Genomic DNA, 115343 nt, shown 5'->3' with positions numbered 1-115343 from the left:
ATTTTTCATCACATCTTTTCCTGCAACAATAGCACGCTCACGCACGCCATTTTCAGCAGTGATAGCAGCAATCCCCGAACCATAAGCGTGACTCATGGTTTGCGACCAAATGTCTCCACCTTTTCTAAAGTCTAGCATGAAACCTACAGTAAAGTCTTTATACTTAAATTCGTTTCTAAGACTCATCATATAGTTAGGTGTGACATGGCCAATAACTTGAGTAGATTTTGTATTATCAACAAATCCTTCTTCAGTCACTTTGATAGCACCTTTCATTGGACCATCCTCAACACGATTATATCCAGGGCCAACTAATGCTCCCCATGATTCCCCTACTTTAGCCATATTGGCAATTCCCCATGTCCAACCAATTTGATAGGTATCCAGATTTAATTGAGGGTACAATTCTAAAATCTTATTTTTATCTTTAGCAAAATTGAACGATGCCGTCCAATTTACACCTGTCTCACTTTTTAAGATATCACCACGTAACTGAATTTCCACCCCTTTACTTTCAATATTCCCTGCATTCAGGACCATACTGCTAAATCCGACAACATTTGAGGTCGTAACCGGCAGAATCTGTTTTTTCGCATTTTTGTGATAATAAGTAAAGTCAGCGTGTAAGCGGTCCTTAAAAAAACCAAGTTCGGTACCAACCTCCCAAGTCCGTATACTTTCTGGTTCCAAATTAGGACTCGGATAAGTCATACTTTTATAGATTTGGGCAACCCCATTAAAAGAACTATTCTGTGCGTAGTAATATCGTTTATTTCTGAATGCAGTGGTTGCATTACCAATTTCAGCTAAGTTGAAGCGCAATTTCCAAAAGGAAAGCACATCACCTTTTAGACCTTCAAAAGTCGTTGTAGGGAGCCAACTTAGGTTGAAAGATGGATAGAAAAAGGACTTCGTTATTGTGGACGACCAATCATTTCTTGCTGTCACATCTACATATACCTGGTCTTTCCAACCTAATGAAACCAATCCATAGATAGAATTTGAACGAATATGACTATGATCCATTAGATTGATAGCATCCCCCACTCGATTAGAAATCGTATAAACCCCGGGCACCGTTAAGGCGTCTGCGCCAACTGTACTATTTTCATTCTGTGCATCTCTATAATTCGCTCCAGCGCTTGCAAGTAAATTAAAATCACCAAGTTGTTTATTGAACGTAGCGATAAAATCTAAATTCAACTCTGTATTATTGGTTTTAAGATCTCGGAAACTACCATTCGGATTATCATAATTGAAATAATTTGACTGGAACATCTTCGCATTGTAATAATCCAATCCTACGCGTCCTTCAAATTTTAAGAACGTATAGGGTTGGTAATATAAAGACGACTTTCCAAAAACGCGATTTTTATTCAATGAATTTGTTGTCTTGTTCATTGTAAAATACGGATTCACATGATAAGACGAATTCCAATTGTAATAGGTGTAGTTTCCGGTCTCCGGATCTCTTTGATCCCAATTATCTTTTAAACTTTGCATATTGACCTGCCGACCAAACCAAATAAATCCATTGATCGGATTGGCTCCATCATACCCTTGCATGATCAAATTATCGCTTTGTGTTCTCGAATAATTAGCCATCACATCATAGGATATTTTATCCGATAATTGATAAAAATTATTGAGCTGCATGGAGTATCTAGTCTGATCCGTGTTAGGTACAGTTCCAATTTGATTTCTATAAGATAATGCCGCTCTGGTAGAAGACTTATCTCCTTTAGATATTAAGGAGAGATTATGATTCTGCGAATGTCCTAATTGAAAAAAATCTCGCACGTTGTTTTTATGTGAAATCCAAGGTGTGGCTTGTCTAACCCCATTTACCACAGGGCTATCAAATTGCCTCAGGTTCAGGCCAATATCCAAACGAGGTCCCCACGATTCATCAAAACCATCATTTACACCATCATCTGATTCACCCGTACCATCGACATAATTAAAAGATTTTTGTTCCGCATACTGCTGATAAGTCAATCCTTTTCCATTCAGATTATAATGATACTCGTCTCCTCGTGATCCCTGCCCATATAAGTTTTGGAATTTTGGCAAGGTTGCCACCTGATCAACGGTAAAGTTTCCGTCGTAGGCCAAACTCACTCCGTTTTTTGCCTTTTTACCAGATTTTGTCGTGATTTCAATAACTCCTCTTCCTGCACGCATACCATATAATGCCGCTGAACCTCCTTTTAAGATACGAACATCTTCGATATCTTCTGGGTTGATATCATTTAAACCAGATCCATAGTCAACTCCACCATAGGTATTGTCTCCCGAACGTTGCGCATTATTGGTAATTGGAACTCCATCGACAACAATCAGCGGCTGTTGATCTGCCTGCAGAGAAGAGTTTCCTCTTAAAGAAATCCGCGCAGATGCCCCTACAGCTCCACCGAATTGATTGACTTGAACCCCCGCAACTTTCCCCGATAAAGAACTCGTTACACTCAATTGCCCAGCATCGGTCAAGTCTTTGGCTTTTACCTCTTGAATTGCGTATCCTAACGATTTTTTATCCCTGGTAATTCCCATCGCTGTGACGATAACCTCATCCAAATTCCGTTCGTCAGATTGTAAGGTAACTTGCAGTGTAGTTTGATTGGTTAAGTTCACTTCCTTACGACCATAACCAATTGCCGACACACTTAAAGTACCTGCTTGCTTATAGTTAATCGTAAAGTCACCGTTTTGTCCAGTCTGTGTTGCTGTTCCATCCCGAAGCGTGATTGTAACTCCGGGGATAGGTTTCCCGTCTTGGTCGACCACCTTCCCCTTTAAAACTGTTTGCGCATATACTGCCGAGCTTACCAAGACAGTAGCGGCTAGCATAGCAATGCTTTTTCTGTTCATAAGTTTAGTTTCAGATGTGTTAGTTTATAGTGCTTTTTATAACAACTAAGTTAGAAGTACCAACCTTTTATTGTTAACCGAATTTTGACAAGTATTGCCCAGTTATTAACCCAAAGTGTTAAATAGTTGAATTTAACCCAACCAATCTCAACAGAAAAAGCTCTTACACAAGTACATCTTCACAAAAACAGCACATCTACCCATCACCAACAGATCAATTTACAACAGAGACTACAAAAACACATTGATTCAACTTACTTTATTATAATTTTTAAGGATTTTCACCCGAACATACTTTAAAAAAGTAAAGAAAGAATTCAGAAAAGACATTTTCCAGCTTTTTTAAGGGATATTTCAAAAAACTCATGAAAAGTTACTGGTAAAGAAGTTTAGAAAGGAAACAAAGATTTGCTAAAATCTGCCTTTTGAGATCGATATCTTTGGCTTTAAGAAAAAGTGTATATAATTAAAAAGTAAAATCCAGCCAAAAATAGCCTTATAGGTCCCATTTTTAGCTGAATTTTACCGCATATATATAATATTCAAAGCTGATCCAATCGAGCCGCTAGCACGATTAATTAAGAAAGTAAACTTATCGTGTTCCGAAGTATTCCGCGATCTAAATCCCGATTTGAATTTCATACACTAAATAACAGAATAGAGTGTCTGCTTATATTGCTGCACGTATTCTTTTGGGTTACAGCCAACGATTTGTTTAAAAACCCGGTTAAAATTAGTAATGCTATTAAATCCACAATTGTAGGCAATAAAAGAAACACTGTCCAAGTGATCCTCATTTAATTGATTACAAACTTCCTTAACTCTTATTCTATTCAGGTAGGTAACAAAAGTAACACCGCAATGCTTTTTAAAATAACGACAAAATGCCTGTGGAGTAAGATTGGCATGGCCGGCAACATCCTCCAAAGTAATTTCGTCCCTATAGTGTTCTTTAATATAATTGCAGATGACATTTATGCGATTCGGTCCTGACATACTATCAAAAGCCACTTCCACCCTTTCGTTACAGAGTGCTTCAGCCCCACGGGATATATTTGCCAACGCTCTCAGTAAATAGAAAAAGTGCATCAACTTATCCATCTGATCAGAAGATTTCAATTGACAGACTCGTTCCGATATTTGCTCAAAACACCTTTCTGGAACCTTAAATCCCCTGGAGTTATTATAGATAAATTGATTCAGCGATTCAAATTCGTCCAAAGAAAATAGGGATTTCAGCTTACCATTAGGATCAAAAAAGATAGAAACAGAACGCGATTCATTAGACAGACCATCTTGGGACGCAGACTTAAAAACATGCGGTTGATTAGCACCTAAAAAGAATATATCATTTTCCTTAAAGGGATGGAGTGTATCTTCAACAATCAAAATTCCACTACCTTTTTTTATCCACATTAACTGAGCTTCCTGATGACGGTGAAAATAGGGATAGAAAGTTTCCAAAACATCTTCTTGCACAGTCAAACTTTGCCCTCGGGTTGTTGGCACGTTAAATTGGAGCGTTTTCATAAGTTTATTTAGTTTTATGTTTACTGTTTAGTAACATAAATATAACAACTCCAAAGCAACAACACTACTTTCAAATAAAACATAAAAATACTATACTAAAATATGTTTAGTATTCGACAATATTTAATAATCCTCTAATAATACCACGCACAAACCAAAGAATTGACAATAATAATCCATTTATAGTGGAAAAATGGGTTAAAATACAATTAGACTTTGATAAATTGTGATAATTATTATTCAATAGAAAGATTGAACTTTATTAAATTTCGTTGCTAGCTCTTTTTAGTGTAAAAACGGGGAGCATATCATTTGTAACAAGAACAAACACTACACATTAAGAGAGACCTTTTAAATAAATCATTTTGAAGCACATAAATTTTACGATATTCGTATTAGACAATAGGCACCTAAGTAGACAATCCAACTTCAAATAATTCCCAAAACTTATGTTCAAAAAAGAAATATATCTTAATCGCCGAAATAATCTATTATCAAAGATCACAACTGGCAAAATTCTTTTGTTAGGCAGCATTGAAAATCCGATCAATTTTGAGCACAATACCTATCCATTTCGCCAAGACAGCAGCTTCTTATATTATATCGGTATCAAAAGTCCACGTTTGGCGGCGGTATTGGATACTGAAAAAAACGAGACCATACTATTTGGTGACGAAATGACAATCGATGATATTGTTTGGATGGGTCAACAGCAGACTTTAGCTGAAAAGGCTGACCTTTCGGGTATCAGCAAAATCCTGCCTTTCAATCAACTCTTCGACTACCTTAGCAAAGGAAAACAGGAAGAGATTCACTACCTTCCTCCTTATCAGTCGCATAATAAATTATTACTTGAGCAGCTGACCGGCCGTTCTACCAATCAGCTACAGCCTTCCGTCGCATTAATTGAAGCTGTCGTGGCACAACGGAGCATCAAATCGGCCGAAGAAATTATCGAATTAGAGAAAGCTGTAGATATTGCCGTAGATATGCACCGCCTTGCTATACGAATGACAAAACCTGATCGTTATGAATATCAGATCAGCAATGCTATGCAACATTTTGCACAAGATCAGGGAACATCCTTCTCCTATCCGCCGATAGTCACAAAACGGGGTGAAATTCTGCACAATCATATGCAATTTCACCAACTTTATGAAGGTGATCTGCTGCTTAATGATTCGGGCGTAGAAACGGCCATGGGCTATGCTTCGGACTTGACCAGAACCTTTCCTGTAGGAAAACGTTTTACCCCCTTACAAGAGGAAATTTATCAGATTGTCTTACATGCGTTTAAAACGGCAGAGCAACTGCTGACCTCCGGAATACGTTTTAAAGAAATACATTTAAAAGCCTGTGAAGCACTGGTAGACGGACTCATACAAACCGGATTCATGAAAGGCAATGCCCAAGATGCGGTCATGAATCACGCACATGCGCTTTTCTTTCAATGTGGACTCGGCCATATGCTCGGCCTTGACGTGCACGATATGGAAGATCTTGGTGAACAATATGTTGGATATACCGAAGCAGAACCAAAAGATACCAAGACTTTTGGAATCAAATCGCTGCGGCTAGGCAAGAAATTGGAGGCTGGCAATGTGCTAACCGTTGAACCCGGCGTCTATATTATTCCTGAATTAACGCAGCTTTGGGAACAGCAAAATTTACACAAAGAATTTATCAACTATGATTTCTTAAATAAACACCTCGATTTTGGCGGGATTCGTATTGAAGACAATTACCTCATCGAGCAGAATGGATACCGTCGTCTAGGAAAATACCTTGAACGCGAAATTCAGGAAATCTATCAGCTCAAAGACAATCCAATTGATTAAATAATGAACAACTAACATCGTGATAAACTCGAAAAGTGACCTTAAATCCTTTCTCGGGGATCAATACACGCAAACAGATAAACAAATGAACAGCATTAAACAGTCGATCTTTATTATTCTAATACTGATTTTTCAGGTTCCAGCTTCCATTTTTGCACAGCGACTTTGGACAGATCATGGTGACCAGTATTATGAATTTTCTGACAAGGGAATAGAAATGGTCAACCCTAAAAATGGGATGCGCTCCATTTTTCTTTCACAGCAATCGCTTATCCCAAAAGGTACAACAACAGCGCTAAAGGTGGAAAATTTTTCCATTTCCCAAAACAGGGAACTGATTTTACTCTATACCAATAGCAAAAGAGTATGGCGAGAGAATACGCGAGGTGACTATTGGGTTTACAACAAGAAGAGCAATCAATTGCAGCAGCTGGGCAAGAAATTCCCGGCATCGCAACTGATGTTTGCGAAGTTTAATCCGCAAGCGGATAAAGTAGCTTACGTGAACAAAGCTGACCATAATATTTACCTAGAGGACCTCAACAATGGTAGCATCGTTGCCATTACCAACGATGGAACAGACCGTTTAATCAATGGCACATTCGACTGGGTGTATGAGGAAGAATTTGGCTGTAAAGATGGTTTCCGTTGGTCGCCGGATGGTACCTCCATTGCTTATTGGAAACTTGATGCCCGCAATATCCGTAATTTCCTGATGATCAACAATACGGATAGCCTCTACTCTTACACTATTCCCGTTGAATATCCCAAAGTCGGACAGTCACCGAGTGCCTGTTCGGTATGGACCTATGAAATCGCCACCGGAAAAAGTACGATGCTGAATATCCCGGGAGATCCCAACCAGCACTATATTCCCCGAATGGAATGGTGTCTTGATAGCAAACAGGTCATCCTAGAGCAGCTCAACAGAAAACAAAATGAGAGCAAGATCTATATCGTCGCTCTCTCCGATAATAAAGCGCAAAACATACATCAGGAGCAAAGCGACTCGTGGATTGATATCAAAGCGCGGTGGAACAACAACGATCCTTCCGGATGGGACTGGGTCCAGGGTGGCAAGGCCTTCATCTGGGTATCCGAAAAGGACGGCTGGCGCAAAATCTATCAGATTGATTTATCGGGCAACGAGAAGCTGGTTATGAAAGCGGACTATGATATGATCAATCTTGACTTTTTCGATCCGAAAAATGAAACGATTTATTTTACCGCCTCTCCAAGCAATGCAACGCAGAAGTATCTGTATAGTGTATCGACGAAAGGCGGAGTTCCAAAAAGACTGACCCCAGCCTCATACGAAGGCACCTGCGATTATGATATTTCAAAAGACGGTAAAATTGCCATCTTCAACTTCAGCAACCGGGCAACATTAAAACACAATGCCGTCATTGAATTACCGACACACAAAATACTCGTAGACTTTGATTTGAAACGTGAAAAGAAAGTCAGCGATGGCATTGCTGAGTTTTTTAAAGTTAAAACAACCGACGGTATTGCGTTAGACGGCTGGATGGTAAAACCCCTGGATTTTGATCCAGGCAAAAAATATCCTGTTGTCTTTATGGTTTATGGCGAACCAGCATCACAAACTGTATTAGACAATTTCGGTGCAGGTTATAACAGTCTATATAAAGGAAGTATGGCGCAAGACGGCTACATTTATATTTCTTTGGATAATCGCGGAACGCCTGCGCCTAAAGGGAGCTTGTGGCGAAAAAGCATCTACCGCAATATTGGAAAGCTCAATATTCGCGACCAGGCTTTAGCAACGCAAGAAATCCTGAAATGGCCGTTTGTCGACAATTCACGTGTGGCCGTTTGGGGCTGGAGCGGCGGCGGATCGAGTACGCTTAACCTATTGGGGCAATATCCGCAGATCTATAAAACCGGTATTGCCATTGCAGCGGTAGCCAATCAGTTACTATACGACAATGTATACCAAGAACGCTACATGGGTCTTCCGCAAGAAAATCTGGCAGACTTTGAAAACGGCTCGCCACTGAAATATGCAAAAAATATCAAAGGTAATTTACTCTATATTCATGGAACTGGAGACGATAATGTGCATTATCAAAATGCAGAAGTCCTGATCAATGAACTGATCAAAAATAACGTGCAGTTCCAGTTGATGTCTTACCCCAACCGAAGCCATTCGATTAGTGAGGGACAAGGTACACACGAGCATTTAAAAACATTATTTACAAACTATCTAAAATTACATTGCCCTCCGGGTGGAAGATAGACCGAATAGTTATCATTTACAGATGAAAAGAATACTATTATATGCATTGGGAACCTGCGGTCTACTGACCGCAGGCATACAGCAATCAGCGGCCCAGCTGATGAAAGAAAAAAATGAATTCACAAGAGCGGATTCACTGCGCGGATATCTGTCACCGCTGCGAACCTGCTACGACATCCAATACTATCATTTGGATGTTAAGGTGGATATAGACAATAAGTTTATTTCGGGTTCAAACCTTTTCCGTTTCAAGGCCACAACTGATTTTAATCGCCTGCAATTTGATCTTTTTGCAAATCTCAAAGTAGACAAAGTCGTATATAAGGGGAAAGAACTTTCCTTTACCAGAGAACACAATGCTGTCTTTGTCGAATTTCCTGCGGCTATCAAAAAAGGAACACAGGAAGAGTTTACGGTATATTACGAAGGTCATCCTACAGAAGCGGTCAAAGCGCCCTGGGACGGCGGCTTCGACTGGAAAAAAGATAGCAATGGAAAGCCATGGGTGGCCACGGCATGCCAGGGTATGGGTGCGAGTGTCTGGTGGCCAAACAAAGACCATCAATCCGATGAAGTGGATAGTATGCTGATTTCCATCGCTGTCCCAAAAGAGGTGATGAATGTATCCAATGGTCGCCTGGTCAAAGTAGAAAAGATGAAAGATGGTTATACCAAATACCATTGGAAAGTCGCCAATCCGATCAACAACTACAATGTCGCCATCAACATCGGCGACTACGTTCATTTTAAGGAAAAATACAAAGGTGAAAAAGGGCCATTGGATATAGACTACTATATTTTGCGCGAAAACGATACGGCAGAAAAAAAAGCCCATCTTCAAAAAAACGCCAACCAGACCTTAGAGGCATTTGAACATTGGTTTGGTCCATATCCGTTCTATGAAGATGGCTATAAACTTGTTGAAACCTACCATACCGGCATGGAACACCAGAGCGCCATCGCCTACGGTAACCATTACCAGAATGGCTATCGCGGCGGGGATGCGTCGGGAACCGGCTGGGGACATAAATGGGATTTCATTGTGGTCCACGAATCTGGCCACGAATGGTTTGGCAACAATATAACCTCCGCTGATCTGGCCGATATGTGGATTCACGAAAGCTTCACGAATTATTCCGAAGGCTTATTTATCGACTATTTCTATGGCAAGGAAGCCAGCCAAGCGTACGCTCATGGTATCCGAAGTGGAATCCAAAATGACAGCCCCATTCAGGGCCCCTACCACGTTAATAAAGAAGGATCTGGGGATATGTATCCCAAAGGGGGTGTTATGCTCAACATGATCCGTACGATGATCGACAATGATGAAAAGTGGCGGAATATTCTCCGGGGATTAAACAGCAAGTTTTATCATCAGCAAGTCGATTATAGTGATGTTGTCAACTACGTAAACCAGCAATCCGGTTTAGACTTGTTAAAAGTATTTGAGCAGTATGTACAGCATACCGCCATTCCTACACTGGAAATCAAACAAGATCCTTCCGGCAAAATATTGGGCCGCTGGATCAGTGAAGTCAAAGGCTTCCAGATGCCTATACATATTGGGGTAAAAGGTCAGAAAAGAGAACTTATCCAGTTGGATCAACGTTTCAGACCTATTAAAATAGCCGGTTTAACGAAAGATAATATTGATATCGATACGTTTAACTATTATGTCGGGGTATTGATCGAATAAAAACGGCTTCAAGGTTACAGACATAAAATAAATACAGCGCCCCAGAAAGCAATTAACTTTCCGGGGCGCTGTATTTATTGAAGCATTCTTATCACTGCATCTGTATTCACAATTGGAATAAAACCTTTATGACTTCGCATACACGAACAGCAATGAACGCAAACTGAAGGTTCTTTCTAACCAATAAGATCAGAACCTTTCAGAAAAAATAGGCGATAGGACTGTCTTACAGGATCATTGTTCTGATGAAAAGATCAATATTGATTCCAGGCCGGTGGGTCTACACCAAGTAGATGTTTGACAAAATAATCCCTTCTTTTTCGTTCACCATAATCTCCCCCGGAAGAATGTCCCATCCCAGGAACCATAATAAAATCATGATTCTTACGCGCTTTGATCAAGGCATCAACCAATTGGAAAGTGGATGAAGGATCCACATTATCATCCAATTCACCTACAATCAATAAAAGATTTCCTTCCAGTTTAGCAGCATTTTCAATATTGGAGCTAGCCGCATATTCAGGACCTACAGGCCAGCCCATCCATTGCTCGTTCCACCATATTTTATCCATTCGGTTATCGTGACAGCCACAGGAGGAAACGCCAACTTTGTAAAACTCTGGATGGAATAACAGCGCGCCGGTTGAACTTTGTCCCCCAGCAGATGTGCCATAGATCCCTACCCTGCCTATATCCATGTATTTATATTGCTTTGACGCAGCCTGCATCCAGGCAATTCGATCCGGAAAGCCCGCATCTTTCAGATTTTTCCAACAGACATCATGGAAAGCCTTCGAACGATTTGAGGTCCCCATCCCGTCGATCTGCACCACAATAAAGCCCAATTCAGCGAGTTCGTACATCCCGCTCGGGTTGCTGTAAAATGATTTTGGTACGAAAGAACTATGCGGGCCTGCATAAATGTATTCGATGACAGGGTAGCTTTTAGCGGGATCAAAATTCGTCGGCCGAATAATAATTCCCCAGATATCTGTTGCACCATCACGTCCCTTGGCTTTAAAGACTTCCGGAGCACGCCAGCCTACCGTTTCTAGTAGATTACTGTTTGTTTTCTCCAGTTCCATGATAAGACGGCCATTGTTGTCGCGCAATACTGAAATTGACGGCTGATCGACTCGGGAATATGTATCCACAAATTGGGAATAGTCTTTATTGAAAAAAGCTTGATGATTTGCATTTTCTTCGGTCAGCAGTTTTAAGCCCTTTCCATCTAAACCGATTGAATAATAATGGATCAAATAGGGATCTTCCACGGCATTCATGCCACTACCTTCAAAAATGACCGTTCGTTTGTCCGTGTCGACATGTACAACTTTCCGAACAACCCAGTTTCCTTTCGTTATCTGGTTCTTTACTTTACCAGTAATTCCATCATAGAGATACAGGTGGTTCCATCCATCACGCTCAGAGGCCCATACAATCTCCCTTCCATCGGCCAGATCCTCCCGGTATTTCTTGCCGCTATAATCAATAAAGGTCTTATTCTGCTCTTGAATCAGAAAAGTCGAGGTACCACTATTTGCATCCATTTGCAGAACGCCATAGACTTGATGCCCCCGTTTGTTATACTCGAAGGTAAATGCTCTGCTGTCATCGCGCCAGGAAAGATCCGAAAGGTAAAATTGATTTGGTATGAGCGCAGCATCAAACACCGACAGTCGGTCTTTTTCGAGATCATATAAAACGGGTAGTTTTTGCGCTAATTCATCACCAGGTTTGACATAATCGCGTGTCTGAATCTTTGGCTGTAATTGATCTTTAGGGGAAGATTCGATCAGCGTCAGTTGTCTGATCTCTATTTTTTGTGTTTTTACTGTAGCTAATTTCCGGCTATCCGGTGCCCATTGAATATCATTACTATAATAGTTTGCCGTATTGCCATCAAACGTAATTTGTCGCGCCTCATTTAAATTACCCTTCTTTGCTAGGAAGACATTGTTGTTTCGGATAAAAGCAACATGTATTTTATCTGGAGATTCAACTTCCCTATACGTATTTCCTTGTTCACGTTGACCCCAATATCGCGGATTGCGATCTTTATTTCCACTTGCAGCGCCCTGGCTCAATTGCGAGGAACGGCGGTTCCAAATCCAAAAGTAGCCCGCGATATCGAGCGAAACCTGATCCTGGTCCATCAATTTTATCTGATCATTGGAAATAACGCGATTTTCGACTTTTCGTCCCAGCTTTTCATCCACCAAGGAAAATACCTTCTTCAGATCAAACAGCTGTTCTTTTGTTTTTGCCTGGGGATTGACCAAAATGTACTCTTTTCCTTGCAACGTATTTCGATCATACCAAAAGAGATCCCCCTTATCATTCCAATAAAACTGGCCCGGTAGATTTTCAATTTTGTTGGTCAATTGTTTTTTTAGGTTTTGTGCACGTGTATAATCTGCCAAAGTTCCTTGACCAAACAGAAACTGTGCCGACAACAACAAAACCGCTGTACTAAGAAACTTCATGCTTTCTTCGTTTAGGATTGATTAAATAATAGATAGGAATGCCCAATAGTGCAATGATAATACCCGGCCAGGTATAATTTGGCTTAAAAATAACCATCAGTCCGATAAAGGCAAGTCCCATCAGGATATAAAGAACAGGAAGAAAAGGATATCCAAGTGCTTTATAGGGCCTGTTCAAATCTGGCCGCGTGATACGGAGCCTAATAATACCGGCAATCGCGAGTACATAAAATATAACGACCACACAGGTAATCATGTCCAATAAATCACCATATTTTCCGCTTAAACACCAAATTGACGCAGCGACACATTGTATCCATAGTGCCCAGGCAGGTACCGCATGCGCATTGAGCTTACCCGCCCTTTTAAAAAACAAACCATCTTTGGCCATAGAATAATACACCCTCGCTCCTGCCAGGATAATCCCATTATTGCAACCGAAGGTACTAATCATGATCATAATCGCTATAATAGTAATTCCAAAAGGACCAAACACCTCTTGAGCGACACTCATCGCGACCCGATCTTTTGGAGCATTGACCATAGCTTCCAGGGGCAATATGCCGGTGTACATCAAATTAGTCAGCAGATAAATTACGGTAACCAGTAAAGTCCCTAATGCAAGACTCAAACCGATATTCCGTTGTGGATTCTTAATTTCGCCCGCTACAGCTGAGGATGAGTGCCAAGAATCGCTGCTGAAGAGGGCACCGACCATAGCCGCGGAAAAAGCCCCCATTGCAGAAAATCCATCATAAGATGTGTAGGTTCCATCCGTATTTAAGCGGCGCATGGACCAAAGCGATATATTGTCCCAGTTCAAAGCCCAAACTTCATGTTTCAATGCTAAGAAACCGAAGACCAATAAGAGCAGCAAACTCCCAATCTTGATCAATGTGATGGATGTCTGTACGCGCTTTCCGCTATTCACACCCCTTGAATTAATATAGGTCAATACAATAATGACCGCAATTGCCAGCATCTGTGCAGCCGATATGCGGTAATCTGACCATTCAAGCAAATAAACATCTTCGTCCATAAAGGGGAAAAGATAGGCTGTGAATTTTGCAAAAGCAACGCCCACAGCGGCGATTGTCGCTGTTTGTATCACAGCAAAAAATGTCCAACCAAATACAAAACTCAATACGGGACCATAAGCCTCCCGAAGGTAAATATATTGGCCACCGGCCTTTGGAAACATTGCGCTGAGTTCACCATAACTCAATGCTGCTGTTAAAGTCATAAATCCACAGATCAGCCATACCACCATCATCCAACCCGCAGACCCCGTATTACGTGCGATATCCGCAGATACAATAAAAATCCCGGAACCGATCATACTTCCTACCACCAGCATAGTGGCATCCAATAACCCGAGAGACTTTTGAAATGTTTGTTTCGACTCACTCATAAACACCTAGTTGTTAAAATGATAGAATTTCCAATTTGTCTCATAGTCTGGTTTTAATTTCTCACCCTTGATAATCGCTCTTAGCATTTCCATGGGCAGATAATTTTCTTTGATCACACGGTCATGGAATTCCGCAAATGACATTTTCCCTTGATCGACCACCTCCTCTTTAATGCGCATCAATTGCAAGCCGCCTACGAGATAGGCCAACTGATATAAGGGATCATAAGAACCTTCAAAGGACCTCTTTACCTCACCATGGGCATTAGCCGACTCAAATCCCACCCTGTTTACCAAGTAATCTATGCATTGCTGCGGCGTCCATTCACCTAAATGAAATTTAATACTAAAAGTTATTCGCGCACAGCGGTGCATACGCCAAAATAACATTCCTATACGCTCTTCGGGTGTTTTGGCAAATCCTTTACTATACAATAATAATTCCCAATAAAGTGTCCATCCTTCTGTCCAAAAAGGGGTATTAAACGCTTCCTCGCGGTAAGGCTTGTAACGCCTATTCATAAAATATTGCAGATGATGACCAGGAATCAATTCATGTTGGACTGTGCCTCGGGAGAAATAAGGATTATTGCCACGCATACTCATCAATTTCGCCTGCTGATCCATCGTGTTTGTCGGATAGGATATGCTAATTTCCCGTCCGCCTGTAAAAAAGGGATTGACCCGCTGCCGTTCAGGTGTCATCATGATCATGCCCCAAGTCTCGTCTGCCAGCTCAGGAATATTCATGAGTTTATTTTGTTCAATAAATTGCTGTGCATCGTTGTACAATCTCATGATGAGCTCCGGCTGTTGTCCAATGGGTACGTAGGAGTTTTTAACCTTTTCCTGCGCTGCCCGCCAGTCGTCGCCAAACCCCATTTCACGGCTCGCTTTCAATAGCTCTGCCTCGCACCATTTAAACTCTTGATCCGCCAATTTTAGAAGATCCGTGGCTGTATAACTGATCATTTCAGCTTTGAGCCTTCGGTTTATCTCTTTTTCGCCAATTGGCACACCTGCAATCTGGCTACCATCATCAAAAACTTTCCGGTCACTTTTTGCGGCTAATTTCTCTTTGTAATCAGAAAGCTTGCTTTTCACCTGTTGAAATATGGAGGGTACCCACCAAGTAAATTCTGGGTCATATCCATTATAAAAATCGAAAGTGCTGGTGATCCTTAAGTCCAACGAATTTACTAGGGCAACCAGAAAGTTCACATCTGAATCAGGAATATTGGACTTTTCCTGCAAAGCTGCTATTGACCGATCGATTTCAGCGGCAACCAGCGTCAGCTCTTTCGCGACATCTTCTCCTGCCAAACGTTTGCCCCTACGGCGTTCCTTTTCAAGTGCAAAAATTCGCCGTGCGAAAGGTAAATACACGGATAAGCGGTTGTAATTCGACTCATCTTCTTTCAATGAAAGGAAATCACTTTTTAGTTTGCGCTTCAGTAAGATAAAATCTACCTGCCCCGATGTTTCGAGTTCTTCATAAGGGAACTTGTCCAGCTTGTTCAAATATTCGTTATCCAAACGCTGAAGACGTGCTAACTGTTGGGGTGAAGCCGCAGCCCGTTGATTGCCCCAGCCTTTGGGCATAGGGCCATAGAAATAGTTGATCGCCTCAACATCATGCCCATATTGCACGATATAAGGTTCTATGGGGGTGGTATGGTCGTATAATTTCATCTTTTGTGCATGTGTGGAGACCGGGAATAGAAAGAGTAACCCATAAAACAATATTTTGGGAGATTTAAAAGAAAAAGAACGATTCATAATTCAGGTGTTGGTTTATATCCTAATTTTATCAGTCGAAACGATCCGGCCTAAAACCAGCGATTTCAGCCTCTATTTTCTGTCCTGCCAATAAATCTGCTACAACTTTCCCATAGGCAGGGCCCAAGCTCAAGCCCATCATACCACCCCCACCGGCAACTAGGACATTATCAAATTTTTTCAATCTTCCCAGATAGGGCAATCCATCAGGCGAGCAGGGTCTGTAACCATACCATATTTTTTCGCTTGGATAATCAACTTTCAATTCCGGATAATATTTTGGAATGGATTCTACAATTCCGCGGACACGATTTTCATAAATTTTGTCATTTGCTGGTCCCAATTCCATCGTTCCACTGAATCTGATCTGGTCATTCATGGGTGTTACAGCAACACGAGCCTCGAGTAACAATGCTGCATGATTCAATGTATTCTCTTTCTCGGGCTGATACATAAAAGAATACCCTTTTCCTGGCATAAGCGGTGTATTTACGTGCAACTTTGATGTGAGCTGCGGCAAATAAGCGCCACCAGTCAAAACAAAAGCATCCGCCTGAAAACTTCCTTTGTTGCTGATCGCCTCTTTCACCTTATTTCCGGCTGTTATAAATTTACTGACCTCAGTTTCTTCGAAAAAAGCGACCCCTGCGGCTTTCAAATATTGAATCAATTGCCGCATTAACTTTGGTGGGTATAATTTTCCGTCACAACGATAAAGTATAGCACCTAAAACATCCAGTTTCAGATTGGGCTCCAGTTCTTGGACGGCATTCCCCTCCAGAATATCGACATCAAGTCCAAGATCCTGGGCACGATGCGCCAGCTCAATCTCCTCATGTTGCATTTCCTTCGATTTATACATCATCAGGATACCGTTCTGCTTCAGTTCAAAATCAAACCCCTCCTCCTGCGCCAATTCATCATATAATCTGCTGCTGTAGAGATTCAAATCACGTATTGCAGTCGCATGCTGTTCTACGTGTGAGCGATTAGCATGTTTTAAAAACTTCAATCCCCAATTAATCATTCGTGGATTTAGCGAAGGCCGTACATAAAAAGGGCTTTTACTATTGAACATCCACTTTATCCCCTGCGCTACAATACCGGGGGCAGCCAAGGGCGTAAAATGACTGGGAACAATCATGCCGGCATTGCCATAAGAACAGTTATTGTCCAAGGTATTTTTTTCGAGGATTTTCACATCCCATCCGTCTCTCACCAGGTAATAGGCCGAAGCAAGTCCTGCAATTCCTGCTCCAACGACGACAACTGTACCTCTATTATTTTCTTTCACGTTGCTCTTCTCTTATTAATTTTTTAAATCACCTGAACTATTAAATCACCTGAAAACCGCCAAAATAAGGATCCTCATCATCTAAAAAAATGGTATTATAGCCTGTTATCCTTGCCCAGCCTTCGATGGACGGCACAATAGCAGGCTTACCATCTACGGTTGTTTCCGCCTCGATTTTGCCGGTAAATTGTGAACCGATATAACTTTCATGTATAAACTCCATTCCTTTCTTCAATTTCCCTTTTGCATACCATTGCGCCATACGCGCCGAGGTACCTGTACCACAAGGAGAACGATCCAAGGCATTATCGCCAACCAGTACGGCATTGCGTCCGGACGAATTAGGGAGTTTAGGATCCCCTGTCCATTGGATGTGCGTCAACCCATGAATATTGACATCTTCGGGATGAACAAAAGAATATTTTTCGTTCAGCAGCTGACGGATTATTTTTCCATAATGAATGAGCTGGCTGGCTGAATAGGAATTGATATCTTGAAAATTAGTCTGCGGATCAATAATACCGTAAAAGTTTCCACCGTAGGCAACATCGACACTGATGTTGCCTAGATCCGGGCAATCGACCGTTAAACCTTCGGCGTATAAAAAGGATTTTACATTGGTTAGCTTGACACTTTTCACCTTGGCCCCCTCCTGAACATAGTCGATATGTACAAGTCCAGCCGGAGTTTCCAGCCTTAATTTTCCGGGAACTTTAGGTTGAACGAGCCCTTCCTCAATGGCAATCGTCACCGTACCGATCGTTCCATGTCCACACATCGGCAGACAGCCACTGGTTTCAATGTAAAGGACACCAATATCATTTTGCGGATCAAAGGGCGGATAAAGCATACTACCGCTCATCATGTCATGCCCTCTTGGTTCAAACATCAATCCCATACGGATCCAATCGTACTCACGTATAAAATGCAACCTGCGCTCCATCATGGAATTCCCCTGTAATAATGGGGCTCCTCCTGCCACCAATCGCACGGGACAACCACAGGTATGCGAATCAATGCAAAAAAAAGTCTTCTTCATTTCTGATCACTTGTTTATATGGTCATTTGTTTCTATTATGCTTTCGTCCATTGCTGATTGACCAAGCGGTCAATTTGTAATGGGTTTCCGTCTTGCAATTCTTTAGGCAAAAATTCATTTGGCCAATTTTGAAAACTAATGGGGCGAATAAAGCGCTTTACCGCATCGGGCCCTACAGAAGTGAAACGCGCATCTGTGGTTGCCGGATAAGGTCCGCCATGCTGCATAGCATACTGTACTTCAACCCCAGTTGGCATACCCTGAAACAAAAGCCTTCCGCATTTGTCCTGTGCAATTGAAAAGAGTGCCTGGCATTCGTGGATGTCCTGCGCCGATGCCGCAAAAGTGATGGTTATCTGTCCTTCGAGCTGCTCCATTACAGTTTTCATTTCGTTAAGGTCGGCACAAGATATAATTAACCCAAAAGGTCCAAAAACCTCCTCCAATAACTTAGGATTAGCTAAAACTCGGCTTGCGTCAGTTTCAGCTAGCAGGGCCTGCGCAAAATCTTGTGCTGTATTATCCTGCCCTTCTTCCAATACGCCGATCCCTTCTGATTGAACCATTTCGTCTTTTAGGCGATTGTAGCTATCCAGAATACCCGCATGTAACATTTTCCCTGTAGCAGTAGATTTTAGTTCGCTCTTTAAGGCTAGTTTGAGCCGATCGAACTCATCGCCCGCCAAGCCTACCAGTACGCCCGGATTGGTACAAAACTGCCCTACACCGAGGAGTAATGATCCAATATACTGTTTTGCAAATACTTCCAGATGATTAGCGAGATAGTCTGGCAAAAGAAAAACCGGATTTACGCTTCCCATTTCAGCAAATACTGGAATAGGGTCAGGCCTTGATTGTCCTAGATCAAACAAAGCTTTTCCGCCACGAAATGAACCTGTGAATGCGACCGCTTTTACGAAGGTATGGCTGACCAACTGTTGTCCAACGGCAAATGAATCCGACACCACATGATTAAAAACCGCAGTTGGGGCACCCTGTTTTGAAACCGCACGATCAATAGCGTCAGCCATTAATTGAGAGGTTTTAAGATGCGCAGGATGAGCCTTTACGATGACTGAGCAGCCGGCACCAATGGCACTTGCTGTATCTCCGCCAGCAGTTGAAAAGGCGAAAGGAAAATTACTTGCGCCAAAAACGACCACTGGACCAAGTCCTTTGTTATATTTCCTTAAATCAAATTGCCCATTTGGATCCCGATCTATCCGAGCTTCACTGTATAAACCAGTACGAACGGCATCGGCATATCGACGCCATTGATTGACTGTTCTCGCTTTTTCACCCTGCAATCTTCCCAAAGGTAGTGCAGTTTCCAGATGAGCAGTTTCAATCAATATTTCGCCCAGTTCCTCAATTTCAGCGGCAATGGCATACATCAATTCCGCTCTTTCGATGACATCCGTCTGCTGAAGAAACTGAAATCCAGCCTCCGCCTGTTTTACGATGTAATCAATCTCATTTTCGTTTCTATCCATTCCTTTTGTTTTTATTGTAAGTAGTATCTTCAAAAATCAATAAAAACCTTCCCTATATTTTCATTCCTTGCGGTTATTCAATATAATAAGAAGGTTCTTCTCGCCTATTTTTACTTGGTCCTAAAAAGAAAACTTCCTGAACCCTCATCTAGAAAGTCCAGAAGCATTTCTATAACTGTGGTCTAGTCGCGATTGAATCTGCAATAATTTTTTTCACACGTTGTTCCTCCTCACCGATCAATGGTAATCTTGGAGCACGTGTGTAAGGTGTTGAAATTCCTTCAGCTGTCGCCGCCAATTTAATATATTGGACCAATTTAGGATGAATATCCAATTCCAATAAAGGCATAAACCAACGGTATATTTCTACAGCTTTGCTGTACTCGCCAGCCTTTACAAGATCGTACATGGCCACAGTTTCTCTTGGAAATGCGTCGACTAGCCCAGCAACTAAACCATCAGCCCCTAACATCAAAGACTCAAGCCCTAAGGTATCTACTCCAGCCATAATCTTTAATCGATCACCAAAACGATTTTTCAAACGCGTGATATTTGTTAAATCTCGTGTAGACTCTTTCACTGCCTGAATATTTGGTTCCAATAAGAGTTCCTCGAACATATCAAGCGATACATAAGTACTATAGTCAACAGGGTTGTTATAGATTAAGATTGGCAATTTGGTACTTTGTGCAACTGCACGAAAATAAGCGACCGCTTCTCTATCATCAGCTCTATAGCGCATCGGTGGCAATAACATCAAACCATCTGCACCTAATTCTTCACTGGTCTGAGCGACTTTGATCGCTGCAGCAGTTGTATTTTCTGCAATATTCAACAACACAGGTACACGCCCAGCGACAACCTTCAACGCATATGTCAATAAATCATACTTTTCTTCCGTACTCAAAACACTTGCTTCACCCAATGATCCAGCGATAATCAAACCGTGAACACCTCCATCCAATTGTGCTTCAATGTTTTTACCAAACATATCAAAATCCAAATTTCCATTTTCATCAAATGGTGATAACATTGCAGGATAAATTCCTTCCCATTTAAATTGTGCCATAGCGTATTATTTTAATATTTCTTTATCACAAATCTATCTGGAATAGCGAGGTCAATCTTCTTATGAATTAATCAACACTGACCTAATATTGACCTTTTCTAATAAATACCACTCATAAGAAACCAGAAAAATGGCTTTCTAATTTTAAAGACAGATTTATAACTTCTTTCAGCAAAACTTCAGATGAGTGTTTTTTAAAGTCGAAATTGAATTTTAGTAACTTAAATGTAAGTTCAACATTTATAACAAGATTTACAAAAAATAGCATGTAAAAGATATATATACATGTTTATCGGCGTAAAATTTTGACAGCTATTATGGAATGTATAGCTGCACATTAAAAATAACAAAGGTTGCACTGTCAGACAGGCAACCTTTGTATCGTATATAATAATTAAAAATGGGTAACTAATAGCGGCTCTTATTTTTATAAGAGAAGTAAAAAACAATAGGCAGTACTGAAAACGAGAGAATCATACAAATAATCAATCCACCAACAATCATAATCGCCAGGGGTTTTTGGATTTCAGACCCCATTCCGTTTGAAAGTGCAGCTGGCAATAAGCCCATCGCCCCCATTAATGCAATCATTAAGATGGGTCTTATGCGACTTTTGACAGCTTCATAAATAGCGGGTTTCAAGCTCATTTTATTCAACAGATTTTCTTTCATAATACCGATTAAAACAATACCATCAATCGTGGCTACGCCAAAGAGAATAATAAATCCGATACCCGCCGAAATTCCAAATGTCGTTCCGGTAATCCACAGGGAAATAAATCCACCAATAAATGCAAAGGCGAGGGTCAGTGAAGAAATCAGCGTATCTTTGACATTGCCAAAATTGGCATACAGCAAGAGTAAGATCAAAATCAACGAAATTGGCACAACATTCATCAGTTGTTTTGTTGCCCGTTCCTTACTTTCAAATTCACCAGCCCAGACAACCTTATAGGATTTAGATAAGTTAATATCTTTCGCTATCTGTTTTTTTGCGTCGGCAATTGTACTTCCCAAATCTCGGCCTTCAATATTGAAGCCAACACCAATATAACGGGAATTTCCTTCTCTGTAAATAAATGCCGGCCCCGTATGATAATCTATAGTTGCGATCTCCCGTAGGGGCACTTTCTGATCAGTCATCGTCGGAATGATGATATTTCCGATCTTCTCGGGGTTGTCGCGATATGATTTTTGGAAGCGCAGACGAACATCAAAGATCCGTTCATTTTCATAGAAATGTGTCACAGATTGCCCGCCAATAGTCATTTCGATCACCGACTGCACATCCTTGGTCGAAACGCCATATTTAGCCATCTTTGAATCATGCAGTTGAATACGGAGTTCTGGCAGACCGATATTTTTGAAAACATTGATATCCGTTATCCCATTTACCTTTTTAAGTGATTCGGCAAACTTATTGGCCTTATTCTCTAAATCCTGTAAATTGTCCCCAAAAATTTTGATGACCAACGGACTTTTCACTCCGGCTACATACTCCTCTACATTATCCTGGATCGGCTGGCTAAAACCAAAATTTATTCCGGGAAAAGTCTGTAGGCTATCCCGCATCTGACCGATCAATTGCTCTTTTGACAGTTTTCTTTTCCACTCGTCTTCGGGTTTCAGTTCAATATTGAATTCAATATTGAAAAAACCTGTTGGATCTGTACCATCATTTGGACGGCCCGTTTGCGTCATGATAAAATCAATCTCGTCAAACTGCTTCATTAATTTTGCTTTCATGGTTTTGGTCAACTTCACGGATTCTTCGAGATTGACACTATTGGGTAAGGTTGCGCGGACATAAATTGCACCCTCGTTCAATTTTGGAAGAAACTCGGAGCCATAATGGCTAAACCGGAACATACAGACGAGCAAGGCTAGGATAAAAATAGACAATGTCCATTTTGGATGATCGAAAGCTTTCTTAAAACCTTTAAAAATGGCATTACGACTAACTTTAGTAATCTTATTTTCATCTTCTTTGATATTCTTTTTCAATAAGTATTTACACATTGCGGGCACATAGGTCAAACTTAGGATCAAGGATCCCAATAAAGCATAACCGAGGGTAAAGGCTAATGGTGAGAACATTTTTCCTTCCACCTTTTGAAAAGAGAAAATAGGAGTCAGTGCGACAATTAAAATCAATAGTGCAAAAAAGATATACCCCGCTACAGAGCCAGCACTTTTCTTAATGATCCCTAGTTTGGAGATTTTATTAAAGCGTTCCGTCCCGAGCCGATGAGCCTCTTTTTCCAAAGAGACAAAAACAGTCTCCACGATGACCAACGTTCCTTCGAGCAATAATCCAAAGTCCAATGCCCCCATGGAAATCAAATTTGCAGGGAGCCCCTGTATTTTCAAACAAATAATCGCAAATAGGAAGGCCAATGGAATAACCGATGCAACGATAAAGGTTGTCTTCCAGTTGTTCAAAAAGATAAAGACAATAATCGAAACCAGAAGAACCCCTTCTATCAGGTTTTTGGAAACCGTATGCACGGTATTATTTACCAGTTTTGTGCGATCTATAACGGGTTCAATCTTGACATTTTCGGGTAAAATACGTTGGTTTAGCTCTTCAATTTTTGCCTTTAACCTTGTGACAACAGCAGAGGGATTTTCTCCCCTCAGCATAATGACAATTCCCTGGACAAGGTCATCTTCCTTGTTGAGTCCCACCTGCCCGAGTCGCGGTTTTGCGCCCAATTCTATTTCTGCAACATGCTTGACTAAAATCGGTGTATTGCCGACCACCTTGATCAAAATATTACCGATATCATCGATCTTATCCAATAGGCCTACCCCACGCACAACATAGGCTTGATTTCCTTTTTGGATCACATCGCCACCGACATTGATATTCGAACGCGATACGGCTTCATAAACATCCAGTGGCGACAGGTTATAATTGGCCAACTCTGTTGGATTGATCTTTATCTCATAGATCTTTTCTTCACCTCCAAAGCTGACGACATCCGCCACGCCGGGCACCCCCACAAGTTCCCTTTCGATCACCCAATCTTGAATAGCGGAGACTTCTTTAATCGGAAGATTGCTCTTCAGCACATAGCGAAAAATTTCTCCGGTAGCACCCGAAGGTGGTTCTATGGAGCTTTCAGCACCTTCCGGCAGCTCAATTGAGCGCATTTTATTACCCGCATACTGCTGGGCATAAAAGTCCTCTACTCCATCCTCAAATTGAATCGTCACAACAGATAAGCCAAACAAGGAGATCGAACGAACGTCCGTTTTCTTTGGAATGGTGTTCATTTCTTTGGTTACCGGTAATGTAACGAACTTCTCGATTTCTTCGGCGCTACGTCCCGGCCATTGTGTGATAATCCGGACCCGTGTATTGGTCACATCGGGGAAAGCTTCAATAGGTGTATGCAGGTAAGCGTATATCCCGCCGAATAATAAAGCCAACGTAAAAAACAGGACGACCAAGGAGTGTTTCAATGAAAATGAAACAATATTTTGTACAACTTTCTTCATCCTATCTATTTATCAATTCATCAAATACAATCAGCTCATTTTCTGTCAGCACCTGATCTCCCTCGGCTATTCCTGTTTTGACAAAAGCATAGGTTTCATTCTCAGCAACAATATCCACAGGCTTTACCGCCAGATCACAGTCATTTTTGTAAATCACCACAAAATTCTGGTTATTATGCAGGATAATGGCATCTTTGGGAATAGCCAACATCTGATGTTCTTGTCCCGAAACAGCTTTTTCGACCAATACATCCACACTCATGCCCGGCTTTAATCGTAGGTCTTTGTTTAACAACTTTACACGCGCCTTGACCACACGTTCTTCAGGATCAAAGAAATTGGCTACCTGATCAATATAGCCATCAAAAGATTCACCTTTATAAGCCAGTGTGGTGATCTTGACAGGAGCGCCATTTTTGACAAAAGGTAAATTATTAGCATAGATATTGACCGAAACCCACACCTCATTCAACTTACTGACCGACAACAAATCGGCGTCATCGCCAACAGTCATGCCGGGACTCACCTTTTTATCCACGATATAACCCGCTTTGGGCGCACGGATGTAAAAAACACCATTTTCTGAGGAGCCATTCAGCAAACTCATGTTCGCTTTGACATGGCGGATTCCAATCTGCACGGCTTTCAATTCACTTTCCATCTCTTCCAGTTCCCGCTGGGAAGCCATACCATCTTTCAGCAGACTACGCAGGCTAAGCAATTTACTCTCCGTCAGCCGCTTGCTATTTTCCAGTTCCCGCAGCTCTTTTCCTAAATCATTGACGGAGGTACCTTTAAGCGATACCAGAATCTGTCCTTTTTCTACATAATCGCCCATTTTAACTGAAACAGACTGTACGATACCGGGTATCGGACTCTTTAGCGCTGCAAGTTCATCCTGATCGTATTGGATGACGCCATTTAAAGCGATCTGTTCAAATACGGTCCGCTTCTGTATCGAATCAATTTTAATTTGGTTTTTGAAATCTGCGCTAAGGCAAAAACCTTTGGTTGCCGGCAGCGCTTGCTCTTCATTTTTCGTTGATTGACAGCCCCACAATAAACAGACGGACATAAGTGTCAATGGCATTAAAAAGTTCCCTTTCATGAAACAATATCCTTTCCGATTAAATACGTTAATTCTTCCTTATACTGAAGATATTTCGCCCTGCGCTCTAATATTGATTCTTTGTTTTCCATATAATTATTGATAAAGTCTATAAATTCAACGATGGTCAACCGTCGTTCTTGAAAATTGCGCACATAGCGTTCAAGTGCTACGTCCAATTTACCGTCAAAGCCCATATCCGTTGTCTTCAAACTCGTTTCAAGGTTGTTGAGCCGTTCCGAAAGAAAGTCGATCTCGCGTTCGATGTCGATACGGAATTGCTCGATTTCCACTTTATTTTTCTCCATCTCCAGTTTAGCGATTTTGATATTCCCCTGGTTTCGATTAAATAAAGGAAGATCCATGGCAACACCCAGGCCTATAAAATCGCGCATAATATTTCCGCCGCGATCATAATTCATGGAGACCTGCAAATCTGGTATACGTTCGGCCTTTTCCATTTTCAGCTGAGCATCACTTTTTTTCAATTCGTTGTGGATGATTTTATAATCGCTGCGATTATCGAGGGCCATCATTTTCCACTCCTGTTTTTTCCCCGGGAGAAAATGCGGTATGCCGATCGTATCTGATATCGTGAGTGCGGTACCTTTGTCACCGAGGTAGCGCGCAACCTCATTCATTTTTGTGATTTTTTCCTGTTGGATTTCATTCAGTTTGTTTCCAAATGCGATAGACTCGCTTTGAATCCTGAGGTAGTCCATCTCACTTACATTGCCTTCTTTCCACTGATTTTGATAGGATTGTGCCAATGTCTGAAAGATGTTGACCTGGTTGCCGTATAACCGTTCTTTCTCCTGTAGGATCTGTAATTCGATACATTGGCTTCGGAGATCATATTTCAGGTTCCGCAGCAATTCTTCAAATTGAAGCCGCGCATTCTCTTTTTCCAGGAGCTGCAATTGCACCCTTTTTTTTCGTTTACCAGCCATTTCAATGGTCTGTTCCAATTCGATCGCCACCTGCTGGTACTTGCCGTAATTTCCGATCAGTGCCGGGAAGGATTCGCTGGAAGGGTTTTTCCAAAGATTGACTTCGGAGATGGAAATCGTTGGATTGGGCCATAGCTTTGCCTGAAGCACGGCAGCTTCGGCCTGCTGCATTTGAAAACGCTGCGCCATTAAGGTCAGGTTATGAGCGAGGAATACCTGTTCGATCTCTGACTTTCGCAGACGGTTTTCCGCCGCCTCCTGCGAAAATAACTTACTATTCAGGCCAAGAAGTAAAAATAATGTAATACGTAGTTTTCTCACTTAATTTTGAATTTCCTCAAAACTAAATGACAAGCATTATAGGCAACTTTAAGGTAAATTAAAGTTTGATTAGAAGGGATTAGAAAATGATTAGAATTTAGGGAATAATAACGATACCGTTGTACCCAGATCATTTGAACGAATATCAAAGTCGACCCCCTGATCCTTACATACAATCTGTGCAAAAGAGAGACCGATACCGCTGCCCTTCACTTTACCGACATTTGACCCCCTATAAAAAGTCTGTTTCACAGACTCCAGTTCAGCTTGTGGGATGCCAATACCATGGTCTATAATTTGCAAAGACAGCCTGTCATTTGCAGCAGTCATCCGGACAACAACTTCCTGTCCATTTGCATATTTAAGTGCATTTTCGATCAGATTGGAAATAGACAGGCTGAGGAGCATCTTATTGCCCCGAAAATTGAAGTATTGCGGTTCATCGACCTGTATATCGACTTTTAAGGGCACGGCAAATAACCTCGAAAACTTAGGGACAAGATCCCATACGATCTCATCTATGCGAAAGGTTTCCAGGGAACGCGTCAGGGGCTGATCTTCGGTCAGCAATAGAAAATTACCGATAAGCTGATTCAGAAAATTCACATGTTCAGTAATGATTTCGGCCAATTCATGGTACTCTTCTTCACTTCTTACTTTCGTACCGAAGACCTCCATGGAGCCCAGGATTCCCGCCAAAGGCGTTCGAAACTCGTGTGAAACATAACTGACAAAGTTCTTTCTAATAATCATATTTTCGCTGATCCGTCGTAGGAGCGCATTATAACTTTCAATAAGATCCTGTAGTTCGTCCTTCGTTTTTATAGTCGTCAGAGGTTCCTGAATGGTGCTTAAATCCTTATGCTGAATTTCCTTGATCACTTTACGAATGGGGAGATAAGCATATTTACTCAGCCAAACCGACAATAAGGCGATACTGATCAATGCCACGAGAAAAACAAAGACAAGTGTAATGAGCAAACGATTCAACTGATGATCAAAGTCTGCGCTCGACTCTTTGACAAAAACAAAGAAATCGCCCTGATTATCTGGATAATACAACCCAAAATAAAAACTATCTTCTGTTTTAAAATAAACCGTTTTGTCTGTTTTCAGCTGGCGCAGCAAATCCTTATTAATTTGACTATCAAACCGCATACCGCCATAACTTACTTTTCCTTCGGCGTTATAAACGGCTACCATGGCACGTTTGACCAGGCTTTCATATTGATTTTTAGATTCCAGATGCTTTAGTGGGCTCTGTTCATCTGCCTCGAGGTAATAAATGCCGGCTATCTTTGCATTTTTTTCGAGGGAACTAATCAGATGCCGTTCAGAAGAATTATAAAATATCCAGTAGATGACCAGCGTTGCAAGCCCAAAAATGATGGTGAATACCAGCGTAGAAAAGAGTGTAAGGCGAGTCTTTAAATTCATTGTCAGTCCGTTGTAAGCATGTAACCGACTCCCTTCACCGTTTTGATAATGGAGGTATCGCTTCCCTCATCAACCTTCCCTCTCAGATAAGAAACGTACACATCGACGACATTGGTGTTGTTATCAAAATCGATTCCCCAAACAGCCTGCAGGATAGCGGTTCGTGAGAGTGTTTTATTCCGATTTTCGATCAGATACTTGAATAGTTTAAATTCTTTGGGAGAGAGATCGACATTTTTACCATTCTTATGGACTTCATAACGTTCAAGATCCACTTTTAAATCACGAATTTCCACGCTGCTGTCCTTTGCTACGTTTTTATAATTGTCACGGCGTACCAATGCTTTGATACGACTCACCAATTCCTTAAAGGAAAACGGCTTGACGAGATAGTCATCGGCACCACTTTCCAAGGCCTCCACCTTATCTTCAATCTCTCCTAAAGCACTTAAAATCAATATCGGAATATGATTTTTTCGATACCTGACCATCTTCGTAAACTGGATACCATCTATTCCGGGCAGCATGATATCGAGTACAATAATATCCAAAGAATCTGCATTGATCCATTCACGTGCCGCTTCCGCAGATTCAACTAAAATGACCTGATGCCCCATTTCTTCCAGACCTTTCACAACAAAGCTGCTAATCCGGCGATCGTCCTCTACTAAAAGTATCTGCATATAATACGCTGTTTATTTTTATGCGGGATTATAAAAATGATGAATTCCCCTTGGAATCTTACAAGTATACGAATTTACAATTTAATCGTCCGGTAATCCATAGCCTCCTTTTCTTCACAAATCCTGTCCGCAGATTTTTAGGGATACATCCCATCAACATTAATCGATTCTGGCATAAAATATTGCGTGTAGTCTAAATTGCTTATATTTAATCTCACAATTCGAAAAGGATTAAAATGAATACAGCATTGCCTCCCAATAGTAAAAGAAGTGAAGAAATTACGATTCAATATTTTGAGTTCCTGGATCGTCATCTCGCAGAATTGATCAGCGGAGTCAGCATAGAAATGCTGGAGCTTCAGGACATCGCAAACATACTTTGTGTCTCACAAAAGCATCTTATCAAGATAATACAGGAAACATCAGGGAATCACCCCTGTCATTTTTATGTACAAAAAATATTGACCTGTACCAAGAGCCTGCTCACCAATAGCGAGTTGACCATTTCGGAGATCGCACAAAGGCTGACTTACGACCCATCCAACTTCACCAAATTTTTTAAAAAATATGAGGGCATGTCCCCTTCGCAATTTCGTCAATTGCAAAAAGCGAAAAGTTCACCATAACAGAGCCCTTAACATTTATGAAATTTGCTATAATCAAAATTTAAATTATTATGGCAAGAAATGATGTAAAAGGAAAAGTTGTCCTTATTGCTGGTGGTGCAAAAAATCTAGGTGGATTATTAAGCCGGGATTTTGCGGCTAAAGGAGCAAAACTGGTGATCCATTATAACAGTGAAAACACCAAAACGAATGCAGAAAAAACATTGGCCGCAGTAGAAGCTACTGGTGCAGAAGCAATTTTGGTGCAAGCGGACCTGACAAAAATTGAGCATATCAGGGAACTTTTTGATGCAGCCATCGACCGATTCGGAGGTGTGGATATCGCCATTAACACCGTTGGTAAAGTATTAAAAAAGCCAATTGTGGACACAACAGTAGAAGAATACGATAGCATGAGCGATATCAATTCAAAAGTTGCCTATTTCTTTATTCAGGAGGCAGGGAAAAAACTGAATGCAAATGGTAAGATCTGCACCATTGTCACCTCACTATTAGCAGCCTATACAGGGTTCTACTCGACCTATGAGGGACTTAAAGCCCCTGTAGAACATTTTACGAGAGCGGCTTCAAAAGAATTCGGTGAGCGAGGTATTTCGGTTACAGCTGTAGCTCCAGGCCCAATGGATACGCCATTTTTCTACGGACAGGAAAGTGCGGATGCCGTAGCCTACCACAAATCTGCATCAGCATTGGGCGGACTAACGGATATAAAAGACATTGCGCCTTTGGTTGAGTTCCTGGTCACCGATGGCTGGTGGATAACCGGCCAGACGATTTTCGCCAATGGTGGTTATACAACTCGGTAAAACGGCCAAGAGAAAGCATCCTAAAAAGGGTGCTTTCTCATTTTTCCCATCAAAAGGTAAGCCGGCCTGCTTATTGATAAATTACAATTGCTCCAAAAAGCGAAGATAGCCCACAACGCCCTGTTCTACCCATTCTGGACTTGAATCATTTTCTATTCCATAAAAGACGAAAGGCTTTTGATAATCCGCTTTAACATAGTCAAAAGTAATTTCAAACGGACTTGTCAATTGTTCCATTCGGTATTTATACTTTCCCGAAGCCCCATACTCCTGTTCATCGATACCCGCAGAGATTGCCAATGCAATTTTCTTCCCTTCCAGCTTGTAACCACTCTTCTTACCATACGCCCATCCATAGGTAAGCACCTCATCCAGCCACTGCTTAAAAAATGGCGGACAGTTAAACCAGTAAAAAGGGAATTGAAATACAATTTTGTCATATTTCTCCATCAGCTGCTGTTCTGCTATACTATCAATTTTACCATCAGGATACAACTGATGTAAATCATGGACCTCATAAAGATCCGGGTGTTTCTTCAATTCATGGACCCATCTTTTATTCATTTGGGACGATTCAAAATTGGGATGAATAACGACTATTAATATTTTCATTTTCTTATTTATGTATATATGCACAAGCCACCAGGTCTAGCCATTTCATGCAGGCAGTTTTAATAAACGACATGACTGTGAATAAACGACATGACTGTGATTTAAAAATAGCGACATAATTACTATTTTGGCTCATCGGCAACCCAATGTTAGGTACTATAAAAAATGTGCGTATGACTAAGATTAAAGCAAGTTCTACTAATTTTTCGAATAAAAAGAAACTTGAAAATGACTGTCCTGAAGTGTTTGCGGCCAATGTGATTGGCGGTCAGTGGGCCTTAGCAATATGTTGCTACCTCATCAATGGAAGTTTGCGCTATACGGAGATCAGAAAATGTTTACCCGATATTACCGAACGCATGCTGACCCTACAGCTGCGGAAACTGGAAGATAGTGCAGTTGTAAAACGTACAGTATATGCGGAGGTGCCGGCACGCGTTATGTATGAACTGACCGAGCTTGGTTATCAGCTCAGACCGATCATCGAGGAACTGGGAAAATGGGGAGAAAAATTAAAACAAGCTCCAGAATTCAATAAATAGATTTAATATAGTCCCATTTTTATTGTAGGCAACGTGCCGTCACCAGCAATTGGCCCACGTGACGCTGTGCATGTTCGGCAGCATGAAACAACAGGCCAATCAATGTGGTGGGGATGCGCTTCCTTCCCAAAAAACGTTGCTCGGTCAATGTAGCCGGATCGATTAAAGCTAATTTTTGCAAAGATTGTTTGATCTTCTCATGTAAATTTTCGACCAGAGATGCAGGACTAACATCGACGTTTTCTATACCTTCTCTGTGGAGGTAATCAAATTGTTCGTCCGTTAGCGGCTTGTTTTCAGCATAAGTAAACATGCGATCGATCACCCCATTTATATGCTGTAAGTGAAAACCTATACTAGCATTTCCACAGGGTTTTGTCCAAAGCTGCTGTGGGGACAACTGATCAGTATAGGTTGAAACATCCTCTGCAACCTGCAAAAGTGTATGTGCAACATGCTGCAGCAGATCGGGAATTCCTGCAATAGGCCCGCGCATCCACACTTCTAAATTTTCCATAACTATATATAATCTCTTATTTTCGACTATTTATCCGCTGCTATGTCCACCTAGCAAAATGTGTAAGTAAAAGCAAGCTTTGATAAAGTAAAAATAATGACTTCTTTTAATTTGTTTAAAGAACATCAAATTATTTTAAAATAAATTTGCATAGTGTAGAAAATACACCTACATTTGTATCATCATAATTTAGGTTTATAATTGGTTATTTAAGGTTTTCATTCTCCCCGTTTGAAAACCTTTTTTTATTTATACCCACATTATACGCTCAAAAACAATATAGACTTTCTTCAGCATGTGTTACTCAGCGCAGAAGGAATACCACATAGGTGAGCTGTGCATATTAAAAAATGCTATTTGGACCATATATTTTTAAGCGTGTAGAGATCTGCAGATTCCAATAAAGCCTCACCCTGATAAGCTGTAAGCTCATAAGTTAGCTCATTCCGGTCGAAATTATAATTTATCGGCATATAAACTTCTCCATCCTGGGCAAACAGCTCTAACCCTGTCCGATCGACAAACAGCTTGAATGCTAATTTTTTATTTCGCAACGGTACCTGAGCCCTGACATTATCAACAACAAGTTCTTCGGTCAATACATTATAGTTCATAGCCAATCCTCTTACATTGATCTGAATATTTTTGGCACTTTGTGGATCAATGACAAGATTTACCTCTGCAAGTTCATTTTTGAAACCCTGTAACACATTGGGAAGACTGGCGTTTACCTTCTTTCCACGAACACTATGTTTTTCTTTCCTCAATTTTTGTAGTTCTATGACAGGCTCGCGAAAAAGACGAATACCTTTTTCTGTTGTTCTTAGTTTAAGCTCCATTGGAATACTCATCGATTGATTAAAAGCCGAGCCCCCCTGATTTGTATGCGTACGCCACCAGCCAATTTCAATCCGGCGCCCTTTTGGTTCATTGCTAAAAGTTTGTGCGGCATAGTAATCGCGTCCATATTGACTAAACAGACGTTCAACCTCCGGGAGAAATGATTTTCCGTCGAAATTTCCGATTGCATATTGACTATTGGCGCCTGTTAAGACCCATTTCTTATTTTTCGGATTACCATCTACCGCGAGTTCAAAGAGCTCTGGGCATTCAAATAAATAACGGTCATTCCCTCTCCCGCCCTTTATTTTACTGGCAAATGTCCATTCTTTCATATCCTTTGACGTAAACAATTGCATGGTATGCTGCTCATGCTCATCTTCTACATAAAGCACAAGGACCCAATGCTGGGACCCAGCGTGCCAAATAACCTTAGGGTCTCTGTTACCTGTTGTGATTTTAGCTAAGATATGCTGTGGCATTTTCTCAAATTTCTGACCGTCCAAGCTATATGCCAAGCCCTGTCCCCAGGATTTTTCTGCGGCCGTATAAAATAGGGCCATAGGTTTTGCGGTATTGCTACTATCCACCACAGCTCCGCCGCTAAACATGACGCCCGATTCATCAGGATATAATGCTTCTCCGATTTCTTTCCAATGCACCAGATCAGCGGAGACCGCATGCCCCCAATGCATATTCCCCCAGCTGGTACCATAGGGATTATGTTGAAAAAATAGATGATATTGTCCGTTAAAGAAGACCAGACCATTGGGATCATTCAGCCAGCCACGTTTGGCCGAAAAATGAAATTGTCCCCGCCCCTCTTCGACATAGACATTCGTGTTATCATCCGTATCACTCTGGTTAAGTGGGTTGAACAGACGGATTTCTTTATCAGAGGCATTTGTGACTACTTTGAGCTCCTGTCCTTTCCATTTCTCAATATCAAGATAGGCTATCCAGTCGAATACACTGTCAGCCAGTTCTGCATCAAACCATCTTATTTTATCCTTTCCCGACCATAATTCGATATTACGTTTTGGAGCACCATTTTTAATCGGAATCTTAAGATACCGCTGGTTGGCCTGAAAAAGCTGGGACGATGAATCCTGACCATTGGCGTTCAGGACGAATGCTATAGCGCCAATAAGGAGCAGGGAGACTTTATACATGACATTAAGGTTTATGAATTGAATCACTTCACAACAAATATAGTTAAGGACTGATAATTGCTTTCTACCAAGGCTGATCAAAATAGAGCCGATTTGTCTCAATCTGCTTGAGATTTTCCAACTTTCCGGCTCCTTTATATATTGAGTCAGCAAATCGAATATTTCAGGAAAGACTTTTCATTTCAAACAGAAAAAGGGCAATGTGTCACATTGCCCTTTATGTTGTATCCCCAATTACTGGTCTATTACATCTTATAATACTGTTCCCAGCCTCTAGCAGGTGGAGGTCCGGCTAAAAGAGCATTGGCAAACTTGTCATTGACAATTTCTTTTGTCTGAGTATTCAGTATCAATTTGCTGTTTAAACGCTGTGCAATGACACCTAAACAAAACACTTGGCTCAAAGGACCTGCAATTTCAAAAGCCGAGCGGGTCTTTTCTTCGCCTTTACAGCCTTTTAAGAAATTAGCGAAGTGGTTTGATGGTGATTTTGGCACTTCCGGTAACCGAGACTCCATTTCTTTAGCCTTGGCTTCTGGAATAATCTGCAGCGTACTGGCGTGGGAGCCACCTTTAAATATCAAATCCTTGCTATAGATAATTTTTCCGGGATTTAATTTAGCGGGTTCTAATTTCCCAGTACTTGGTGCAGGGATATTAGGATCCAGTCCAGATACTCCATAGCCTTCTGGTATAGGCGGCAAATTATCCAGTCCGTCATACCAATTGATATCTAATGCAGGCATTTTTTTCCTTTTTGGGAAATGAAATTTTAAGGTTGAAGACATCGGAAAGAAATACGAATTATACCCATCGAGCTTCACAGCGGATACTTCTGTAGGCAGCCCCAAATCTAAAAATTCATGTGCTGTATCCAAGATATGTGCTCCCCAATCGCCTAAGGCACCCATTCCGAAATCATACCAGCAACGCCATTGGCCATTTACAAAATCCTTATTATAATTGTGGCCTATGGTCTGCATTTGCCAAAGATCCCAGTCTAATGTTTCGGGTATCATCTCTGCGGCAGGAAAGCCCTTCATATTCACGTCCCAGCCATGCCATCTGCGCGGCATATTCATGTGCGCATCTATGCGCGTCACATCCTTAATGATGCCGGCTTCTTTCCAGGCTTTAAACTGAAAATAATTTGCTTCGGAGTGCCCTTGGTTCCCCATTTGGGTCGCAAGTTTAGGGTTTTTCCGAGCTTTGTTTGCCATAAGCTCAACTTCAAGGAATGTTCTCGCCATTGGTTTTTCCACGTAAACATGTTTACCCAGATCCAGTGCAAGCATTGTTATGGCAAAGTGCGAAAAATCGGGTGTTCCGACACTTACAGCATCAATCTGATTTCCCATTCTGTCAAACATCACCCTAAAATCCTTAAATTTAGGTGCATCGGGAAACATGCCCAAAATCTCCTGTGTATGTTTAGCGCCAAGATCGACATCACATAAGGCTACGATATTACAGAGCCCGGTCTTATAGAGTTCTTTAATGATGTCTGCAGCCCTATTGCCTAAGCCTACACAGGCTAAATTGACACGTTCATTGGGTTTGGCCAGATTGACCTTTCCCAAGACACTATTGGACAGCATAACAGCTCCAGCAGCGATAACGGACTGTTTAACAAAGCTTCTGCGCGATAAATAATGATTCATAATGAGTGGGCTTAATTGGGTGTATTGATTTTTATACTGCGAAAGGAAACCCGATCACCATGGTCCTGTAAAAGAATAAAGCCTTCCTTCGCTTCTCCAAAGTTCTCCCAGTCTTTATATTTGCTGATTTGGACCAGATCTTTAAAGGCTTTGGAGCCGCGCTCATAGGACAACATCTTAATGCCATTTAAATAATGTTCAACCTTATTATCTGCTGTAACAACAACCCGACCTCTGTTCCATTCGCCGATCGGTCTGCGTGCACGGTCATCACGATTGGATGTAATAAGATCATAAAGAGATGCTAAGGTGCGATTTCCATCCCGTCCGAGTTTCGCATCAGGGTGTAAAGCATCATCCAGCACCTGATATTCTAAACCAATAGCCGATCCCTTTGATTTTTCCTTTAAAGTCACAAAGTACTTAACACCGCTATTGGCGCCCGGACTAAGCTTAAATTCAAAAGAAAGATCAAACACAGCGTATTTATCTTTCGTGACGATATCACCACCATTGGTCGACTCCCCACCATCAGATTTTAGAACGGTCATTTGCCCATCTTTAACTTCCCAGCCACGTTCAGGGAATTTATCACCGTGGATGCTCCGCCAGCCCTTATTAGTTTTACCGTCAAACAGGAGCTTAACACCTTTCTTCTTTTCAGCATCTGCCAAATCGTTGGGCTTCAAGTTGACGATATAGCGATCTTTTGGAAAACCTTTTGATTTAAGGTCGGTTGTTTTTATTTTAATATTCTTAAAATAAACTTTCTTTCCATCCAATTTCGGTGGAATACCATGTACCTGTAATCCGATAAAACCTGTTCTATCGATTGTGTCAACGACATAAGCTACGGGAATATCATTGACCCAGGTACGCAGCTCGTCACCGATTGCTTCTATTCGAATGTGATTGAATTCTTCTACTTTATAAGCTTTTTTGGCATTTTCATTTAAATCCAATGGATAAATCCATCCGCGGCGTGCCTCGTCATATATTCCACCCGTCCATGCACGTGAAGAGGGATCTATTTCAACTTGCCTTCCATAGACGCGTCCGCGCCCATCATTGGCCTTCGGATCAAGATGGCTCCGCGTCTGGATACCTGAATTTGTTTCGTTGCCTTCAAGTTTAACATCCAGCTCCAATATGAAATCACCATATTCTTTTTCTGTAATCAAAAAAGAATTGGGCGTACCTTTTGTCATTCGACCAACGATAGCATCACCCTCGATAGAATAAGGGGCTTTTCCTCCAACAGATTTCCAGCCATTTAGTGTTTTTCCGTCAAAAAGGTTTGTCCAACCTTTCTCATTACTCTTATCTGTCTGGGCATATGAAAACACAGCATTGCTTACCATTGCTGCCATTAAAACAGATTTAAATAGTGTATTTCTTTTCATTGTAAAATTTGATCTTGAGCCTATCGACCCGGTTTATTTATTCATCATTGGTTCGTCAACCCTAACAAGACTGCGACAGTGCTGTCGAAAGCCAAGTGACGATGCCACTTTTAACTTTCGAGCCAGACTCGCTCCCTTTTACTTATCGGTCATGGTTTCAATTGACTTAGCAAAACAATATATCAATTAATATAAGTGAAATGAATCAAATGATATGATTTATTTACGAAAACGTTTGAATCACGCGAAAAAAACAGGTCATTCCTTTCAAAAAAGCAAACGCACTATATCGCAGGGTGAAAAACCAATGTGTGCGAACAAAAACGTCTAGCCGATGTCATCCACTCCTATTAAGATCATCCAATAAAAAAACTGTACGCTTGTCGTCATTCATCAATTCCAAAACGAATCACTTCCACTTTCGAAAATCCAACAAAAACAATCAGTAAAAAATTTGGAGAATACGAAAATTATACACAACTTTAAAGCACAAACACCTGCTCTAAACAGGCTACAAGTTAACAAAGGAAATTTTTTATTTTAAAACGATGATTTTATCTTAAGAATACTCATGGATAAAGTCTTAAATTAGTTTTTTTGCAGAAAAACTCACTTAATGTACAAACAGTAGCATATAAAATATGACAACCAACCCCATTAAGGTATATACAGTAGTTTCAAAAGAAGTAAAAGAAGATCCAGATTTATTTACCAATCTGGAGGGCGTCTTCTCAACATACGAAAAAGCACAGGAATATATTGATCACTTTTTTGGCAATGCTAAATATGGCTATCGATCTATTGTTACGACCTATTTGGATCCTTTTCAAGAAGAGGTCCAAAATAACGAATTCTATTATAGCATTTCATCTCAATTAATAGAGCCACATTTAGAAGTTGAGATCTGCAAGACTTCTTTTGCTGTTGTCCTTTCCGAAGTCGGACAATTGCGTATCGATCCAGCAACCTCAGAGAAACCTTTAGAATTAAACCTGCACTGTTTTGCTGCTTCCGAGGAAAAGGCAATGGAAAAATTCGAAAAATTGGCTCAAGACTATGCAAAAGAACAGCAAGTTCAGTTTCAGATTCGTCCCTTCCGCATTGCAGATTCGGATCAATGCTACTAAGCTCTAATTGCAGAGAACTCCAGTTTATTTCAGAGGTTTATTTTTTTCCGGATTTCACTTAGATATTCTGGTGTGAATCCCAAATAGGAAGCAATTAGGTATTGTGGGACACGTTGTACAAATTCGGGATATTTACGGAGCATATCATGGTAAAACTCTTCTTTAGATAAAGAGAATAAATACTTAACCCGCATTTGTGCTGCTGCATAGGCTCTTTGATAGACAAAGCGAAAATATCGTTCCATTATTGGAAATGCTGCAACTAATTTTTCCTGATTTTCCTGACTGATATAAATTAAATCTGACTTTTCCACCGCCTGAATGTAAAATGAAGTTACAAGCTTGTGCTCGAAAGCCATATTGTCTGTAATCCACCAATTTTCTATTGCGAATTCGGTCGTTTGTTCAACGCCTTTTTCATTAACAAAGAATTTACGAAGAATACCCTTCAATACAAAAAAATGGTATTTACAAACTTGCCCCTCTTCCAGTATATTTTCTTTTTTTGCAACCATTTTTGTCTTAAAGTAACCCAGTATTTCTTCTAACTCGATCGGATCGATATCGATAAATTTCTTTAAATGTTCTTTGAGCTTTTCCAATAGTTTATCAATTTATTATATAAACAAAGCTACTTATTCAATTTATTTAAAAAAAATATGCTCATCCCATTTCAACTAAATTGAACCGTCAAAGACTGACAGAATAAATTTGCTCATTGCGAATAATCATTCACCAGCTGCGAATAATAAATACGAATAGATTCAAGCCTGCTTACTACTTATATTTACAAAAAGCAAGTCCAAAATAATTACTAAGCAGGAAGATGCTTTTCGCAGAAAATGATGTTATTCAAGTTTTTATTGAACTTTATACTCTTAAAAAAGAAAACAATGATCAAAATTAGTTTTAACAAAGGAAAAATTATCATCAGCATGATATTATGTTTTCTTCCTGTGGCCATTGCGTTCTATGCCTGGTTCTACGGTGACCTTATTTTTAAACTAGCCGCGACTATATGGGTACTTGTGGCCGCATCTGTGTTTTATCTTAGATTGCAACAGTTGAAACGTTATCAAAAAGGAGAGGCCGCACTCACGATAGATCACGATACATTACTAAACAACAGTGTATTGAAACCGCGCCAAATCCCTTGGAAGGATATCGATAATTTTGCCACTGGTTTATATCGAACAGATTCTATTTTTATAAAATTAAATGACTCTTCATCACTAAAAGAAGAAAAAACAAACCGCCTAATTCATTTATTAAGTTTTATTGACCACAATTTTTCCACAAAGCCCGCGCCTTTGTGGATCGACATGGATGTGATCAATATCAGGGAGCAGGAGCTTATATCACTATTAAATCAAAAATTAAAACAGTAAATAGGAACCGTGCATAGCTTAACAAAGAATAGTACTACAAAAAAACAGTCCATGATCAAAGATCAATGGACTGATTCGCATTTGCTGTATCTAACACGGTTATATCAGAAAACATCCTTTCTATTATAACGTAAAATTTGAAGATTTCGTATTTTTTCATTTCATTTCTAAAATCAACCCAAAAGACCAAATACCCTTCCTGTTAAAGCAACATCTATGTTGTCATATAGTGAACTTCATGAGCTTCTGTCAACTGAGGAACTTCCAAATTATGGAGCATTTTATCCAAGACAGCATCAGGCAACGGATATTCCCGATCTCTATTCTGTGTCCGCCAGACTTTATAGGGTTTTTCAACATACAGCAATTTAACATAGGCTTGATAGCCAACGAAAAGATCGATCAGTTGCTGACGCATCTGGGAAGTTATATTGGTTGCATTCCAGATAAAATCCTGCCCGCAGCGCAAATATTTTTTTGCCTGTTCTTTTGCTTCCTGTATAACCCAACCGTTTCTCCTTTTATCGGAGGGATCAATGCGATATTTGCGCCTGATATCATCCAGGCTAATAACAGGCATATCTGTATTCATTTTTAGAATCTGATAATCTTTACCCATTCCCGGCAGACCTGAAAGAACGATAACCGTAGATTTAAATGCATCAAAAGGCACGTAGTCCACGTAGCTATCTTTTCCATTAAAATAGGTAAATCGCGCATTTTCTGATAAAAAGGAACGGGCAGCATGCCAGCAACCAATCTCTTTGGTATACAGTTCAAACATATCCAATGCGTAGAGCAGTGCATCCAGATCGCGACAATACCGACCTCTGATATCTGCTTCAGCCAACAGTTTGAGCTGACTCATATTGACAGAGAGCGAAGCTTCCAAGGCGCTCTTCATCGGATCGGCTTTTTCCATAAGCCATAATGGTAGGCCATGATAGCGTACCAATGCAACAATTTCCTCTCGCAATGCAAAAGGAGTCTCTACATCACGAAATAAAATCTCCCGCGCGGTCTGTGCTCCTTTTTTGGCATGATTTGGTGAATTGATACGACCATCTGTCGCGACAATCGTCGTCGATCTCTTTTCAACATCATGCAATAAAGCCGAAGCCCAGAGGAGCTCCTGCTTTTGGTAATCCAAATTCCGGTATTCAGGCAATGCTTCAAGCTGCTGTAATACCATTTGGGTATGAATCGCCACATTCCCTTCTGCATGATGCAAAGGATCTTGTTGCACATGTTCCATATCCCTGACCCAAGAAAATTGCTTCTCCAAAGCCGACCAATCCTTATCTACTGTTATTGTCCATTCCATTAGAAATCCCTCCTTTCCCAAATCATTTTGGTTCTTCGCCATGATTTTGTCCAATGTTCGTCGGTCTGCACATGTCCTTTTCTAACATATTTAAAAACATTGTGCTGAAATTCGCTGACAGCATACGCATCGGCATTCCTGCAGACTAACCCTTCCATCGTACATGCTTCTCCAGTTTTAGGGTCAACCGATCCAAATATAGAAGACTGCATGGCCAAATTTTCGACCGAGCACCGCAGGTCGAACTCGGTCAAATCCTTTACAGTTTCGAGTTTCAAAACAGGTACGGTCGGTAAATCAAATAAACTAGCATAAAAAGTAACCTCTTCCCATGAAAGCCACTGGTCTTTAACTCGAGCAGCAAAAACATAATAATAGTGTTCAAGTTGCATATACTCAATCGAATGCACAGCATAAAGATTTTCACCAAAAAACTCTAAATCATCCAGATCATTTTTTAATCTAGACCAATGCTCCCGAAGTTGAGCCGTCCATGGCGACGTCGTTGGAGCTGCATGGGATCGAGCAAATACTCCACGCCTTGAAAGGCAATTATTTTCACCATCTAATTTTTCTGTAAATAACAGTTGATGGAAAGATTGCATATCCTTCCAGTAATATTGATTAAAACGATCGTCGCTGCTTGTCCCTGGTGAAAATGGGAAATGATAGGTACGACCATATTTTGTTGATTCCATTTTTAAAATTTAAGTCCATACTAAAAAATTGAAGACATAGGTATATTGTAAACCAATCGGGTAAATCCCGTTGTTTACTTTCTTCCTAAATATCGACAATGCATTACATGACTTTACACTTTAAAAATTGACAACACAAATGATCTAATGCTACAAAAGTATACAATTTATCTTAAAAACATAAGTGCGACAACATTGATCCTCTGGAAACACCGCTCCGCCCATTATTTATCATCCCGATTTATCAATAAACACGTCAATTAATATAATTTCAATTCAGTGTAGGTTGTCCCAATAGGGATAATCCGGTCTGCAACCCAAATCTGGGTTTTGTCGAACTTGATCATTTTACGCCGTGCTACGATAAAGGCTCTATGGCACCGAACAAATTCACTTTTCGGCAGCAGTTCTTGCAATTCAGTTATAGTAATTCTGGAACTAACGCATTTATCGCCTAAATGTATTTGAGTGTAATTGCCGGATGCCTCAATATATAGGATATCGTCAAATTCTACTTTGACATGTTCGTAACCATCTTTCACGAACAGGTAGTCTTTGACAGGCTCCAGCTTTTTTGCCCGAAGACCATACAATTCGTTGGCTTTGTTACAGGCTTTCAAAAACCTGCTCATCGAAAATGGTTTGAGCAAGTAATCAATTGCATCGAGTTCGAAACTCAATAGCGCATGCTCAGAATAAGCCGTCGTAAAAATCACCATTGGCGATGTGTTCAAACTCCGCAGAAACTCTATACCTGAAATATCAGGCATTTTTATATCTAAAAAAATAAGGTCCACCTGCTGCTTCTGAAGATAATCAATCGCCATAAATGCATCTGTAAATGTACTTTTTAATTCAATGAAAGGGACTCTAGCTATATGGTGTTCAATGACCTGCAGTGCCACAGGTTCATCATCTATCGCGATGGCAATCATAGCAATTATTGGTTTAAAATCTGATCTAATTGGTCATAAAGTTGTTTTCCATTGCTTGGTCGAAGGGCCTTTTCCACAACTAATTTTCCTGTTTTATCAAATATAAAATATTGCGGATAATATTCGGCTTTGTCTTTTGCATTTAATAGTAATTCCTTCCAAAAAGGAGAGATTTGTGTCCTGTTTTTGCGTAAATGGGTTCCTGTTAAATTGTTGATACGTATAAAGTCTTTCCAGTCTTGATCTCGATGGTCTTCATCCATATCCAAATAAACGAAGGCAATATCTTTATCCATGTATCTTTTCTTCAGTTCAGGTGTATATTTCAATTCAAACTTGCAAGGACCACACCAGGTCCCCCAAACATCTAAATAAACCACTTTTCCCTTCAATTCAGCAATCAGGTCGTAGATCGATGAAATAGGTTGATCATCTTCAATCAACCGGATCTGTTTGTTCTGTTTATTCGCTACCAAAAGAGCGTCAAGATCGGCAATATAGCTTTCAATAAGGGGCTTATGCTTATCCGTTGGAAATATCTTCCAATGTGCTTCTGCCAATGCTTTTAAATGGGTTAAGTCCTTATCGTGATATAGATTGACCAATTGCTGAAAATTGTATTTTTCTACGATAGGCTTGGAAAAATTATTTAAAGCACCAATAAACCGCCAATAATCTTTACTATAGATCGTCATTAATCTATTTGCACTGTCCAAGCTTATCCCGAAATAAGGGATAGGCTCACTTGACGGAATTTTCTCGGCCCGAATCTTAACAAATGCTTTCGTTTCCAAATAACGCAGGTAATTGTCAAGGAAAGAATAAAAAGAGGGGCCTCCAAAGTCTTCCTGTAAATTAATAGATGCTTTTTCAAACAGCTCTAGAATTAAACTATCCGAAGTAGACTTTGGCAATTCAGCTACACGGGCAAAATCGTTCAGATGGTTAATTCTTTGCGCGTAAAGCTCAGTATGTATATAGTCTTTTAGTTGAGTAGACAATGAAGAACTTTGGATCACTTTATTCATTTGATTGCAATCCGCTAAACAGCGAATTAACACCTGCTGTTTCAACTGAGTCAAAGAGAGTTTAGCAAGATTGTTTAAGTATGGAGCCTTCATAAAAAAAGGCACTTCATCCAGTTTTATTTGCTGAATAGTTTTATTTTCTGTCAAAGCACTACCATTTATAAATACGATCGTACTATCGGTTAAATTCACAATAAGATCCTTACCGGGGCTTAATAACAACGTCTGAAATACACCGCTGTAAATTAGTGTCGCAGACTTTCGAGCTGTTATTGGCAGTGCGACCTCAAATGTGCCATCGCCGGCAACGGTTATCCGTTGCGAATTTTCTTTATAAAAGCCGAAAACAAGAGGAATATTAATTTCCAAGACCTTGTTTGGATCATAATTCCAAATCCTACCGCTCAATTTAAATTGAGCATGACTGCTTAGACAATACAAGGTCATAAGCAAAAAAATAATTATTTTTTTCATTGCTGTTAATTAAGGAACCAATAAATCAGGTGAATAATTGATTAAAAAGTAATGGAGCTAATTAGATTTAAATATGTAATGTTAAATGGATAAAAAATTCATTGGCATTTTCACGTATCATCAGTTCATGTCGATCCCGATATAGTAATGACAGACGTTGTCGTACATTCTCCAAACCGATACCACTTTTTAGTTTTTCCGGATCGCGATCACTTTTTAGATTAATGCTATTGCTCACATCGAAAAACAAGACTTGGTCTCGCACTTGCAAAGAGATTTTAATATAAGACAATTTCTGAAGGCTTATACCGTGCTTAAATGCATTCTCGACAAAAGGTATCAACAACATAGGAGTAATTTGATGATTTTCAAACTGCTCTTCTATTTCCGTTATAATGGTAATTTTGTCTGACATCGAAGTCCGCAGGGTCTGTAAAACGATGTAATTATTCAGGTATTCTATTTCACGCGTCAATGAGATTTTATCTTGCGTATTTTCATGGAGCATAAACCGCATCATATCGCCCAATCGCTGAATTCCTTCCCCTGTCCGTTCGGCTTTTTCCTGCAATGCGGTTCCATACAATGTGTTTAAGGCATTAAATAAAAAGTGTGGGTTTATTTGGGATTTCAGAAAAGTCAGATTTGCGTCCGACTGACCGAGCTCCGTACGTAAGGAGGCTATTTCGTTTTGACGCATTAGACGTTTTTTAAAGAGAAACCAGGAAAGAGGAATGCTAACCAATAATTGCGTGGGTAAATGAAACATGGCAACGATAAAGATAACTTCGCTGGTCCGGTTAAAGAAGAATAAGGCCAATATGCTTAATGGTATGACTAAAACCAAACTCACAGCGGAGATAATCCAAAAGAAATCGCGGAATATCTTTTGTTTTTCATGTAATTTTGGCAACAAATAGTATAAGGAATAGATTACGATACCAACCGCAGACAATACGACTAAAGTCCATAATACCGAAAGTTGGTAATGAGAATGAGATATGATCAAAAAAAACAATCCGATAAACCAAAAACCAATTCCAAAGGCTAGATCCATTTTTAGCTGCTTTTGTAAAGCGGGGTTTTCAATCCTGTTTTTAAGCAGATAGCTGATCAGAAATTGCATGCAGGTATATAAAGAAATTACGATTGTCCATAGAACTGCTTGTGTTAAGGAATTAAAAAACATGCTATTATAGCCTCTTTGAATACTATCAAAATCCACGAGCTCATAGGTATGGCTATAGGTCCTACATACACCTAAAATCAGTCCGGATATCAAGATTAGAGCAGCTAGTAATGAATAATTCAACAGTTCCCTTTTTTTATTGATGAGTGCAGGAATAAGGGCAAAATTTAATGCGAGAAACATCAAATATAGCAGCAGATAATAGCTAAACTTGGGCACAAAAAAATTAAAGAAATAGGAATAGCTTATTTTCTGGCCAATAAAATAGTTATGCATACCGCTATCATCTCGATTGTTTGTATCAACAAGCAAAGCATAAACAACAGCAACAAATACGACAGTTGCCATCCAGAATTCTATTTTTCTTACGTCTTTCAGTTTCATGTTATTGGTTTTGATAAAGCAATATTAACTGAAATGAAAACATAAAATAGAAAAATGTGATGAATACCACCAAAAATGTGACGAATCAAATTTTCTTCACCTAATAGATGGAATTCTATGGTTGTAGATATAAAATAGAATTTGATTTTACTATCTTTAAGCTGAAAAGTATTAAACCGGCTTTATTAACTTTATAAAAAAAGACACTACATAATTAATCCTCTATTTACACTTTTACGTCCGATTTTTGCGGCAACTGCTACAGCAAATAGCTAAGATTGCACAAAGCATGGGGCTGTCAAATGATCATAAATACAGGTATTAAAAAATAATTGATCACATGGATACATATATCGTATTAAAAAGATTCTCTAGTTTAGAAGAAGCTCAGGAATGTCATCAACTACTTTCGGAAAGAGGTGTAAAAACGCGGTTGGCTGATAATCTCCCCCCTGTGGATATTACATTTTCTGGAAATACGGTTGGACACCAATATGAGATTCAAATAGACCCTGCCAATTTCGCAAATGCTGAATCTATATTAGAAGAGCAGGAAATGCAGTCTCTCCCACTGGTTGAAGATGACCACTACCTGTATCAATTTTCCGACGAAGAGCTCTTAGAAATTCTTCAAAAACCCGATGAATGGAACAAATTGGACTATGCACTTGCTAGAGAGATTTTATTAAAAAGAGGGAAAGAGATTGACCAGGAAAAGCTTGATCTTTTAAAGCAGGAACGGCTCATGCAACTACGGGAACCGGAACCACAACAGAAGTATTGGATTATTTTCGGTTATATTTCAGCCCTGCTAGGTGGTCTTTTTGGAATTGCAATCGGGTATATGTTGTTTAGTTCAAAGAAGAGCCTACCGAATGGCGAACGGATATTTTCCTATTCGGATCACGACAGAAAACACGGGACAAACATATTCTATATCGGATTATTCGTATTCACAATATCCGTTCTCATCAGAATTCTTTGGGGACAATAGTATATTGTTAAATCAATTTACTCCTTTTGCAGAATAGCTCGGGGGTAGCTTTGTCATTGTGATCATTCTGTACCCTATCACGATATAATAACTCAAACGTTAACTATAAATTTTTAATACTAAAAAAAATACCGATATTTAAGATGATATCTTTATTCTTGAATTATTTTTTGTAAACCTACAAACAAATTAGCTTTATGAATAGTTTAAAGACCACAGCCACTCATTTCCGTTATAAAAAGCATCCGGGAGATCTATTTAGAAATACGTCGGTTCAATTATTACCTCATCCCTATAAAAATCAAGAAGACTTTTGGGTATGGTTTCACCCCTTCTACCACCGCAGTGAAGACATTTCAGATTTAGGCGACCTGTACAAACAGCTTCACAATACGCCCTGCCAAGAAACGAGAGCAACATCAAAAAATGAGCTTTGTTACACTGCAGTAGCGAAAGAACGTCTCTTTGAAGAAATAAAATCATTGGAGCAAAAAATCTATCAGGATTGTTTTGAAAATTTTTATTTGCTGATTATTGAAGGCCGCATCGAGCTCTTAGAAAGTCATCAAATTGAAAGTGAAGAATCCAGCTCCTAATATCTATTCTTTTAAACCGTTATACATTATTTGACTTCTGCGATTATTAGGGATATTTCTATCCTTTTCTCTGCACCTTTTCTTCTGGCGAAGTTGCTTTGCTACAATATGTTCAAGCAATATGGGTCTCCCCCGCAGAGCTATTGCATTATGATTGGACCGATACCGATCGACCGATTGTAGACGAGTATACCAGATACCTTGAAAATTCAAATCCTCCGCCCCGCATAAGGGAGGCTCTTTTAGAAACTCTAATTGGACTCATTGGTTTTACACTAGTCTATATGTTCTTCAATCTATATATAGGGTTATTGATAACGTTGATCTTAATCACAATTACCGGGATTTATAGTTATTGCACCCGAAAAAATATAAACAAGAATCTATCTCATAGAAATCCTAAACATAGGCTATAGACCGATCTGATTAACTTCAAGCTTTCATAAAGAATCTCATAAAACTTCCCTACATTTATAAAAACTAGATACCGTAATTTCATTTTAGCCATATTGAAGACTTAATCAAATGAAAGATTTCCCACAATTAGAGACAGAACGACTTATTCTCAATGCCATTGACACTACTGATATTCCACAGATTGTAGACTATCTGCAAGACAAAGTCTATTCGGACTTCACCTCAAATATCCCCTATCCATACCGAAAAGAAGATGCTGAATATTGGCTTAAATTAGCAGAAGAAGCATTTGCCAATCGTAAAGGATTCACTTTTGCTATTCGAAATAAAGATAAAAAACTGATCGGAGCGATTGGCCTTCATGATGAGGGCTCGGATAAGGCCGAGTTGGGATACTGGATTGCTATTCCTTACTGGAATAAAGGTTATGTCACTGAAGCCGCAAAAGCAATCATTGATTTTGGATTTAGGGAATTAAACTTTAATAAAATCTTTGCGACCTACTTCCCACATAATCCAGCCTCGGGAAAAGTCATGGAAAAAATAGGCATGAAAAAGGAAGCACTGTTAAAACAACATTTAAAGAAAGATGGACGGTATTACGATATTCCATTATACTCTATTTTTAGAACGGAAAATAAAACAGCAATTTCTCATGGATAAAAAGAATATCAAGTTACGCTGTGATCATACATTTCCTATACTTATTCTTCTTTTTGGTTGTATTGCTATATTCCCAATAATAATTTCTAAGTATTCCATTTCTCTGTTAGGGATAATATGGGAGACGTGCTGTGGGCTCATCCTGTTTACAGGCGTTTGGAGATTTGAGCACTTCGAAATAACTGGAGATACACTTACTAAAGTAAACTTAGGTGGATTATATCGAAAGGATTTAAATATGTGTCATATAACCAGATATACAAAAAAAGTGATTGATATGAGTCGCCTTCGAAATCCGGTCAATATCATTAAGTTATTTTGTAAAGAGGAAAAATATTTTAAATTCAGAACCATAAAACTTCAAACTACAGATAATTTAACCATGGTAATAAATGAGAGAAATATGCATAGCGAGGATTTCAAAAAATTATACCATATAATCAAAACCTATCAGAAACGACAAGTCAAGTCTAAGTCTCCGACTGTTGCGGAAATTGACTAAATTTAAACAACCGATAATCATAAAGGATAAAACATGAAAATATTTGCATTCGCAGGGAGTAATTCTTCCACATCGATTAACAAACAATTGGTCAAATTTGTACTTAAGAGCTTCGAGGGGCACGAGATTAATTTGATCGACCTGAATGACTATAACATGCCAGTTTTTTCTGTAGACCTGGAAAAAAATGGGTTTCCACAGGAAGCACAGCTTTTCCTAGATCATATAGCCTCCAGTGACATGATCATTTGCTCCCTTGCAGAGAATAATCGCTCTTACAGCGTAGCATTTAAAAATGTATTTGACTGGGCATCTAGGATCAATGTGAAAGTTTTCCAAGATAAACCTATGTTGCTCATGACAACCTCACCAGGAGGTTATGGTGGTGGAAATGTAATGGCCGAAGCCCAAAAGTTTTTCCCGCAGTTTGGAGCAATTATTAAAGAAACATTTTCGCTTCCCAAATTTTACGAAAATTTTGATCAGGATAATGGCGTAATCAGTCCTGAACACCTCAATAGTCTGAAGGAAAAAATAGCGGGCTTTAAGCAACAAATTTCCTCCTAGTGACATCTCGCTAAAAATCTATTTGCCTTTTCGTGCATTCTGCATAACTTATGCAGATGTACTGAGTACATACTATTTTGCATATTATTGACCTTTTGCTTACCTTTTCTTTGCTTTTCAAGCAAAGAAACACCAATAAAACACCAATAAAACGACAAAGAAATAGCAAAGAAGAAGCGAATCAGCCCCCTAGCAATCCCGAAGGAATAGCGAAGAAACGGCAGAGAAACGGCAACGGAATAGCAGAGAAACAGCAACGAAATAGCAGAGAAACACCAAAGAAATAGCAGAGAAATAGCAGAGAAATAGCGAATAAGCTGCAAGCCGTTACATTAGCCCTCCAAAGAGCAGCGCTATAACAGAAGACTGAGCCCATAGCGATAGCTGCTATTAAAATTCATAATTAAGGAGGGGCGATTTGCCCCTCCTTAAAATTTATTTAAGTAGCTCTTCGAGTTTCTCTATCAACTTTACTCCTTTTAAGTTAATGCCAACGATCTTCCCTTCAGGAGAGACCAGATAATTTTGCGGAATAGCCTGAATACCGTACAATTGAGCGGCTTGATTTTGCCAGCCATTCAGATCTGACACCTGAGGCCAGGTCAGTCCATCTTGTTCAATAGCTTTCATCCAGTTATCCTTCTTACCTGGTTTATCCAATGAGACACCTAGTATCTCAAATTTTGCTCCCTTAAATTTTTGATAGGCTTTCACCAAATTAGGGTTTTCCGCCCGACAGGGACCACACCATGATGCCCAAAAATCCAAAAGCACATATTTACCCCTGAAATCCGAAAGTTTCAATTCTTTATCCTCGGGAGTCATTTGCACAAAATCAAAGGCTGGCTGTCCAATTCCTAGTTTTTTTGCTAACTGAATATCTGATTCCACTTTCTTCCCAATTGCTGTCTGCCTGAGTCTTGATGATAATTTGAAGAACAATGGTTCAGTAGTAACCACATTGTCATCGTAGCCAGCAACTTCCTGCAAGGCCAATAAACTGAAGTAATTGTCTGGATTATTGACTATAAAATTTCGTTGCGCCTTCTTACGCTCTGTTTCGATCTTGTCTATTTCTAGCCCAATTTGGTTGAGTGCATTTTCATCACGATTTTTTGCTTGATACAGATCAGCTCTTTTAGATTGCTGAACCATGAGCTTCTTCTCATAGGTGTTCAAATAATCTTGATACTGTTTATAAGCTACTTGCAGTTTCCCACCTTGTACCAGGGAAGACTCGAAAGGACTTTGAACAGTGATTTGCGTATTGGGTTCCTGCGGGTCTACATAAAATGTGAGACGCTCCATCGGTCCACCTTTGCGATTAAAGAAGGAAGCTCCATCTCTGGAATAAAATAACATGACTTGTGTTGGTTCCATGATTTCCCCTTTATAGATAACTTCATTGGGACCAAAATTAATAGAGTCAATTGTCAATTTTCTGTCCACGATGTAGCGAACAAATGCTTTAGATTTTGCGGGAAATTGTTTTCCCTTAATTGTTAATTGAAAACGATGTCCTTGAGCCAATACTGTACCTAGACAGCTTAATGCCAAGAATATTGATGTAACTATTTTCTTCATGCTGGTCATTACATTGCTTTAGCGCGCGCTACAAGGGCATCGGCTAGTTTAATAATTTTTGAAGTTTCCAGTTCAGCCAAGCCACGTGCAGCTTCTGCCGCTTGAACAGCTTCCTTCTTTTTCTTCAATGCGATACAGATATCCGCCAAAGTCCCCTGATTGGAATAACTTGCAGGATTCAATATTGCTGCCTGTTTGGCCAGCACATAGCATTGCTTTAGGATCACTGGATTTGCAACATTTCCTTTCGCATTGGCATTGCGACGGGCAATAAAACTCAGCCGTTCGTCTTCATTCTTTAACAGCCCCTTTCTCAATTCATTGGTCAGGACAACAAACTCTTTATCTGTGCCATGGGCAGCAATCCATTCGACCTTATACAGCGCAGCTTCAATTTTTTGCTCCGGATCTTTTAATCCCTCAAAATAGGCTACTCCAGTATTAAATTCATCTACTTTATTGTCCCTGATATAGCCGTACATAGCATATCGCAACAGCTGTGTCTCCTTTTTTGCAAAATCTGCCGGCACCGCTATACTTTTAAAATAAGATTTGTTTGATTCAAAAAATTTACCGTAGCGATCATCGAGACTTTGCGCCATCATTTTTATAGTTTCCCATCCATTTGGGCTCCTTAAAAATTCATCAGTAGCCACGCTATCCAATGCCGTTTTTGCGGCATTCGCTGCTTGACTATCGGTCTGTTCCATGACCTTAATGTAACGTATCAGGAAATTCGACTCTCGCATTCCCAGATCATACGACTTGCGTAAATTAGGGATCTGAAAATTAGGGTCATTCGCTTGCTGCGCCTGTTTCAGGAAAATATCAGCCTCCATACGGGACTGCGTTCTATAGATCAATGTCCCCTGTCCATCTAAAAACAAATAAGTTGGGAAGCTCCTGATTTGATATAATTTAGCAATATCTACCCCCTCTCCGATCTCACAATCAAACTTCGTATTAATAAATGTACTATTAAAATAAGCGGCTACTTCAGGCTGCGAAAACACATTCCCTTCCATCCATTTACAAGGGGCGCACCAGGACGTAAATCCATCTAGGAAAATAAGCTTATTTTCTTGCTTAGCCAATTCCTTTGCCTGACCAAAAGTGATCTTCTGAAACTGTATATGTTCTTGGGCGAGCAATAGCATTGACTGCGCAAAAACAATTGTTGTAAGTAATATTTTTTTCATTTTTTTTCATTATTGTCCTCCTCAATTTCTATTGTTATAAAAATTGAAGAGGACAAGGTCTATAAAGAGTTCTGTTATCGTTCGTACTGTGGAATTCCGGGATTCAAAGACAGTACCTTTGGCGGAACCGGAAGTATCATCCGCAAATCCGTTGATTCCATTTCGAAAACTTTCCCCGCCAATGGATGTTGAATTGACTTTTTAAAGTTGTCTGCTATGGCAAGTCGCTTCAGATCGATTAACCTATCTGATGCCATAAACGGCATTTCACGGCGTCTTTCGTCAAGTACCATCCCCAAAACAGCTTTTGAATCGGACGAAGTCAGTGCTTTGTTGTTTTCTATCCGACTATTTCTCAAAATATTCAAGTAATTTAGCGCCTCTGTAGTATTGCCTGTTCGAACAGCGGCTTCTGCGGCAATCAAAAATAATTCGGGTGTATTAAATCCTGTACTAAAATCTACATATGGGGCGAATAATACCCGACCGGGGAATTTTACGATAGTCGCACCCAAGGATGCTTGATCGCGACAGAAAAATAATTCATAACGTTTGTCAGTTGCACCTGCTGGCAAATCTTTGGCATACGTTTCAATCAGTTCTTTAGAGGCATAAAATTCAGCATTTTGACTACCTAAAGTGCTAGTCCCCATTCGAGACCATACGGCTTCTATATTGGTTCTTGAATCGGGAAATTGCACCGAATTATCTGTTTTTAAGCAAACACGTCCCCAAGTCGTCTTGTCCTTATTGGTATATAAACTATAATCAATGAGCATTTTATTTACAGCAAGTGCTTGTTTTGCATTCTCAAGGGCCTCTTTGTATTTTCCCTGATAGAGATAAACACGACTTAAAAAAGAGAATCCGACTGAACGTACAGCTTGAAATCTATTTGACTGCACTGTACTCAAATTTGGCAGCGCATCATTGAGATCGCCAAGTACCTGATCATAGATCGCCTGAACAGATACCCGTTCGTATTTTTGATTAATATCTTCTTTCAGCACCAGGGGCACCCCTAGATCTTTTGTTGCACTTGCCGAATTATAGTGAGCTGCGTATATATTAACCAAACTAAGGTATTCAAACGCCCGGCCTATCTTAGCCTCTGCCCATATTCTTTTCCTCTCAGCATCAGTACCTTCAGTTGCTGTCAATACATTATTAATAACAACATTGTAAGTAAATATATGGCTGTAAGCCGATTCCCAATACGGATCGTATTGGCCGTCCTCAAATATTGCACCGTGAGCTAAGCTGTAAAGTTGTTTTTTTACATAGTCGTAGTAATCATAGCTTGCTGCCGATTGAACATCCTGAGGGTCTCCTGACTGTAAATTATCTGCTAAATAATTTGGATAAATTGCGGAAGCCCTAACCAAAGATTGATCGTTTAGAAGCAATTTGTAGTCATTCAGATTTTCTGGAATTGTAAACCCCTTTGGCTTTATATCCAGATATTTATTACAGCTATTCAATGTCAATAAACCGAATAGTAATCCTATATATATTTTTCTCATTGCATTTTCTTATTAAAATCCTACAGATACACCTAAATTGTAAACCACTGGTGCCAATACACCTCGGCTAGGCCCAGAAATACTTGTCGTAGTAGCAGTTGTGTAACCGATCCAAACTTCTGGGTCAATATTTTCTTTATTAGCGGCCCATCTCCAAGCATTAAGTACCTGGCCTGTTAAGCGTACATAGCTTAATTTTGTCGGGGCAATCCATTTCCTAGGGAAAGTATAAGACAATGAGATATCTCTCAATTTAATGTAATCTGCTTTTTGAACAAATTTATGTGCGGCATTGAAAATATCCGAAATATTGCCCGAGGCAGCCGTGATAAATGCAGGAGCAATGTCAGGGTTACTCTCATCACCAGGCTTTTTCCAGTAATTCAACCACAATTTGTCGAAGTTACTATTGTAGTTAAGCTCCGCATATTTACTGAGGAACTCTGGATGAACTCCTCGCATCACATGACCGCCATTGAAAATAAACATAAAGGAAAGCGTCAAATCTTTATATTTAAATCCATTTCTAAAGGAAACATTATAAGGCGGTATTGTCGTTCCTTCATAGATTAAATCGTCTACCGTCAAATTTTGTGTGGTTTCCACCAGACTACCGTCAGCCTTTCGTGCCAATGGTCTACCTTTGTCATTTAATCCCGCATAGTCTATACTATACAAACTACCCATCGGGATTCCAACACGATTTTGAGGAGCATAATAGTAATAGTATGGAGTATTCTGTTCAACATACAGATTGGTAATCTTATTTTTGTTGTAGCTAAAATTTATTGTACTATTCCAGCTGAAATCTTCGTGTTGAATCACCTTACCATTCAATCCCAACTCAATCCCTCTATTCTGCATATCAGCATAGTTAAGCAGAACCATGTTCCATCCTAGCGTAGGATCCAAAGGAGATCTCCCTAATAGGTCCGTAGTTTTTTTATTGTAAATATCAATACTTGCTGATAATCTATTTTTAAATAAGGAAAAATCTAAACCAACATTGTATACTGCAGTACGCTCCCAGCGTAACAATGGATTTGGTGGTGAATCAATGGATGCCTGCATTTCACCATTGTAAGGATTTGTCGTGTTACTAACCCTTGAAATTAAATATGGCCCATTATCTTTTGGCACATTTCCGTTGACGCCATAGGTCATTCGTAAAGCCCAACGATCTAATGGTTGCCAGTTGATTTTTGGCAAATGATACAAAGCGCCGATTGACCAAAGAGGTTTGTATTGCGTTTTGATATCCGTACCAAATAAATTGGATTGATCTATCCGAATACTTCCACTTAGTGTTAACTTGCGACTATAGGTATAAGAGCCATTGGCATAGAAGGAAACAAATCTATCTAGTGCGTCTTGAAAGCCTTCTTCTTTCTTCCGGGTAATCGTATAGCTATTGAACAATGCCTGAGTGTTCTGAAGCATTATTCCGAATAACTCTTCATTAATTCCTTTATAGACTAAGCTGTTTTCATCGTAACCATACTTGTAAATGTTTGTATATCGGTTATTAATCTGTCTACGCTCAGCACCAGCTATAGCAACGACTTCGTGTTTATCTTGACGATTATATTGATAATTGAATTGGCCACGCAACGTATAGCTATTGACATCATTCCGCTGTTCAAAAAACTGACCTCCCTGCGGAATATTGCGCTTAATTAATCCATCTTTTCCGATTTGCGTCGCGTCATTGACCATGCCTACAACCGATTGGGCGTTTTTCCTATTCAATGTGCCATTATACCCTTCCGTCCGTTCACTTTGATAGGACAGATCGAAGTCCAGCCCTTTGATAATCTTAAAATTTGCAGCAAAATTTAAGTTAAGGTATTTATTATAGAACTTTTCGTGGATCGCTGCTACATGCTTTAAAGGAATGTAGGTCTCATCTTCCAGTCCTAGCGCATTCAAGCGATCAATCTCAAACTGAGATTTTGAACTATACCATTGAGCCGGAGAACCATCCTCATTTTCAAGCAGATAATAGGATGCTTTGCCTCCCATATAGTTATCGTAGAAATTGAAGCCAATATCACCCTCTCTATTTTGATTTTTTCCTAATACATTTGCGCGTAAACTAAACCAATCGGTAAACTTAAAATTATTTTTCAGACTAAATCCCAGCTCCTTGTTTGTCGCCCGTCCCTTATTGTAATCTCCCGGCTGCGTATAATTGAGGGAATAATGGTATATATAACGATCGGATCCGCCCGAAATAGCGAGATTATGCTGCTGATCGAATCGGGTCGTATTAAGAAATTTATCCATTTGGGTGAAGCGATCACGATTTCGATATACATCCAGCCGCTTTTCCATCTCTTCTTCCGAAATTACTCCACCTTTGCGATCGTACAAAATTCGATAAACATCGTTCATCGCTTTTCTCGGGTCAATAACAGCATAATCTCCCGAACGATAGTTAAACATTTCCTTTTGAAAGTTGACCAGTTCGGCACTACTCATCTGATTGAGGTAGCTGCGGCTTGGAAGCCCTCTAAAGGAAAGCGTATTGCTATAATCAATCTTTGTTTTGCCTGCGGAGCCTATTTTTGTCGCAATAACAATAACACCGTTAGAGGAACGCACGCCATAAATGGAGGCAGCCGAAGCATCTTTCAAAACGGTTATGGAAGCAATATCATTGGGATTAATAGCTGTTAAGTCACCTTCAAAAGGCATACCGTCAACAACAATCAAAGGTGCAGCCTGCGCATTAATTGTGGAGCGTCCACGAACCTCAATACCCAAATTATTTTTATTATTCTGTGGACTTGAGGTGTTTCGCACTAAATTTAATCCGGGCAACAGTCCATCAATCCGATCCAATAAATTAGGCTGAAGCCGCCCCTCCATATCTTTAGCCGTCACCTGAGCGATTGAACCCGCCGCTCTTTCTTTGCTTATTTTTTGGTATCCCGTATTGACCGTAATGTTCACCTCCTGCAATTGCTCGTCCAAGGCGTGTAAACTAATCGTTCCCAAATCGGGCTTAGCAGCAATTGTCAACGGCACAAAGCCCACCATGGTTATATCCAAAAAGCTATTCGAACTAACACCACTTATCTCAAAATGACCATTTTGATCCGTAACAGTTCCTTTTGGAACACCTTTTACACGAATAGTCGCCCCTTGAAGTGGTCTGTTGGTATAGTCAACAATAAAACCTTTTACAGTCATTTGCTGATAGGACATCAATTGCTGAGCGCTGGATAGCTGTGTCCGATTTGATTTTTCACGTATGACAATAATCTTCCCTTTGATCTCAAAATCTAGATTTAAGTCATCCAATAACTTTTCAAGCGTGCTTCCTAAAGGCTCTTTGCTAACCGCTAAGTTAACCTTAGTATCTGGATCTATGGTTTTCGCAGCCCATACATAAGAGTAGCCTGTCTGCTTATTGATCTTTGAAAAAACCGTTCTTAGCGATACTGATTTTTCATGTATCGATATATTCTGTCCATAAGTTTTAGCTCCTACATGAAGCAAACAACAAGACATCATGATGGTCGTAAGCGATATGCGCATAATGTTTCCCCTCCATTGCGGCCTACCCCAGATATCTGGGCGATCGCTGTTTTTCATTTGTTGCATTTGGCCGTTTAGGGCACGACCAAGTTGTGCATAATTTTTATACATTTGTTTTAGGTTAAGAATTAAAATTCTGTTTCAGTTAGAATTGCTTGATCAGAAGCCCTAGATGTTGCAAGCGTTTAGGGTTTCGTCTTTTCATTTAGGTTGTTTTTTCTACATAAATGGTCTTTCCTTTAAATTTAAATCTAATTTTCCCCGTACTCTCCAGTACGTTGATGATATCTTTCAAGCTGCTGTTACGAGACAACATAGCTTCAAATTTTTCCGATTTTACTTGGTTATCGAGATAAACAACCTCAACGTTATACCAAGCCGCCAATTCATCCATAACCACGGTCAGAGGCTCTGAGTTAAATACAAAATATCCATCCTTCAGTGCATTTCTCAGGTCAGGATCAGTTGTCCGTCGTTCGATCTGACCAACTTTTATATAGGTTTCTTCCCCTGGCAGCAATACTATTTGCCGTTCGCCCTGTCGAACCCTGACTTTACCTTCATATAGCGTGGTTTTAAAGTCTTCCGGGTTTTTGGTTGATTTTATATAAAAATGTGTTCCCAATACCGATACATGGATTTTCCCTGCCTGTACAACAAAAGGTTTCAGTCTTGGAACTTCACCTGCCAATGGCAAATATTTCTTGGCAACTTCAAAATAAGCCTCGCCCACCAAACGAACCTCCCGCAGACTATCTACTTCATAATAATCCAGCTGTGTTTGAGCATTCATCCACACTTTGGTTCCGTCGGGCAGTAAAATAGTCATTTTCCCACCTCTGGGAGTAGCTGCAAATAGACTGTCCGCTTGGCTTACTGTAGGGTGAATAGGCTTCCCTAATGATAATAGCGTATCTCCCGGAATCATCGAAATCGACTGTCCATTTCCCAGACGCACCCTCCCCGTCATTTGGGCGGGCTGAATATCTTTATTCGGCGTCTGCTGATACCCTTTATCCGAAAGATTATGTACAAAAAATAACACCAATAAACCAACCAGTGCTGCCGCGATACCGTAGGTCCAGATTCGGTTGAAAACAGGCTTTGTAGCTGTGTTGCTTAAATAATCTTGTTCAAAAATCTCAAAAGACTTCTCCCAATCATAGTTTGAAATTCCGTTCAGGCCTTTTAAAAGCTCGTTTTTATCCTCAATAAGATCACATAGCCCCTTATTGGCCGTTGTTTCGGACTTCCAGTAGTCCAGCTGCTGTTTTTCGTCATCACGCAAACCTTCCAGCTTGGACTTACTCAGGAGATAAATGATATGTTGGGGTATTGGCTCCATATTGCTCTATATACTTAAAACAATATTCTGATTTCGTTTCTCTAAAGAAATGGTAGATTTTTTTGTAAAAACCTATATATCAGAATTATAAATTTTTCTAATAATATAGGAAGAGCAAAAGTAGGCAAAAAAACTGGTCAGGTTTAAGTCTTTGTCTCAAAAGTTCGATTCCCCTTTTCTTTTGGTTGTAAATCGTGCTAGTAGCTAGCCCCAACGAGACCGCTGCTTCCTGTGGGCTAAGATCTTCGACAACGAGCTTGCGCATTACCTGTTTACATTGCTCTGGTAAGGTATCTATGGCTTCATGAATGGTTCGAAGCGTTTCCATATAGATCATCTGGTGGCTGATGGGCAAATCAACCAGATCAAGCTGTTCCGTATAAGAATTCGTTTTTTGTTGAATCCTATTCTCTTGTTGAATCCTGTTTAAAGCAGCATTCCTACAGCTTGTGTAGAGAAAACCTCGAATCGATTCAACATGATCAAAATCAATCCGACGCTCCCAGAGCTTTAAAAATACATCCTGCACTATTTCTTCGATGGCACCTTTATCAAGAGTCATCTTTTCCAAAAAATAGCACATTGGACTATAGAAAGTTTTGTATAAAAATTGTAAACCATCCCTTCTGCCCTCACGAAAAGATTTTAAAAAATCCTGCTTGCTAAATTCTTGGTTTACCTTGTTTTTCACAATTCAATATTACTTAAATTTTAAATAAATATGAAAATTTCATTTATTGTGATCGACCACCCCACGCTCGCAATTGGTAAAAAACAAGGCAATATGATCTTTTCCCCTGGGCCAGGATTAGCGCAAATTATATACGAGGTCGGTAAAATTTAGAATCTATTTTTTATGCTATTAATTCTGGTAACTCTGGCTCTTCGTAAAAGGATTCATTCCATTTTGCCAATTGGCACATAATGGGAATTAAGGCTTTACCTTTTTCAGTCAAAGAATACTCAACGCGTGGTGGCAGTTCCTTATATTCTTCTCTAAGAATAACACCGTCCTCTTCCAATTCTTTTAACGAGCTGGTCAAAACCTTGCGGGAAATGTTTTCTATCAGCGCATCAAGCTGACCAAATCGAGCTTTCCGGTCACGCAGTGTATAAATAATGACAGGTTTCCACCTCGTCCCTAAAATTGCCATCGAGCGCTGCATCGCACAGGAACAGCTTTTAAATTCAGTCCTTTTCATTTGATATTTCGAGAATAGTTACACAAAGGTAACTAGTTTATACTAATAATAGTTACAAATATACACTATTTAAAATATCTTTGTGAAGATTTACAATTTAAAACAAGAAAAATGAGCATACAAACACTTTTTAATCCCTTTGAATATAAAAACTTAAGACTGAAAAACCGCTTTGTCATGGCACCAATGACGAGAGCGTTTTCTTCGGACGGAATTCCCGACAGCGCTGTGGCTGGTTATTATGAGCGACGTGCTGCTGGTGATGTCGGCTTAATCTTAACGGAGGGTACAGTGATCGAAAGACCTTCTTCAAAGAATTTAAAAGACATTCCCAATTTTTACGGTGATCAAGCACTAACTGGCTGGAAAAATATCGTCGACGCTGTGCATAACAAAGGCGGAAAAATAGCTCCTCAAATATGGCATGTGGGTTATACACCCATGCAGTGGACGCCACCTGCAGCATTTGAGAGTCCGGATACGATGACATTGGCTGATATAGAAGCTACAATTCAGGCATACGCTGATGCAGCCAAGTCTGCGAAAGATCTCGGCTTTGATGCTTTTGAAATTCATGGTGCCCACGGTTATTTGATCGACCAGTTCTTTTGGGAGGGAATGAATCATCGAACTGACGAATTTGGAGGAAAAACAATTAAGGAACGTTCTAAATTCGCTGTTGAAGTTGTTAAAGCCATGCGAAAAGCTGTAGGTCCGGATTTTGTGATTATCCTGAGATTATCACAATGGAAACAACAGGATTATACGGCCAAGCTTGCTCCTACCCCTGCAGCAATGGAAGATTGGATCCTACCATTGACGGATGCGGGTGTCGATATTTTCCATGGAAGCCAACGCCGTTATTGGGAAGCAGAATTTGAAGGCAGTGATTTAAATTTCGCCGGCTGGCTTAAAAAGATCTCAGGACAACCCACAATCACGGTTGGATCTGTAGGTCTTGATAAAGACTTTGGCGAAGTATTTACAAACTCCGAATTCAAATCTTCACCTGCTTCGCTGGACGAATTGGTCCGTCGGTATGAACGTGGTGATTTTGATCTTGTCGCCGTGGGAAGAGCTATCCTGCAGGACCCGAATTGGGTAAAGAAAGTACAGGCCGAAAAATACAACGAACTGTCCACTTTTGAAGCTAAAAGCTTAGCGAGCCTGTCGTAACAGGGGAGCAATAAAAGTTGTACTAAAATTACGTTACTCCATTATATAAAATAGGGGCGAAAATTGATTTTTAATCATTATTTTGCCCCTATTCATTTATAGCGATAATCCAGCGGCTGTCTCCGTAAATGTATCCAGACACTTGATTCAATGAAGATAACCGATAACAGAATATATATCATAAGCGGATTAGGTGTAGACCAACGGGTATTTAGCAAGATAAACTTTGGTTCGCTTGACATCGAATATCTGGATTGGATTACGCCGAGCCCCCATGAACCGCTGGCCATTTATGCAAAAAGATTATCGTCAAAAATCACCGTAAAACAGCCTATTCTTATCGGACTTTCTTTTGGTGGAATGATAGCAATTGAAATTGCCAAAACTATTCCTGTAAAAAAAATTATTCTGCTTGCTTCGACTAAAGGAAGACATGAATTCCCTCTTAAGTACCGATTAGCAGGCAGACTCAGAATCAATCAGCTGGTACCAAATAGCCTCTTTAAATGGCATAATTTTCTATCAGATTATTTTTTTGGTATCAGCAGCAAAGAAGATTCTCTATTACTAAAGCAGATCTTAAAGGATACCGATCCAGTATTTATGGCCTGGGCAATACATCAGATTCTACAATGGAAAAACAAATTTATTCCCGACAATTTAATCCATATACACGGAGACAAAGACCGTATTATCCCGATCAAAAGTTTAAAGCCCAACTTTGTGATTAAAGGTGCTGGTCATTTTATGACGGTCACACACGCAGGGGAAGTTGAAAAGCTATTAAGAAGTGTTATTAAAAGCAAGACAATACAGCGATAAAAACTTTATAAAGCTTTTCCTTATTAAAACAATACTAGCAGAAAGACAGTTATTTTATAAAGGTATCGGTCAGCTATGAAGCTTATAAGATGCTGCTTGGTGAATCTAAGGGAATAAAAACAGGTTAAATTAACACAAGAACATGCGAAAAAGGCTCTTATTTAGTTTTTTATTATTTCACATCTTTTTTCTCAACATGATGGCCCAAGACAATAATTCAACAAGCCCACAACTAGAGGTCGCAGTAGATTTAGGTCCATACCGTCCCATTGGTGTGAGCGTTACATCCAGCAACCGTCTATTTGTTTCCTTCCCAAAACAAACTAAGAATTTTCAGTATGCACTGACTGAAATCATCGACGGGAAACCTGTTCCTTATCCTGATAGTGAATGGAATAAAACAGGAATAGAGAATTCCCACTTTGTTAATGTACAGGATATATTTGTCGATGCCCAGGACAATCTTTGGGTATTAGATTCCAAGCCATCATCTGCTGGATCAATTTTTGGCAATGATGAAAAACCAACCCAAGGTCAGTTCAAATTGTTGAAAATCGACACAAAGAAGGATCAAATTGAACGTATTTACAGTTTCGATGACCTTGATAAAACCAAATCGGGTCTAAATGATATGCGCATTGACGGAAAGAAAAATTTAGCCTACCTCTCTGATCCAGGCCAAGCGGCCATCATTGTTCTAGATCTTAAAACCGGAAAGAGCAGGAAAGCATTGGCTGGAAGCCGATTTACACTGGCTGATCCTGAAGTGATATTAAGCTACGACGATAATGATATGCGTAATGAAAATGGAAAACCTTTTTCTTCCAATGTGAATGGCATTGCATTGAGTCACGACTTTAAATATCTATACTTCAAACCGATCAATCAAACCCATTTATACTGTATTGCGACAGAATTTTTGACCGACTCTACGCTAACTAAACAAGAATTGGATGCAAAAGTTGAAGACAAAGGAGAGGTCGGCATCACACATGGCTTACTGTCAGATATAAACGGAAATATTTACCTAACGTCATCCATCGACTACAGCATCAAATATTTAAGTCCTGATGGAAAACTGCATACCTTAGTCCGTGACCCACGAATATTATGGCCTGATTCCATGGGGATCGGCGAAGATGGATATCTTTATTTTTCTTGTGCACAACTTTTTAAGGATCCACAATGGAATAAGGGAATCAACAAGGTAGAATTGCCATATTATGTCTTTAAAGTAAAACTGCCTAAGTCAGAAAATAAGTTTCATAACAAATAAACTATTAAAAATACAACACACTATTAGGATTACTGCTGTTTACCGAAGTTGTATTCTATGCACCGTTAAATCGAAAGGTGTATATTCTGCAGCTATCCCTATTCTTATCTGGTCTTCTGTCTATGAAATTCACCACATCAAGCCCCAACACGATTGATCATCGGAACGCGAAACCAGACAAAAGCTAATTCATTAAAATTCAAGTAGCTGATAACAATAAAAATAAAATGCAGCGAAAAACCCCTTAAAAGATAAGTTCTGTCTATCAGAATCAACAAGCGTCCACCGAAAGTATAAAATTTTTAGTAAAAATTTTGAAATACTAATATTATTAGTATATTTGATTATCAGTTTTAGACGACGCATTTATGGAACAAATCGCAGCATATGACAATAAGGAGTTACACGTTGGTGACATCGTTCGCTTTCATACCCCCTATCCCGATGAAGATCCGAATACGATTTTCATTGTACTGTGGTCATACTACGATCCTGAGGGGAAATCATCAAGAGCTGAAGTCGTTAAATTCGACCAGCGTTCCAAACAAACCCCAGTCATTCAGAAGTGGTTTATACGAGATCTAGAAAGGGTGCCCGAAGTAAGCCCTGAATTACTGAAACAGATTGAGCTATTTATGAAAAGTAAACTAGGCAACGCTATTATCAGCAAGCTAGTCATCTAACAGATTGTACAAATCAGATTTTAAGAAATACATGGAAAACAAATTCAAAGAGAAAAGAGCAGCAATATCCAATTCCATTTGGTCCGACTGGCGCGAGCAGCTTAGAGAAAGCGATTTAGCAGGCTTACAACAAAGACTTGAAAAGCTAGAAAAAGAAATGCTGCTTGATTGGCTACAATGGAATAATCCAAAAGGAAACTATACAGATCGCAAATGCATTGAAAATGGAGTACAGCGGATCTCTAAAATGAAGGCTATCGAATATATATACAAAGAAATCTTGCGCATCCATATGAAAAGAAAATATAACGCCTTTTCGAACACGCATGTACAACTTATGTTCAACAACTAAAATTTGAAATTATGGAATCTTTTATCAAACAGATCATCGATCATCAGCTGCCAAAAATTCTAGCAATGGAATCACATCGAAATGATTGGCGTTATCAGCTTTTAGGTTTAAAAGATAAGATGCTTTTCGATAAATTAAAGCTGATGACTAGACAAGAATTACTCGGTTGGCTTCAATGGTACGATAACGCTGGAACTTTCTCGGATGATGACTGTATCCGTAGGGGTATCCCTTTATTGACGAAAGTTCAGGCATTGGCAGCAGCATACCAGCGAATTATGCGTGAGCATGAAGGTTGGGATGGTTATATGGGAACTGAATATATCCGCAATCGAATCCTTTGAAGAGACGATAGTTTTAAATCCGAGATGCTTTGCCCGCTATGATATATTTCGCTAATGTATTCAGGTTAGCAAGTGCCGCTCCAATGGTATTGTTAAAATAAGCATATACCTCTTTTTCCTCAGCAATCCAACTATTTATATAGGTACTATATTCCTTCAACACACTGTCCGAATAGCTTCCTCGATAATCACCATCTGGTCCATGGAAGCGTATATAGATAATCTTTGTATCTGTATATTGAAGACGCATCCCAAGAGTATCCTTATCATGGATAACCAGATGCATTCCATATGATTTTAAAAGAGTAAGAGTTTCTTCCCTATACCAGGAGGCGTTTCTAAATTCTACACATACCTTCCAGGCCTCACTTCTCTTATCCTGACTGACAAAGTCCAATAGTTCAGTAAGCCTTTCAATGGAAGTAAATTTAAAGGATGGCGGCAATTGTATAAGCAAACATCCTTTCTTTTGACCGACGGCATCAATAACGGAGAGAAATTTAACGACATCCTGTGGATCAAACCTAAGTTCCTTTTGATGCGTAATTCCTTTCCAAAGCTTAAAAGTAAATCGAAAACCATCGGTCGTTTCTTCGGACCATCTTCTAACAGTTTCTTCCCGAGGAATTTTATAAAAAGAACTGTTCACCTCCAAAGAATTAAATAATAAACTGTATACGGCAAGTCGACTTTTGCCCTGTAACTGATCGGGATAAAAACTTCGATTCTTGTAAGGCAAAAGAATACCACTTGTTCCAGAAAAATAAGATTGTTCCATATTCTTATAACAATTAAGCTGTGTGCAATGGTTCATTTTTTTCTCACAAAGGGTGTATGCTTTTATATAAAAAGTAATTGAATTGCATATAAAAAACAATTTATCTAAGTTTGGGTAACGAGTAATAGAACAACAGTTTATTACAGGATGATTGATCAAGCACACCTCTCAATGAAGAAAAAATCTTATCTACTTAGTTTCATGCTTATGGCCATTTTAAGTGGTTGTACTGAAAATAAGCACAATAACACAAATACAGCTTCAAGCGCCCAATCCGGACAGTCCGAAGAAAGTCCGACATTTACCTTTGACAATATCAAACAGAGCTATGCACTGGGAGAAGATCTTGTCTTAAAGATAAACAATGAGAAGATGCCAAAATTAGACTCTGTCGTCTATTACGTCAATGATAAAAAAATTGGAGAAGTAAACGGCAATGAGCCCTTTAAATACCCATTAAAACATGAAAAATTTGGCAAACAAATTATTAAAGCTATTGTGTTTAGTGATGGAAAACAAGAGGAAAATACGATAAGCATAGATTTATTCGCCTCCACTCCTCCTCGTTTGCTTCAATATAGTATTGTAAATATTTATCCGCATGATATTAAAGCTTTTACACAAGGTTTGGAGTTTTATGGCGACAACTTAATCGAAAGTACAGGAAATGGAATTGGTCCAAGCGGAAATAAAGGTAAATCGAGTGTTCGCATGACGAACCCTAAAACTGGTGAGCCCATCAAAAAAATTGAACTGGATGATTCAATTTTTGGCGAAGGCGCCACTGTCCTCAATGGGAAATTGTATCAATTGACTTATAAAAATAATATAGCCTATGTATACGATATAAACACCCTATCGGTTATTAAAACACTCCCCTACTTTCAGCCAATGGAAGGTTGGGGCTTGACTTCTGACGGCAAAAATTTATATATGTCCAACGGTTCGGATTACATCTATACACTCAATCCACTTGACTTCTCAAAATCAGACTATATTCGTGCCGCAACGAACACAGCTATGGTCGATCAGATCAATGAAATGGAATGGGTAAAGGGAAAAATCTATGCAAATTTCTTTATGGAAGATGTCATTGGACGGATCGACCCTAAAACCGGCACAGTAGAGGCATTGGTGGATCTTTCCAAATTACGTGAAAATGTAACGCAACATGTCGATTTAGATGTACTCAATGGTATTGCCTACAATCGAAAATCAAATACCTTCTTTGTGACCGGCAAAAACTGGGATAAAATGTTTGAGATAAAGCTGATCGAATAGCTTTATCTCAAATGAGAAAAAAGTATATTATTATCGAATCATCTAAACTATAATTTCTCGCGTTAGGGCAGCTCTTTCATTTTGTTAAAACCTTCGCTTACAAACGGAACCGTTTGCGGTGCAAACAACTGCGTTATAAACGGCGTTGTTTGCGCATATTTAGCTGCTAAAAATTCCAGTCGCTGTGCTGAAGCCAATTCGGGCAACGTATAATAGATACTCTTTTCACCTTCTTTACCCTCCATCTGCACATATCTCCCCTTGGTTACCTTCAGGTGATTAGTTTGTTCAAAATCGTGCAAAAAAGATTCATCCTTATCTACCATATCCCATTTTGGATCACGTGGACAGCAAACGGATCCATAACTTTCCTTCCTGTAAACTGTCAGCATATTTTTAGGCGAAGCGGGTTTAACGAAATCAAAGCCCGGATTATCGTCACCAGAACGACGAATACTATCAACCCTAACCACACCGTCCTCTCTTTTTATCGAATAATAAAAATTGGTCGTCGCAGGTTCTATACACATACCTTGTTTCGATGCTTCTTTAGCAATCTCATCATAAAATTTCCAGTCTGGGACGATCAGCACAAAATGCTGGAGATCGGGATAAAACTCATTTGATTTCTTAAACAATTCTACCGGAATTCTAGCACTCAAAAAGAAGACATAGGTGGAATCTGGAACAATCCGCAATGGAAGATCTATTAAGTAACTGTCGTTTTTTTTAACCACTAAATTATCGTCAATCATAACAACCTGACCATAGTTTTCGCGATACCAATCTGGCTTTACGGTATCCACCAATGCAATAGGCGCTGATGGCTGCTGTGCTGTTATTTTACTCTTACAGGAAAATGCCGTCATCGGTAAAATAATCAGCAAATACCACCTATTTTCTAGCTTTAACATCTCTATAAAATCAAAATGTACTTTAAACTATTTTCTTATTTCCTTATCAACTTTTATTCCAGCTTGATGCAAGAAGGCCATTTGGTGCGCAAAACACTCATCGGCTAAGGCTACAATGCGTGCTTTTTCATCCGTAATCTCTCTTAGCAGACTTTTCCTTGCTCCTTTTTTCTGTTCATCAATATATTTAATCAGTAAAGCACCATATCCATCAACAATCTGTGTCATATAAGCAATTGTAGCCACATGAAAACCTTCAGCAGTTTTAGTGGGTCTCAACTGAGCAGCCTCGCATTTTATCCCTTTGATATAACTGCTCAAAGCACGTGCCTCATTCAATTTCATTTCATAGGAAGATTCGGATTTATCGACATCATATTCCCCATCCAATAACTTCCCATAACTCTCATCCAATTTTTCCGTACAGCTCTGGAAAAGATGGGCCATTTTTTCGTTATATCCCGAGTCGGGATTCCCCTTACAGGAACATATGGCGAATATCATAACGATTAGTGCTAAAATTCTCATTTCTCAATTTTTCCGCAAATAACATATTTTTAAGATAGCCCTTTCATTGCTTTTAATATTCGCGGTCTTTATTTTAAGATTCGTCGTCACCTCTGCAATTTCCTATACTTAACATATCCTTCTTTTTATTGAGATATCGTTCGGCATCTCCATTTTCTTCCTGCTCGCCTATATGCTGCTTTATATGATTAATCCTTATAAAAAGCAAAATATGGTTCCAATCCTCCATATGTTTTCTAAATTTTCAAAGCCGTCGTATTTTTAACACAATAAATCTCCTATTTAGCAGAATTTATTCATCATTTGAAGCTTAACACTTTGTTTCTTAAAAAGAATTACGGAAATTAGAGGTATAAACCAAAGAAATCATGAATAACAGACCATTAAACGGAATGACTATTGAAGAGCTTCAAACCAACAGGAAAACCGCGCTGGTAGTTACCTGGATGTTAACCATCATGCTCTTTATTTTATTGGGAATGGGAATTTACACCTCGGTTACCAAAGGATTTAGTGCACTAATGGCTATTCCTTTTGCTTTATCTCCTATTGCGATTCTCAATTTCAAAAGAATAAAAGAAATCAATGAAGAACTCAAAATAAGAGGAGCTCAATAAAGTCACGATGAAACAGCTTACATTATTTATCTTGTTTATATTCGTTTCCAATGCAGTGTTTGGTCAGGAGATAAGTAAATCAACGACACAGACAATCACGCAATCGGGAATAGGCCTTGGGTCAGTAATTGCCGTAGTCACTTCATGGGACCGTAATAAATCCATACTTTGGGCTTTAATTCACGGAATACTTGGCTGGTTATATGTTATCTATTTTGCGTTCACCCGAAGTGAATAAAGATCCACAATGAAACAAGGCAACTCCATACTTACTTCCAATATAGATTTTGTTATTGAAGAAATCAGAGAATCCAGTGACATCTTGATTACCGAACTCGTAGATCTGACTTTTAACATTGTCCAAGGAGGTGCCTCTATAGGGTTTATGGATGATCTGACTGTTGAACAGGCACGTATATTCTGGACCAAAGTCCTAAATAAAGTCAAACAGCAGAAAACTGTATTAATTGTTGCCAAAAATAGCGTGACAAATCAGATCACCGGAACAGTTCAATTGCAAATCGATCTTCCTTCCAATCAAGCACATCGTGCAGACGTTGCCAAAATGCTAGTTCATTCCGACTTTCGGAGAATGGGCATTGCACAGAAATTGCTTCAGCAAATTGAAAAGATAGCCATTGATTTAAAAAAAACACTTATGGTGCTCGATACGGTAACTGATAGCCCAGCATATCTCATGTACCAAAAGTGTGGTTGGACGATTGTCGGTGATATTCCAAATTATGCTCTTCTTCCCAATGGTTTACCATGTAGCACAACCTACTTTTACAAAAATCTGAATAATTCGGCTGAGAAAATAAGCAGCCCCCAAATTCATTAAATATTCATTTGGAGGCCGCGCTTAGAAAGATCTATATAAATAGAAATGATGCTACTTATTTTTGTACCACACTGGCCCTGGTTTCTCGCCCATTTCAAACACTAATGTCGCACCAGACATAATCTGTTCATGTGTAATATAACTTGTTTCAAGAGGTTTACCATCAAGAGTAACCGATTGGATATACATATTGGATCTGCTCACCTGGTTTGCCTTAACCGTAAATTTCTTTCCATTGGAAAGCTTCAATTCGGCTTTTTCAAATAGAGGTGTGCCGATCTCATATTTCCCACTGATAGGATCTACAGGATAAAAACCCAACGAACTGAATACATACCAAGCTGACATCTGTCCACAATCATCATTTCCACTCAATCCAGCAGGTGTATTTAAATAAAGTTTATTCATAACCTCTGCGGCATATTGCTGTGTTTTCCAAGGCTGTCCAACGGTATTAAATAAATAGAGGGCATGGTGACTTGGTTCGTTTCCATGTGCATATTGACCAATCATTCCTGTGCTAAAAATTGGAAGTTTACTGGTATCCGAAGGATGAAATGTAAACATGCTATCCAACTTCTGAGCGAAGCGTTCTTGCCCCCCAACAAGCTTAATCAATCCGGGAATATCATGCTGTACAGACCAGAAATATTGCCAAGCATTACTTTCACAGATATGCGCGCTATACTCTTCGGGATCAAATGGGGTAATAAATTTACCTCTACTATCCCGGGGCTGCATAAATGAAGTCGACGGATTATAAACATTTTTGTAGTTCTGCGCTCTTGCAAAAAATGTTTCTGAAATCTCTTTCTTTCCCATCTTATCCGCCATCATGGCGATACAATGATCATCGTATGCATATTCAAGTGTTCTCGATAGCGACCAGTTTTCAGCATTATATTCATCCTTGACATCATAGGGTACATAGCCCAATTTTTTATACAGACCTATTCCTCTATAATTGTCGATATTAGCTGTGGCAACGCAGGCTTCTAATGCTTTCGTAGCATCAAAATCACCGATTCCTTTTAAATATGCATCTACAATTACAGGAATTGCATGATTCCCGATCATCATATCTGTTTCACTCCCATAAATATTCCATACTGGCAATCGGCCATGTTGTTCATAAAAAGCGATGAACGACTTAATCATATCGTTTACACGATTAGGATCAATATAAGTAAATAAGGGATGTGATGCTCTATAGGTATCCCAAAGGGAAAACGTACTGTAGTTGGTCCAGCCTTCGGCCTGATGTACCTTCCGATCTGCCCCCATATAAGCACCATCAACATCACTGAAAATTGTTGGTGCCAGCATCGAATGATATAGTGCTGTATAGAACTTAACCTGCTCCTCTTTGTCTTTGGTTTCGATGGCGACCCTACCCAATTCACTGTTCCAATTTTGCTCTGCCTCTTTCAAATAATAGTCAAAATCATCTTTAGGAACTTCCGCTTTCAAATTTTTGGAAGCACCTTCCATGCTTACACCCGAAAGTGCTGTACTGAGTGTTACTTGTTCTCCTTCGGCAGTTTTAAAATCAAATCGGGCTTTATAGGCTGTACCAATTCGCGTTGCCTTCTTCGCTGTTGTATCGGCACTTGATAATATTACGGTGCTATCGATATGAACAGCTGTAAAAGGTTTGGAAAAACGAGTTTCAAAATAGACACGTTGCCCTCTGGCCCAGCCTTCAGAAAAACGATAGCCACGAATAGTTACAGAATCTACCACTTCGATGCGCGAATCTGTAGTCGCATCCCAGTTCATTGCTTTCTTTAAATCTAAAAATACGGCAGATTCCGCCTTTGGAAAAGTATAGCGTTGAATACCACAACGTGCTGTTGCCGTCAGCTCTACATTGATATCATAATCAACCAGTTTTACCTGATAATATCCTGCATGTGCCTTTTCGTCTTTGTGGGAAAACTTGGAATGTATACCAAGAGGAGCTTCCGCTTCATGATAGGGCAATGTCACCGGCATGAAAGATATATCGTATAAGTCACCCGCCCCGGTACCGCTTAAATGTGTATGGCTAAAGCCAGAAATTGTACTGTCGGGATAAAAGTATCCAGAAATACGGTCCCAGCCAGGCAGCCCATTATCTGGACTTAGCTGTACCATCCCAAAGGGGGATTGTGCGCCTGGATATGTATTTCCGGTAAAGTCCGTTCCGATAAAAGGATTTACATACGTTGCATAATAACTTTCATCGGAGCTTTTTAGCGAAGCACAACCAATTAAAGACAATAGGCCTGCACAGACCGCATAATTAATATATTTCATTGTGTAGATCAGTTTTCAATTTAGTTTGCTTATTTATCTATTTCCAGTAACAATTAGAATATCCTTGCTATTGACTAAAGTCTGGTGACTGATTTTAAATCCATTGAATGGTTTTCCGTCGATAACGATCTTTTTGATATATTCACCATTCCCTTCTTTTTGGCGTCTTATGGTTACTTTATCGGCATTTGGATAGTATTTCTTATCGAGCTGAATAGTTACTTTATCAAATACCGGGGTTACAACTGTATAATCTGGTCTACCCGGACAAAAAGGATAAATCCCGATCATGTTCATGAGTGCCCATGTAGACATCGTCCCCGTGTCATCATTACCAGGTATACCGCCGGGGCTGTTGGTAAAATGTTTTTCCAGTATTTCTTTCACCAACTTTTGAGTGCGCCATTCTTCGCCTTTAATTTCTGAAAACACATGTGGATACAGCATATCCGGTTCGTTTGTCACATCAAAATATCCCTTATCAAACGTTGCCTGAAGCCGATCTACAAATTTTTGCTTTCCGCCCATCAATTTCACCAAACCAGGAATATCAAATGGAATTGCAAAACTGTAATTCCAGGCATTACCTTCATGGAAACCATGATTAGGTTCAAAATTAGCTCCCATCAATGGATTAAATGGGCTCAAAAATTCTCCATTCGGAAGAATGGGCCTAAAAGTTCCATATTCTGACGAATAATAATGTTTGTACCCCTGCGCCCGCTTACCAAAAAGCTGTGCATCTTTGTTTTTCCCCAAAGAGGTAGCCAACTGAGCTAAATTCCAGTCCGCAACATAATATTCTATCGCATGCGATACGGAATTATCAAATGAATCGCGCAACGGTACATACCCATACTTCACGTAATCCGCATTGTCGGGCCTGATTTTATTTGTTGAATCAGTTGTAGTAGCAGATTTCAAAAAGGCTTCATAAGCGGTATTGATATCAAAATCCCGAATACCTTTCATCCATGCATCAACAATCACAGGAACTGCAGGATCACCATCCATCGTATAGCTTTCTCGGCTATACAATTCCCATTTCGGCATCCAGCCGTTTTCTTTATAAATATCGATCATGGAACGTATCATACCAACCTGCTTATCGGGATAAACCAAAGACATGAGCGGCTGTACATTTCTATAGGTATCCCACAGTGAAAACACTGTATAACGATTGTGATCTGCTACAAGAGTCTTCCGGCTTTCCATTGCGGGATACTCGCCATTCACGTCCTGTAAAACATTGGGATGAATCATGGCATGGTATAGTGCTGTATAAAACACTGTTTTCTGGTCTTCCGTTCCACCCTCTACCTGTATCTTCGACAAGGCATTATTCCATTGTAAAGAAGCTTGCTGATGCGTTTTCTCAAATCCGAAATCAGCCTGCTCGGCGTCTAGATTTTTACGGGCATTATCGACACTCACAAACGACACGGCAAGCTGAACTTCCAAACTTTCATTTTCTTGAACATCAAAGCTAAAAAATGCGCCAAGATCATCACCAGAAAGTTGATCTGTATAATCTGTAAAAATCTTATATTTTCCAGCATCATTATTCCAGTCATTTTCCCATTTTTCTCCGGCACGCTGGAATTTCCAGTAACCTTTTTTTGCGGGCTTTTTATTGACACGCATGACAAAGAAAATTGGGTAAACAGCCTGATTATTGCTATAACAGAAAGAGCCCAACAACTTAGATCCTTCTATTTCGGTATCACTCACATAACGAACTGTCGCTCCCGTTTCATTTGTTAAACCCTCGCCCAAATTGAGCAGGATATTTGCCTGTCCTTTTGGAAAAGTGAATTTCGATACGCCTACACGTGCTGTGGCTGAAACTTCCGTTTTAATGCCATATTTCTTTAATACATTGCTATAATACCCCGGATGGGCAACCTCTTGGGTATAGGTACTACCATATTGATGATAATCAACCTCCAGTTTTCCTGAGGTTGGCATCAACAACAAACTTCCCATATCTGGACATCCTACACCACTTAAATTGACATGCGAGAAACCTGTAAAATAGCTATTACTATGTTCATAGGGAGTTGACCACCATCTTGCATCCTTATCAAATGCGTTAAGTGATGATCCCATTACATTAAATGGGGAAACATTCATCAAACCGTTGGGAACCTGAGCTCCCGGGTTGGTTGTTCCATAATTGCTGGTACCGATAAACGGATTGACATAGTCGATAGGAAGCTTTTGGGCAGAAACGTTCTCCCAAAGAAATAATCCTAAAAGTAAAAAACGAATAAATTTGATCATATAATCATGATAGACGACATTGTTAATTGCTTTCATTCAAGCAAACACCATAGGCCGCGCATTTTAGCGTGTACCTACAATAGTACAGATAATCGTAAATATTTACAAATATTACCAGCGGTTATATCGATGATTTACGTTTGTTAATAGGATTTAGCAAAACTAAAAACGTTAAGCAAGGCAATTCATTTCAATCAAGTCAATAATAACAAAAACCTGAAGCGGGGAACTTCAGGTTTTTACTAACTAACCAATTATTAACCTAAATTATGAAACTATCTCTATAACGCTGGGCGAAGGGGTTTGTTGTAACAGCTCGGTTGGTTTAACCAAACTTTAACAAATTATGGTTATACCTCGTCCTTCCTATACAAATTAAGTCAAGCTGAACTCTTCAATGAAAGATTTTTACTTATTGAAACAATCCCCATTGTTTATTGGGCACCGGCCCCATTTCTAAAACAAGCTCTCCCCCTTTTAAAAGTTCAGAGGCATCAAAGTAAAAGGTGTTTAAAGGTTTTCCATTTAATGTCGCACGTTGTATATACATATTTTTCTTACTTGCATTTTTCGCTTTGATCGTAAACTGTTCACCCCTTCCATATTGACTACCCAATTTAATCTTGACCTCTTCAAAAAGTGGACTGCCTATTTCATAAATCGGTTTTACCCTTGTTCCACCATCGATCTGAAATAAACCAATCGCATTCATGATATACCAAGCGCTCATTTGCCCTTGGTCTTCATCCCCTAGGTAGGCATTTGAAATCCCCTGTCCATAATAGCGCGCACCAATGGAACGGCTCCATTTCTGTGTCAACCAAGGTTTATTTAACCAATTAAAAATATAGGCGAAATGCATCGACTGCTGGTTTCCCTGAACGACAGGATAATCCCAATATTGATCATTAGGGCCATTATAGCGCCATTTCTCGCTCTCCGGAAAACCCCATTCTAATCGTTTTAAGAATACGTCCTGTCCGATCATTTTTGCTAGTTCAGGAATATCCTGTGGCACGAAAAATGTCAATTGCCAAGCATTTCCTTCCACATAATGGTGATTAGCCCCAGACTTGAAAGGATCAAAATCTTTATACCATTCTCCTTTGGCATCTTTCATCCGGGCATAGCCGCTATTGACATCGATTGCATTTTTCCACCAGGCTCCACGGTCATTAAAATACTTATACTCCTGCTCTTTTCCTAACGATTTTGCGAACTGACCAACAGTCCAGTCGTCAAAACTATATTCCATCGAATTTGAAAATCGGCCCAAATCATAAGGAACATACTTGTACTTTAAATAAGCATCCAGATCCCTGTTACCCGCGAAACCGCCTTCAAATTTCAATGGGCTCGTTGTTTGCATTTTTTTTACGGCTTCGAATGCTTTTTCAACGTCATAATCTCTAATTCCCATTTGATAGGCCCCGACGATCAACGGTATTTCATGCTCTGCAACCATTACGGGTATATACTCCATGCCAGCCGGCCCTTTAGCCAACCAGCCATTCGCCTCATACATTGCAAGCTGCGATCGGACCCATTTATTGGACCATTCGGGTGTAACCAGATTCCAAAATTGATTTAAATTCCAAAAGGTATTCCAGAATGCATCACAACCTAAAGCGAGATCTCCTTTATGGGGTAACCTTTGTATCGCTTCGTCTGAAGATCTCCATTCTCCATTGACATCGCTGAATGTATTTCGGCTTGCCAAAGTGCGGTACATATTGGTATAGAACTTCTCTTTTTCTAGATAGTCTGAGGATTTTATTTCCAACCGACTTAACAATTCATCCCACACTTTATGCTGATTTGCGACGACCGTGTCAATCGACCATCCAAACGGGTCTGCCAATTCGGTCTTCAGATTCTCTTCAGCGTTGGCTAAGCTCACATAGGAAATCCCAGTGCGCAGCTGCACCGCTTTATCTCTGTGAACATCAAATTCTACATACATCCCTGCAAATTGAGCGCTATCAGCAACCAAATCAGCTCGTTCTGCCACCTTATCATTATGCCATGTGCCATAGTTGATAATAGGTTTATCAAACTCCATGACAAAGTATACGATATAATCCTGTTTTGCATCGGTAGACCAAACGTTTTCAGACAATTGATTACTGTATCCTACAATCTTGTAATCAGAAACCTTTTTGAGTGAAAGATCTTTAATTTTATAATCGTATTCTCCGTTTACCTTAAGATCAATCATAATACGTCCTGTATCCGACTTATGGTAGGTATACTGCTGAAAACTAGAACGTGTTCCCGCGGTTAATTTTACATCGATATCGTGATCAAGAAGATGTACAGCATAATAACCCAATGGAGCCTTTTCGCTGGTTTTATCTATTGCAGATCGATACCCTGAATGTGAACTATACTGATCGCCGACCCTTGTTTTCAATTGACCAGCAGTAGGAAATGTTCCCAATCCCGCCATGGTCCATTCGTGAATATGACTAAACGTACCAATAGATTCAATGGATGGTTCATAGCCCGCCTGCCAGCCAATATTTTGGTTGTCTGGACTTATCTTTACCATTCCAAAGGGCATCCATGGTCCTGGCGCTATCATCCATCTGGAATGCGCCGAACCAATCATTGTGTTCACATAATCTGAAACGCCCCCCAATCTCTTGGGTCCTCGCACGATTGCTGACGATTGTATTAATCGTCCATTACTATAAATTTCATACTTGCTTACGACATTCTTAGCGGTATAAGGCATCGGTATTTCAAGTTTCGCTGCACCTTTTTCAAGCGCTTTCTCATAAATCTTCTTTCCATCTAAGACTACTTTCAGCTTTTCGTCATCTCTCAGCTTCAAAAGATCAACCAGCATATGCTGAACAGGTTTTCCTCCGCTCAGAATTTCAAAATCAGATTGTTGTACATTTTTAACGATTGTAGTACAATCAGAAATCAACTTAACACTCTGTGGACCAATTAATTTAAATGAATCAAATTCAACCCAACCGCCCTTTATGACAGTCATAGTAATCTGATTACCTCCTTTTCTGATGAGATTGGCAGACAATGGTATGCTGATAGTCGAATTTCCAGATTTTGACGTATTATTTAGGGGTTCACCATTTCCTGTTCCCCGTTTTACTTCAAAGTTATAAGGTTTACCATTGATTGAGATCTGTAGTGTTGGACTATTTTTAGGATCACTATTTGCCAATTTAACCTGGAGTGTGCATTGACTACCTTCTATACCGCCATTTAACACGTAGTATAGATTTAAAAAATGTGTTCTCAGACCAGAGGTCCCTCCGGTCCCACCCCATTCATTAGCAGGGCCAGGCAATACATAGGGTAAATCAATTGCTAACGTAGATTGACCGATGATAAACGCATTGTCTTCATAACCAAAATCATGTTCCAAAAATTTCTTATATTCATTTGGGGCCAAAGCAAATTCACCACTTGAACCGTCCGAATTTCCCAATTGCCAAATTGCATGCCCCTGTCCTAAGGCAGACTGTCCACTCATAAATAACAGTCCAGCTGCAAAAGAAAGTGAGAAACGTAATTTCATAAGTATCAGATTTATAATTTTTAATTCCATCAGTTGCTTTTCTCATAAACTGCACAAAAACTCATAACAAGCATTACATTGTACATACATTATATATTTGACAAAACACTTAAAAGCAAAACATTAAGCACAATATTACTATAAAAAAAACAAATATCAAATGAATATACGCAAAATGTATATACATATAAAGAAACCAAACGAATTGACACGAAACCTCGGAAAATGAAAGATTTTGATTTACAGGTGAGAAAGCTTGGAAAATTTATAATTTACTCGATGTTAAACCTCTTGAACACCTTACCCGATTGTAGGGACGAACAACTTCAATCTACAAAAATTTTTCTACGGACTACTCATTGGAAACCTGGCGTCGAGATAAACGAACAAATTGAAAAAAATCCCCGAACGTCATCATCTCAGGGTTAAAACTTATCAAAAAATCAGGCAAAGCAATAATTACTATTGGCTATTTGGATCCAATAAGTTATATTTATACAATTATTTGCTTTAAAACCTTAAAGATAATAGTATTATCTTTTGTATTATCATTATAAACAATATTCTACCCATTTGTGTAGAAACTTATTTGATTGCTGGATAGAGATTTAATATTTTGAACAGGTATAGATATTACTTTGACGATGATTACAAAGTAAGGATAGGAATGTAAGAAGGCCTATTTCTAGCGTATAAATTGAGATTACGCCCTTATTTTTGTAACTTGCACGCCAGGACAACATCGATTTTACGTGGTATTCAAAAGCGATTACGGATCATCTTTGTAATTTACACTATGAAAATTAAGATTGAAGATTTTTTCAAGCCGGTACAAGTTAAAGACGACTTTAGCAAAGATGATTATGAGATTGTCGAAGCCTTTATTAATTTCGCTAAATCCTTAAGCAGATTAACCTATCAAAGTATATATTTAATTGATTATTCAAAGAAAAGCTTTCTATTTGTTTCTGATAATCCAATTTTTTTATGTGGCAGCACACCTACTGAAGTAATGCGGGAAGGTTATTATCACTATGTTAATAATGTCCCTGAGAGCGATTTACATTTACTAAAAAAGATAAACGATGTTGGTTTTGACTTTTTCGGGAATTTGGTTGCCGAAGATCGCTTAAAATTCTCTATATCTTATGATTTTCATTTAAAACAACCCGGTAATAAGCCACTTTTAGTGAACCATAAACTCAAGCCCCTGCTGTTGGATAAGTTTTCCAATCCTTGGATCGCGCTCTGCCTGGTTTCGATGTCCTCGCATGCAAACTCGGGAAACATTCGATTTAAATCTGATGAAGATGGAAAACAATTTGAATATGACCTTGATAAAGATATTTGGGTAGAAACTCCCCGTATTAAATTGAAACCCCGCGAAAAGGATATTCTTCTCTTTTCGGCACAAGGTCTTACGATGGATCAAATAGCAGATCGGTTATATGTATCAATTGATACAGTGAAATTTCATAAAAAACAAATATTTTCAAAGCTAAAAGTCAAAAGCATAACAGAAGCCACAGCATTGGCCATTGAGTTATCTCTTTTTTGATGTTTGCTATACACTATTTTTTGAACATAACAACATTTGGTTAGACATCTCAACAAATTTTTGGATATCCACATTATTTCCTATGCTAAATTGAGAATACTTATTCTTCTCTACAAAAGTTTTCAGCCATTCCGATTTAATATAGATTGGTAAGGTTTCAGAATATAAGTAAATAATCGGATCTCCAAGCTGATAAGATTCAATTTCCAATTTCCGAAGTGTATTCACGACTTTCCGGTCACATTCGGCTATGACTAATCCACTGCCAAGGCTATATGGGCCATAAAAAGCATCAAAAAGCATCTTTTTCAGGATATTGATTCGATTACCTACTATCTTTCCAGAAATAACAAACCTTCCGATATGCCAAAAATTAGTTACTTGTGGAATTAACAAGCTTTCTGTTTCGATATCAAATAATTTCTGAATCGGCAAACTTGTCTCCTTATCCCAAAATGTAATTCTAATAGATGCCTGAATACCGTTATCAAGCTTACTTCGCAGGACATAATAAATGGAACGATCAAAAAAAGTATGATCCTCTCCTATTAATGACTCAAAATCAAACTTATATTCCTCTTCGGAATAACTATCCAGTTTGTAATGCTCCTGAGTCGTTACTAAATAAAAATGAATAAGTTCAGGAAGTTCGTTTTTATTAAGCTTGGTAAAATAATAATTTTCAGGCGTCCAGTTCATGCAAATGTTATTCGATATGCAATTATAAAAATAAAGACTTTTCGTTTAAATTCCCACAGCAACAAATTTACTACACAAAAGTGTAATGGAACGAATATTTTTTTCAATTATATTAAGTTCAGCTCATCATTGATAAATAATAGGAATCCGGAAAGAATTTTACAGGTTTTGCTGTTGCCAAATTGAACACGGTGTGACTGACCATTCCCGACAACAGATATAAACCTAGCGACAGCTGCGGCGGTGGAGACGTCAATGCAATTTTTCCATATTCTGCCAAAAATTCTTCAAACCATTTCGTATCGATATCTTTTGCCTTTAAGCTATCCACAATAAATTTACCGACATTTAATTCAAATGTCTGGTGTGCCTTTTCCAACGACTGCAGATTAAGGCCTTCGGGAGGAAGAACAGTTAAAAATCCCGCCCACCCTAAATTATAAGGATGTACTACTGGTATATTTCTTTTGGCCATATATTGGTCAAAAACAAAAGGGATATCGGAAGAAAAATCCAGTGCATTAATGGCAACCCTATGATTGAGATCGATATCATACAAGTTGTCCTTATCAATAAATTCAGCAAATACTGTTATATTGGCATCTGGATTAATTGCATGCAAACGATCACGCAAGGCTATTGCTTTCTTGACACCAATATCCTTGTTTGTATAATTTTGACGGTTTAGGTTTGTCAATTCAACAATATCTCCATCAGCAATTGTCAAATTTTCGAAACCCATCCGCAATAAGCATTCTGCTATATAACTCCCTATTCCACATCCCCCTATCAATACGGGAAAATCTTTTATACGTTGTTGCTCCTCTTCTTTAATATGTATGTTGTTCCGAATATACCTCAAATCCATAGCTAATATTTCAATAATTTTGTATCACATAAAGATAGAATTATAATTTATAATATTATTATTAAAGAAATTGCTAAGCAATTTTTTCTGATAGCCCAATTCCAACTTGTTTAAGTTTTTCCTTATTTTCAAATAAAAATTACTGAGAATGAAAGGTAAAATGAATATCTTTAATAAAATCAACTTATAAAAATGGACAATACAAGAATATACCGCATGTCATTTGCTGGTGTGTATCCGCTTTATATACAAAAGGCTGAAAGAAAAGGACGCACCAAAGAGGAGGTCGACGAAATTATATGCTGGCTAACCGGTTATAGTCCTGCATCGCTACAGCAGCTAATTGACAATAAAGTTGACTTTGAACATTTCTTTAAACAAGCTCCAGGTTTAAACCCGAATGTTTCGAAAATCAAGGGAGTCATCTGTGGCTATCGCATTGAGGATATTGAAGACCCGCTTGTTCAAAAAGTTCGTTATCTCGATAAGCTGATCGATGAACTGGCCAAGGGTAAATCAATGGAAAAAATTTTAAGAAAATAAATGCTGTTACAATTTTTATATGGCGCGTAATCTTATTATTCCAGCGCATAGATAGCACCATCTGCGGAACCAAAATAAAGACACTTGTCTTCGATCCATATTGTTGAAAAGACACTTCCCATCTGCAAATAATCTGCAAACAAACGAGTAATATCGTCCTCATATTTTTGTTGCAAATCGGCACGAAGTACACCTTTATCATTGAAAAACAGCCGCTTTTTCTTGCTACTTGATTCGGTTTGAAAAATAGGTGAAACCTCACCATTTTTTATGTTCAATCTATAAATTACACCATCCAATGTCCCGAAAAAAGCTTCATTACCAGCAATCGAAGCACTGCTAAATGTGTTTAAAGGCACCTTGGGTTCGGCCAATTTCACTCCGTCCATTTTATTTAAAACAAGTATACTATAGGAATCCGACATGGTTACAACAAGTCTTTTGTCAAAAACACTTGGTATACTTGTCCAGCTTCCCGGTTGATGGTAAACCCAAACACCGCTACCGTTGTTCGCATTAAGCGCATAAACGTTAAAGTCCCGGGCTCCAAAATAGACTGTACTATCAGCAAGCACTGCGTGAAACTGAATCTCACCTTTAGGAAAATAACGTTCACCGACAGTTTTAAATTTCCATTGTAAAGTACCGTCTTTTTTTAAACAGTAGAAAGAGCCATCAAAACTACCGATGTAAACATTTTCTGGTGTCAATGTGGGAGCTGCATGTACAATTCCTCCCGTCAAGAATTTCCAAACGAGTTTTCCAGATTTAGCATCGACGGCATAGATATGGTAATCTCCAGATCCAAAATACACAACACCATCTGCAACGGCTGGGGATGAATGAAAATAATCCCAAACATCATAACTCTTCTCTCCATTGGTTGAAAATCGCCACAACTCTCGTCCTGTATCGACATCTAGTGCATACAAGTATCCGTCAGCACTTAAAAAATATACGATTGAAGCTTCAACAGCAACAGTCGATCGAATCTCACCGCCCGTTTTATACTTCCATAATATATCGCCGTTCGTTTTATTTAAAGCATAAAGATTACTGTCACAAGATCCTATAAAGACGATATCGCCACAAATGACTGGCGAAGAAAAGAGCTTTCCCTTAGTCTGGAATTTCCATTTCAACAAAGGTTTTGAACTGATAGCGGAAAAAGATGTATTATTTTGGCGGTCTAGGCCCCGAGCAAGATGCTGTCCCCGTAATGGAAAAAGACCTCCTACAACAAAAAGTAGGATAATAATCGGACGCCAATCATATTTCAATCCAAGCATCGGTGTATTTTATTTAGAATGATAGGTTATTCTTTAGCACTATAAAATAGCTATGCTATTCATTATTTTCTCTTAGAGATTATGTAGACATTGTATTAGGGATAGATAAGGTATTTCTTTCTCATCTTTTTATAATTACTTAGCCCTGGCTCCCAGGTTTTTCGGATCTCTTCTTCTGAATTACCAGCTTCGATTTGTTTACGAAATAAACCTACCCCCACGAGCTTTTCGATACTTCCAATCTGTTTCGAAAATGACTGATCAAAAAACTTGTCTTTTTCCGGAGAATTTCGATAAAGCTCGATAATCCACGATAAGTTTAATTTTTTACTAGCGACAAGCTTTTGCAGATCGTATTTACGCAAATCTATTCCGTAGCATTCTTCATTCATGAAAAGCGGTGATTCACTCATGCCTTTTTTACTGACAGGAACAAATGAAAAATCATATATGCCCTTGTAAATTGGGCTACCAATTATAACAAAAGGATAATCTGTCCCTCTGCCATGATTTACTTTTACACCTTCAAAAAGGCAGGTACTTGGATACAATAGGATACTTTGTTCGGTGTTTAGATTGGGGGAAGGGTTAACTGGCAGCTTATAGAGCATATTATGATCATAATCTGCTACAGGAATAATCTTCAATTTACATTTCTTTTCGGTAGCCATCCAACCTTCTCCATTAATCATCTGAGCAAATTCGGCTGTCGTCATCCCGTGTGCAATAGGGATAGGGAATTGCCCGATACCTGACTTATATTCCATATCCAAAATAGGTCCATCGATCAGGTAAGCATTCGGATTCGGTCGATCTAAAATCAGGAGTTCCTTATCATTTTCAGCACAGGCTTCCATAATATCCCGTAGTGTATTAATATTGGTATAAAATCTTACACCCATATCCTGCACGTCATAGATAAACAGATCGATATCTTTTAGATCTTGAGCTGATGGTTTTTTCTTGTTTCCATACAAGGACACGATAGGAATTTTAGTTATCGGATCGATCTCATCCCCTACTTCGGTTCCATTGCTGGCATTCCCCCGAAAACCATGTTCAGGGCCAAAGATCCGAACAATTTGGACACCTCGAGCAATTAAACTATCAACGAGGTGTCGACCTTTAATAATCGTAGATGGATTGCCCAATAGCGCAACACGTTTATTCATTAAATAAGGAACATAACGCTCAGTTTGTTCCGCTCCAGTTTGTATACGATCATTGCAATAATTTAGCGAAGTTTGTGCAGTCGCATTATTGAAAAGGAATAGAGTTAATATAAAAATGAGCACTGATTTCATATCCATTTGGTTTATAATTATAAAATATAGCCGCTGAGCATCAAGCTATTTCGATTGCAGAAAACTAAACTAAGAATAAAGCTCTATTTTAGCAAATCATTTGTTAAAATTGATAAACAAGTTTTATCCCACTAACTTTGGAATATTATTGGGGAGCATGATTTACACATGAAACAATAGATGACATTCAAAAGCTGTGGCATACTAAATTTTTATAAGAATAATTGACAATGGAAAAGCAGGTAAATGCGGGTGAATTTGTAGATCGTTTTATGACAGGTAGTTTGGAGCATCTGCGCTACCAGCAATCGCCCATCAAGATATTTCAGCTCAGTGAGATCGCCCCTTACATTAAATTCCCTACTCCGCCTATTTTCTTGGGCTATAACCTCCTCGTCCATATAACTGAAGGTTATTTTAAACATCAGATCGGAGCCAAAGAATATGTCGTTCAGGCTCCGGCAATTCTTATCAGCAATTATGGTAATATCTCAACAATAAAGTCTGTCGATAAATCTTCGAAAGGACATTGTGTCTTGATCAACGACAATGCGATGACGTCCATATTCAGGGAACAGGAGATTTTGAATATCTTTAACATCTCCCCCCTACTTAACTTAACTGCCCAAGATAGCAGGGATCTTCAGGAACTATTTAGATTACTTTATGATGAGCTGCTTTCGGAATTACCTTACCGAGAACTTTTTGAAAATTTATTAAAATCGGCAATTTTAAAAATCATCAAACTTTCTTCCTCCAATCAAGCCCTTAATCGGAGGCAGGAAATTGCAATGATGTTCAAACAACTCGTGCACAAAAACTTCAAAAAGCAAAAAAACATTGCATTTTACGCGGACAAACTCGCGGTATCTACAAACTATCTTAATCGTTGTGTATTTTCGGTGTTCAAAAAATCTTCCAAAGAACTCATTCTTGAAGTTCTGATTATGCATAGTCAATTTCTATTGTTTGAATCCACTAAAAGCATTGCAGATATCTGTTATGAATTGGATTTTTCTGACCCTTCTTACTTCTCGCGACTTTTCAAAAAGATCGTCGGTGTTTCTCCTACTTCTTATCGAAACAGAGCAACTTAAATTTTCAACATGCACGATTTGTCCTATCTTTTATACTGAAGTACACAAGAAAATCAAATTGATTGCAGTTATTTTTGTGTAAGTCATTGAAGTAAAAGAGAATTTCAGTTTGGTAGCACTCTTTATTCTCGATGTTTCGATTTACATTGTTCCATCATTTAATTACATATTTAAAGATGCTTAAGGTTTCAGAACACAACAATATAACCCAAGATTTCGATTTGTTTATTGCGAATTTCAAAACTAGGCTATCAAGCTTATTTAATAAGGAGTACGATTACAACTCGCTCAGTTTAACGCGTGGGCTTCCGCCTGAGTTTTTAACAGAGATCATGAAAATGCAACCCTTGTCAGTTGCTATCCCCGAGCACCACGGTGGTCGAGGCCTTCATGTAAAAGAATGTTTGGGTGTACTTGCAGCCGCTTCTTATGAGTCACTTTCCCTGTCTCTAATCTTCGGTATTAATATTGCTTTATTTTTGGAACCTTTTGCCAAATATGGCAATACACTACTTCAGGAGAAGATATTCCAGCAGTTTCTGGAAAATCAAGCCATGGGAGGACTAATGATTACGGAACAGGCTTACGGCAGTGACGCACTCAATATGCGAACATCTTACGAACAAAAAGATGGTAAGTATTTTATAAAGGGTGAAAAACATTGGCAGGGTCTTACCGGCGCGGCAGATTTTTGGCTCGTGACAGCACGCAAGAAAAATGAAAACGGAGAACTGGTGCGGGATATAGATTTCTTTGTCACAGAGAACGCCGTCGAAGAACAAAAGATTGTTGTTACAAAGAAATACAATAGCCTTGGTCTCTATGCAATTCCTTATGGTGTGAACAACATAGATATCAACGTACCCACGGATCACAAACTAAATCCTGAAAGTACAGGAATTAAATTGATGTTAGATACCCTCCACCGCAGCAGATTGCAATTTCCTGGAATGGGTATGGGTTTTATAAAACGTATGTTGGATGAAGCCATGAAACATTGCTCAGAACGCCGTGTAGCGGGCATTAGTTTAAATGAATTAGACTCAGTTAAGTTCCAGTTATCGCGCATACAGGCTGCATTTACATTGTGTTCCGCAATGTGTTCATACAGCGTCTCGATTAGTTCCATCAATAATGACCTTTCCGCTCATGGTGTAGATGCCAATAGTGTGAAAGCTTTTGTAACAGACTTAATGCACGAAGCCGCGCAAATATGTGTGCAATTATCAGGTGCAAATGGCTATAGATTGGATCATGTTGCAGGCCGTGGCCTCATTGACAGCAGACCTTTCCAAATATTCGAAGGATCAAATGAGATGCTTTATTCGCAAGTGGCTGAAGCTATCGGCAAACTTATGCGTAAAACTAAAGAAAGTAACTTATTGTCTTTCTTAAAAAAATATAGCGGAACTGAATTCGCTGCGCCATTTTTCTCATCAATCTTAAATTTTGATTTTCCGCTACAGCCTAAGCAACGCGAACTGGTTACACTTGGAAAAATAATAGCTCGTGTGATTTGTTTCCAATATGTTTTACAAATTAACAATGCTGGATTCAATGATAAGATGACAGAAATAACACGTCAACACGTGAGTATGGATATTTATATGTTGGTTGGCCAATTATCAAATAATAATAATGCCGAACCACTCATGAACTATGACGAGAACACGGATTGGATGAAGTTCACTTCTTAATCAAGAGTTGTGCTAACGAAGTCAACCGTTTTTAGCACGGTGAATAAAATGCATGAAGCCATTTCCTAAGAAGTGGCTTCATGTATTATATCGCAGAAATATCCCATTCCCATACACTATGGTAATGCCCAATTGCTTCGGTATAGGCTATAAATTCACGATAGAAAGGATGTGAAGCGATTGTGGCACTGTCACCTATTACAACCAGTTTTTTCTTCGCTCTAGTCATTGCAACATTCATCCGGCGAACATCAGACAAAAAGCCAATCTGCTGTTCAGCGTTACTTCTCGTCAAACTGATATAGATAATATCCTTCTCCTGTCCTTGAAAACTATCTATTGTCTGTATTTTAATCAAGTCATTAAAAGGTCGCAGCTCGTCTTCACCATCCAATACCTCCTTCAATAAAGTAGCCTGTTTCCGATAAGGTGCGATCACGCCGATGCTCAGGCTTTCATCGATGCTCCAGGAAGCTGTCCAAGAACCAATATGGGCGCTCAGATGAGATTTAATAAAATGTGCTTCTCCAATATTGCAGATTGCACCGTCACTTTCCGTTTCTTCAAATCCCGCTCCTGCTGTATCAATAAATAAGACAGGCTCGGCATCTCCTGCTAAGTTCCACTGTGCGACTGCACTATCGGCTCTCAACAAACCGTTATATAAGGCTGTGGAAGGATATTGCATAATTTGTTCGTTCATTCGATATTGCACATCTAGCAAAGAAACTAATTGCGGATTATGGTCTACCAATTTTTCGAACAATGTATGGCTCAGCCCATGGTTAGATATCTTACTGGATTTTACCGTAGGTGGCAATTGATTGTGATCGCCTGCTAAAACAAGACGATGTGCTTTTAATATCGGGATCCAGCAAGCCGGTTCCAGTGCCTGTGCAGCCTCATCTATAATGACTGTTTCATAACTACGATTTCGTATAACCTCATGATTCGAACCTACCAAGGTTGCAGTAATGACTTCTGCTTTGTCCAAAACATCGCCAGTGATAAAATCTTGAATCTGATCGACCTCCTTCCGGATCCGGTGAGCTTCATCAAACAATGCTTTTCTTTGCTCCCGCTCTGCCTTTCCAAAATTACGTTTATATTTTTGAGCCATCTCTGTATAGGCACGCACTTGCTTTTGAAGTGTTTTAATATCCTTATTTGCAGGATGTCGATCAATCTTTGCATCGAGTGTCAATTCCTGAAGATGCTCGGAAACTTTTACAGGATTACCTATTCTTGTTACCCTGACTCCAGCAGCGTCCAAACGCTCGGTCAACAGATCAACAGCGGTGTTGCTAGGCGCAACAACTAACAGCTGTTTGCTGTGCTGTTTTAACAATGCCTTCACTGCCTGTATCAATGTTGTTGTTTTTCCTGTCCCCGGCGGCCCATGCAAAAGAGCCACAGTACTTGCTTCCAATATCTGTTGAACCGCTTTATTTTGACTGACATTCAAGTTGGGATGTACAAAGAACACCTCATTCGATTCACTAGGAATCCGTTCCTCTCCGATCAGCCTTCTCACGAAACCTCCCTGCTTTGTATCTTTACTCAATTCCTTGCCTTTCTCCAGCGCATTGAACATCTCCCGATAAGAATACTCATCAAATAATAAATCAATACCAAGCTTCCCTCTCCGACTCCATTCAGGCAGTTCATCCACACGAAATGAGATTCGCATCCCATCCCTACCTATGGCGGATATAATACCATCTATTCGGTCCCTTTCGGGATCGTGATTTGAGAATAGGGAAACTGGCATACCGAAGCGGAACTTGTGATCGACGTCATAGTGATTGGTTCTGTTTAAACTAACAGACAAATAATCCCCTCTTCCAAGCTCAGTATCTATTATCTGAATCGGAAACCAAGTAACACCTTGCATCCGTCGTTCATTCAAGCTACTTTTCAATAACAAAGTCTCATGCTGTAATCTATCAAATTGTTGTTCTTCACGTAATAAAGTGATAAGTTTGTCGAAATAATTCATACTTGGATATCCATATTGCTCCAGCGCAAAGTAACTGTTTTTTCCTTTACTTGAATCATTTGGGGTTTCATATTTATTTGCTATAATTGAACAACAAAGCATTTACGATCGAAACATTTACAAAAACAATAATTAGATGAGCGAAATATTCCTACACGACAACGAACAGCAATGGACAGACTTGGGTGAAGGCGTCATGCGAAAGATACTCGTTTTTAATGAGGAGCTCATGCTCATGAAAGTTCGATTTGAAAAAGGAGCCATCGGTGCACTTCATCAACATTCACATACGCAAATTTCTTATGTCAGCGCTGGAAAATTCAGATACCATATTGATGGTGTTGACAGCATCTTGACGGCAGGAGATTCGTGTATCATTTATTCAAATCTGATTCATGGATGTGAATGTCTTGAGGAAGGAGAACTGATCGATTCGTTTAGTCCTTATCGTGAAGATTTTGTGCAGTCGACATAAAAATATTTTAATCAAACGTTGAAGAAGCAATATTCATTTCGTTCCAACGTTAATGCAATAACATTAAAAAAATATGATTTCACTTCTTTCAGCTAGTATCCGTGGTCTCCTTGTTAGTTTTTGCTTGAGCACTGGTTTTCTATGTCTTTCTCCAGCAGTACAGGCGCAGGAGAAACCTCTTTTAATAGAGAAAATTAATTCGAAACTATATCTATACACGACCTTTAATACCTTTGACGGCACCAAATATGCAGCAAATGCCGTGTACTTAATCACGAAAAAAGGTGTTATCCTTTTTGACACCCCATGGGATTCTACCCAATACCAGCCCTTATTGGATAGTATCAAACAAAAACATAATTTACCTGTTATTGCTGTTTACGCAACACATTGGCACGAAGACCGTGCAGGTGGTTTTGCCTATTACAATCGCATTGGGATTCCCACCTACGCAACAAAAATGACGAATGATCTACTAAAGGCAAATCACAAAGCACAAGCCGCCCATCTTGTTGACATCAATAAAATCTACAAAATCGGTGGTCAATCTTTTGTTCTGAACTTTTTTGGTCCCGGACATTCCATGGACAACGTTGTTGTTTGGTTTCCCGAATATAAGATCCTGGACGGCGGCTGTTTTATAAAAAGCTCTGAAGCTCGAGACTTGGGGTTTACGGCCGACGGAGACGTAAAATCCTGGAAACCTTCCTTAGCGAGGTTGCTGACAAAATATCCCCAAATTAACATGGTGATTCCCGGACACGATGCCTGGAGAGATAAAGGTCAGATAAAACGAACAGAAGTGCTTCTAACAGAAAAACAATAATACATTTATCGAAGGAGCTTCAGTAACAGGTCTTCGCCGCGGCAAATTGGAACAGTCTATTAATAAAAGAAACACCGTATTCGTCAAACTCACTTGTTTTCAATAGGATTAAAATATTTGCAAAGTATTTAGCTGGACAGATTAAAATCGTTTATTAGCCTGCAATTAGGTTATCAAAAAACCGCTACTGGATAACAGGGTAGAAAAAACTGCATAAAAATAAAAAAGAAACTATGTTTTTCTAAAAAAGTACTATCTTAGCGACACCAAACAAAGCAGGGGGCATTAGCTCATTTGGCTAGAGCGCTTCGCTGGCAGCGAAGAGGTGATCAGTTCGAATCTGATATGCTCCACAAGAAAGGGGTTACTTTATTTAAGTAACCCCTTTCTTATTCTAATCAACCAATTTCTGCTGTAAATTTCTATTTATAAGAGTTTACTGATTTGGAAATTTTCCAGGTTCCGTTTTCTTTAACAAGCGTGATCAGATCCGTTTTAGCAAAACCGTCGAACTGCATGGTAACTTTCGCGATTGCATAATCGGGTAATTCTTCAACGATCTGGGTTGTTGTTTTGCAGTTCATCTTGATACCTTTTTGTTTTTTCAAAAACTCAATCATCTCAAGACGACTATGTTGCAAATCTTGTTTGCCACAAATTTTTTGGTTAAAATCAGCTGTAAAAAGCTTATCCAAATTAGCTACCTGACCTTCGGTCATTGCACCAACGTATTCATCAATGGCCAAATCAGCGGTAATTAAATTGCGTTCTTCGGGTTTAACAGAAGCCATTGAGCAAGTAGAGATTGCAATCATTGCTGCTGCTACAAATGTTTTTACTAAAGTTTTCATATCTTTTTCAATTTTATAATGTATTAGTATATTTTCTTATTTGATTGTCGCGCACCACCTAAATTTGTTGCGTACTTTTTTTATTTATTTTCTGATTCAAAATTAAGACAAGTCATATATTGATTTCATTACATTTAGATTAACATTACATTAAAATCGGTAAATGCTATTTTTTTCTAGGTGAATGAAATTTCCAATCAATTCGCTATATAGCCAAAACGTGACAGAAGGAATAAATTATTGGTTTGAATATTGCTATTCTGTTCAATTCCTATTAGATTGCATTCTTTCATGACACACTACGATAGAGCATATATTTTTCTTTTTAAACTGCCCATTCTGATGGTTTTAATCGTGCTTTGCGATACCTTATATGCGCAACGGCCCGTCAATGAGATAGAAATCACCCGGCATCTTGCTGATACAAGTAAACAAAGAGATCTTATTGACATTGGCAAAGAAATATTAAATATCAAACCACCGCAATCCGTTGATAGCACAGGAAAAAAAATCTATTTTTCTTTTTTACCCTTTTCAACCAATGTCCCTGGAGGTGGTCATGCTTTAATTACAAGTACAACTGCAGGATTTTATTTGGGCGATCGCTCGGATACCTATATGTCCAAAATGACATTTACGCCTTACACCAATTTTGGTAAGCGATTTGGACTCCCCATACGCTCCTACATCTGGTTAAAGGAGAATACGTGGGTGATTGATGGAGATATCCGACTACTAAAATATCCACACGAAACTTGGGGAATTGGTAAAGAGCATCATGGCGATCAACAGATTAATTTGGATTACACCTATTTTCGTTTATACCAACATGCATTAAAAAGAATTCATGGCGGATTATTTATGGGCATTGGTTATGATCTGGATTATCGAATGAATATTAAGTCGACAAGCGATACCAAGCTCGAAGACTACACCTCCTACCCTTATGGAACAGACTTAAAAGATAATACCATGTCTTCAGGAGTGAGCTTCAATTTAATCTACGATACACGGGCCAATTCAATCAATACCTGGTCGGGTAACTACGCCAATTTACAGTTCCGAATCAATCCAACATTTTTAGGAAGCGATGAGAACTGGAAATCGTTATTTCTTGAAGTGAGACGCTACCATAGGCTCACCCAAGACCGAAACCGGCAAAATATGATTGCTGTAAGAAGTTTTTTCTGGACCGTATTTAATAGCAAAGCTCCCTACCTCGATCTTCCTAATTTAGGATGGGATCCATACAACAGTTCAGGAAGAGGCTTTCCGGTCAGCCGTTTTCGAGGTAAATCACTATATTATTTAGAAACGGAATACCGTCGCGACATCACGAGGAATGGCTTATTTGGGTTTGTCGCATTTATGAATTTCACCACGTTAAATGGGCCAAAAAACAGCATGTTTGAGGACTGGAATGTCGGCACCGGTGCTGGTGCGCGAATTAAGTTTAACAAAAATTCAGGCACCAATATCGGCATCGACTATGGGATCAGCAAGAATCACCGTGGCGTGAGACTTACCTTAGGCGAAGTATTCTAAGCCCTAACTCAAGTGATAACTTTGGTTTTTGAACTCCATTGAGGCATAGTATTGGTATTTTCTATTGTCCAGCGGATAATCCCAACAACCCATGCGGTGGTAGATTTCACCACCAAAGCCTGTTTTGAACCGATAAAGTCCATATAAAGGGTGTGAAGGATCGGCCTGTGGAGATACGCCGAAGAAATCATATTCTGTACATCCTTTTTCTTTCGCAAGCTGCATAGCGCGCCATTGCAAAGCATATGTTGCCATATAGTTACGATTCTCGGAAGCAGAAGCCCCATAAAGATAAGTCCCCCGATTTGCTGCTATCACCAAAAACATAGCCGCTAGAGGCTGGTTATCGACTTCGGCTACTAAAAGATAGACATCTGCAGGTGATAAGGTATCATTTGCCCTTGCAGATAGAACAATCTTAAAATAACTGATATCATGTAAAAAGAAGTTGTTACGAAGCGCAGTCTGCCTATAGAGCTCATACCAGATTTCCAAGCTTTCCAGTCCAAGCGAACGCACACGCACCCCTTTCCGTTCTGCAAGATTAATATTATATCTTGTTTTGGATTTCATATTTCCAAGCAACATATTTTCCTCCTTTCTAAGATCCATAAAAATAGTATTGGAAGGAAGTATGTCTGTATTTGCTTTATGAAAATTCCAATTTTCTGTATTAAAGTTAAAACGCATCTCCTGAATACGTTTTTCGGGCACCCCCAACCAGTTTCCATGAAGGTCATAACAATCATCCTCTTTAGCCCAATGGGACTCCCAGGATAGATCATAGCGTATCATAATGCAATTTGGAGGCAAATGAGAACGCAAACTCTCCGATAACTGTTCCAAAAAATAACCTTGATTCTCATCTGAGGGTTCGATCTCCGGTCCATAAGGTACATAGGCAATGCAATGTTCCTGATCTATGGCCTGTATAATAATCAATAAATCGCCAATAAAATACGTATCGTCGTCAACCCCGACATAGAGATCAGATTGTTTGGATTTAAAGTTAAATGCCTTTGACTGTATACCCTGCATTTTCTTTACGGCAGACCAATAAGCAGTCTGTTGAATAATACCTGTTTTATAAAGCCCACTGATTTCTTTGTCACTAATGTCTGCTATCATGATATTTTTCCAATTTTAATACGGACATTTTTTCAGATACTCAAAAAAAAGCATCGATTTTAAAGCCCAAAAACGGCAAACATAACCAAAATGTTCGGCTAAGCAGGCACACATTTGTCACTTTGTTGTTAATTTCAAGAAACACAGAAAAATAGCTACCTAAAAAGGCTTTTTCACATAATTTAACGCTAGAATATCGTCCTTTGAATTGTTATTTTGGTCTAAATTTTAAGATATTTGTAGCTTAACAATTCAGCACACGATGGACAATAAAGCGATTTCAAAAATTTTCAAATTATGCAGCCAATTGATGGAATTGCACAACGAAAATCCTTTTCGAACAAAATCCATAGCAAGTGCCTCTTTTAAGTTGGACAAGCTTCCTTTCCGTATTGAAGAGGCCAGTCTCGAAGAATTGAGTGCGCAGCCCGGAATAGGAAAAAGCACCGCTGAAAAAGCGAAGGAAGTGGCTGCTACCGGAACTTTTAAAGAGCTTCAGACGCTTATGGATAATACGCCATCCGGTATTGTTGAAATGTTAAACATTAAGGGGCTAGGTCCTAAAAAGATCGAGATTATCTGGAAAGAACTTGAGATCGAAAGTATAGGCGAGCTGCTTTATGCCTGTAACGAAAACCGTCTTGTTGAAGCGAAAGGATTTGGACTTAAAACCCAAGAAGACATCAAAAAATCCATTGAGTTTTCGATCTCCAACAAAGGATGGTTTTTATATGCAAAAGTGCTTCCGTTGGCAGAACGTTTTTTCACTGACCTTAAATCGCATTTTCCGGCTTCCCTATTGTCCTTCACAGGTGATTTCAGAAGAAAATGCGAAATTTTGAGCACTGTGGATCTTTTGATTTCTGAGCATATCGATAGCGTAGAGAAATTCTTAGGGGCATATACTTTAGTCGAAAAAACAGAAAATTCCATAGAATTGACCGATGATCTGGGATTTACTTTCAAAGTCTTCAGCAGCAATATTAATGATTTTTATCGTGACCTGATTCTTAGCACCGGATCTACAACACACCTCGATCTCCTATTTAATATACTTCCAGATCTCCCTTCACTTTCCAGTGAAGAAGCAATTTACCGCAACTTGGGTTTGGATTATATCGAACCCGAACTACGTGAAGGATTGAATGAAATAGAACAGGCCCAAAATCACGCCCTACCAAAACTAATCCAATACAAGGATCTCAAAGGCACACTTCATAATCACTCTACGTATAGTGATGGTGTCCATAGTCTCGAGCAGATGGCCCTGCATTGTAAAGACGTGTTAAAACTCGAATACCTGGGAATCTGTGATCACTCGAAAACGGCAGTTTATGCTAACGGACTATCCATCGAAAGATTAGAAGAACAATGGAATGAGATTGCTGCGTTAAATGAAAAATTGGCGCCGTTCAAGATCTTCCGTGGGATTGAATCCGATATTCTAGGCGATGGTTCATTGGACTACCCTGATGAGATACTGGCAAAATTCGATTTTGTTGTTGCTTCCGTTCACTCCAATCTAAAAATGGATGAAGAAAGAGCAACCGCTAGGCTAATTAAAGCGATCGAAAATCCATATACAACAATATTAGGACATCCTACCGGAAGGCTATTGTTAAGTAGAGCGGGCTATCCATTAGATTTTAAAAAAGTCATCGATGCTTGTGCTGCAAATGGAGTTGTGATTGAGATAAATGCCAATCCTTTACGCCTGGATCTTGACTGGAGATGGCACCGTTATGCCGTAGAAAAAGGAGTACTGCTATCTGTAAATCCGGATGCCCATCGTACGGAGGGACTACAAGACATGCAGTATGGTGTGTTAGTCGCTCAAAAAGGTGGCCTTCAAGCAAGTAACTGCCTGAATACATATTCTTTAGATGCCATCACGGCGTATTTCAACAAGAAAAAACAGCGCTAGTGTATGTCCAGTAAAACAAATGCCGTTCGCCTATTGGACACCGCCGGAATAAGTTATGAACTACGAGAATACGAAGTTGATGAACAGGACGTCAGTGCCGAGCATGTTGCCGAAACCTTAGGTCTATCGCTTGAAACATTATACAAGACCTTGGTTCTAAAAGGCAACAAAGACCCTTATATTGTGGCTGTCATCCCTGGCAATGCGCATCTTGATTTAAAAAAAATAGCAAAAGCTTCAGGCAATAAAAATTGTGAGATGCTTCCCATGAAAGACCTCCTATCGGTCACCGGCTATATTCGTGGAGGCTGCTCTCCCATTGGAATGAAAAAGCAATTTCCAACGTTTATTGAAGAAGCCGCTCAACTAGAAACCCATATTTCAGTAAGCGCAGGAAAAAGAGGCCTTCAGATGGTATTAAATCCGCTGGACCTCGCTAGCATTGCACATGCACATTGGTCGGATCTGATTGGCCTATAATAGGCCTCACTTTTTACGCCCGTATAATAGTATGCGTTTGAAAGAGTAAATGGCCGGAAATTTTGAAAAATGTTTATTGATTCGAGTTTTGAACTCATCAATAAACAGTACCTTCTTATCTTCTGCTAACCGCTCAATATAGGGAATCAAAGCGGAGCCTGCAATGAAGCTGTAAAGCGTATCAACATCAGTAGCAATCAAAGGATACACACGGAGTGAAAGATCCAATTGATCCAAGCCATTTTCAAACAGCAGCTGTGCATAAGCGTCAATATCCAATACTGACGAAGGCCTATTCCAATCACTTAGATAAGTACGAAAAGGTTCCTCGTTCCCCAGTTCAAATAAAATCTTATTTAAGATATTTTCTGGCTGATAAGGCATCTGTACCGCTAATTGTCCACCAACATTTAACTTGGAGATAAGCTGAGGGAAAAGAACCTGATGATCTTCCAGCCATTGTAAGGCTGCATTGCTAAAAATAAGATCCCAGGTATTTGGCTCAGCAAGAAATTTTTCGACTGAACTTTGTCTAAATTTTAAACGTTCTGTTTCAAGCTGATGGCTTTCATATAGCATTTCTGCTGAAGAATCTATCCCAAGAAAATTTGCTGCAGCGAATTTTTTACTTAGAATAGCTGTTTGTTCACCGGTACCGCAGCCCAAATCTACAGCATGCAGTACGGTATCTCCAACGATAAGGTCGGCCAAATCATAAAATGGTTTAAAACGAATATTTTTAAATTGATTATAGGTGTCCGGATTCCAAGGCATATTTTTTTTCATTATACCCCTATAGGGCAATACAACATTTTCTATTTAAACAAAGTGAGAATTTCAGAAGCATCGACTTGACCAAAATAAGCCGTTAGATCGACGGACCGCAGCAATAGATCAATCTCCTCCAATTCATGCTTTTTTCCAACCAATAGACTTTCGATTTCATGGATCGATTTAGAAGCAAAAAAATCTCCAAAAATTTTAGCGTGTTCAATATATCCTTTGTGTACATCCAGGTGTAATTCTATAAATCCCGCGGGAATCTTAATTGCCTTTTTAAAATTGTAATTTGGAGAAAAACCAAAATTCCAGTCCCATGTTTCGTATTTTTCTTTGACCAGCTTTTCGATGCTTTCGATATCGAAAGGAGAAAATGTGCTAATTTTAGCTTCAGGGTTCTCCAGTTTCATTTCCGCAATGAGCAATTCTTTAAAATGAGCGGTTGTAAAACCACTAGGCAAATATCCAATTAAATTCGTTACGCGTGCGCGATTTGATTTTACAGCTTTATCTACAAATTTCAATGGATTGACTTTCAAAGCATCACTTAGCACTTGCATCTGTGAATCGACCAATATAGTGCCATGTTGAATCATTTTGCCATTTTTGGCCAGTTTAGCATTTCCGCTAAATTTTTTCCCATCGACCAACAGGTCATTTCTTCCTTCTAATTTTGCGGGTATATCCAATTTATTCAATAGTGAAACAATCGGCTGGGTAAAGGTTGAAAAATCCATAAAATCATGATTCCCCAATAAGGTATGAAAGGAAAAATTAAGGTTTCCTGCATCATGATAAACAGCACCGCCCCCCGACATCCGCCTGACAACCTTAATATTATTCTCATTGACGTAATCAAGATTTATTTCAGCCAAGGTATTTTGGAATTTACCTATTATAATTGAGGGAGCATTTACGTAGAGCAGAAAGATATCTTCTTTGGGGTATTTACCCAATAAATATTCCTCAGAAGCGATGTTAAAATAGGCATTGTCGGAAGGAGAATCTATAATCAGCATATTTTTCTTTTTTCAAAAATAACAAGAATTTAATGGAGGTACTTCATTTCAAATTCATAATTACCTCAAATAGCTATTATAGCGTTCCTTCCGATTTCGGCAACGCTATTCCGCAATTCCATTAGCCTAACTGCCGTTAGCCCCGTTGTCCGAAAGCAACTCTCTCCTCTAATTTTTTAATAATAAAGGCTGAAAAATCCTCCTGTACGATCTCTTCAGTCTGACATAGCGCTCCCGGACTAAAAACATTAATTTCCATAATACGGTTTCCTACCACATCTAGGCCAACAAAATACATTCCATCCTGAATCAATTTATCCTTAATCTTGTCAACCATCAGCAGCAGCTCTGGGGAGATAATGGCCGCCTGAGTTGTAGCTCCCTGATGGACATTACTCCGAATCTCATCACCCTGCTGTACACGGTGCACAGCTGCATATTTCCCATTGATCGAAATGGGCTCTCCATTCAATAAAAAGAATCTAATATCCCCACGTGCGGCATCCGGAAGATATTCCTGACCAATCACGTAACCATCGCGCGCAATAGCCTCTACCGTTTGTTTTAGATTTTGCTGATTATCCTTATTGATCAAAAACACATTTTTACCACCTGAACCCTTCAGAGGTTTTAAAATAATAAGCTTGTTCTGTTGTTCAAAAAACTCAATGACATCTGTATAATTTCTGGTTACTATAGTCTTTGGTCGGATAGATTCATCAAATCCTTCAAGGTATAACTTATTGCTCGCCCTACCAAGACTATCAGGATCATTGATAACCAATACACCTTTTTCTTTTAAGAGCGATGCGAATTGCAGTGCAGAGGCTGCTGCCCAAGGCCGGCTAACCATATCCAAGACTGGATCAAATCGTAACCAGACAACATCCATCTCTTCCAAAAACATTTTAGTCTTTTCTGTTCCCCTTAATACTTCCATTAAGCGATTTGCCGTAGTAAGCTTCTGATCAGGAAGCACTTTTCGTACGTGGGCAGCAATATGTGCAGACTCATAATAGAAATCAGCCAAGCCAATATAATAAATCTCATGTCCCATTTGGTGGGCTCTCAAAGCCAAAAGAGTTGTCGTGAAACGAGCTGTTTCTTTATGGGTTTGGTTGATCACGAATGCTATCTTCATATAAAATATTCGGTTATTGAATCATTTGAAATATTCCATTATTGTTCTTTTTTAGTTGTATCAATGCTTCTTTATACGGCTCCGTTAGGTACCTTGGGGTTAAAGCCGGAGCTCTCAATACCCCTTTTAACATCAGTTCTTCGACAATCGGAATATAATCCTCCCGAATTTTCCCCATTGTCAGCAGCGATAGATCTCGCCCGCTTTTAATATAATTAGTCAATTCGATTAAACCACTCAAGTATAACGCATCTTTGGTAAGCCCACCACTTCTGTATACACGCATCGTCATTTGGAAAGCTGTTTCGGGCAAAAATTGATACTTATCAAGCAAAACTGAAAACGTGTCAATAAATGAATTGCCTTGTTGCATATGATGGACGGCGATAACTCTTCCTGCCAGAATACGTAGTCTATTGTTTGTCAGTCCGCCGACCAGATATTCGGCAAGTACGGCGAGACCTTCCTGAAGTTTTTCATAACCGGGAACCCCTAATCTGAAAAGACTGAACGGCTGTTGTTTCCCGTTGTAGTAAGTGACGATATGTGTACCAACCTCATGCTGAATCAGTGCCTTTACCCTATTCCGCGGCAAACTATACTGCTTACTAATATTGAGCACGCCCTGATTTACCATCACCCCATAAATATCATCCCGAAGCCTCACGGTAGTCCCAAAATTTGGATCTTGGGTTTTCAAATAATCCAATTCTTCCTGAGCAAGTTTAGCAAACTCCTCCGCATAGACAATATCTTCCTCTTTCGTTCGCACTTCTCGATCGGTTGTGGTAATTGTCAGAATCGCCTGGGCTTTTTCCAACAATTTTTCATTGACTGTACCAAAAACTTGCATGCTTCCCAATAGGAAACCTTCTTTTCCCCTTTCACTCAGCATCGTCATCATCTGATCGAGTTCCTTTCGTTTGTCACGAAACAAATAAGCAATAGAGGGGTCAAATAAATCTTCGATATGCAAGTTATAGAGGTTTCTCTTGATAATATCCGGATCAATAGGCATAGGGCGATATCGAAAAATAGGTGTTTTGCGATAGTTACCTTTTTTAAATTGAAGCCATGCGTCATAGGAATTTGTCGGAGTAATCAATAAGAGGAAATCAAACCTTTGGCTTTCCCGGGCCAATTTTTGATCAATCTCCCAAGCCAGAGGAAGCATCTTTTTAGGCTGACTTATTTTAAATGCAGTAGGTTTAGATAAGGTATGTATGCGAATGAATTCAAAGAATGTTTTAGATAGGCTCCTTGATATGGCCTCACGGAAATGACGAAGATCTATCGGTAAGATTTGCTGATCTACACCTAGTAAATACTTCGGCTTTATTTCCAGCCCCATGTAAAATATGTTGGTATTCAGATTATCTAACTGTACACTTGATGGCGATAAACTTTGGGTAGCATTTGTTTTCGAATCTGTCAAAATCTCTACTTTGGCAATTGATTCTTCGGTGCTCAATTGCTTACCGAGATATTGCGCAATTGCCTGTACATTTTTTCGCGCAATATGAATTTGAATATCCTCTTCCTGTGTTGCATCTGCAGCCCAAGCTTCAATAATCAGGCAGGCGCCAAACTCTTCGACAAGTTGATTGAGAATTGGAGCGATCCATTCCGAAACATTCATCTGCGGATCTCTCACCCTAAAATAAGCCGGTTCTGATTTGACCAGCTCCGAAAGCATAGGATCCTGACTAAAAAACTGTCTATACAAAAAGAGGTAAGGCACAACCTGATTAAAAACCAACTTATTTTTTGGAGGGATCTGCACATGGAAAACCTCTTTATTTTTGATCTTCTTTAGAATGCCAGCGAGCTGTTTAGCATTATCTTTCATAGGCAAAATAGTTTTCTACAGTCTCTATACTGTGCAAAAGAAGTTGCTTATATTCCTGAAGTTTTTGTGGATATACTTCCCCAGTCCATTCGTCCATAAAATCCTTTCGGAACTCTATAGAAAAAACACAGCCCTTATCGCCGAATTTATCGTTCAGATATGCCGAAAGAAACCCACCCTTAAATTTCACATTCTCGCGAACATCATAAGTTTGCCCATCCTTTCCAGACTGAAGAGCCCTTATGAACTGATCCGTCAGCTCACGCCATCTACCATGATTATGAGATGTACCTATGTTAATTTGCGGATTGGCCATTTTATCCAACTTTTTTTCTGGCCCATCGCGCCGCATATTGTAACTATGAATATCGTACACAAGGAAATAACCATAACGATCAATAGTACGCTCAATCTCTCGATTGATTTCATCATACACACGATCATAAGTCGCATATAACTGACTTTTTAAATCATCGGGCAAATCAGATTGCCATACATGCATTCCCCATGACTGTTCGGGCCTCAAATAAACCGCATCTTCTTGCTTTCTGTTCAGATCCAACTGAAACCTGGAAGTTCCTGAAACGAATCGATTAAACGGAAGTTCTGCCAAAATGGCTGTGTAAGGATCTTCCTCGCGTAGTCGTTCTTCTTCCGAAATATTGAAAAAGGGGATTAAACGCTCATCAACGTGATGACCATCATGAATGGCAAAAGCCCAAAAGGGTCCATCATAGCGTTCCAATTGATAGAGATATGTTAACGACATGTACTTTTTTTTAAACAGTGTATGACCCATTGCCAGATAAGCATTGATCTTTCGCTTAAATAAACGCATGTCGCTCACAAAAGGTTTGAAATTTAACTAGATTTCCGCCGAAAATAGAACACCCTATTATTCCATTCAGAACAAGCGTTAAAAATCGTTAAACAAACAGGGGCATTAGGCACATTGGCATCTTTCTTGAATATTGTCTAGTAGTTTCATAAATTTAGGTTAATAATTTAGTTAGTTTATAAAAAACCTGTTAGTCCCCGCTAACAGGTTTTTTATTTTTCTAGAAAGAAAACAAAATAAATATTAGAATATTTTACTGAGAATCAATACTAAACAATTAAAAAATGTTAAAAAGTAAAAAAAGTGATATCCACTGAAACATTTCTCAAACTTACTACGTTATATAGGTACTTTTCATAAATTTAGGTTAATAATTGGTTAGGAAAACTCCTGTTGCTCCCCGCTTCAGGAGTTTCTGTTTATCAATACATTAAAACTATAACAAAGAAAAATATTTCACCAAAAACACCTCGAATAAACCATCAATAGGTCAGCATATGGATTTCAAAAAAACACGTTTTTATTCATTCAGTTCGTATAAAGAAACTCTAATACGTACAGAAATTTTAATAACAAAAAAATGACAATATGTTCACGCAAAGAAAATAAGTTTTGGCATAGGTATTGCACTGTTTTGAGTATTCATAAATTTAGGTTAATAATTGGTTAGTTAGAAACACTTGAAGTTCCCCGCTTCAAGTGTTTTTTTTAATAGCTATACCCTATATAAAATAGAAAACCATCTGTTTATATTCAGTTGACCGTTTCCACCAATTGCTTCAGAGCAATTTCATAGGCTCTTGATGAAATATGTGTTTTTTGCGAAGAAACTGCCTTGATTTTTTTTAGTGCTTCAAAAATCACTTTAGAAACATCCGAAAAAATAGCATCATCACTAATTTCGATATTGCGCTGCATTAAATAGGCAAATACTCTCGCCATGCCACAATTTGCGATAAAGTCTGGTATAACCGCAACATGCTGATCGGCAAATTCCATGACAGGCCCATAAAATATTTCCTGATCTGCAAATGGGACATTTGCACCGGAAGCAATCACCTCAAGTCCATGACTGATCAGATGTTGGATCTGGTCTTTTGAAACTAATCGGGATGCCGCTGCTGGCACAAAGATGTCGGTTTTCAAGTTCCATATTTCTTTCTGAATCTGATCAAAAGGAATCAGATTCGGTGAGCAGAGTTCATTGCCTTTTCGCTCCAGAAACAAACGGGTAATATCTTCCTCTCCAAATCCTTCCGGATTGATCAATCCGCCAGCACGATCGATTATTCCGACAACTTTAACTCCTAGTTTCGACAAATAAAATGCTGCTGCGGCAGCTACATTTCCCCAGCCCTGAATCACAGCACGTTTTCCAGCACAATGCGATCCAAAGAGTTCGTAGTAATGACGAATTGACTCTGACACGCCATAACCGGTAATCATATCTGCCACTTTGTACTTACGCTTCAGATCAGGACTGTAGGAGCTATCCTCCAATACTTTGGAAACTCCATAACGCAATTGCCCAATTTGATGAATACGATTGCTTTCATTCACCTTAAAGTGCCCATTCAAAATTCCTTCTTGGGGATGCCACAGTCCATATTCTTCCGTCAATGGAATAACATCATGAATTTCGTCTATATTCAGGTCCCCACCCGTCCCATAATAGTTTTTCAATAGCGGTGTAACAACCTTAAACCAACGTTCTAAAACTTCTTTTTTCCTGGGGTCATGTGGATCGAAATCAATTCCAGATTTTGCTCCCCCTATTGCAGGCCCAGATACCGTAAATTTGACCTCCATTGTTTTTGCCAAAGATTCTACCTCATGCCTATCCAATCCAGCCCGCATCCGTGTTCCCCCCCCGGCAGCACCTCCACGCAAAGAATTGATCACAATCCATCCCCTTGCATCCGTCTCGCTATCTTTCCATTCGAAAACAATTTCTGGGCTTTTATGCTCAAACGCCCGTAATAATTCTTTCATCCCTTCCATACTTCTATAAATTTCCTCGACGTTCCTGTTCACGTTCTATGGCTTCAAAAAGGGCCTTAAAATTTCCTGCTCCAAAGCTTTGTGCTCCTTTGCGCTGGATGATCTCATAAAATAAAGTTGGTCTGTCCTCTACAGGCTTTGTGAAAATCTGCAGCAAATACCCCTCTTCGTCACGGTCTACCAGAATTCCAAGTTCTTGAATGATCCGTATTTCTTCATCAATTTTCCCAACTCTTTCAGGCAACATATCATAATATGCTTCGGGCGGGGCACCCAAAAACTCTACTCCTCTTGCTTTAAGTGCTTTCACGGTAGCAACAATATCTTTCGTTGCCAACGCCGCATGCTGTACGCCTTCTCCCTCATAAAACTCAAGGTATTCTTCAATCTGTGACTTCTTTTTTCCTTCGGCAGGCTCATTGATTGGGAACTTAACGTAGCCATTTCCATTACTCATCACCTTACTCATTAACGCCGAATACTCGGTATTGATCTGCTTGTCATCGAAAGACAGGATGTTGACGAAGCCCATGACGTCCTGGTACCATTTCACTGTTTCGTTCATCTTATTCCAGCCAACATTACCAACACAATGGTCGACATAAAGCAAACCTGTCTCGCTTGGATTGTAATCACTTTCCCATTTTTCATATCCCGGCATAAATGTACCGGAATAATTCCGCCGCTCGACAAATAGATGGACCGTTTCGCCGTAGGTATAGATACCGGCAGTCCAGACTTCCCCGTTTTCATCCTTCAGAAGCTGTGGTTCCTGATAGACCTTCGCTCCTCTTTTTGTTGTTTCCTCAAAAGATTTTCGGGCATCATCTACCCAGAGCGCTAATATTTTAACGCCATCACCATGTTTCTTAACATGTTCTGCGACGGGATGGTCAGATTTCAGCGCCGTGGTAAGCACCAAACGTATTTTATTCTGTTTTAGCACATAGGATACCCGATCCCGAACTCCTGTTTCAGGTCCGGCATAAGCATCCGACTGGAAGCCAAAAGCTGTCTTGTAGTAATGCGCAGCTTGCTTGGCATTACCAACATAAAATTCAATATAATCTGTCCCATTGATAGGTAGAAAATCTTGCGCTTGGGCAATCTTTTCTGCAAATGTATTTGCCATAATTTATATAAAGGTTACTCTTCTTTTTTTATCTAACTCATCCAAGACTTATAATAATCTGGATCTTCTATACTGAGCGCTTCTTCTGTCAACATCAATGGTCGAAAAGGATCGATCATCACAGCCAGCTCTTCAGTTTTAACCTGTCCGATACTTTTTTCCACTGTCCCTGGATGAGGTCCATGAGGTATACCGCCGGGATGTAAGGTAATCTGTCCTTTTTCAACCGATTTTCTGCTCATAAAATCGCCATCGACGTAGTACAGTACTTCATCCGAATCTACATTGCTATGATTATACGGTGCAGGAATCGAATGGGGATGATAATCATACATCCGTGGACAAAAGCTGCACAGTACAAAATTGTCTGTTTCAAAGGTCTGGTGGACAGGTGGTGGCTGATGTAATTTACCCGTTATCGGCATAAAATCATGAATCGAAAAGGCCCAAGGAAAATGATAGCCGTCCCAGCCAACAAAATCAAATGGATGACTTCCATAGACATATGGATACATCATCCCTTGTTTCTTGATTTTCACTTCGAAATCACCCAACTCATCAAAGGTTTCCAAATTTTGAGGTACCCGAATATCGCGTTCAAAAAAGGGTGCATGTTCCATCAATTGACCAAATTCATTGCGATACCGTTTTGGCGTGCGCACAGGAGAAAACGATTCAACGATAAACAATCGATTATCTTCCTGCTCAAATTCCATTTGATAAATCGTTCCCCGGGGAATAACTAAATAATCACCATATTTAAATGGGATATTTCCATATCCAGTTTTTAATCTTCCGCTCCCTTGATGAATAAAGACAATCTCATCTGCCTGGCTATTTTTATAGAAATAATCATCCATGGACCGGCGAGGAGCTGCCAAGGATATGTGCAGGTCTTGATTAACCAGGACGGGCGTTCGGCTTTCGAGATAATCATCTTTTGCCTGTACCTGAAATCCTTTTAAGCTAGTATGCTTAAGATGTTTATCCCGGGCAATCTTGGGCGATACATCGTAAGGTTCCCTAATTTGCTTGACTAACGTAGGCGGGTGGCAATGATACACCAAAGAATAAAGACTGGAAAAACCATGGGTGGATACGAGTTCCTCAGCATAAAGCGTATTATCGGGCTTTCTAAAAACAGTATGTCGCTGCATTGGAATTTGCCCTTGTTTAACATAAAATGGCATAATTCTACGATTTAAACGGTTATAAAATTAAATGAATATCCAAGTACCAAAAGAATTATTGGCAAGTGTATGAGAGAAGATTAGTATTGTGCAAAAACGATATCAGCTATAATTGCTCTATTAAAAGCAATATAGGGCATGGAAAACGCAAAGCGATGTACGCCACGATTGATCATTTTTTATAGTTTATAATGCTTTAATAAAGGTAAGAATATTTTTCTATTTTCAAGAGAAGAAATATTTTTTTCAAATCTTATACAATATATTTGTGTTAAATGCTATCAACATTGAATAACCAAATAGAACACACTATATATGAGAATTGTCACCAGCATTAAGGAAGGTCAGGAAGAATTGGGGATTGTCATAAACGACCGATTTTATCGTTGCTCAGCAATCGATCAAACCCTCCCCAAAAATATGTCTGATTTCTTAAAAGGTGGAGAAAAGGCCATGAGTAAGCTCCAGGAATTTGAGCGTTCTTTGGTCCAGGGAATGATCGAAAGACCATATCATCCGTTACAGGACACACCGCTTATCGCTCCTGTACCTCATCCAGCCTCTTTCCGTGATGCCTACGCATTTCGTCAGCATGTGGCAACATCAAGAAGAAACCGTGGACTTGAAATGATCCCCGAATTTGACAAATTTCCTGTTTTTTATTTTTCAAATCATCAGGCAATACAAGGTCCGGGGCCTATTCACTGTATGCCCTTACATTTAGATCAACTTGATTTCGAACTAGAAATTGCAATAGTCATCAACAAACCAGGAATCAATATTCCCGCCGCTCAGGCGGATGAGTATATTGCGGGCTATATGATCATGAATGATTTTAGTGCCAGAAAACTTCAAATGGAAGAAATGAAATTGAGTTTGGGCCCTGCAAAGGGCAAAGATTTTGCGACAGCAATTGGACCTTACTTGGTGACTAAGGATGAATTGGAGCCTTATAAAATTCAACCTGCTGCAGGGCATATTGGCAACTGCTATAATCTCGATATGACTTGTAAAGTAAACGGCAGACAAGTTTCAGCAGGCAATTTTGCGAGCATGCATTGGACTTTTGCAGAGATTATTGAGCGGATTTCTTATGGTGTACAGATCTTCCCGGGTGATGTGATCGGTTCGGGCACTGTTGGGACAGGCTGCTTTCTCGAACTTAATGGCACTGCACGCATCGAGAATCCTAACCACAAAGATCAATGGCTCAACCTTGGCGATGAGATTGAGCTGGAGATCACCGCGCTCGGAAAACTTTCCAATTCTATTGTATTATACCATTCATAAATCTACCGAATATGACCTCATCTTTCGAAACGATCACCTTTGAATCTGTTACAGACAAAGCTATCATCGATAATTTAATTAAATATGCTATTGCACCGCGTCCAATTTGCTTTGCAAGCACGATAGATCGCAATGGAAAAATCAACTTAAGTCCTTTCAGCTATTTCAACCTGATGTCCCATCAGCCGCCTATCTGTGTTTTCTCGCCACTGCGGCGGATGCGTGATGGCAGTACCAAACATACGCTGGATAATATACAGGAAGTTAAGGAAGTCGTCATCAATATTGTCAACTACGATATGGTGCAGCAGCAATCTCTTGCCAGCACCGAATATGGGAAGGAAATAAATGAATTCGATAAGTCGGGTTTTACTGCTATCCCTTCTATTCAGGTTGCGCCACCACGGGTAGCCGAATCTCCAGTTCAGCTGGAATGTCGGGTTAGAGAAATTATCGCTTTAAGCGATGAACCAGGGGCTGGTAATCTCGTTATTGCCGAGATCCTCTATATGCATATCCACAAACACTTATTGGGCAAAGACAATACCATTCAACAAAAAGATTTGGACCTTGTGGCAAGACTCGGAGGTGACTGGTACTGCCGCGTCACCGATGAAAACCTATTTATTGTACCGAAGCCCCTCCGTAGCCTGGGAATTGGCATAGATCAACTTCCAGAAAAAATTAGATTTTCGAATGTATTGACCGGAAATCACCTGGGATTGTTGGCCAATGTCGAAGCACTCCCCACATTAAAAGATACACAGCAAGAGGATAAGTACTTAAACTACCTAAAACTAAACTTCGAAGACAACCCCTCGAAATTCAGCCAGAAAGTTCATGAATATGCTGCACAGCTATTGGATGCAGGCCAGATTGATAAAGCCTGGCAAATTTTATTAAAGGGATAATACAAGTAAGCTCCAGAAAATAGGACGTTCAAACTTTTGGATAGTCCTATTTTCTGGAGCCTACTATACTCCTCCAAAGAGTCTAAAAGCAACCTTTTGGAAGAAATATTTTTCAATAATTATTTAAAGCTTCCTCCTTTGCCACACGCAGTCCATCACCAATTAGTTTTTTCAAATGTGGATATAGCGTAACAAATTCCAATAACTTATTTTCAGTCAGATTAGTTAACTCCTCTGCATCATTAGCCTGGGCAATTTCAAATAACTCGACCAAACCTAGCCAATGATCCGCATTTTCCGAACCCAACAGATTGAAGATATTGAGCCAGGCTTTTTGATCAAATCCTTTGTCCCGCAAGTTCCGTATCACAGCATGAAGATTCACTAGCTTTACATCTTCGGTTTCGTTAGACATGGAAGAAGACGAAGCCTGATCCAGATGTTCCTCCAGAGCTTCATAGGCATCTTTATCGGCCGCGCCCGCAAAAACAGATACAATTTCAGCCCCTACTGCCATATCATATGTCCCCCACTCGGGTTTAAAATACATTTCTTTCTTATCGTTACGGTATACTTCACATGTCGTAAATGAAATCAAAACAATCTTGCCAAATTGACGGACAATTCGTTGAACAGTTCCTGCAACAGTAATCCCTGAAGCAAAGTTTAACAAACACCGCTGGCCTTCAACTATACCATATTGAATCAATGCTGCGTCATCAAAATCTTCTAGATCATGATCTGCACCTCTCAAATTTCCCACTGGAGAACCAAAGCCTTCGCTATGATAATCAACACCGTGGCCTTCGAGCTGTTTGCCCGCGAATGCCAAAGCTGTAGGTCCCTGTGTTTGGATATACGAAAGATTTTTATCTGCGTTGGCTAATTTAAAAACTCCCGATACTTGCAGACCAGAACTATATTGCACTGTGCACACAGCACGACAGTCAATAGCTTTATCAACGCTCTGTTTGCCTCCTACTCGAAAGGCCATGGTATCAGCAAATTTATCCAACACACTCTTTAGATGTTCAAAATCTGGTGTAACAAATAGCTGTGGCTGTGGTTTGGTAATATCATAGGCATATTCGATCGCATTTAAACCATAGGGTAACTTAGGCACATCTTCTTGCATGCAGCTCGCGCTTTCTCCAATGGAAGACAGTAAACCAGCACCGTAAATTTTGGGTGAATGAAGATCACCAATAAGTCCGTATTCTACTGTCCACCAATGCAACCTACTCAACAATGCCATCTCCGAGGGCTCCCCCATATTATCCTGAACGGCCTGCAAATTCTTTTCTGCAGCCGCCAACTCATCCACAGTTGTTGTTGCATGTTCTTTCAAAATAGATAGGCGACGAATAGCTTCGTAAAGTTCAAAATCTTTGCCCGAAGAAAGTGCTTTTGTACCCACCTCTCCAAAATATTGCAAGTATGTCGCGTAATCTGGCTCACCTATTATGGGGGCATGTCCCGAAGATTCGTGAATAATATCCGGCGCTGGTGTATATTCGATATGTTCCAATTGACGTATGTCTGCGGCAATAACCAGTACGCGATGCGCCTGAAATTCCATAAAAGCAGCTGGCGGAATAAATCCATCCACTGTCACAGCTCCCCAGCCAATTAACTTTAGACTATCGTTCATGTCCTGCAGGTTTGGGATGGTCGCAATTGATAATCCTGCTTTCTTCAATCCCGGGATATAGGGGTAATACGCTACATCTTTCAAAAAAGAATAATTCTGACGCATGACATAACGCCACAAAGCCTGATCCAGCGCGGTATAACGTTCATATCGCTGAGCTACTACATAGCGTTTCAAATGTTTGGGCAATCGCTCCAAAACAATGTTATTGTATGTTTCCATCTATAATTGGTATGAAAATAAAGTGTGAGACTTCTATATGAAGGTAGAAATTATTTATGGTTTAAGAAAGAACCATCATGTTAATTTATCGCTTTTCGCAAAATATTACAAAAGTATACTTTCACAAACCTTACTAAACAACTTTAAAATAAGTTCTTTTACCTAATTTAATTTTAATTCCTGGATTTAAATCAACCGACAGCTCCGGGTTTAGCTGTTTTACGGAGTCAATCTGAACTGCACCACCAATAATCAATCTTCTCATTGCTGACTTTGTCGATCCTTTCAGGAAATGACACAGATCGACCAGTTTAGTCTTTTCACCAAACTGTTCACGCAATGCTTGACTCGATACCTCTACAAAAGCTTTTTCTTCCAATTTCTTACTTTGAAATTGCTTGACAAAAAAATCAACTGCATGAGCAGCAAACTCAACTCCATGGTATTGGGCTACAAGATTATGTGCTATAAGTTTCTTAATTTCCATTGGATTTTCGCCCATTTCAATACGGGCCTTCATTCCAAGTTTGGTTTCCTGATTGAAATCTGTTGTCAAGTCGATATATTCTGGAATTAAATGATCTGGAATTGACATGGTTTTACCAAACATTTCATTCGGCTCATCCAAAAGACCGATCGTATTATTTAATGATTTGCTCATTTTTTCTTTTCCGTCCAGCCCGCGCAACAAGGGCATACACAGTACTATTTGTGGCTCCTGCCCAAAAGATTCCTGCAGCTGTCTGCCCATGGTGCAATTGAACATTTGATCCGTTCCGCCCATTTCAATATCGCTTTTGATATGTACAGAGTCAAAGCCCTGCAATATCGGGTAAAGCAACTCATGCATGGCTATCGGCTGATTCTCGTTAAAACGCTTATTAAAATCATGACGCTGCATCAGCTGAGCGACCGTGACTTTTGATACCAGCTGAATGACTTCTGTAAAATTTAGCTGATCTAGCCAGTCTCCATTAAAAACAACTTTTGCTTTTGAAACATCAATAATTTTAGACAGTTGCACAATGTAGGTTGCCGCATTGAGGGCGATCTCATCCGGGCATAAAGGTTTACGTGCTTTATTTTTTCCCGTAGGATCTCCGATCCGAGCTGTAAAACTGCCCACTAGGATCACGATTTCGTGCCCCAGCTGCTGAAACTGCCGCAGTTTCTTCAACACCACTGCGTGCCCTAAATGAAGATCCGGCGCTGTGGGATCAAAACCAAGTTTTATAATCAATGGACGGTTCTTTTCCTCAGCCTCCTTCAACTTCGATGCAAGTCCTTCTTTCGGTAAAATAATTTCGATGTTTTCTTCTAACTCTTTTAACATGATGTTATATAAAATAAAAAAAGCCCGAACGTTATGTTCGGGCTTAGCTATAAATAATAATTGAATTTCTTAATTTAATAGGCATAGGGGTCCCGAACGATTATCGGGCGATAATAATTAAAGAAAAATGGAAGACGTAATATGTTGTTCATTTTCTTCATTGCTTGACAAAGGTAGCGCTATATTTTTAAAATGCAAAAATATTGCGATCTCCGATTCGATTTACGTTTTTCAATTAGCCACCGGTATTTTTATCCATCAATTTTCCCGAGGCATTATAGACATACTTCTCCGTATTCCCTTTATCTTTTTTCTCCACGACCTTCTGCACGAGCAATGAATTCTTAAAATACTCATGGTAAAAGCAGTTATCAAGGTTATATTTCCGCTCGACAAGATTATTATTCTGATATAAATCAGTATAATCAACCTTAGCTTTCCGATAGGTATGTTTTAGTAATTGGCCATGAGCATCAAATGACTTTGATTCCTGTATCTGCCCACCACAATTCAATTTGGCACTGTACATTAATGTATTGTCTAAGCGATAGTCAGCTCGGGTATGGTCAAAATCATTTTCCACCGTATAGTAATTATCAAAAAAGACTTTTGTTATTTTTTTTCCATTATTTGCAGCTCGGTAGAATACCGTTTTTTCCTGACTGATTTTCCCGTTCTTAAAATTACGCTGCACACTTGAACTATCCGTTATTGTATACTGAAAGTCTGGCAATGCGGCAGATTTCACAGTCATTTGCTGCAATACACCATGCCTTACCACAACAACACCCTGCTTCCCCTCTTTTTCAATCTTAAAATCCCCCTCTACTATACCTTCCTGATTGATAGAAATAAACGCATTGGAAAGGCCCATAAATTGATTCTTCTGCAAAATATATTTACCCGGTTTCAATTTCGCTTCTTTACCTTTTTCAAGTATCCGGATCGTATCCTTTGGATATTCTGATAAATGAAGCTGGTAACTATCTTTATCTAATCGAACATACTCTTGCGCAACTCCCAACTGAACAGCTAAACACAGATATAATAATGTAATAAAACGTAATTTTGACATAATGTAATAAAATTGTTGCAATAATAGTAACACAATTATTACACCAAAAATTAAAATAGGACTGCTTTTCAAAATACTTTTCCAATAAAAATGTATTTACAGTATGCGATAACACATCCATTAAAAGCTTATGCAGATAATAAAAAAGGAGAATTATCTATCGATAATTCTCCTTTTTTTGTCTAGCAATGTTCGCACCGAAGGCGCGCACAACATCCAGCAACTAAACGGACTCTAAATACTGTGCATAACAATAGCCCTCTTCATTATCTTTGGTTCTGACCAACCACCACTGATCATTAGCCTTACTAATCAAAGTGATGATTTCTCCTTTAGCAGCTTTGCCGACAATAGGCTGATCTGTACCAGGCCCCTTTCTAATATTCAAGTTGCTATTTTCTGTAATGACCTTCACCTGACTTCCCGGCACTTCTGTAGCCACATCTACATTGAGTACCACATCTCCAGTTTGAAAATTAGGATCTATATTACCGTAGATTTCCCACAGCTTATTTTTTACATCTGCAGTAGGTGCTGTACCTCGAATCTGCAATACACCATCCATTTCGGCATAATTCAGGTCATTTACACCTGAAGATTGAGCCGTATCCAAAAGAACCTTATATTTTTCTTGCAATGACATAGTTTCGTTATTTTATTTTTTGACAACAATACCACTTAGATCCACTTTTTTAGGATTCAAGTTATCCAGTCCCTGTTTTAAGGTTATTATCTTTGGTTGCTCCAAGGTACCTGTAACAGAGATTACACCATCCTTTACGCTTGCCTGCACTGTAGGAAAATCCTTCACAAACGTGTTCACAGCCGCGCCAAGTACAGCGTCATTATTGGATACCTCAATTGGAGCTGGTGTCGATGACACGGGAGCGCTAACGATAATATTGTTCTGAATAGACTTGATGTCTTTATCACCTGCTGTTTTAGCAATCGACTCCACTTGCTGTTTTTCTTCCTCCGAAGCAACACTACCACTTAAGATAACTTTTCCTTTTTCAACGTCGACGTCCACCGTTTTACGACCGGTAAGTGCATTTTCGATCTTTTCTTCCAACTTCTCATCAGATAAACCTGATTTGCAGGCCGTGAAGGAAAGTACAACTGTAGTTGCCAATAGACAAAATGTTAACTTGCTAAATTTCATAAGACCAATTTTAATTTATAATTCCAACAATAATCCTAACAAATTCCCTAAGCAATTGTTTGTCCAATTATTTTTAAACTTAAATTCCCTTGCCGGATCGTAATTATATAATTAAATTTAAGAGCAGAGGTATTCATGACCGTTTCATTCGGATCATTTTCTCCTCTATAGTTAGAAAAACGCTTTAAAAGAACAGATACGCACTTTGATGATTCAATCGAACAGCTATTAATTATGGGATTTTTGAATAATATTTTTGGTAAAAAAGAAAATAAAAAGGACGGTGTGCAAGATTTCTGGGACTGGTTTATAAAAAACGAACAGACCTTTTTTCAAATCGTCAAGAGTGGAGAACAAATTGATCAGAATTTTTTCAGCAAACTTTCACCTAAGATCGATGCACTTCGCAAGGAGCTGTATTTCTTAACCGGCATGTATAATGATGAAACAGCAGAACTTGTGATCACCCCTGATGGCGTCATCAAAAATATTGCTTTCGTAGAACATCTGATTGCTTCTGCTCCATCGCTACCCCACTGGAAATTTACAGCACTAAAGCCCGCTATTGCGGATATGGAAAAATTCAAAATCACGATGTATGGATTCTCCTTTGACATCAAGGATATGTTTTTTTATCCCATTCAGCATAAATACCAACCGGATGAAGTCGATATCGTTATTGTCCACCCCGATTATACGGAAGAGAACAAGGCTAATATTGCCCATGGGATAGAAATATTCCTCGACAATTACATTGGTGAACTGAACTCAATCATTGCCATCGACAATCTGAATGTAACCTCAACAGATCTCGCGACTGAAGAGTTGATTCCGCTGGTCAAATTAAAAGATTATTTGATCTGGCGGGAAAAGGAATTTGTGGAAAAATATACTGATCTAAGGCACAATACAACAGATGATACCTATACTGCCTTTGAAGGTATATTAGAAAACGACCTACCTATCTTGGCTATTATTAATACAACGCTATTAGACTGGGATGGAAAAGCCTCTCACCCTTGGATCGTTACCCTAAAAATCAACTATGATGGAACAGCAACCAATGGGATGCCAGATCAGGAAACTTACGATTTAATGGATAAGTTTGAAGAAGAATTAATGAACAACCTTCCAGATGATATTGGCTTTCTTAATATTGGCCGAGAAACTGCTGATAGTCTAAGGGAAATTTATCTAGCTTGCAAAGAATTTCGAAAAATCTCCATGACCATCGATCAGTTAATCGAACAGTACAAGGAAAAACTCCAAATTGATTATAGCATCTACAAAGATAAATACTGGAAATCTTTCGAACGATTTTATACACAAATAGAGTAAGGCTGCCAGACAAAAAAAATGTCTGCTTAATAAAAAAAGAATTTCGTAAAATCTGTTTGATCTATGAATAAAATCATTCTTTTGATCATTATCCTAGGAGTAGGTCTCATCGCTTTCAAAACCAACCAAAAAAACGCACTTTTGGCCGTTGCTGATACAAAGGAAAACGAGCTGTCAGACGCTGCCCGCTACGCCATGGCTATGAAAGAAGTAAAAAAACATCTAAAAACCAACAGCAGCTATAATCCTGATGTTTCCTTTCTTCTGGATATGAAAAGACCCTCGGGGAGGAATCGCTTCTTTGTCGTAGACCTAAAAAGGGACCAGATTATCGATCAGGGCCTGGTGGCCCATGGATCTGGCTCCGAAACAGGCAAAAAAAACCGTTTAAAATTCAGCAATATAGATAATTCCCATGCGACATCACTAGGCAGTTATACCATCGGCAGTTCATACAAGGGTAAATTTGGAAAAGCCTATAAGCTATATGGTTTGGATAGTTCCAATAGTAACGCATACGCTAGAAATATCGTTTTACACAAATACGACAGCATGCCATACGATGAGCAGGTCGACCCAATATGCCTTAGTGAAGGCTGTCCCATGGTGAATGTCGAATTCTATAAAAGACTACAGACACTGATTGACTCGTCAAAGAAACAGATCATCTTACATATCTATTACTAATTAACTCCTCTTCTTTGATCAAATCCAACAAAACCTGATAAGGGCTTCCAGAAACAACAAGGGCCTTT

94 protein-coding genes and 1 tRNA gene (2 of these 95 only partly in view) are annotated in these 115343 nt (G+C 39.4%); 36 read left to right on the top strand and 59 right to left on the bottom strand.

Annotated features, from left to right (window positions below):
* Both AB1Z56_RS02505 and AB1Z56_RS02500 read right to left on the bottom strand, forming a co-directional pair.
* Positions 1 to 2871 carry the 5' portion of a SusC/RagA family TonB-linked outer membrane protein gene (locus AB1Z56_RS02505; protein WP_426790974.1) on the bottom strand. The gene continues 372 nt to the left of window position 1, outside the view, so only the first 2871 of its 3243 coding nucleotides appear in the window; the start codon lies at positions 2869 to 2871; its stop codon lies off the left edge, out of view.
* 645 nt (positions 2872 to 3516) lie between these two features.
* Positions 3517 to 4401, bottom strand: coding sequence for an AraC family transcriptional regulator (locus AB1Z56_RS02500; protein WP_309361873.1), 885 nt, complete (start codon positions 4399 to 4401; stop codon positions 3517 to 3519).
* 449 nt (positions 4402 to 4850) lie between these two features.
* Here AB1Z56_RS02500 and AB1Z56_RS02495 point away from each other — a divergent pair, with 449 nt between their 5' ends.
* From AB1Z56_RS02495 to AB1Z56_RS02485, 3 genes are all read left to right on the top strand, one after another.
* On the top strand, positions 4851 to 6239 hold the full coding sequence (locus AB1Z56_RS02495) for an aminopeptidase P family protein (RefSeq protein WP_426790973.1): 1389 nt from the start codon (positions 4851 to 4853) through the stop codon (positions 6237 to 6239).
* Positions 6240 to 6324: 85 nt separating this feature from the next.
* Positions 6325 to 8499: a DPP IV N-terminal domain-containing protein gene (locus AB1Z56_RS02490; RefSeq protein WP_426790972.1), complete on the top strand. Its 2175-nt coding sequence runs from the start codon at positions 6325 to 6327 to the stop codon at positions 8497 to 8499.
* Positions 8500 to 8521: 22 nt separating this feature from the next.
* Entirely contained in the window at positions 8522 to 10195 is a 1674-nt protein-coding gene (locus tag AB1Z56_RS02485) for a M1 family metallopeptidase (protein WP_426790971.1), read from the top strand.
* A gap of 254 nt (positions 10196 to 10449) precedes the next feature.
* Here AB1Z56_RS02485 and AB1Z56_RS02480 read toward each other — a convergent pair whose 3' ends face one another.
* From AB1Z56_RS02480 to AB1Z56_RS02425, 12 genes are all read right to left on the bottom strand, one after another.
* Positions 10450 to 12681 carry a prolyl oligopeptidase family serine peptidase gene (locus AB1Z56_RS02480; protein WP_426790970.1) on the bottom strand — a complete coding sequence of 744 codons (2232 nt, stop codon included), beginning with the start codon at positions 12679 to 12681 and terminating at the stop codon, positions 10450 to 10452.
* Positions 12668 to 14092: an APC family permease gene (locus AB1Z56_RS02475; RefSeq protein WP_426790969.1), complete on the bottom strand. Its 1425-nt coding sequence runs from the start codon at positions 14090 to 14092 to the stop codon at positions 12668 to 12670. Before AB1Z56_RS02475 ends, AB1Z56_RS02480 begins: the two co-directional genes overlap by 14 nt.
* Before the next feature lie 6 nt (positions 14093 to 14098).
* Positions 14099 to 15871, bottom strand: coding sequence for a DUF885 family protein (locus AB1Z56_RS02470; RefSeq protein ID WP_426790968.1), 1773 nt, complete (start codon positions 15869 to 15871; stop codon positions 14099 to 14101).
* Between the two features lie 31 nt (positions 15872 to 15902).
* Positions 15903 to 17165: an NAD(P)/FAD-dependent oxidoreductase gene (locus AB1Z56_RS02465; RefSeq protein ID WP_426790967.1), complete on the bottom strand. Its 1263-nt coding sequence runs from the start codon at positions 17163 to 17165 to the stop codon at positions 15903 to 15905.
* Between the two features lie 40 nt (positions 17166 to 17205).
* Positions 17206 to 18204 carry a 4-hydroxyproline epimerase gene (locus AB1Z56_RS02460; RefSeq protein WP_426790966.1) on the bottom strand — a complete coding sequence of 333 codons (999 nt, stop codon included), beginning with the start codon at positions 18202 to 18204 and terminating at the stop codon, positions 17206 to 17208.
* Between the two features lie 35 nt (positions 18205 to 18239).
* Positions 18240 to 19697 carry an aldehyde dehydrogenase (NADP(+)) gene (locus AB1Z56_RS02455; protein WP_426790965.1) on the bottom strand — a complete coding sequence of 486 codons (1458 nt, stop codon included), beginning with the start codon at positions 19695 to 19697 and terminating at the stop codon, positions 18240 to 18242.
* Positions 19698 to 19866: 169 nt separating this feature from the next.
* On the bottom strand, positions 19867 to 20766 hold the full coding sequence (locus tag AB1Z56_RS02450) for a dihydrodipicolinate synthase family protein (RefSeq protein WP_075991855.1): 900 nt from the start codon (positions 20764 to 20766) through the stop codon (positions 19867 to 19869).
* Positions 20767 to 21174: 408 nt separating this feature from the next.
* Entirely contained in the window at positions 21175 to 24270 is a 3096-nt protein-coding gene (locus tag AB1Z56_RS02445; protein WP_426790964.1) for an efflux RND transporter permease subunit, read from the bottom strand.
* A 1-nt stretch (position 24271) separates the two neighbouring features.
* Positions 24272 to 25378, bottom strand: a complete 1107-nt coding sequence (locus AB1Z56_RS02440; protein ID WP_309361897.1) for an efflux RND transporter periplasmic adaptor subunit — start codon at positions 25376 to 25378, stop codon at positions 24272 to 24274.
* The gene (locus AB1Z56_RS02435; protein WP_426790963.1) at positions 25375 to 26649 is read right to left on the bottom strand and encodes a TolC family protein; all 1275 of its coding nucleotides are present in this window, start codon (positions 26647 to 26649) and stop codon (positions 25375 to 25377) included. The genes AB1Z56_RS02440 and AB1Z56_RS02435 overlap by 4 nt, the downstream gene beginning before the upstream one ends.
* A gap of 90 nt (positions 26650 to 26739) precedes the next feature.
* The gene (locus AB1Z56_RS02430) at positions 26740 to 28086 is read right to left on the bottom strand and encodes a sensor histidine kinase (RefSeq protein ID WP_426790962.1); all 1347 of its coding nucleotides are present in this window, start codon (positions 28084 to 28086) and stop codon (positions 26740 to 26742) included.
* A gap of 2 nt (positions 28087 to 28088) precedes the next feature.
* Positions 28089 to 28769: a response regulator transcription factor gene (locus AB1Z56_RS02425; RefSeq protein WP_309361903.1), complete on the bottom strand. Its 681-nt coding sequence runs from the start codon at positions 28767 to 28769 to the stop codon at positions 28089 to 28091.
* Positions 28770 to 29005: 236 nt separating this feature from the next.
* On the opposite strand from AB1Z56_RS02425, the gene AB1Z56_RS02420 reads away from it, so the two are divergent.
* The gene (locus AB1Z56_RS02420) at positions 29006 to 29395 is read left to right on the top strand and encodes a helix-turn-helix domain-containing protein (RefSeq protein ID WP_426790961.1); all 390 of its coding nucleotides are present in this window, start codon (positions 29006 to 29008) and stop codon (positions 29393 to 29395) included.
* Between the two features lie 50 nt (positions 29396 to 29445).
* Positions 29446 to 30201 (top strand): SDR family oxidoreductase, encoded by a 756-nt coding sequence (locus tag AB1Z56_RS02415; RefSeq protein WP_309361907.1) that lies wholly within the window; start codon positions 29446 to 29448, stop codon positions 30199 to 30201.
* Positions 30202 to 30282: 81 nt separating this feature from the next.
* On the opposite strand, the gene AB1Z56_RS02410 is transcribed toward AB1Z56_RS02415, so the two are convergent.
* On the bottom strand, positions 30283 to 30813 hold the full coding sequence (locus AB1Z56_RS02410) for an NAD(P)H-dependent oxidoreductase (RefSeq protein ID WP_313267750.1): 531 nt from the start codon (positions 30811 to 30813) through the stop codon (positions 30283 to 30285).
* A gap of 173 nt (positions 30814 to 30986) precedes the next feature.
* Between AB1Z56_RS02410 and AB1Z56_RS02405 the strand changes: the two genes are divergently transcribed.
* Positions 30987 to 31355, top strand: a complete 369-nt coding sequence (locus AB1Z56_RS02405; protein WP_309361912.1) for a winged helix-turn-helix transcriptional regulator — start codon at positions 30987 to 30989, stop codon at positions 31353 to 31355.
* Between the two features lie 19 nt (positions 31356 to 31374).
* Here AB1Z56_RS02405 and AB1Z56_RS02400 read toward each other — a convergent pair whose 3' ends face one another.
* The 4 genes from AB1Z56_RS02400 to AB1Z56_RS02385 form a co-directional block, all read right to left on the bottom strand.
* Positions 31375 to 31872 carry a DinB family protein gene (locus AB1Z56_RS02400; RefSeq protein WP_426790960.1) on the bottom strand — a complete coding sequence of 166 codons (498 nt, stop codon included), beginning with the start codon at positions 31870 to 31872 and terminating at the stop codon, positions 31375 to 31377.
* Between the two features lie 353 nt (positions 31873 to 32225).
* Positions 32226 to 33884, bottom strand: coding sequence for a glycoside hydrolase family 32 protein (locus AB1Z56_RS02395; RefSeq protein WP_426790959.1), 1659 nt, complete (start codon positions 33882 to 33884; stop codon positions 32226 to 32228).
* Positions 33885 to 34129: 245 nt separating this feature from the next.
* Positions 34130 to 35545, bottom strand: a complete 1416-nt coding sequence (locus AB1Z56_RS02390) for a Gfo/Idh/MocA family protein (protein WP_426790958.1) — start codon at positions 35543 to 35545, stop codon at positions 34130 to 34132.
* A gap of 11 nt (positions 35546 to 35556) precedes the next feature.
* Positions 35557 to 36948, bottom strand: a complete 1392-nt coding sequence (locus AB1Z56_RS02385; RefSeq protein ID WP_343556548.1) for a DUF1080 domain-containing protein — start codon at positions 36946 to 36948, stop codon at positions 35557 to 35559.
* Between the two features lie 641 nt (positions 36949 to 37589).
* Between AB1Z56_RS02385 and AB1Z56_RS02380 the strand changes: the two genes are divergently transcribed.
* Positions 37590 to 38075 carry a hypothetical protein gene (locus tag AB1Z56_RS02380; protein WP_309361921.1) on the top strand — a complete coding sequence of 162 codons (486 nt, stop codon included), beginning with the start codon at positions 37590 to 37592 and terminating at the stop codon, positions 38073 to 38075.
* Between the two features lie 29 nt (positions 38076 to 38104).
* On the opposite strand, the gene AB1Z56_RS02375 is transcribed toward AB1Z56_RS02380, so the two are convergent.
* On the bottom strand, positions 38105 to 38677 hold the full coding sequence (locus tag AB1Z56_RS02375; protein WP_309361922.1) for a Crp/Fnr family transcriptional regulator: 573 nt from the start codon (positions 38675 to 38677) through the stop codon (positions 38105 to 38107).
* 291 nt (positions 38678 to 38968) lie between these two features.
* Here AB1Z56_RS02375 and AB1Z56_RS02370 point away from each other — a divergent pair, with 291 nt between their 5' ends.
* On the top strand, positions 38969 to 39463 hold the full coding sequence (locus AB1Z56_RS02370) for an STM3941 family protein (protein ID WP_309361924.1): 495 nt from the start codon (positions 38969 to 38971) through the stop codon (positions 39461 to 39463).
* Between the two features lie 214 nt (positions 39464 to 39677).
* Here the strand turns inward: AB1Z56_RS02370 and AB1Z56_RS02365 are convergent, their stop codons facing one another.
* The 5 genes from AB1Z56_RS02365 to AB1Z56_RS02345 all read right to left on the bottom strand — a co-directional run bounded on the left by AB1Z56_RS02365 (position 39678) and on the right by AB1Z56_RS02345 (position 45495).
* Complete coding sequence (locus AB1Z56_RS02365; protein ID WP_426790957.1) at positions 39678 to 40829, bottom strand: AAA family ATPase; 1152 nt, start codon at positions 40827 to 40829, stop codon at positions 39678 to 39680.
* Complete coding sequence (locus tag AB1Z56_RS02360) at positions 40787 to 41485, bottom strand: RNA ligase family protein (RefSeq protein ID WP_309361928.1); 699 nt, start codon at positions 41483 to 41485, stop codon at positions 40787 to 40789. The genes AB1Z56_RS02365 and AB1Z56_RS02360 overlap by 43 nt, the downstream gene beginning before the upstream one ends.
* 260 nt (positions 41486 to 41745) lie before the next feature.
* Complete coding sequence (locus AB1Z56_RS02355) at positions 41746 to 42420, bottom strand: LytR/AlgR family response regulator transcription factor (RefSeq protein ID WP_426790956.1); 675 nt, start codon at positions 42418 to 42420, stop codon at positions 41746 to 41748.
* Between the two features lie 5 nt (positions 42421 to 42425).
* Positions 42426 to 43922: a TlpA family protein disulfide reductase gene (locus tag AB1Z56_RS02350; protein ID WP_426790955.1), complete on the bottom strand. Its 1497-nt coding sequence runs from the start codon at positions 43920 to 43922 to the stop codon at positions 42426 to 42428.
* Positions 43923 to 43989: 67 nt separating this feature from the next.
* Positions 43990 to 45495 (bottom strand): sensor histidine kinase, encoded by a 1506-nt coding sequence (locus tag AB1Z56_RS02345; protein WP_313267764.1) that lies wholly within the window; start codon positions 45493 to 45495, stop codon positions 43990 to 43992.
* A gap of 340 nt (positions 45496 to 45835) precedes the next feature.
* On the opposite strand from AB1Z56_RS02345, the gene AB1Z56_RS02340 reads away from it, so the two are divergent.
* From AB1Z56_RS02340 to AB1Z56_RS02325, 4 genes are all read left to right on the top strand, one after another.
* Entirely contained in the window at positions 45836 to 46489 is a 654-nt protein-coding gene (locus AB1Z56_RS02340) for a hypothetical protein (RefSeq protein WP_313267767.1), read from the top strand.
* Positions 46490 to 46686: 197 nt separating this feature from the next.
* Positions 46687 to 47085: a hypothetical protein gene (locus AB1Z56_RS02335; protein ID WP_309361938.1), complete on the top strand. Its 399-nt coding sequence runs from the start codon at positions 46687 to 46689 to the stop codon at positions 47083 to 47085.
* A 525-nt stretch (positions 47086 to 47610) separates the two neighbouring features.
* A complete protein-coding gene (locus tag AB1Z56_RS02330) occupies positions 47611 to 48165 on the top strand; it encodes a GNAT family N-acetyltransferase (protein WP_426790954.1) in 555 nt (184 codons plus the stop codon).
* 535 nt (positions 48166 to 48700) lie between these two features.
* A complete protein-coding gene (locus AB1Z56_RS02325) occupies positions 48701 to 49234 on the top strand; it encodes an NADPH-dependent FMN reductase (RefSeq protein WP_309361945.1) in 534 nt (177 codons plus the stop codon).
* A 435-nt stretch (positions 49235 to 49669) separates the two neighbouring features.
* Here AB1Z56_RS02325 and AB1Z56_RS02320 read toward each other — a convergent pair whose 3' ends face one another.
* The 7 genes from AB1Z56_RS02320 to AB1Z56_RS02290 all read right to left on the bottom strand — a co-directional run bounded on the left by AB1Z56_RS02320 (position 49670) and on the right by AB1Z56_RS02290 (position 59630).
* Positions 49670 to 50818: a peroxiredoxin family protein gene (locus tag AB1Z56_RS02320; RefSeq protein ID WP_426790953.1), complete on the bottom strand. Its 1149-nt coding sequence runs from the start codon at positions 50816 to 50818 to the stop codon at positions 49670 to 49672.
* An 8-nt stretch (positions 50819 to 50826) separates the two neighbouring features.
* Complete coding sequence (locus tag AB1Z56_RS02315; protein WP_426790952.1) at positions 50827 to 52017, bottom strand: thioredoxin family protein; 1191 nt, start codon at positions 52015 to 52017, stop codon at positions 50827 to 50829.
* Positions 52018 to 52091: 74 nt separating this feature from the next.
* Complete coding sequence (locus AB1Z56_RS02310) at positions 52092 to 53540, bottom strand: RagB/SusD family nutrient uptake outer membrane protein (RefSeq protein WP_426790951.1); 1449 nt, start codon at positions 53538 to 53540, stop codon at positions 52092 to 52094.
* Positions 53541 to 53552: 12 nt separating this feature from the next.
* Positions 53553 to 57194 (bottom strand): SusC/RagA family TonB-linked outer membrane protein, encoded by a 3642-nt coding sequence (locus AB1Z56_RS02305; protein WP_426790950.1) that lies wholly within the window; start codon positions 57192 to 57194, stop codon positions 53553 to 53555.
* A gap of 94 nt (positions 57195 to 57288) precedes the next feature.
* Positions 57289 to 58428: a FecR family protein gene (locus tag AB1Z56_RS02300; protein ID WP_426790949.1), complete on the bottom strand. Its 1140-nt coding sequence runs from the start codon at positions 58426 to 58428 to the stop codon at positions 57289 to 57291.
* A gap of 97 nt (positions 58429 to 58525) precedes the next feature.
* Positions 58526 to 59119, bottom strand: a complete 594-nt coding sequence (locus AB1Z56_RS02295) for an RNA polymerase sigma factor (RefSeq protein ID WP_309361957.1) — start codon at positions 59117 to 59119, stop codon at positions 58526 to 58528.
* A 163-nt stretch (positions 59120 to 59282) separates the two neighbouring features.
* The gene (locus tag AB1Z56_RS02290) at positions 59283 to 59630 is read right to left on the bottom strand and encodes a winged helix-turn-helix transcriptional regulator (RefSeq protein WP_293904149.1); all 348 of its coding nucleotides are present in this window, start codon (positions 59628 to 59630) and stop codon (positions 59283 to 59285) included.
* 111 nt (positions 59631 to 59741) lie between these two features.
* Here AB1Z56_RS02290 and AB1Z56_RS02285 point away from each other — a divergent pair, with 111 nt between their 5' ends.
* From AB1Z56_RS02285 to AB1Z56_RS02260, 6 genes are all read left to right on the top strand, one after another.
* Entirely contained in the window at positions 59742 to 60806 is a 1065-nt protein-coding gene (locus AB1Z56_RS02285) for an NADH:flavin oxidoreductase (protein ID WP_426790948.1), read from the top strand.
* A gap of 150 nt (positions 60807 to 60956) precedes the next feature.
* A complete protein-coding gene (locus tag AB1Z56_RS02280) occupies positions 60957 to 61628 on the top strand; it encodes an alpha/beta fold hydrolase (RefSeq protein ID WP_309361962.1) in 672 nt (223 codons plus the stop codon).
* 142 nt (positions 61629 to 61770) lie between these two features.
* Entirely contained in the window at positions 61771 to 62904 is a 1134-nt protein-coding gene (locus AB1Z56_RS02275) for an SMP-30/gluconolactonase/LRE family protein (RefSeq protein ID WP_426790947.1), read from the top strand.
* A gap of 368 nt (positions 62905 to 63272) precedes the next feature.
* The gene (locus tag AB1Z56_RS02270; protein WP_309361966.1) at positions 63273 to 63587 is read left to right on the top strand and encodes a hypothetical protein; all 315 of its coding nucleotides are present in this window, start codon (positions 63273 to 63275) and stop codon (positions 63585 to 63587) included.
* Positions 63588 to 63618: 31 nt separating this feature from the next.
* Complete coding sequence (locus AB1Z56_RS02265) at positions 63619 to 63939, top strand: hypothetical protein (protein WP_309361968.1); 321 nt, start codon at positions 63619 to 63621, stop codon at positions 63937 to 63939.
* 11 nt (positions 63940 to 63950) lie between these two features.
* On the top strand, positions 63951 to 64283 hold the full coding sequence (locus AB1Z56_RS02260; RefSeq protein ID WP_426790946.1) for a hypothetical protein: 333 nt from the start codon (positions 63951 to 63953) through the stop codon (positions 64281 to 64283).
* Between the two features lie 13 nt (positions 64284 to 64296).
* On the opposite strand, the gene AB1Z56_RS02255 is transcribed toward AB1Z56_RS02260, so the two are convergent.
* A complete protein-coding gene (locus AB1Z56_RS02255) occupies positions 64297 to 65061 on the bottom strand; it encodes a DUF72 domain-containing protein (RefSeq protein ID WP_426790945.1) in 765 nt (254 codons plus the stop codon).
* Between the two features lie 171 nt (positions 65062 to 65232).
* On the opposite strand from AB1Z56_RS02255, the gene AB1Z56_RS02250 reads away from it, so the two are divergent.
* Positions 65233 to 66342: a glutaminyl-peptide cyclotransferase gene (locus AB1Z56_RS02250; protein ID WP_426790944.1), complete on the top strand. Its 1110-nt coding sequence runs from the start codon at positions 65233 to 65235 to the stop codon at positions 66340 to 66342.
* Between the two features lie 62 nt (positions 66343 to 66404).
* Here the strand turns inward: AB1Z56_RS02250 and AB1Z56_RS02245 are convergent, their stop codons facing one another.
* Both AB1Z56_RS02245 and AB1Z56_RS02240 read right to left on the bottom strand, forming a co-directional pair.
* Positions 66405 to 67256, bottom strand: coding sequence for a hypothetical protein (locus tag AB1Z56_RS02245; protein WP_426790943.1), 852 nt, complete (start codon positions 67254 to 67256; stop codon positions 66405 to 66407).
* 27 nt (positions 67257 to 67283) lie between these two features.
* A complete protein-coding gene (locus tag AB1Z56_RS02240; RefSeq protein ID WP_426790942.1) occupies positions 67284 to 67760 on the bottom strand; it encodes a hypothetical protein in 477 nt (158 codons plus the stop codon).
* A 392-nt stretch (positions 67761 to 68152) separates the two neighbouring features.
* Here AB1Z56_RS02240 and AB1Z56_RS02235 point away from each other — a divergent pair, with 392 nt between their 5' ends.
* The 3 genes from AB1Z56_RS02235 to AB1Z56_RS02225 are packed head-to-tail and all read left to right on the top strand — an operon-like array spanning position 68153 to position 69242.
* A complete protein-coding gene (locus AB1Z56_RS02235; RefSeq protein ID WP_313267801.1) occupies positions 68153 to 68401 on the top strand; it encodes a redox-active disulfide protein 2 in 249 nt (82 codons plus the stop codon).
* Positions 68402 to 68408: 7 nt separating this feature from the next.
* Positions 68409 to 68639: a hypothetical protein gene (locus AB1Z56_RS02230; protein ID WP_309361982.1), complete on the top strand. Its 231-nt coding sequence runs from the start codon at positions 68409 to 68411 to the stop codon at positions 68637 to 68639.
* Positions 68640 to 68648: 9 nt separating this feature from the next.
* On the top strand, positions 68649 to 69242 hold the full coding sequence (locus tag AB1Z56_RS02225) for a GNAT family N-acetyltransferase (protein ID WP_426790941.1): 594 nt from the start codon (positions 68649 to 68651) through the stop codon (positions 69240 to 69242).
* Between the two features lie 51 nt (positions 69243 to 69293).
* Here AB1Z56_RS02225 and AB1Z56_RS02220 read toward each other — a convergent pair whose 3' ends face one another.
* The 3 genes from AB1Z56_RS02220 to AB1Z56_RS02210 form a co-directional block, all read right to left on the bottom strand.
* The gene (locus tag AB1Z56_RS02220) at positions 69294 to 71540 is read right to left on the bottom strand and encodes a GH92 family glycosyl hydrolase (RefSeq protein ID WP_426790940.1); all 2247 of its coding nucleotides are present in this window, start codon (positions 71538 to 71540) and stop codon (positions 69294 to 69296) included.
* Between the two features lie 33 nt (positions 71541 to 71573).
* Positions 71574 to 73859, bottom strand: coding sequence for a GH92 family glycosyl hydrolase (locus tag AB1Z56_RS02215; protein ID WP_426790939.1), 2286 nt, complete (start codon positions 73857 to 73859; stop codon positions 71574 to 71576).
* A gap of 376 nt (positions 73860 to 74235) precedes the next feature.
* The gene (locus AB1Z56_RS02210) at positions 74236 to 77373 is read right to left on the bottom strand and encodes a GH92 family glycosyl hydrolase (protein WP_426790938.1); all 3138 of its coding nucleotides are present in this window, start codon (positions 77371 to 77373) and stop codon (positions 74236 to 74238) included.
* 796 nt (positions 77374 to 78169) lie between these two features.
* On the opposite strand from AB1Z56_RS02210, the gene AB1Z56_RS02205 reads away from it, so the two are divergent.
* Positions 78170 to 78931, top strand: a complete 762-nt coding sequence (locus AB1Z56_RS02205; protein ID WP_309361992.1) for a response regulator transcription factor — start codon at positions 78170 to 78172, stop codon at positions 78929 to 78931.
* A gap of 6 nt (positions 78932 to 78937) precedes the next feature.
* On the opposite strand, the gene AB1Z56_RS02200 is transcribed toward AB1Z56_RS02205, so the two are convergent.
* Together AB1Z56_RS02200 and AB1Z56_RS02195 are read right to left on the bottom strand one after the other, a co-directional pair.
* Entirely contained in the window at positions 78938 to 79630 is a 693-nt protein-coding gene (locus AB1Z56_RS02200) for a hypothetical protein (RefSeq protein WP_309361993.1), read from the bottom strand.
* A 118-nt stretch (positions 79631 to 79748) separates the two neighbouring features.
* Positions 79749 to 80498 (bottom strand): HesA/MoeB/ThiF family protein, encoded by a 750-nt coding sequence (locus AB1Z56_RS02195; RefSeq protein ID WP_313267813.1) that lies wholly within the window; start codon positions 80496 to 80498, stop codon positions 79749 to 79751.
* Between the two features lie 192 nt (positions 80499 to 80690).
* On the opposite strand from AB1Z56_RS02195, the gene AB1Z56_RS02190 reads away from it, so the two are divergent.
* Entirely contained in the window at positions 80691 to 81041 is a 351-nt protein-coding gene (locus tag AB1Z56_RS02190) for a DUF2200 domain-containing protein (RefSeq protein ID WP_309361997.1), read from the top strand.
* 35 nt (positions 81042 to 81076) lie between these two features.
* Here AB1Z56_RS02190 and AB1Z56_RS02185 read toward each other — a convergent pair whose 3' ends face one another.
* Positions 81077 to 82330, bottom strand: a complete 1254-nt coding sequence (locus AB1Z56_RS02185; protein ID WP_426790937.1) for a PQQ-binding-like beta-propeller repeat protein — start codon at positions 82328 to 82330, stop codon at positions 81077 to 81079.
* Between the two features lie 95 nt (positions 82331 to 82425).
* Positions 82426 to 83634, bottom strand: a complete 1209-nt coding sequence (locus tag AB1Z56_RS02180; RefSeq protein WP_426790936.1) for an exo-beta-N-acetylmuramidase NamZ family protein — start codon at positions 83632 to 83634, stop codon at positions 82426 to 82428.
* 230 nt (positions 83635 to 83864) lie between these two features.
* Between AB1Z56_RS02180 and AB1Z56_RS02175 the strand changes: the two genes are divergently transcribed.
* Together AB1Z56_RS02175 and AB1Z56_RS02170 are read left to right on the top strand one after the other, a co-directional pair.
* Positions 83865 to 84731, top strand: coding sequence for a helix-turn-helix domain-containing protein (locus tag AB1Z56_RS02175; RefSeq protein WP_309362003.1), 867 nt, complete (start codon positions 83865 to 83867; stop codon positions 84729 to 84731).
* A gap of 176 nt (positions 84732 to 84907) precedes the next feature.
* Entirely contained in the window at positions 84908 to 86428 is a 1521-nt protein-coding gene (locus tag AB1Z56_RS02170) for an acyl-CoA dehydrogenase family protein (protein ID WP_426790935.1), read from the top strand.
* 85 nt (positions 86429 to 86513) lie between these two features.
* Here AB1Z56_RS02170 and AB1Z56_RS02165 read toward each other — a convergent pair whose 3' ends face one another.
* The gene (locus tag AB1Z56_RS02165) at positions 86514 to 88529 is read right to left on the bottom strand and encodes an AAA domain-containing protein (RefSeq protein WP_426790934.1); all 2016 of its coding nucleotides are present in this window, start codon (positions 88527 to 88529) and stop codon (positions 86514 to 86516) included.
* A gap of 34 nt (positions 88530 to 88563) precedes the next feature.
* Between AB1Z56_RS02165 and AB1Z56_RS02160 the strand changes: the two genes are divergently transcribed.
* The 3 genes from AB1Z56_RS02160 (at position 88564) to AB1Z56_RS02150 (ending at position 90081) form a co-directional block, all read left to right on the top strand.
* Positions 88564 to 88902: a cupin domain-containing protein gene (locus tag AB1Z56_RS02160; protein ID WP_426790933.1), complete on the top strand. Its 339-nt coding sequence runs from the start codon at positions 88564 to 88566 to the stop codon at positions 88900 to 88902.
* A 73-nt stretch (positions 88903 to 88975) separates the two neighbouring features.
* Positions 88976 to 89728, top strand: a complete 753-nt coding sequence (gene bla / locus AB1Z56_RS02155; protein ID WP_426790932.1) for a BlaB/IND/MUS family subclass B1 metallo-beta-lactamase — start codon at positions 88976 to 88978, stop codon at positions 89726 to 89728.
* Positions 89729 to 90007: 279 nt separating this feature from the next.
* Positions 90008 to 90081: transfer RNA gene (locus AB1Z56_RS02150), tRNA-Ala, on the top strand.
* Positions 90082 to 90150: 69 nt separating this feature from the next.
* Here the strand turns inward: AB1Z56_RS02150 and AB1Z56_RS02145 are convergent.
* Complete coding sequence (locus AB1Z56_RS02145) at positions 90151 to 90579, bottom strand: nuclear transport factor 2 family protein (protein WP_309362013.1); 429 nt, start codon at positions 90577 to 90579, stop codon at positions 90151 to 90153.
* A 291-nt stretch (positions 90580 to 90870) separates the two neighbouring features.
* Between AB1Z56_RS02145 and AB1Z56_RS02140 the strand changes: the two genes are divergently transcribed.
* Complete coding sequence (locus tag AB1Z56_RS02140) at positions 90871 to 92124, top strand: hypothetical protein (protein ID WP_426790931.1); 1254 nt, start codon at positions 90871 to 90873, stop codon at positions 92122 to 92124.
* A gap of 3 nt (positions 92125 to 92127) precedes the next feature.
* Here AB1Z56_RS02140 and AB1Z56_RS02135 read toward each other — a convergent pair whose 3' ends face one another.
* Positions 92128 to 93252, bottom strand: coding sequence for a lipid II:glycine glycyltransferase FemX (locus AB1Z56_RS02135; RefSeq protein WP_313267835.1), 1125 nt, complete (start codon positions 93250 to 93252; stop codon positions 92128 to 92130).
* Positions 93253 to 93514: 262 nt separating this feature from the next.
* Between AB1Z56_RS02135 and AB1Z56_RS02130 the strand changes: the two genes are divergently transcribed.
* On the top strand, positions 93515 to 95176 hold the full coding sequence (locus AB1Z56_RS02130; RefSeq protein ID WP_309362019.1) for a helix-hairpin-helix domain-containing protein: 1662 nt from the start codon (positions 93515 to 93517) through the stop codon (positions 95174 to 95176).
* Positions 95177 to 95179: 3 nt separating this feature from the next.
* Positions 95180 to 95656, top strand: coding sequence for a Cys-tRNA(Pro) deacylase (gene ybaK, locus AB1Z56_RS02125; RefSeq protein ID WP_309362021.1), 477 nt, complete (start codon positions 95180 to 95182; stop codon positions 95654 to 95656).
* A 6-nt stretch (positions 95657 to 95662) separates the two neighbouring features.
* On the opposite strand, the gene AB1Z56_RS02120 is transcribed toward ybaK, so the two are convergent.
* From AB1Z56_RS02120 to AB1Z56_RS02085, 8 genes are all read right to left on the bottom strand, one after another.
* A complete protein-coding gene (locus AB1Z56_RS02120) occupies positions 95663 to 96442 on the bottom strand; it encodes a methyltransferase domain-containing protein (protein WP_426790930.1) in 780 nt (259 codons plus the stop codon).
* A gap of 29 nt (positions 96443 to 96471) precedes the next feature.
* Positions 96472 to 97455, bottom strand: a complete 984-nt coding sequence (locus AB1Z56_RS02115; protein WP_309362025.1) for a lipoate--protein ligase — start codon at positions 97453 to 97455, stop codon at positions 96472 to 96474.
* A gap of 136 nt (positions 97456 to 97591) precedes the next feature.
* The gene (locus AB1Z56_RS02110) at positions 97592 to 98596 is read right to left on the bottom strand and encodes a glutathione synthase (protein WP_313267844.1); all 1005 of its coding nucleotides are present in this window, start codon (positions 98594 to 98596) and stop codon (positions 97592 to 97594) included.
* Positions 98597 to 98609: 13 nt separating this feature from the next.
* The gene (locus tag AB1Z56_RS02105; RefSeq protein WP_309362029.1) at positions 98610 to 100445 is read right to left on the bottom strand and encodes a flavohemoglobin expression-modulating QEGLA motif protein; all 1836 of its coding nucleotides are present in this window, start codon (positions 100443 to 100445) and stop codon (positions 98610 to 98612) included.
* A complete protein-coding gene (locus AB1Z56_RS02100; RefSeq protein ID WP_309362031.1) occupies positions 100435 to 101214 on the bottom strand; it encodes an N-formylglutamate amidohydrolase in 780 nt (259 codons plus the stop codon). The genes AB1Z56_RS02105 and AB1Z56_RS02100 overlap by 11 nt, the downstream gene beginning before the upstream one ends.
* An 822-nt stretch (positions 101215 to 102036) precedes the next feature.
* Positions 102037 to 103275 (bottom strand): Glu/Leu/Phe/Val dehydrogenase dimerization domain-containing protein, encoded by a 1239-nt coding sequence (locus AB1Z56_RS02095; protein ID WP_426790929.1) that lies wholly within the window; start codon positions 103273 to 103275, stop codon positions 102037 to 102039.
* A 13-nt stretch (positions 103276 to 103288) separates the two neighbouring features.
* Entirely contained in the window at positions 103289 to 104416 is a 1128-nt protein-coding gene (hppD, locus tag AB1Z56_RS02090) for a 4-hydroxyphenylpyruvate dioxygenase (RefSeq protein ID WP_313267854.1), read from the bottom strand.
* Positions 104417 to 104448: 32 nt separating this feature from the next.
* Positions 104449 to 105606, bottom strand: coding sequence for a homogentisate 1,2-dioxygenase (locus AB1Z56_RS02085; RefSeq protein WP_309362036.1), 1158 nt, complete (start codon positions 105604 to 105606; stop codon positions 104449 to 104451).
* A 315-nt stretch (positions 105607 to 105921) separates the two neighbouring features.
* Here AB1Z56_RS02085 and AB1Z56_RS02080 point away from each other — a divergent pair, with 315 nt between their 5' ends.
* Both AB1Z56_RS02080 and AB1Z56_RS02075 read left to right on the top strand, forming a co-directional pair.
* Positions 105922 to 106896 carry a fumarylacetoacetate hydrolase family protein gene (locus AB1Z56_RS02080; protein WP_313267858.1) on the top strand — a complete coding sequence of 325 codons (975 nt, stop codon included), beginning with the start codon at positions 105922 to 105924 and terminating at the stop codon, positions 106894 to 106896.
* An 11-nt stretch (positions 106897 to 106907) separates the two neighbouring features.
* On the top strand, positions 106908 to 107807 hold the full coding sequence (locus AB1Z56_RS02075) for a flavin reductase family protein (RefSeq protein ID WP_313267860.1): 900 nt from the start codon (positions 106908 to 106910) through the stop codon (positions 107805 to 107807).
* Positions 107808 to 107919: 112 nt separating this feature from the next.
* Here AB1Z56_RS02075 and AB1Z56_RS02070 read toward each other — a convergent pair whose 3' ends face one another.
* The 5 genes from AB1Z56_RS02070 to AB1Z56_RS02050 all read right to left on the bottom strand — a co-directional run bounded on the left by AB1Z56_RS02070 (position 107920) and on the right by AB1Z56_RS02050 (position 113250).
* Positions 107920 to 109680 carry an aromatic amino acid hydroxylase gene (locus tag AB1Z56_RS02070; RefSeq protein WP_426790928.1) on the bottom strand — a complete coding sequence of 587 codons (1761 nt, stop codon included), beginning with the start codon at positions 109678 to 109680 and terminating at the stop codon, positions 107920 to 107922.
* A gap of 133 nt (positions 109681 to 109813) precedes the next feature.
* Complete coding sequence (tyrS, locus tag AB1Z56_RS02065; protein ID WP_309362044.1) at positions 109814 to 111013, bottom strand: tyrosine--tRNA ligase; 1200 nt, start codon at positions 111011 to 111013, stop codon at positions 109814 to 109816.
* Between the two features lie 235 nt (positions 111014 to 111248).
* Positions 111249 to 112088 carry a hypothetical protein gene (locus AB1Z56_RS02060; protein WP_309362046.1) on the bottom strand — a complete coding sequence of 280 codons (840 nt, stop codon included), beginning with the start codon at positions 112086 to 112088 and terminating at the stop codon, positions 111249 to 111251.
* A gap of 223 nt (positions 112089 to 112311) precedes the next feature.
* Complete coding sequence (locus tag AB1Z56_RS02055; protein ID WP_046675658.1) at positions 112312 to 112731, bottom strand: SH3 domain-containing protein; 420 nt, start codon at positions 112729 to 112731, stop codon at positions 112312 to 112314.
* Positions 112732 to 112743: 12 nt separating this feature from the next.
* Entirely contained in the window at positions 112744 to 113250 is a 507-nt protein-coding gene (locus tag AB1Z56_RS02050) for a BON domain-containing protein (RefSeq protein ID WP_426790927.1), read from the bottom strand.
* A gap of 234 nt (positions 113251 to 113484) precedes the next feature.
* On the opposite strand from AB1Z56_RS02050, the gene AB1Z56_RS02045 reads away from it, so the two are divergent.
* Positions 113485 to 114588 carry a DUF695 domain-containing protein gene (locus AB1Z56_RS02045; RefSeq protein ID WP_313267899.1) on the top strand — a complete coding sequence of 368 codons (1104 nt, stop codon included), beginning with the start codon at positions 113485 to 113487 and terminating at the stop codon, positions 114586 to 114588.
* A gap of 63 nt (positions 114589 to 114651) precedes the next feature.
* A complete protein-coding gene (locus AB1Z56_RS02040; protein WP_426790926.1) occupies positions 114652 to 115275 on the top strand; it encodes a murein L,D-transpeptidase catalytic domain-containing protein in 624 nt (207 codons plus the stop codon).
* Here the strand turns inward: AB1Z56_RS02040 and AB1Z56_RS02035 are convergent.
* On the bottom strand, positions 115253 to 115343 hold the 3' end of the coding sequence (locus AB1Z56_RS02035; protein WP_426790925.1) for a hypothetical protein. Its footprint extends 1433 nt past the window's final position; the window shows 91 of its 1524 coding nt (coding positions 1434–1524); its start codon lies off the right edge, out of view; it ends in the stop codon at positions 115253 to 115255. The two genes, AB1Z56_RS02040 and AB1Z56_RS02035, sit on opposite strands and share 23 nt — an antisense overlap.

The sequence above is a fragment of the Sphingobacterium sp. WOUb80 genome, assembly GCF_050058145.1.
Lineage (GTDB): Bacteria > Bacteroidota > Bacteroidia > Sphingobacteriales > Sphingobacteriaceae > Sphingobacterium.
This window is presented reverse-complemented; position numbering and strand designations above follow the sequence as displayed.

Coding starts and splice junctions, on each gene's coding strand:
- AB1Z56_RS02490 (WP_426790972.1), top strand. CDS start 6,325: ATGAACAGCATTAAACAGTCGATCTTTATTATTCTAATACTGATTTTT.
- AB1Z56_RS02055 (WP_046675658.1), bottom strand. CDS start 112,731: ATGTCATTGCAAGAAAAATATAAGGTTCTTTTGGATACGGCTCAATCT.
- AB1Z56_RS02245 (WP_426790943.1), bottom strand. CDS start 67,256: ATGTTAAAGCTAGAAAATAGGTGGTATTTGCTGATTATTTTACCGATG.
- AB1Z56_RS02100 (WP_309362031.1), bottom strand. CDS start 101,214: ATGTCGTTAACATATCTCTATCAATTGGAACGCTATGATGGACCCTTT.
- AB1Z56_RS02185 (WP_426790937.1), bottom strand. CDS start 82,330: ATGCTTGGATTGAAATATGATTGGCGTCCGATTATTATCCTACTTTTT.
- AB1Z56_RS02340 (WP_313267767.1), top strand. CDS start 45,836: ATGGATACATATATCGTATTAAAAAGATTCTCTAGTTTAGAAGAAGCT.
- AB1Z56_RS02110 (WP_313267844.1), bottom strand. CDS start 98,596: ATGAAGATAGCATTCGTGATCAACCAAACCCATAAAGAAACAGCTCGT.
- AB1Z56_RS02105 (WP_309362029.1), bottom strand. CDS start 100,445: ATGAAAGATAATGCTAAACAGCTCGCTGGCATTCTAAAGAAGATCAAA.
- AB1Z56_RS02440 (WP_309361897.1), bottom strand. CDS start 25,378: ATGAAAGGGAACTTTTTAATGCCATTGACACTTATGTCCGTCTGTTTA.
- AB1Z56_RS02080 (WP_313267858.1), top strand. CDS start 105,922: ATGAGAATTGTCACCAGCATTAAGGAAGGTCAGGAAGAATTGGGGATT.
- AB1Z56_RS02450 (WP_075991855.1), bottom strand. CDS start 20,766: ATGGCACAATTTAAATGGGAAGGAATTTATCCTGCAATGTTATCACCA.
- AB1Z56_RS02315 (WP_426790952.1), bottom strand. CDS start 52,017: ATGAAAAAAATATTACTTACAACAATTGTTTTTGCGCAGTCAATGCTA.
- AB1Z56_RS02260 (WP_426790946.1), top strand. CDS start 63,951: ATGGAATCTTTTATCAAACAGATCATCGATCATCAGCTGCCAAAAATT.
- AB1Z56_RS02175 (WP_309362003.1), top strand. CDS start 83,865: ATGGAAAAGCAGGTAAATGCGGGTGAATTTGTAGATCGTTTTATGACA.
- AB1Z56_RS02405 (WP_309361912.1), top strand. CDS start 30,987: ATGACTAAGATTAAAGCAAGTTCTACTAATTTTTCGAATAAAAAGAAA.
- AB1Z56_RS02085 (WP_309362036.1), bottom strand. CDS start 105,606: ATGCCATTTTATGTTAAACAAGGGCAAATTCCAATGCAGCGACATACT.
- AB1Z56_RS02205 (WP_309361992.1), top strand. CDS start 78,170: ATGAAAATTAAGATTGAAGATTTTTTCAAGCCGGTACAAGTTAAAGAC.
- AB1Z56_RS02050 (WP_426790927.1), bottom strand. CDS start 113,250: ATGAAATTTAGCAAGTTAACATTTTGTCTATTGGCAACTACAGTTGTA.
- AB1Z56_RS02310 (WP_426790951.1), bottom strand. CDS start 53,540: ATGAGAAAAATATATATAGGATTACTATTCGGTTTATTGACATTGAAT.
- AB1Z56_RS02320 (WP_426790953.1), bottom strand. CDS start 50,818: ATGAAGAAAATAGTTACATCAATATTCTTGGCATTAAGCTGTCTAGGT.
- AB1Z56_RS02060 (WP_309362046.1), bottom strand. CDS start 112,088: ATGTCAAAATTACGTTTTATTACATTATTATATCTGTGTTTAGCTGTT.
- AB1Z56_RS02220 (WP_426790940.1), bottom strand. CDS start 71,540: ATGAAATATATTAATTATGCGGTCTGTGCAGGCCTATTGTCTTTAATT.
- AB1Z56_RS02210 (WP_426790938.1), bottom strand. CDS start 77,373: ATGAAATTACGTTTCTCACTTTCTTTTGCAGCTGGACTGTTATTTATG.
- AB1Z56_RS02075 (WP_313267860.1), top strand. CDS start 106,908: ATGACCTCATCTTTCGAAACGATCACCTTTGAATCTGTTACAGACAAA.
- AB1Z56_RS02470 (WP_426790968.1), bottom strand. CDS start 15,871: ATGAATCGTTCTTTTTCTTTTAAATCTCCCAAAATATTGTTTTATGGG.
- AB1Z56_RS02335 (WP_309361938.1), top strand. CDS start 46,687: ATGAATAGTTTAAAGACCACAGCCACTCATTTCCGTTATAAAAAGCAT.
- AB1Z56_RS02070 (WP_426790928.1), bottom strand. CDS start 109,680: ATGGAAACATACAATAACATTGTTTTGGAGCGATTGCCCAAACATTTG.
- AB1Z56_RS02345 (WP_313267764.1), bottom strand. CDS start 45,495: ATGAAACTGAAAGACGTAAGAAAAATAGAATTCTGGATGGCAACTGTC.
- AB1Z56_RS02410 (WP_313267750.1), bottom strand. CDS start 30,813: ATGAAAATATTAATAGTCGTTATTCATCCCAATTTTGAATCGTCCCAA.
- AB1Z56_RS02040 (WP_426790926.1), top strand. CDS start 114,652: ATGAATAAAATCATTCTTTTGATCATTATCCTAGGAGTAGGTCTCATC.
- AB1Z56_RS02250 (WP_426790944.1), top strand. CDS start 65,233: ATGAAGAAAAAATCTTATCTACTTAGTTTCATGCTTATGGCCATTTTA.
- AB1Z56_RS02305 (WP_426790950.1), bottom strand. CDS start 57,194: ATGTATAAAAATTATGCACAACTTGGTCGTGCCCTAAACGGCCAAATG.
- AB1Z56_RS02265 (WP_309361968.1), top strand. CDS start 63,619: ATGGAAAACAAATTCAAAGAGAAAAGAGCAGCAATATCCAATTCCATT.
- AB1Z56_RS02355 (WP_426790956.1), bottom strand. CDS start 42,420: ATGATTGCCATCGCGATAGATGATGAACCTGTGGCACTGCAGGTCATT.
- AB1Z56_RS02365 (WP_426790957.1), bottom strand. CDS start 40,829: ATGGCGAAGAACCAAAATGATTTGGGAAAGGAGGGATTTCTAATGGAA.
- AB1Z56_RS02255 (WP_426790945.1), bottom strand. CDS start 65,061: ATGGAACAATCTTATTTTTCTGGAACAAGTGGTATTCTTTTGCCTTAC.
- AB1Z56_RS02130 (WP_309362019.1), top strand. CDS start 93,515: ATGGACAATAAAGCGATTTCAAAAATTTTCAAATTATGCAGCCAATTG.
- AB1Z56_RS02235 (WP_313267801.1), top strand. CDS start 68,153: ATGAATAACAGACCATTAAACGGAATGACTATTGAAGAGCTTCAAACC.
- AB1Z56_RS02120 (WP_426790930.1), bottom strand. CDS start 96,442: ATGAAAAAAAATATGCCTTGGAATCCGGACACCTATAATCAATTTAAA.
- AB1Z56_RS02350 (WP_426790955.1), bottom strand. CDS start 43,922: ATGAAAAAAATAATTATTTTTTTGCTTATGACCTTGTATTGTCTAAGC.
- AB1Z56_RS02290 (WP_293904149.1), bottom strand. CDS start 59,630: ATGAAAAGGACTGAATTTAAAAGCTGTTCCTGTGCGATGCAGCGCTCG.
- AB1Z56_RS02425 (WP_309361903.1), bottom strand. CDS start 28,769: ATGCAGATACTTTTAGTAGAGGACGATCGCCGGATTAGCAGCTTTGTT.
- hppD (WP_313267854.1), bottom strand. CDS start 104,416: ATGGCAAATACATTTGCAGAAAAGATTGCCCAAGCGCAAGATTTTCTA.
- AB1Z56_RS02165 (WP_426790934.1), bottom strand. CDS start 88,529: ATGCTTTGTTGTTCAATTATAGCAAATAAATATGAAACCCCAAATGAT.
- AB1Z56_RS02400 (WP_426790960.1), bottom strand. CDS start 31,872: ATGGAAAATTTAGAAGTGTGGATGCGCGGGCCTATTGCAGGAATTCCC.
- AB1Z56_RS02430 (WP_426790962.1), bottom strand. CDS start 28,086: ATGAATTTAAAGACTCGCCTTACACTCTTTTCTACGCTGGTATTCACC.
- AB1Z56_RS02200 (WP_309361993.1), bottom strand. CDS start 79,630: ATGAACTGGACGCCTGAAAATTATTATTTTACCAAGCTTAATAAAAAC.
- AB1Z56_RS02500 (WP_309361873.1), bottom strand. CDS start 4,401: ATGAAAACGCTCCAATTTAACGTGCCAACAACCCGAGGGCAAAGTTTG.
- AB1Z56_RS02420 (WP_426790961.1), top strand. CDS start 29,006: ATGAATACAGCATTGCCTCCCAATAGTAAAAGAAGTGAAGAAATTACG.
- bla (WP_426790932.1), top strand. CDS start 88,976: ATGATTTCACTTCTTTCAGCTAGTATCCGTGGTCTCCTTGTTAGTTTT.
- AB1Z56_RS02140 (WP_426790931.1), top strand. CDS start 90,871: ATGACACACTACGATAGAGCATATATTTTTCTTTTTAAACTGCCCATT.
- AB1Z56_RS02135 (WP_313267835.1), bottom strand. CDS start 93,252: ATGATAGCAGACATTAGTGACAAAGAAATCAGTGGGCTTTATAAAACA.
- AB1Z56_RS02180 (WP_426790936.1), bottom strand. CDS start 83,634: ATGAAATCAGTGCTCATTTTTATATTAACTCTATTCCTTTTCAATAAT.
- AB1Z56_RS02330 (WP_426790954.1), top strand. CDS start 47,611: ATGAAAGATTTCCCACAATTAGAGACAGAACGACTTATTCTCAATGCC.
- AB1Z56_RS02300 (WP_426790949.1), bottom strand. CDS start 58,428: ATGGAGCCAATACCCCAACATATCATTTATCTCCTGAGTAAGTCCAAG.
- AB1Z56_RS02195 (WP_313267813.1), bottom strand. CDS start 80,498: ATGGATTTGAGGTATATTCGGAACAACATACATATTAAAGAAGAGGAG.
- AB1Z56_RS02480 (WP_426790970.1), bottom strand. CDS start 12,681: ATGAAGTTTCTTAGTACAGCGGTTTTGTTGTTGTCGGCACAGTTTCTG.
- AB1Z56_RS02280 (WP_309361962.1), top strand. CDS start 60,957: ATGAAGATAACCGATAACAGAATATATATCATAAGCGGATTAGGTGTA.
- AB1Z56_RS02230 (WP_309361982.1), top strand. CDS start 68,409: ATGAAACAGCTTACATTATTTATCTTGTTTATATTCGTTTCCAATGCA.
- AB1Z56_RS02115 (WP_309362025.1), bottom strand. CDS start 97,455: ATGCTGATTATAGATTCTCCTTCCGACAATGCCTATTTTAACATCGCT.
- AB1Z56_RS02395 (WP_426790959.1), bottom strand. CDS start 33,884: ATGTATAAAGTCTCCCTGCTCCTTATTGGCGCTATAGCATTCGTCCTG.
- AB1Z56_RS02390 (WP_426790958.1), bottom strand. CDS start 35,545: ATGAATCATTATTTATCGCGCAGAAGCTTTGTTAAACAGTCCGTTATC.
- AB1Z56_RS02215 (WP_426790939.1), bottom strand. CDS start 73,859: ATGAAAGCAATTAACAATGTCGTCTATCATGATTATATGATCAAATTT.
- AB1Z56_RS02475 (WP_426790969.1), bottom strand. CDS start 14,092: ATGAGTGAGTCGAAACAAACATTTCAAAAGTCTCTCGGGTTATTGGAT.
- AB1Z56_RS02145 (WP_309362013.1), bottom strand. CDS start 90,579: ATGAAAACTTTAGTAAAAACATTTGTAGCAGCAGCAATGATTGCAATC.
- AB1Z56_RS02170 (WP_426790935.1), top strand. CDS start 84,908: ATGCTTAAGGTTTCAGAACACAACAATATAACCCAAGATTTCGATTTG.
- AB1Z56_RS02455 (WP_426790965.1), bottom strand. CDS start 19,697: ATGGATAGAAACGAAAATGAGATTGATTACATCGTAAAACAGGCGGAG.
- AB1Z56_RS02285 (WP_426790948.1), top strand. CDS start 59,742: ATGAGCATACAAACACTTTTTAATCCCTTTGAATATAAAAACTTAAGA.
- AB1Z56_RS02370 (WP_309361924.1), top strand. CDS start 38,969: ATGATCAAAATTAGTTTTAACAAAGGAAAAATTATCATCAGCATGATA.
- AB1Z56_RS02045 (WP_313267899.1), top strand. CDS start 113,485: ATGGGATTTTTGAATAATATTTTTGGTAAAAAAGAAAATAAAAAGGAC.
- AB1Z56_RS02415 (WP_309361907.1), top strand. CDS start 29,446: ATGGCAAGAAATGATGTAAAAGGAAAAGTTGTCCTTATTGCTGGTGGT.
- AB1Z56_RS02325 (WP_309361945.1), top strand. CDS start 48,701: ATGAAAATATTTGCATTCGCAGGGAGTAATTCTTCCACATCGATTAAC.
- AB1Z56_RS02460 (WP_426790966.1), bottom strand. CDS start 18,204: ATGAAGAAGACTTTTTTTTGCATTGATTCGCATACCTGTGGTTGTCCC.
- AB1Z56_RS02495 (WP_426790973.1), top strand. CDS start 4,851: ATGTTCAAAAAAGAAATATATCTTAATCGCCGAAATAATCTATTATCA.
- AB1Z56_RS02275 (WP_426790947.1), top strand. CDS start 61,771: ATGCGAAAAAGGCTCTTATTTAGTTTTTTATTATTTCACATCTTTTTT.
- AB1Z56_RS02095 (WP_426790929.1), bottom strand. CDS start 103,275: ATGAAAGAATTATTACGGGCGTTTGAGCATAAAAGCCCAGAAATTGTT.
- AB1Z56_RS02240 (WP_426790942.1), bottom strand. CDS start 67,760: ATGATATTCGCCATATGTTCCTGTAAGGGGAATCCCGACTCGGGATAT.
- AB1Z56_RS02360 (WP_309361928.1), bottom strand. CDS start 41,485: ATGGAATCAACAAAATATGGTCGTACCTATCATTTCCCATTTTCACCA.
- AB1Z56_RS02225 (WP_426790941.1), top strand. CDS start 68,649: ATGAAACAAGGCAACTCCATACTTACTTCCAATATAGATTTTGTTATT.
- AB1Z56_RS02385 (WP_343556548.1), bottom strand. CDS start 36,948: ATGAAAAGAAATACACTATTTAAATCTGTTTTAATGGCAGCAATGGTA.
- AB1Z56_RS02270 (WP_309361966.1), top strand. CDS start 63,273: ATGGAACAAATCGCAGCATATGACAATAAGGAGTTACACGTTGGTGAC.
- ybaK (WP_309362021.1), top strand. CDS start 95,180: ATGTCCAGTAAAACAAATGCCGTTCGCCTATTGGACACCGCCGGAATA.
- AB1Z56_RS02190 (WP_309361997.1), top strand. CDS start 80,691: ATGGACAATACAAGAATATACCGCATGTCATTTGCTGGTGTGTATCCG.
- AB1Z56_RS02485 (WP_426790971.1), top strand. CDS start 8,522: ATGAAAAGAATACTATTATATGCATTGGGAACCTGCGGTCTACTGACC.
- AB1Z56_RS02380 (WP_309361921.1), top strand. CDS start 37,590: ATGACAACCAACCCCATTAAGGTATATACAGTAGTTTCAAAAGAAGTA.
- AB1Z56_RS02160 (WP_426790933.1), top strand. CDS start 88,564: ATGAGCGAAATATTCCTACACGACAACGAACAGCAATGGACAGACTTG.
- tyrS (WP_309362044.1), bottom strand. CDS start 111,013: ATGTTAAAAGAGTTAGAAGAAAACATCGAAATTATTTTACCGAAAGAA.
- AB1Z56_RS02445 (WP_426790964.1), bottom strand. CDS start 24,270: ATGAAGAAAGTTGTACAAAATATTGTTTCATTTTCATTGAAACACTCC.